We start from the raw sequence: 115,343 nt of genomic DNA on the forward strand, positions 1-115,343 counted from the left end.
AGCCCGCGCCGTGAAGCAGGCGCACCAGGATCAGGACGGCCACGTTATGCGCCACGAAATAGCCCACCGTCACGATGCTGACGAAGGCCAGTGAGGTCAGAGCGGCGCGCTTTTGCCCCACGCGGTCCACCAACCAGCCGGAGACGATGCGCATGAATGTCGCGCCCAAAACGAAGGCGCTAGAGGCAAAACCACTGACGGTATCGGATGCCCCGAAGCTCTCGACGGCATAGAGGGCCATGGTCGTCACAGTTAGGTAAAAGACAAGAAACTGGCCAAAATTAGCCACCCACGCCAAAAGGAACGTGGGTGTAATCAATGGCGGCTGAGCTGCCGCTGAATTCGTTATTGACAAAACTCACTCCAAATAAAAAATAAAAATCCTCCCAACCGCGCACGGCCCCAGAAGGGCCGCGTGCGGGGAGAAGGAAAGCAATCACAATTATGCGGGGAGTGAGTATACGCCGCGGGCACTTAATTGTTTAATCAAACGCGGTTATAAGAGCGTTCTAAACTGTGATTGCTGGGCGGTATTAGGCATTCGCATAAGGGTCGCGGATGCCCAAGTACTGCACGGTGGTGTATTCCGCAATGCCTTCCGCGCCGCCCTCGCGGCCCAAACCCGACTGCTTGACGCCACCGAATGGGGCGGCGGCGTTCGAAATAACGCCGGCGTTAAAGCCCATCAGGCCGAACTCCAAGCCATCGGCGACGCGCCAGAGACGATCGGAATCTTCGGTAAAGACATAGGACGCCAAGCCGTACTCGGTGTCGTTGGCGATCTCGAGTGCCTCTTCCTCGGTGCTGAAGGTGATAATCGGGGCGACGGGACCGAAGATCTCTTCCTGAGAAACGCGTGTTTCACGTGAAACATTGCTAATGACGGTCGGCTCATAGAAGTAGCCGTCGCCGCCTGCCCGCTTGCCGCCGGTAAGGATGGTGGCGCCCTTCTCGGCGGCATCGTCCACGAGGCCGGAGACGCTATCGAGGGCCTTAGGCTCGATGAGCGGGCCACAGGTCACGCCCTCATCCATGCCGTTGCCCAGCTTGAGCTTCTTAAACTCCGCGACGAGCTTTTCAGAGAACTCTTCAGCCACGGATTCGTGGACCAAGAAGCGGTTGGCCGCCGTGCAGGCCTCACCGATATTGCGCATCTTGGCGCCCATCGCGCCCTTAACCGCCTGATCAATGTCCGCATCTTCGAAGACGATGAACGGCGCGTTTCCGCCGAGCTCCATGGAGGTGCGCAATACGTTATCGGCCGCACCCTTCAGCAGGGTCCTGCCCACTGGGGTGGAGCCGGTGAAGGAGAGCTTGCGCAGGCGGGCATCGGCAAGCAGCGGCTCCGAAATAGCGGAGGCGGACTTGCCGGATACGACGTTGAGCACACCCTTGGGCAGGCCCGCATCGAGCATGGTCTGCGCGAAGTACTGCGCGGTGAGGGGAGTAAGCTTCGCCGGCTTGAGCACCATCGTGCAGCCCGCTGCCACCGCGGGGGCCACCTTGCGGGTCGCCATCGCGAGCGGGAAGTTCCACGGGGTAATCAACAGGCAGGGGCCCACCGGCTTGCGGCGGGTGATCATCCGCAATGTACCTTCGGGAACGGTTGCGGTGCGGCCATAATCGCGCACCGCTTCTTCGCTAAACCAACGGAGGAACTCCCCGCCGTAGGTGACCTCACCCTTGGACTCCGCGATGGGCTTGCCCATCTCAAGGGTCATCAGCGCGGCGAAGTCTTCCGCGCGCTCCTGCACGAGTTCGAAAGCCCGGCGCAAGATCTCTGCGCGCTCGCGCGGCGTGGTGCGGGCCCACTCATCCTGGACGGCGCAGGCGGCATCCAGGGCGGCAGTGGCATCCTCCCTGTTCGCGGAAGCAAGCGTCGCGAGCTTCTCGCCCGTGGCCGGGTTTTCCACGTCGAAAGTCTCCCCGGAGGTGGAGTCGCGCCACTCACCACCGATGAGCAACTGGGTAGGAACCTTTGCAATTACCTCTTCGATATTGATGCTCATAACCATCACCTTTCTTGGAAATATAGACTTACACCACACTACTCCGATTTCGGCTTGGATCGACGTGGTTCAAAGTCGAGCTCCTTAGGTCGCTTTCGGGCGACACATAAAAGACGCATAAGAACCGGTTTGAATATTTTTCATTTGTTTCTTCCACCCTATAGAAATTTAGGCTAGGCTAGTGCACATGAAGAAAATGACTACTCGTTGGTGGTGGCGCGCGTAACTCGCGGGCCTTTCTTCGCAACCCATTTTTAGGCTCGCATTCTGCGGGCCTTTCGGCGTTTTCAGTGCCTTTGCTCGCGGATACCTCGGGTCCCTCGCACTCTGTTCCTCAGTTACTCCCGAAAGGGCACTGCAATGACATACACCGCCACCCGCGATATTGCCTATTGCCGGGATGCCTCAGCGCTATTTCATAGCTTGGCGCGACCGAGCGATTCCTTATTATTGGAAAGCGCGGATATTGAAACCAAGAAGAACCTCACGTGCCTCGCCGTGCTCGATGCCGCGGCCAAAGTGACCTGTACCGGCCAGCGGGTTCGCGTACTCGCGCTCAGCCCGGCGGGGGAGCGGCTTATCTCCATGCTGCAATCGCGCTTCGCAGACCGAATTGTTTCACGTGAAACCACGGAAATTGTCTTTGAGTTTTCGCCCTCCAACGAGTCCGATGAACGGCAACGGCTCCTGGATGAATCGACGGCCGATATCCTCCGCGCGCTGCAGCGCGATGATTCGTATTCCTCGCCCCTGTTGCCCTTCGTCGCCGGAGGCTTTGCCTATGACTATTTGGCCACCTTTGAAAACCTGCCCGAGGTAGGCGAGGGGCCTAATACGTTTCCCGATTATGAATTCCTCGTCGCCCAGACCGTCCTTGCGGTGGACCACCTAACACAGACGGCGCGCGTAGAGGGCTGGGATATCGACCGAGCCCGCTTGGAAGACAGGCTCGATGCGCTTGCCGCCACGCCCATCACCGCCATAGAGGATCCGGCGCCAGGCCAAACCGCAGGGACCCTGGCGGCGACCGCGGATATTGACGATGCCGCTTTTTGCGAGCAGGTAACGCGGCTCAAGGGAAATATTGACTCTGGCGATATTTACCAGGTCGTCCCCGCCCGCACCTTCACGGTGAACTGCCCCGATGCCTTCGCGGCCTATCGCCAGCTCCGGGAGACCAATCCTTCGCCGTATATGTTCTATCTGCGGGGAGAAGATTACGAGCTTTTCGGCGCATCACCGGAATCTAATCTGAAATTTGACCCCGCGACTCGGCAGGTGGAGCTCTATCCCATCGCCGGAACCCGGCCCCGCGGGCTCAACCCGGATGGCACGATCAACGATGAGTTGGATATCCGCAACGAGCTAGAAATGCGCACGGATACCAAGGAGCTAGCCGAGCACACCATGCTGGTGGATCTCGCGCGCAATGACCTCGCCCGCGTGGCAAAGCCCAGCACTCGGCGAGTGGCGGACCTGCTCCAAGTGGATCGCTATTCGCGGGTCATGCACTTGGTTTCCCGCGTGACCGCCACCTTGCACGAGGACTTCGATGCCCTCGATGCCTACCGCGCCTGCATGAACATGGGAACGTTGACCGGCGCGCCCAAGCTGCGCGCCAGCGAGCTCATCCGGCAGGCCGAACACAAGCGCCGTGGCTCCTACGGCGGCGCGGTGGGGTACCTGCGCGGCGACGGCGCCATGGATACCTGCATTGTCATTCGCTCCGCCTTCGTGCACCGCGGTACGGCCGCCGTCCAAGCCGGTGCCGGGGTGGTGCACGATTCCGTCCCCCATTCCGAAGCCGATGAAACCCTGCACAAGGCCTATGCCGTTCTCCACGCCATTGCCCTCGCGCACAACGCCACCCTGGAGGTACAGCGATGAATTCACCGCACGTGGTCTTGCTCGATAACCACGATTCCTTTGTCTATAACCTCGTCGATGCCCTCGCCGGTTACCGCACCACCGTCTACCGCAACAGCGTCTCCGTCGCGGAGGTGCTGGCGGCCGAGCCCGATATTATTGTCCTTTCCCCAGGCCCCGGCCACCCGCGCGACGCTGGCTGCATGATGGAGCTTATTGATGCCACCTTGGGCACCATTCCCATCCTCGGCGTCTGCTTGGGCTTCCAGGCGCTGCTGGACTACCACGGTGGCGGGGTAGGGCCGTGCGGCCCCGTGCACGGCAAGTCCATGCCCATGACGCTTACCGATGCCGGCGCCGCCCACCCAGTCTTCGCCGGCCTAGCCACCGATGCCGATCCCGCCCAACCCGGCGTCCCCGGCACCCAGGTCCCGGTGGCCCGGTACCACTCCTTGGGGTGCACCCACGTGCCAGCCGGCATGCGGGTGCTCGCGGAGACGGAAGCAGAGATTGGGACCATCGCCATGGCCGCCGAGACAGACGATGGCATGGCGCTGGGCATGCAATTCCACCCCGAGTCGATCCTCTCGCCTCGTGGCCCAGACATGCTGGACCGCTGCATCCACCGACTATCCACTCATCCCACTACGGAGCTAAAAGACTAATGACGAACCAGAACCCGCTGAAAACACTGCAAGCCTTTTTGGATAATCCCGCGCCCACCGTGGAGGAGGCCACCGAGGTCTTCACCCCAGTCGCCGTGGGCGATTATGACGATATTCAGATCTCCGCGCTACTGACCCATATCCGTACCCGCGGCGAAACCCTCGCGGATATCACGGGTGCCGCCAAGGCATTCCTGAAAGTTGGCCACCCCTTTCCCATTACTGGTGAGGGCCTCATGGACTCCGCGGGAACCGGTGGCGATGGCGCGAATACCATCAATATCACGACCGCCGCCTCCTTGGTTGCCGCCGCTGGGGGAGTGAGGATGGTCAAGCACGGCAACCGGTCCGTTTCCTCCAAGTCCGGTTCCGCCGATGTGCTCGAGGCGCTAAATATTCCGCTGGACCTCGACGTGGACCGCGCCGTCCGACAATTCGAGGCCTCCAATTTCACCTTCCTCTTCGCTCCGGCCTACAACCCCGCGGTGGCTCACGTGCAACCGGTGCGCAAGGCGCTCGGGGTATCCACCATTTTCAATACCTTAGGTCCCTTGCTCTCCCCGGGCCGTCCCGAGCTACAGATCATGGGCATCGCCAACCCCGCCCAGGGCCCCATGATCACGGAGGTCTTTCGGGAGCTGGGGCGCAGGCGGGCTCTCGTCGTCCACGGCGCCGGTACCGATGAGATCGCTACCCACGGCACCACGCAGGTTTGGGAGCTAAAAGATGGCGAGATTTCGCACTATGAGCTGACGCCGGAGGGGTTGGGCATCGCCAAGCATGAGCTCAGTGAGCTCGCCGGTGGGGACGGGCAGGATAATGCCGAGCACGTGCGCGCCATCTTCAATGGTTCGGGCAAGCCGGCGCACTATGATGCGGTCGCGGCATCGGCTGGAGCGATGTTTTATCTGGATGGCACCACGGCCTCGATTGCAGAGGGCGTCGCCCACGCCAAGGAGCTCATCGATAGCGGGGAAGTGGACCGCTGGCTGCGCACCCACGAGCAAGCGGAATACTGAGAAGGCCACACGAGGGAAAAGAAATGACAGAACACAAACTGCCGACGGTGCTCGAAGGGATTGTGGCGAAGCGGCGCACCCACCTTGCCGGCATTCGCGAGCGCATCGCCCACGTAGATGTGGACAAGCTTGAGCCGTCCCGCCGTTCGCTTTTTGCGGCCCTCAATGGCACCAATCGCTTCATTATGGAGTGCAAATCTGCGTCGCCATCCCTCGGAATGATTCGCGAGGATTACCGCCCCGGCGATATCGCGCGCGTCTACTCCCGCTACGCGGATGCCATTTCCGTGCTGTGCGAGCCGGAGCGGTTCGGTGGGGATTACGATCATCTGCAGACCGTGGCGCAGTCCACGCACCTGCCGGTCTTGTGCAAGGACTTCATCGTCGATCCGGTTCAGGTCTATGCCGCGCGCTACTACGGCGCGGATGCCATTTTGCTGATGATGTCCATCGTGGACGATGAGACCTTTGCGCAACTGAAGTCCCTGGCGGATGAGTTGGGGCTCGATGTTCTGACTGAGGCCATCACCAAGGAGGAGGTGGACCGCGCGCTGTCCTTCGGGGTGGAGATCATCGGCATTAATAACCGCAACCTCCATGACTTGAGCATCGACCTCTCCCGCACCGAGCAGCTCGCCAGGTACGTGCCTAACGATAAAGTCGTCGTTTCCGAATCCGGCATCCGCGATAACCACACCATCCGGCTCTTGGGCGCCCACGCCAATGCCTTCCTCGTCGGCTCCCAACTCACCTCCCAGGAGGACATCGACCGCGCCGCCCGGGATCTGCTCTTCGGCGCGAATAAGGTCTGCGGGCTCACCGCCGCCTCCACCGCCCAAGCCGCGCGCGCCGCCGGTGCCCGCTACGGAGGGCTCGTCTTCGCTCCGGATTCCCCGCGCAATGTTTCACGTGAAACCGCCGAGAAAATCATCGCCGCCGAACCCGGCTTGGATTTCGTAGCAGTGAGCCGCAGCGACGACCCCGCCGTGTTGCGGGAGATAGCGGCAACCCGTGGCCTATCCGGAGTCCAGTTGCATGCCCCGTTCCAGGGCAACTTAGACGGAGAGCTCGCGCTGATCGAGCGCGCCCGCGCGCTCCTCGCGGACACCGACGCGGAGTTTGTCTGGCGGGCCATCGACATGACCGACCCTCAGTGGGTAGAACTGGCGCCGGAACTCGCCGCGAGCGTGGACCGCCTCGTGCTCGACTCGGGTAGGGGAGGCACCGGCCAAAGCTTTGATTGGACGGCAATCCCGGACGACATTAAAGCACACAGCCTCTTGGCCGGTGGCCTCAATCTAGACAACCTGGAAGGCGCGCTCCGCGTAGGAACCGCGGGGCTCGACCTGAATTCGGGATTAGAAACGTGCCCCGGACGCAAAGACGTCGCCCTGATATCGCAATCCTTCCGCACCATCCGATTATTCAACCAACCTGACAAGAAAGATTAACCATGCCCGTTTCACGTGAAACACTCCTTCCCGCATACTTCGGGGAATTCGGCGGCCAATACGTGCCAGAATCCCTCATCCCCGCATTGGATCAATTGGAGCAGGCGTTTGTCGATGCCCAGAATGATCCCAGCTTCCGCGAAGAGCTTTCAGGATTGCTGCGCGACTACCTGGGTCGTCCGACCCCCGTTACCGAGGTAAAGAAGCTCGGCGGAAAGGCGCGGATCTTCTTGAAGCGCGAGGACCTCGTCCACGGCGGGGCGCATAAGACCAACCAGGTGCTCGGGCAAGCCCTCTTGGCTAAGCGCATGGGCAAGAAGCGAATCATCGCCGAGACCGGCGCGGGCCAGCACGGCACGGCAACCGCCTTGGCCTGTGCGCTGCTCGATCTCGAGTGTGTGGTCTACATGGGTGCCAAGGATGTCCAGCGCCAGCAGCCCAACGTCTTCCGCATGGAGCTTATGGGCGCCAAGGTCGTCCCCGTCGATACCGGATCCGGGACGTTGAAGGATGCCGTCAACGAGGCACTGCGCGATTGGACCGCGACCTTCCATGAATCGCACTACCTACTCGGTACCGCGGCCGGGCCGCACCCATTTCCCACGATCGTCCGGGAATTCCACCGCGTCATTTCCACCGAGGCCAAGGCCCAGCTCCTCGAGAAGACGGGTGGCCTTCCCGATCTCGTCGTCGCCTGTGTGGGCGGCGGTTCCAACGCCATCGGTATGTTCGCTGACTTCATCGATGAGGATGCGGTGGAATTGGTAGGCGCCGAGCCAGGCGGTGCGGGCCTCGATTCCGGGGAACACGGCGCCACCATTAACAATGGCACGGTGGGCATCCTCCACGGCGCGCGCAGTTACCTCATGCGCAATTCTGACGGCCAAGTGGAAGAATCCTATTCCATTTCCGCTGGCTTGGATTACCCCGGCGTGGGCCCACAGCACGCGCACCTGCACGCAACCGGGCGCGCAAAATATGTCGGAATCACGGATGCCGAAGCCCTAGAGGCATTCCAACTCTTGTCCAAGAAGGAAGGCATCATTCCCGCCCTCGAATCCTCCCACGCGCTGGCGTACGCCCTCAAGCGCAAGGCCGAAGACATCACCATCCTCGTCTCACTTTCCGGCCGCGGCGATAAGGACATCGACCATGTCCGCCACACCCTGGAATCCCACCCCGAACTGCAACTCAAGGAGAACTAATCATGGGCAGCCGTTACGATAAACTTTTTGCCGCGTTGCGTGAGAAGAATGAGGGCGCGTTTGTCCCTTTCATCATGCTGGGCGATCCAACTCCTGAGGCGAGCCTGGATATCATCCGCACCGCAGTCGCCGCCGGGGCGGATGCCTTGGAGCTCGGCGTCCCCTTCTCGGACCCGGTGGCGGATGGTCCTACCATCCAAGCCTCGCACATCCGCGCCCTCGATGGGGGAGCGAGCCTGGATAGCGCTTTGGATCAGGTCCGAAAGATTCGTTCCGAGTTCCCCGATTTGCCCATCGGCATGTTGATCTATGGCAACGTTGCATTCGCCCGTGGGGTGGAGAAATTCTATGCTGAGTTCGCGGAAGCTGGCGCCGATAGCATTCTGCTTCCCGATGTCCCCGTGCGCGAAGGCACCCCATTCATCGCCGCGGCAAAGGAAGCCGGTATCAACCCGATCTTCATCGCCCCTGCGCGCGCCGCGGAACGCACGCTCGCCGGCGTTGCCGAGCATTCACAGGGATATATCTACGCCATCTCCCGCGATGGCGTGACGGGAACCGAGAAGGAATCCGAGACCACCGGCCTCGACGAGGTGGTCGCCAGCATTCAGCGGTTCGATGGACCTCCGGTCTTACTCGGTTTCGGTATCTCCTCACCGCAGCACGTCGCCGATGCCATCGCCGCAAACGCCGCGGGCGCCATTACTGGATCCGCGATCACCAAGATCATCAACCGCCATGTTTCACGTGAAACTGGTGCCGCTGGGACGATCGAGGATGCCGATGCCTTGCACGCTGAGCTGACCGAATTCATCTCCGCGATGAAGGAAGCGACCAAGAAATAGTGCCTTTTAAAAGGTAGCAGCGCACGAAAGAGCCCCCTGGCTTCCTCCCACATTTGTTGGGTGGGGAAGCCAGGGGGCGCAAATGTTTCACGGGAAACTAGGCTGCGGTCTCTGCCTCTTCGTCGTTCAGGGTATCGACCTTGTCGCGGGCGAATTTATCGACGACCATCGCAATGGCACCATCGCCGGTCACGTTCGCTGCGGTGCCGACGGAGTCAATCGCAATATAAGCGGCGATCATCAGCGCGACCATTCCGTCATCGAAGCCCATCATGTCCGCCAAGAGGCCAACGGCCACCATAACGGCACCACCCGGAACACCTGGAGCGGCGATCATCATGATTCCCAGCAAGAAGATAAAGCCAAGACCGGTGCCAGTGCTGATATCCATATTCGCCATGAAGACGATGGCGAAGGCATAGAGCGTCAGCTTCATCATCGACCCGGACAGGTGAATCGTCGCACACAGCGGGATCACAAAGCTCGCAACCGGCTTCGAGATGCCGTTTCGCAAGCTGGATTCCAAGGACACCGGGATGGTCGCAGCAGAAGAAGACGTACCCAATGCAGTGAAGTATGCCGGCAGCATATTCCGCAGCGCCTTAAACGGATTCTTACCTGCAATGGCCCCGGCGACCACATACTGGAGTACGAGGTACACCAGCGTCATGACCACGGCCAGGATCAGGACCTTCGCGAAGGCAGAAAGGACATCGCCAATATTGCCGTTCATACCCAGGCCAAGGAACATGCCGAAGATGTAGAACGGCAAGATGGGGATAACGAATCCCCAAATGACCTTAACCACCACATTTTCCAGTTCCTTGGTGACGGTATAGAGCGTATCGGACTTGACCGTCGTCATGGCGACGCCAATGCAGAAAGAAAGCAGGAGCGCCGTCATCACTTCAAACGGTGGTGCCATCTCCACTTCGAAATAAGGGGACAGCGAGCCCTCATCCACGTCCGAAACATTGGTCACTAGGGTCTGGCCTGCCAACATCGAGGGGTAGAGCCACTGTGCCAGGCCATAGGCGATCAACCCCGAGAGAATGGTGGAACCGTAGGCAATGCCCGCCGTAACCCCCAACCATTTTCCTGCGCCCCTGCCAAGACCGGCGATCGCCGGGGCGACAAGGGCGAAAATCAGCACAGGAATGAAGAAGTTGAGGAAGTTACCAAAGAGCCCGTTGAAGGTGGCAAATGCTCGACCAAACCACTCCGGGGCAAAGAGGCTAAAAACGATGCCAAGCACGATGGCGAGAACGATGCGGAAAAGGAGAGAGTCCACTATTTTCTTGAGGTTCATGCAATCACAATCAGGTTAGGTGTTCCCAGTCCGGGGACTCACTTGGGTGCGGTCCAGCGGAAGGAGAGACAGCGTGGTGCAGGTGCAAAATCGAGCGAATATCTATCGGTCGATCCAAAATGAATATTACCCGAGGCACCTTATATTTAAGACACCAGCCCCGTAGCTTAATTTCCAATCTCGCCCTGCAGGATTAGACTATGGATATGGTCGCAGTGGGAATCATATTTTTAATCCTTGCCGTATTCCTTATCGTGGTGGGCGCACTCGCCGCCACCAAGCGGTTACCCGGCAATAAATACATCGGCTTGCGCTTACAAGAGATCCGAAAGTCACGAGAAGCGTGGGATAATGCTCACGCCGTTGCGGGGCCCTTCTGGGCCCTTGGCGGAGTTTCGCTGCTTTTCGGCGGCGTCGTAGCTTTTCGTGCCGAAGGTTGGATGTGGCTTATTCCGGTCACGACTTTCGTAATCGCCATCCTCGCGCTTTCCGTCGGCTCAAACCTTGGCTCCCGCGCGGCATTTCTTTATGAGCAAGCGCATGCCGATGAGGACGGTTGTGGCGATAGCTGCAACTGTGGCTCCGGCGGCTGCGGTGGGGAAGAGGCGGCCACAGACTCCGCCGCTCAACCCGAGGTTGATCTGGGTGCCCTCCGCCAGGCCGCCCGCCACTCTGATAATTAAATAACTAGCTTTCGAGTTTTTCTCCCTCCCGTTCCTGTCCGGCAATCGCGTCACACAGGTACGGGGCAGGGAGATTTTTTATGACACTGTGACGTTATTACTCCAACCACGGTGTCGCACACTTTTCGTCACAGCTAAATTAAGTAGGGGGTATTTAACGAAACCTACCTATGTTGGACTCCATCTATAGTGGCGTGCCACAACCTACGGGGATTCCTGTGGGAATTCCTAGAACTCGCATAGAGGTTCCGCAGAGCTCGGCTCCGCCACTACACCTAGAGCGGGGAAGAGTAGACAATGGGAGGCATGAAGAAAACCACAGCCCTCGCCGCAATCGCCGTCTCCACTTTTAGCATTGGTTCCTATGTCACCGACTCCCACCGCGTCGAACCTGAATCGCACGCCGCAGGAGGGGACGGGCCACATCCCATCGTTAATGACTTAGGTCTAGATTCCGGCACCTATGAACTCACGCCCACCGAGGCCGGGCCGGTCGCAACCTGGAACGGCAACCTGTCCTAATTTCGTGTTTCACGTGAAACCTACACAGAACCATTTCACTTTAGCTGCCCCGACATATGATTAACCGTTGCCGAAATCATGTTCCGGCCGTGAACCATTCAGGATAGAGTAGAGGCTATGACTATCTGTTCGCGTCGCATGTTTTTGCTCGGATCCGCTACGACTTTCGCAGGTGCATACCTCGCGGCCTGTGGCTCAGAACCGTCCGCGGAAATCGCGGCAACGGACATTCCAGTAGGCTCCGGAATCATCGTTGACGGAGTTATCTTCACGCAGCCGAAAGAAGGGGAGTTTAAAGCCTACTCCCAAACCTGCCCGCACCAACAAAATCCCATCACGGAGATCGACGGCATGACTGCCACCTGCCCGGCGCATCATACGTCCTACAACCTGCAGGATGGCTCAGTCATCGAAGGCCCAGGCCGAGACCCGCTCAAAGAGTACGAAGTAAGCCAAGAAGGCTCAAAGGTCTCCACCGCATAGATACACGCCGGCATATCACGCTCTATACTCATGGTTTCACGTGAAACCATGCGGCTTAAGAAGAGCACAGGGGCGAAAAATATCCCCACTACCTTTCGTGGAACCACGCACGACGGTTTACACTTTGGGTCATGCTGCACAGACTCAAAAAGCCAGATCCCCTCATCGTCCTCATCCTTGCGGCCGTGGCAATCGCGATCATTGCACCGGCCCGCGGCACCTTTGCTGACGTATTTGGGAATCTGACGAATGTAGCGATCGCGCTCTTGTTCTTCCTCTACGGCGCGCGCTTATCCACCCAAGAGGCCTTGAATGGCCTTAAGCACTGGCGGCTCCACCTCACCATTCTCGCATTCACCTTCGTGATTTATCCCCTCATCGGCCTGGCCCTGCGGCCGCTGACTGGAGTCATTACGGACGATATGTACATGGGGATCCTATTCCTCACGCTAGTCCCGTCTACCGTGCAGTCCTCGGTGGCGTTTACCTCCATTGCTAAGGGAAACGTATCTGGAGCAATCGTCTCCGCCTCAACCTCCAACTTGGCCGGCGTCTTCATCACGCCCGTCCTGGTCATGTTGCTCATGGGTACTGGTTCCGGCCTTCATATCGATACCTCGGTCTTTGGGGAAATCTCCCTCTTGCTTCTCGCTCCATTCATATTGGGGCAATTAACCCGGCGCTGGATTACGAACTTCGCTCAGAGCAAGGCCACAAAGGTGGTGGACCGCGGCTCCATTGCCATGGTGGTCTATTCGGCCTTTTCTAAGGGCGTGGTCGATGGAATTTGGTCCTCCATCTCTGTCTGGGAGATCGTGTTCCTCGTGGTTTTCGCCGCAGCCTTCGTCATCTTCATGTTGTGGCTGACGCGGTTTATCTCCAGAAAACTAGGATTCTCACGCGCCGATATCATCGCTATCCAATTCTGCGGATCCAAGAAGTCCTTGGCCACTGGCCTTCCCATGGCCTCGGTCATCTTTGCCTCAGGGTCAACATCGCTCGGGCTATTGATCCTCCCGCTCATGATTTACCACCAGGTGCAGCTAATGATCTGTTCTGTGTTGGCCTCCCGGTACGCGCAGGAGGACGAGGAGCAACTACACTAAGTGCCCATGGCTAATTACCTTTATGTGCGCACCAAACTGACCGTCCCGGGAGTGGGCTCAGCGGTCCACCTCGCAGAATTAGAAGAACACGACGCCCAGCGCTGCCGCATGCACCGCATGATCGCCCTGGATCCCGCGGACTCGGTCGTCGGGGTAGCAACCCCGGATAGTTCCACGGGAAACGTGGACAAGCCGCAAGAAGTCGTCCCGCACCCCGATACCTACGATGAGTTCCCGGATATTAGCGCCCAATACATGGACCAAGAACAATTTGAAGCGCTGTGGACGGAAGCCACCACCAAGTTTGGGCTTAGCTAGGCGCGGCCTACAGCACCAGGTTCACCAGGATCATGTAGAACGCGGTTCCGCCGAAGATGGATAGTCCGGAATCCCGCTTCCATTTGTGCAGCCCGGCGGTGACCAGCACGCCCAAGAGCACCGGCCACAGGCCGCCGGTGCCATCCGCCTGTCCGGCAACGGCATAGACCACCAGGATGGTCATGACGCCTACGGGCATCATCAAGCCCAGCAGCGAAAAGAACTCGCTGTCCTTCATCCACTTCTTTGCGGAGAAGGGAAGCTCCCGCAATAAGACGGTTACGATGCCTACAGGGATGAGCACTGCAGCAATCGCGCCTAAACTGACTCCGTCCGGCAATTAGTTATCCTCCTTCACGGTCGTGGAGGGAAGGGGCTGCAGCCGCCAGGTAAGCGCGTTATCCACGCGAGGCGATAGGTAGCGAATGATGAGCAATAAGAAATAGGCGCTCAGAGAGACCATTAGCAGCTGCCCTGGGGTAATGAATGCGGCGAGGATGCCCAAGGCCGCGGCCGATAGCGGGAGGGACAGATCCTGATTATTGCGGAAGGAGTCCATCGCTAGAACGACGAATAGGGCTACGAGGGCGAATTCCATTCCCTCGACGGAAGAGGGGATTACCTGGCCGGCGAGCGCGCCAACGATGCCGCCGCCTACCCACAGAATTTGGCAAAAGATTTGTATGCTCAAAATGCGGGTGCCGGTAAGCCGCTCCTCGAGCGGGAGCGCCGAGACGATGGCATACGTTTCATCCGTGAGGGCATAGGTGGAATAGGCCTTGCCCACGGGGGAATTAATCCGTTTGCGGGGGAATGTTAGCCCATAGAAGATATGGCGGAAATTCACCATAAACCCGGTAAGGAGCGAGGACAGCGCGGAGACACCACCGGTAACCATGGAAATGGCGAGAAACTCCATTGAACCGGCGTAGATAACGATGGAAAATATGGGCGTCCACCACCAGCTAAAGCCGGATTGCACCATCAAGAGGCCAAAAGCCAAGCCCAATGGAATTAGCCCGAGAGCCGCCGCCCACGTGTCTTTAATGCCCTTGTGGATTTCCTCGCGCATACGGGTCAGTGTAACCGATCACATACCGGCCGCTAGGAATTAATTATCATCCACATTCACGGGATAGGTGGAATACAGCGGCAGGGGCATTGGCTGGCGTTTCATGACATCGGCCCAAAGATCGGCCGGGCCTGGGGCCACCACATCCTGCGCTAGGGCGGGTGCTACGAACCATTCACCGGCCTCGATTTCTTCCTCCAGCTGCCCGGGACCCCACTCGGCGTAGCCGGCGAACATGCGCATGCCGGTGACCAGTGGCTCGATATCTTCCGGGTTGGAGCGCAAATCCACGTGCGCTAGACGCGGTGCGAGGCGGTTGAGTTGTTCTTCTTTATCTGGGTCCACGCCTTGCTTGGTCTGCGCCAGGCCCACGACGGATTGCTGGTTGAGCGGACCACCGATATACAGTGCCTGTGGTTTAGCAACGACGGGCATCCATTCTGGGAGCACGTTAAAAATGGCTACCTCTGAGCGCTTGGTCAGGTCCACGCCAAAGGTCATCATGTCATTGTGCTCGACCAATAAGATGACGGAGCGGGCGAATTCCGGGGACAACATCCCCGGTGCGGACACGAGTAATTGCCCAGGGGCGGGATCGTTGCGCTCGAGGGCATTAAATAATCTATCGGCAAACATCACTGTTTAGACTCCCACCACTGGCGCAACTTCGCAATAGCTTCTTCCCGCTCGAGGGGGCCGTACTCCAGGCGCATTTCCTTCAAATAGGACCACGCCTGTCCCACTTCGGGGCCAGGGGAGAGGCCTAGGATCTCCATGATCTCGTTGCCATCGAGATCCGGGCGCACCCGCGCGAGGTCTTCCTTGCGGCCAATCTCCTCGATTCGCTCCTCCAATTGGTCATAGGTGCGCTGCAAACGCCGCGCCTTCTTGGCATTGCGGGTAGTGCAATCGGCGCGCACCAGCTTGTGCAGGCGGGGGAGGAGGTCACCGGCATCGTTGACGTAGCGCCGCACGGCAGAATCGGTCCATTGATTTTCCCCAAAACCGTGGAACCGCATGTGCAGGTAGACCAGCTGGCCAATGTCTTCCGTCGTGGCCTTGGGATATTTCAGCTTCCGCAGGCGCTTGCGCGTCAGCTTGGCGCCCACCACCTCGTGGTGGTGGAAAGAAACCTTGCCGTCGGTGTTATCGAAGGTATCGGGCTTGCCGATGTCATGCAGCAACGCCGCCCACCGCAAAACCAGGTCCGGGCCGTCTTCTTCTTGATCCATGGCCTGGCGCAGCACCTTCAGCGAGTGCGCATAGACATCCTTGTGCTGGGCGTGCTCGTCCGTGGTCATGCGCAGGGCAGGGATCTCCGGGAAGATGTAATCCGCAATCCCGGTATTGACCAGCAGATCGATGCCATCCCACGGCGCTTTGCCGCACATGAGCTTATCCAACTCCACTTGGACGCGCTCTACCGTGATGCGCTGAATCTCTGCCGCCATATCGCGCATAGCGGCTACCACGCGGTCTGCCACGTGAAACTCCAATTGGGATGCAAAGCGCGCGGCGCGCAGCATCCGCAGCGGATCATCGTGGAAGGAGATTTCCGGTTTATCCGGAGTATCGAGCACCTTATTGGCCACATCGTGGAGGCCGCCGAGGGGATCGTGGAACTCAAAGGTGGCATCGGCAAGCAGCTCAATGGCCATGGCGTTGACCTTGAAATCGCGCCGCACCAGATCGCCCTCCAGGCTATCGCCGTAGATGACCTCGGGGTTGCGGGACTGCCCATCATAGGAATCGGAGCGGAAGGTGGTGATTTCAATCTGCTGGCCCTTGTACACGGCGGACACGGTGCCATAGGCAATGCCGGTATCCCATACCGTTTCGGCCCACTCATCCAGGATTTCCTTGACCACCTCCGGGCGCGCTGGGGTGGTGAAGTCCAGATCATTGCCCAAGCGGCCGAGGAGCGCATCGCGCACCGAGCCGCCCACAAGATAGAGGGCATGTCCGCGGGCGCTGAATTTCTCCACCAGCCCGCTCAATAAGCCACTGAGCGAGTTCACGGTAGACTCCGCGCGCGCAAGAACGCCGATTAACTGAGTGTCCTGAAAATTCACGGGTGAGAGTCTACTACGATTGGCAGGGATGACTAACCAAGAACAAGGCTCCGCGCAAGGCCCCTCCAAAGGAGGCGGCCGTAGCCGTAATCGGCGCCGGCGCCGGCGGCGGCCGGATAACCGCACGCGCCGCACTAACCAGCAGCGCAGGCAGCAACGCGGTGGCAATAATCATGGCACCTCCACCGTCATGGAGACCCGCGATGAGACCTCGGCAGGCGGGCTCGTAATCTCCGGGCTGGCCGAGTGCGTCGACGGCAGCGGTAAAGCGGACCTGTCCCGCGTCTACGTGGCTCTTATCGGGCGCCTAGACCGCCGCGGGCGTTTATTGTGGTCCATGCCCAAGGGGCATGTGGAAAATGGCGAGGCCAAGGAGGTCACCGCCGAGCGCGAGGTATGGGAAGAAACCGGCATTTCCGGCGAGGTTTTCGCTGACCTCGGGGTGATCGATTATTGGTTCGTCTCTGATGGCGTGCGCATTCACAAGACGGTGCACCACCACCTCCTGCGTTTTGTGGACGGCATCATGAACGATGAGGATCCAGAGGTGACCGAGGTGTCCTGGATCCCCGTTTCTGAACTCATCGAGCACTTGGCGTACGCGGACGAACGCAAGCTCGCGCGCATCGCGCACGATCTCCTCCCCGATCTCGCACGAAAGGAAGCCGACGCAGGGAAAGCGACCCCACGCTAATGCACCAGCGCCTGAAATCACTCGCCGCGGCCGGCGGCTGCGCGGTACTCGCCGGTTGGGGATTGTTCCTACCAAACGCGGCGGCCCAAATGGACTCTGCTCCGGACAAGCAGATGGATATCCAGGCTTGGCTGGGCGCGCGCGGCCCGGAGCGCGCCGATCTGGATCTTATCGATGCCCAGCCCTTTACCGTAGGCACTGACCTGCGGCTGCGCTTCCGCGTGCACAACCCCACCGATCAGCCCTTAGAAGATCTGCAGATAACTAGCCGGCGCGGCGATAGCGTGGCTAATGCGGCAGAAGCGCGGACGGAAATGGCCACCGGTAATTTTCCTTATTACGGCCCGGGCATGACCACCGCGCCGCTGCAACCAGGGGAAACCCGGGAATTAAGCTTTACCGTACCCAGTGGATTGGATGCCGAGCGCACCTTGGCCATCAATGAACCGGGCGCCTATCCGCTGCTCTTTACCCTGACCGGCACCCTCGAGGGCGATGCGGTGAGTCTGGCGGAAGAGCGCTTCGTGGCCCAGTTCTCCGAAGAGGGCCCCACAGATCCCGCTGCGGCCGCGGCACCGGAAGAAGCGGCACCAGAAGAAGAACACGACGATGCCGAGGATTCCCAACCCCACGATCTCACTGTGGTCTATCCCATCAGCGCGAACCTGGACATCGTCCCCGGCGGGCTTGGGGGAGAAGAGCTCATCTTGTCCTCGGATGATTTGGGGCATGAGCTACACAAAGGCGGCCGCCTCGATAGGTTGGTTTCTACCTACCAAGATCATGATCTGCAGGGAGCGGGCTGCGTGGCCATCGATCCCGCGCTGCTCGATACCGTCAACCGCATGGCGCAAGGCTATACGGTCAATTCCACCCGCCCCGCGCAGGGCGATCGCCCCAAGCGCCTGCGCGATTCCTGGTCGCGGGGCAGTGACGATGACAAGGGAGTGCCGGGTGAGGCAAAAAATGACGCCGAGCGGTGGCTGGAGCGCCTGCGCGAGTTGGATTGTTTCATCGCCATGCCTTGGGCCAATGCGAATGCCTCTGCGGTGGCACGGGCCAATAATCCCGCCCTTCTCTTTGAGGGTTTGCAGCGCGGCAATCAAACCATTGAGCGCATCCTGAGCAAGGCACCGGCCAGCAATATCTTGGCGGTAGGTTCCGGTTATATTGACCAAAAATTGCCGGTGCCATCCCTGGTTGCGGATAATTCGAACTGGTCCGGCGAGGCCGCGACTTTCGATGCCTCCCTTGGCGCCCTGCTATCCCAAACCGGCTCCAAGCCGCAGACGGTTGGCTATTCCAACCCGGAGCTGCGCTATGACTACGCCAAAGATTCTGCTCTGTCTCGCGCCATCACGGGCGGGGCGGCCCTCAGCCTCGCGGGTGGGGAAGATACCGTGGCCAAGCTTCCCAACTACTTGGACCCAAGTGCGGCCGAGCATGCACTCGCCGCCGCGGAAGACTTGCTCGACTCCGGCCACTCCCGTCCCCGCGGGATCAGCACAGTGGAATTGAAGCAGGGCGATCCAAACGCTCCCACTGGCAGCCCCTTTATCGATCCGGCGGTCTTTTCGGAGCCCGAATTGGCCCGCGTTGAACAACAGGCGCGCTATACCGATGAGCTGATGAATATCGTGGTGGATGACCCTGATATCACCATGACGCGCTCTGAATTCGTGCTGCCACTGCGCCGCGATCTCCTCAATTCCTTATCGCTTCATAATCGCGATAGCTTGAGCACCCACGCCGCAGCGCGCCAGTCCTTTTCCCGCACCATGGAGATGCACTCCAATACGCTGCGGGATCTGCGCGATTCCGTCTCCCTCATCCCCCCGGGCAATGTTTATACTCGCGTATCTGAGTCATCGCCGCTGCTCATCGTGGCCGAAAATGGCCTGCCATTGCCGGTGGAGGCGAAGCTGCAATACGATGCCCCCGATGGCGCGCGGCTCAACACGCCCAAAAGCGTCCGTATTCCCGCTAAGGGCTCTATTACTGTATCCATGACCGCTGATATGCCGAAGGACGCGGATCGCACGGACATTGGGCTGTGGCTGGCCACTCCTAAAAACCAGACCATTTCGCAGCCCATCACTATCTCCGTGCAGACACGTGCCGGTATCGTAACCTTATACGCTGCCGGCATAGCCGGCGCTCTCGCGCTGGTTTTGGCTACGCTCTTTCGGCTTGGCCGTCACCGACGCAAAAATCACAAGGCTGAAAAGTAAAAGTTGAAGTTGTATCCTCTATGACCGAAAAAGATGGCCGCCAGGCCCACCACGCGGAGAAGGCACCTGCAGGCGCGGTAGACCCCACGGATACCGCCCCCAATGCGGAAGAAAACCGTGTCCCGGTTACCGCCGGCGCGCGCGGCCGCATCGTGCGCGCCTCTCCGCCCGCACCGGTACCAGAAAAGCGGCCCACCCCCTCAGTGCAGAACACCACTGTTCCCCCTGAGGAAGATAAGTCCGCGCTGACTGGCCGCAATGCGGAGATCGAGGCCTCCAATCAGGATGTCATCCGCGCGACGGGAACGATGGCCATCGCCACGCTGCTCTCGCGCATCACCGGCTTCCTACGGCAGATGCTGATCGGCGCCACCCTTGGTGCCACGGTGGGTACGGCCTTCAGTAGCGCCAACCAGATCCCCAACCTGGTCACCGAAATCGTGCTGGGCGCGGTGCTGACCTCACTAGTGGTCCCGGTCTTGGTGCGCGCGGAGAAAGAGGACTCGGACCGCGGCGAAACCTTCGTCCGAAGACTTTTTACCCTGGCGTTTTCCATCCTGGGCATCGTTACCATCCTCTCCGTTATCTTCGCGCCATTCTTAACGAGGATGATGCTGCCTGAAGATTCCAAGGCCAATGCCGTACAGGCAACATCATTGGCCTTCTTGCTCTTGCCGCAGATCCTGTTCTACGGCCTCTTCGCCCTCTTCCAGGCGGTCCTAAATACCAAGAATATCTTTGGCCCTGGTGCCTGGGCGCCGGTGGTCAATAACATCATTTCCATCAGCGTCCTGCTGGCGTATCGCTTCTTGCCAGGCCGCCTCGACCCGCACGATCCTACGCCGGTGGCGGATCCACACATCATGCTGCTAGGCCTGGGCACCACCACGGCGGTGATCGTGCAGTGCTTGATCCTTGTGCCGTACCTGAAAAAGGCCGGCATCAACCTACGCCCGAAGTGGGGCCTCGATGCCCGCATCAAGCAATTCGGCGGCATGGCGCTGGCCATTATTACCTATGTGGCCATCTCCCAGCTGGGTTACGTGGTCACCTCCCGCGTGGCGGCGTATGCCGATGCCGGTGCGCCGCTGGTCTACCAGAACGCATGGCTGATGCTGCAGGTGCCGTACGGCGTTATCGGCGTGACCTTGTTGACCGCCATCATGCCGCGGCTTTCGCGCAATGCCGCCGATGGCGATGTCGATGCCGTGGTGCGCGACCTCACCTTGGGCACCAAGCTGACCTTCATCGCGCTTATCCCCATCGTCATTTTCATGACGGGCTTCGGCGTGCCCATCGCCCGCGCGCTATTCCAATACGGCGCCTATGGCGCAGATAGCGCAGAGCAGCTCGGCCTCACCATCAGTTTTTCCGCCTTTACCTTGATCCCGTATGCGTTGGTGCTGCTGCACCTGCGCGTTTTCTACGCCAGGGAAGAGGCGTGGACACCCACCTTCATCATTGCCGGCATCACGCTGACCAAGATCGTGCTGACCTTGCTGGCACCACTGATGACCAGCAACCCAGACCGGGTGGTCATCCTCCTCGGTACCGCCAACGGTTTTGGCTTTGTCTCCGGTGCGGTCATCGGCGGCTTCCTGCTTAAGCGCAAGCTGGGCAGCCTGGGCGGTAAGGCCGTGACCCAGACGGTCCTCTGGTCCTCCGGTGCCGGCGCGGTCGGACTAGTTGTCTCCTGGGCGCTGTACTGGCTCATGCAATTGGTCTTGCCGGCGCAACTGCCTTCGATCGTCTCGCTGGTCAAGGTCGTCGTGCTGGGCATCGTCTTTGTGATTATCACCGGAATCGTCCTGTCCAAGTCCTCCCTGCCCGAGGTGCAGAACCTGGCGCGCGCCCTCCAGCGCATCCCGGGAATGTCCCGGTTCATCACGGTGGACAATTCCAAGGCCATCGAAGTCGAGGAACCAGACCTGCAGGAAATCCAGCCGGTCTATACGCAGGATTCCTTCAACGCCACCTTGGTGCCGCCACCGATGTCCGCCGGTATCGTCCGCGGCCCGCGCTTGGTCCCCGGCGCCCCCGTATCGGACGGTCGCTTCCGCCTCCTGCAGGATCACGGCGCTGTATCCGGCGCCCGGTTCTGGCAGGCCCGCGAACAAGCCACCGGCCGCCTCGTGGCGCTGACGTTCGTCGATACCAATACGCAGGCGCCCATCGCGCCGTCGACGCCCACGGTCTCTGCCCGCCGCTCCGCCGAAATCTCCCGCAATACGCGGCGTTTGGCCGAGCTCAACCTAGAGACCATGGCGGATAATATCGAGATTTTGTCCTACCGCACCGGCTGCCTGGTGGTGGCGGATTGGTTTGAGGGCACCTCCCTCAAGCAGGTGGCAGAGGCAGATAACCTCGACCCCAATTCCGTCGCCCGCGCTACCGCGCCGCTGTTTGCCGATGCCGCCACCGCCCACGACGCCGGCCTCATCCTCGGCGTGGAGCACCGCGACCGCTTCCGCGTATCCACCTCCGGCATCGTCAAGGTTGCCTTCCCCGCGGTGCTGGATGGGACGTCTGCAGAAAGCGACCGCGAGGCCCTCAGCTCCGCGCTAAGCATGCTGGTCGAATCCACCGAACCATCGCCGAAGAAGCTGCGCGATATTTCCGATGACGCCAACCTCACCGCCGATGAGGCCGCAGAGCGCCTCGAAGAGGCACGGCTGGCCTTTGATGCCGCGGATGCAGAGACCCGCGAAGAGAAGCTGGAAGAGCTGCAGGAGGCGGAGGGGCTGACCTCGGCGGGCATCGCCAAGCGCCTGCGCGAATTCGCCCCGGAAGAGCAGGAAGAAAAGACCGAGGCCCTCCCCGTGGTCGTTGAAGATGAGCCCACGCAGGAAGAGGATCCGAAGCAAGAACCCGGCTTTGGCGGCCGCGGTTATTCGGGCTCTGGCGTCGTGGTCATCGGCATTTTCGCCACCATCTTCGTCGTAGGCATGGCGGCGCTGACGACGTGGGTGATGTCCCTGCTCAGCGATGTAGAAAAGACCAGTTCGGTTACTGAAACCGTGCAGGGCTCCACGATGATCCCGGAAACCCCGCCGGTGCACCTCAAGGAATCATCCGCCATCACGGTGCCAGACGGCGAGGATAATGAGCAGCTTATCGATGGCAAGACGATCACCACCTGGTCCACGAAGGAATCCGGTTCCGGCGCCTTGGTCACCCTGGATAACCCGGCCCACCTTTCTGTCATGACCGTGACCCACACCAGGTCCAATGGCGCGCACTACGAAATCTATGGCGTTAATAAAGACGATTTCGATCCGAAGCACCCGCAGCTGAGCTCTCTTCCCAAATTGGCGGAAGGAAAGTTCAAGCACTTAAACGAGGAGCTGGAGCTAAAAGAAACGCCCCAACAATTCGATGCCGCGCTCATAGTCATCACGGAACTGCCTAAGTCAAAAGAGGTTACACTGGGGGAGGTCCAGCTTGTTGGCCATCCTTAATGTCAAGGTCAGCGGGCTGGAAAAAGAATTTTTACTTCAAGGCTTGACTAAATTTCCCAATCGGGTATCGTAGTTGGTGTTACATCAACAACAACGTTAGGAGAAACAATCATGTCCCTCGCAGCAGGTACCTACACCATCGACAAAGAGCACACCGTTATCGGCTTCGTTACCAAGCACGCTATGGTTACCAAGGTGCGCGGCAACTTCGGTGAGTTCGAAGGCACCATCAACGTCGCCGAGAACATCGCTGACTCCACCGCAGAGGCCACCATCAAGGCTGCTTCCATCTCCACCGGCAACGAGGACCGCGACGGCCACGTAAAGAACGAAGACTTCTTCAACGTGGAGGAGTACCCAGAGCTTTCCTTCACCACCACCAACGTCAACGTTGATGAGGACGGCAACGGCACCGTCACCGGTGACCTCACCATCAAGGGCACCACCAAGTCCGTCGACCTCAAGGTTGAAGAGGTCGCTACCGCTGAGGACCCATTCGGCAACTTCCGCCTGGGCTTCGAGGCGCAGACCAAGATCAACCGCAAGGACTTCGGCATCGACTTCAACGCTCCGCTCAAGACCGGCGGCGTCCTTGTTTCTGAAGACATCAAGATCGAGCTCGAGGTTTCTGCCATCAAGCAGTAATCGCACTTCTTTGAAAACCTTGGGCTCTCACAGCCTTTTGGTTACCAACCACTAAAGCCCGCGCCGCGTACCCGCCCGGCCGCGGGCTTTAGTCGTTTTCCATGGACCTTGAGTTCAGAGGGTCGAGGCGAATGCCGAAACAGAACGACGTTGACGACATCCATCATGCTTCCCCGGCGTCCATTGCGGTGGACCGTTCGCGAATTAGTACAGACGGGAGTTTTTCTGCCCACTCTAGTGATTCTCTGACCCCGTCTGCGATGCTCAACTCGGCTTGCCAACTGAGGAGCTGTTCGGCCTTGTCGGTCAAAGTCGCACAACCCACGACATCACCGAGCCGCGGAGGAGCTGTCTGCACATTCAGGGGCTTCCCGGTCGCTTGCCCGAACGCGTCGGCGAGTTCGAACACCGTTGTTCCCGTTCCGGTTCCGAGATTAATGATATCGAAACCATCGATCTCGGATCTCGAGATGACCTCGTCGAAGTTCTGAAGCGCCGCCACGTGGGCCCGGGCGAGGTCCCAGACATGCACATAGTCACGAAGTCCGGAACCGTCGCGCGTGGGCCAATCGACACCCGTCACCGTGAATACCCCTCCGCTTCGATACGCCTCGATCATCTTGCCGAGGGCGTGCGTCGGATGTGGATCCTGGAGGCCACTACGCATACTAGGGTCTGCGCCGATCGGATTGAAATAGCGCAACGCGATCGCGTTCATCGCACCGGTGGCAGCGAAATCGCGCAGCACGCGCTCCAACATCCATTTGGATGCCGAGTAGGGACTCTGAGGGGCGACTGCTCCGGTCTCGTCGACCATGTAGTCATCACCAGCTTCGTACATGGATGCGGTCGAGCTAAGAATGAAGCGGCGGACTCCGAGACCGGATAGCTCACGCAAAAGCGTCAGTGACTTGGCGACGTTGTTCTCATAGTAGTCGAGTGGCGCGGACACAGATTCAGGAACGACGATTTTCGCCGCACAGTGGATGACGGAATCGATATCTGGATGTTCAGACAGGATGTTCTGCACTACGCAGGTGTCCGCGATATCGCCTTCGTAGTTTGCATACGGCCGTGAGAACTCTTTGAGCCCCTTGCTGTAATCATCCAAGATGACGGGCGTTATGCCATTGTCCTGGCAACATGCCGCAATGGTCGATCCAATGTATCCTGCTCCGCCGGTGATGAGAACCTTCATGCATTATCCTTCAGTCGAATGCCGCGACCTTTAGCCGCGCTCGACAAAAGTATATCTGGTCGCGTCTTCTAGAGTTGTGTCTCAGCATATTTTCCTGTGAGGCAAGTGGGTCGGCAGGTCCACGCGGCAGGCTCTCGTAACCGAGCAGGAGTCCTAGAGACTCGGCCCGTCGACGCCCGGGTCCATTCTCGGAGAACTGGTCGGTCCAGAAGCCCGACCGGTGCCACTGCTGCGGGACTGGCCCGCCTTCGCCGCCCGGAGCTGCTCAGTGATCGAGTACCCGAAGATGGAATCGGTCGCCGATCCCGAGGGATCGGTGTGGGAGGAAGGTCAATGCGCTGTATCTGGCGGAGACGTCGCCGGGTGATTCGGAGACCGGTCACGACCGGTCCACGACTGTCGATGCTACCGATGCTGCTGGTTCCGGGGCCGGCGAGAGTCGGTGGAGTACGCGCGGGATCTCCTGGTCGCGGCGTGCAGCCGGGAGCGGGCAGATGTGACCCCGCACGCGGTGTGGGGCAAGAACTGGGATCGGTGGTTGATGGATCGACTGTCGACGGATCTTACGGTGGATGTTCACCCGTTCGCCGGCACACCGATGGCCGAGGCGATGGAGCACCGGGGTCAGTTGCGGGAAGCACGGCTGGACGCCTACGCCGCCCGGCAGGCCGCTGGTTCAGGTGGCGGCACCGCGGCCGGACGCGCAGCGTCCGCTGCGGGAGGTCGACGACCACCTGCTGCGTCTGGCCGGTGAGTCCTGAGGTCTGCAGTTGAAGGTCAAGCAGGCCAGTGAGCCGCTGGAGCAGGAGGCCACCGCGCTGCGGAAGGTCGAGCAGGACGCCGAAAAACTCACGGCCGCCCAGGAGCAGGCCGATCGGTGTGCCGGACTGCTCCAGGTCGCAGAGGCGCAGTCCCGGGATGCGGAGCAGGCTGCCGGCAGCGGGATCGGGTGGCTCAAGGGTGCCGGGAGGAAGAAGGCCGAGCAGCATGACCTGCACACCGCACAGCGGAAAGTCACCCAGGCGCGGCAGCAGACCGCGGTGGCACAGCAGGACGTGGAGCAGGCAGCCCGATAGCTGACAGTGGCGCAGCATCAGGCGGAGCCACTGCAGCTGTCTCCGCAGCAACGGCAGTCGTATCAGGAGCAGTTGGCGTTGTATCGGCGTCTTGAAGACGCCGATGAGGTTCACTGGGAGATACTGGACCGTGAGCGCGAGCAAGCTCAGACGGTTGCCGCCGCTGCAGTTGGGAAGGATCTCCCAGCGGCAGAGGACATCGAGGTGGTGTTCGCTGAGTACACCTCACAGAGGCCGGTGGATTTAATGTATGAATCTGCGCCGACGCAAATATACGGGCAGATCTTGATTGTCCAAGCACGAACACTGGTTTCCCCTAAGAATCACCGATAGAATTGCCAGGACGAGACGCAAGGAGAACACCATGAAAAAGGCCACTACTTCACGGGGCATCACCTACGCATCTCTGGGGATATTAGCGGTCTCCTCGTCCCTGTGGGCTATGTACATGCAAGACAATGCATTTGCGATTATTGGCCTGCTTTGTGGAACGGCGGTCACCGCGTGGCAGATTCATCACTATAAGGCGACGATTCCACTTGCCGTTGATTCCATTGCGATAGCCGCGGGGATTGTGTCAGCTGTGGGCTTTGCAGCCCGAGAGAGCCTTTCAAGTTCCGCAATGGCATCGTTTGGCTATGCCACGGCTGGCGCATTGATCGTATACCTTATTTTCGCTGCTATCGCGATTATCAAATCTCGGGAAAGTGAGAGCTGAGCCCGGCGGCACAACACTCCATTTATCGATTTCAAATACAATTTCTCGTTAAATCTCCGACTGCGGTAACTATAGTTTCTAACTATGACGACACAACGCGATAAAACCCAGCACGAGCTGCTTCAGGAGCGCGCTGCAGCAGTAGACCTGCGGGCATACCACCTGCACCTAGACTTATCTCAGGTGAAGGAAAGCCCCACGTTCGGCGCGACGAGCCGCATCGAGCTCACCACCACCGAGCCCGAGCTTTTCCTGGACTACCTGGGAGAATCGGTAGAGCAGGTAACGGTTAACGGTCAGGCGCGGGACGTCGACTTTGATGGCAGCCTTATCCGCCTCCACGGGCTACCGGTAGGGGAGCAGCTGACGATTGAGGTCAGTGGCACCTCGCGCTACTCGCGCACGGGCCAGGGTTTGCACCGCATGCACGACCAGGCCGATGACGCGACCTATCTGTACTCACACCTCGAGCCTTCCGATGCCCGCCGCATCTTCCCCTGCTTTGAGCAACCCGACCTCAAGGCGCCGTTCCACGTCACCATGACCGCGCCGAAGGACTGGCAAATCCTCTCCAACCAGCCGGAGACCGAGCGCGAGGAGCACGGGGACAATGCTACGGTTCGCTTTGCGCCCACCCCGCCGCTTTCGACGTACCTCACCTCTTTTGCCGCTGGGCCATATAAGTATCAGGAGCGCACCTGGACTTCGCCGGATGGCGAGCACTCCGCGCAGCTGCGCGCCTTTGCCCGCGCCTCCATGTTTGAGTACTTGGATGAGGAGATCCTGGAGCTTACCGCGCAGGGCATGGACTATTTCCACGAGAACTTCGGCTTTCCTTACCCTTGGGGCAAGTACGATTCCATCTTCGTGCCGGAATATAACCTCGGTGCGATGGAGAACCCGGGCCTGGTGACCTTCACGGAAAGCTATATCTTCCGCTCTAAGGCCACGCGCAGCCAGAAGGCCTCTCGCGCAAATACCATTCTGCACGAGATGTCCCACATGTGGTTCGGCGATCTTGTCACCCCGCAGTGGTGGGACGATCTCTGGCTCAAGGAGTCCTTTGCCGAGTTCATGGGTGCCGATGCCTCCGTGCACGCCACCGCCTACGAAGAGGCGTGGGTCAACTTCGCCGGCGAGCGTAAAAACTGGGCCTACCTGCAAGATCAGCTTCCCACCACGCACCCCATCAAGGCCGAGATTCCGGACGTGGATGCCGCGCGCCAGAACTTCGATGGCATTACCTATGCCAAGGGCGCGGCGGTGCTCAAGCAGCTCGTGCACTATGTGGGCCGCGATAACTTCTACGCGGGTGCAAGGGATTACTTCCAGGAGCATGCCTTCGCCGCGGCCACCTTCGATGATCTGCTCGCGGCCCTGAAAAAGCACACAGACCGCGACCTCGATTCCTGGTCAAAAGCATGGCTGCGCACCTGGGGTCCAGACACCCTCACCCCGGAGCTGCACACGGAGGGCGAGAAGATCACCGAGCTCGCGGTGAGCGCCGAGGCCGAGGACACGACCCGCCCGCACCGCCTGAACGTGGCGTTTTTTGATGCCTCCTTGAACAAGTACCGCGAGTTCGACATCGACCTTCCCGCCGGCGGCCACCGCACCATCGTCGATCAGGCAGCAGGGGAGAAGGCCCCAGCATTGCTGCTGCTTAACGATGCCGACCACACCTACACCAAGGTCCGCTTCGACGATGCTTCGCTTGATACCATCCGGGATCACCTGTCCGAGGTCCAAGATGGGCTCAGCCGCGCGGTCATCTGGACCTCGCTGTGGAACCTCACCAGGGACGGGGAGTGGAATGCGGAGGAGTACGTGGGGGTCGTCGCCAAGCACGCGCCCGCAGAGACCAATGCCACGCTGCTGACCACCGCCTACGGCAATGCGCACTTTGCCATCCAGCACTATGTCGCGCAGGATCGCCGCGAGCAGGTGCGCGCCGAGTTCGCCGATGCGCTGTGGGAACAACTCGGTGCTGCGGATTCGGGCTCCGATGCGCAGCTCATTCTGGCCCGCACCGCCATTGCCGCACTGGCCGCCACGCCGGAAGCCTCCGGTACCGACCGCCTGCGTGGCTTGCTCGCCGGCACGGTGGAGGGGCTGCGCCTTGATCCTCAGATCCGCTGGTCCATCCTGCGCGCCCTTGCCGCCCGCGATGCCGTCGCACTGGATGAGCTGGAAGCAGAAAAGCAGCGCGATAATACGCTGACCGGCGCCGCCGAATTTTTGGGCGCTAGCCACGCCTTCCCCACGCCGGAGACCAAGCGAGCCGCCTTCGATAGCGCGCTGAGACCAGGGGAGTATTCCAATGCAGAGGTCGATGCCCTGCTGGCCGGCTTCAACGCCCCGCGCTCGGCGGAACTACAAGAAGAATTCGCCGAGGAATTCTTCCGCCGCGTCGAAGACATCTGGGATAATCACCCCATTGAGATCGCCAACCGGCTGATCCGCGGCTTCTACCCGGAATCTTCCATGGCGGAGTCCGCCACCACGGATCTCCTGCACAAGGATCTGCCGGGTGCGCTGCGCCGCGTGCTCCTAGAGTGCCGCGATCACCTGCGCCGCACCCTGCGCGTGCGCGCCCAGCAATAGGCGGTCAATAGACTGTACCGCCGCCGGCTCGCGCCGGAGTTCCCCTCGGGTCACAATTGCTTTAACACTTGTTGATCCGGGGGGAATCTACAGATGCCATTAAGTCCTGACCACAGCGACGAAGAATTAGTTGATGCTTTTATCGAGGGGGATAATAAAGCCTTTTCCGCCATCGTGGAACGCCACCGCAAGCGGCTGACCACCGTGGCGCGGCGTTATACAAGGAATGAGTACGACGCGCAGGATGTCGTGCAAGAAGCCTTCCTGCGCGCCAGCTGCAATCTCCATAACTACCGGCGGGAATCGGCCTTAAGCACGTGGCTGCACCGCCTGGTGAAAAACACCGGCTACGACTATTTAAATCACCGGGCTAATAGGGAAAACGCCTCGCTCGATAGCGATGATTTTGCCGATGATCGCAATCCACTGCTGGCGCATAACCCATCTGAAAACCTTGCCGAGCAGCTCGTCGTCCGCGAGGCCATGGAGCTTTTAAGGCAAGACCAGCGCGAAGCACTCATGCTTACCGATGTCGCCGGGTTCCGCGTCAACGAAGTTGCCACCGCCCAAGGCGTAAAGCCCGGCACCGTTAAATCTCGCCGCGCACGCGCGCGGGAGGTCTTGCGCGAAGCCATCGGTTAACTACATCTCGATATCGCATCATTCTTGCATCAATTTCGCAGCCGCTAGCCTTTACAATATGAACGATTCGCAATCTGGCGGGTAGACTCTTGACGTTACGCAAAATGACACTGTGATTTTAGGGAGTTAGCAATGACCGTCCACGATGTTGCCATCGTAGGTTCCGGACCTGCCGGTTATACCGCCGCGCTTTATGCCGCTCGTGCTGAACTCAGCCCCATTGTATTTGAGGGATTTGAATACGGTGGCGAATTAATGAACACCACCGAGGTAGAGAACTACCCGGGCTTCCAAAAGGGCATCATGGGCCCAGAGCTCATGGAAGAAATGCGCGCACAGTCAATCCGCTTTGGCGCGGATCTGCGCATGGAAGTCGTCGACTCCGTTGAGTTGGAGGGCGATATTAAAAAGCTCCACGTGGGCGATGAGGTATTTGAAGCCCGCACGGTAATCCTCGCCACCGGCGCCGCACCGCGCCACCTTGGCATTCCCGGCGAGGAAGAGCTCTCCGGCCGCGGTGTTTCCACCTGCGCTACGTGCGATGGCTTCTTCTTCAAGGGACACAATATCGCCGTCATCGGCGGCGGCGATTCCGCCATGGAGGAAGCTACCTTCCTGACCAAGTTCGCGGAATCTGTCACCATTGTCAACCGCTCCGAAAACTTCCGCGCCTCCAAGATCATGTTGGACCGCGCCCAGGAGAACGAGCAGATTAAGTGGGAAACCAATAAGGTTGTCGAGCGCGTGCTTGAAGATGACGGCAAGGTCGGCGGCCTAGAGCTCAAGGACGTTGAGACTGGGGAAACCTCCACCTTGGATGTCACCGCCATGTTCGTGGCCATTGGCCACGATCCGCGCTCGTCCTTCCTCAACGGCCAGGTAAAGCTGAACGATAACGGCTACGTTGAGGTTGATCAGCCCTCCACTAAGACCTCCCTGCCTGGCGTTTTCGCTTGCGGTGACTTGGTAGATGATCACTATCAGCAGGCCATCACCGCCGCAGGATCTGGCTGCCGCGCTGCCATGGATGCGGAACAATTCTTGGCTGCAAACCGTTAGATCCAGTATGAGTAACGTCAAAAAGGTAACCACTGAAACATTCCGTTCTGATGTCATCGAGTCGGATAAACCCGTCGTCGTAGACTTCTGGACGGAATGGTGCGGGCCATGCAAGAAGCTGTCTCCGATCTTGGAAGAGGTCGCAGATGAGCTCGACGGTGAGGTCACCATCGCCAAGGTCAACGTCGATGAAGAACGAAACCTCGGTGCCATGTTCCAAATCATGTCCATCCCAAATGTATTGATTTTCAACAATGGCGAGAAGGTCGATGAGTTCGTTGGCCTGCGTTCTAAAGATGACATCGTGGCGCAAGTGAAAAAGCAGTTATAGCTGTTAATCTTGTTACTAAAGTTAACGAGTAGGAAATCTGCCATGCGGCCCAAAGTCCTAGGGCCGTGGAAGGGGTGAAAGGCGTGAATCGCGTTCTTCGGGTTGGTGATTCAAGTGTGCGCGTAGCTGAAGCTCGCGCCACCTTGGCTCGCCTTGGCCTCTTATCAGATTTCACGGGGGAACTGTCTGCCTGGAAAAAGCAGAAGTACTCCGAGACTGATAAGACCTTTGATGCCGATCTCGCTGAAGTGCTCAAGGCATTTCAGCAGTCGCGCGGCATCCTCCCAACGGGAGAGATCGACGATCTCACCCTGCGCGAGTTACGCCAAGCCTCATATACCCTGGGTAGCCGTGTATTGAGCTACGAGCCCACCAATGCCTTGGTGGGCGATGACATCTCGCAGTTGCAGCAGCAACTGCAAGAGCTTGGGTTTTATCAAGACCGCGTCGATGGCCATTTTGGCCGCACTACCCACGCCGCGCTCACCGAATACCAGCACAACTGCGGGCTGCAGGAAGACGGCGTGTGTGGGCCCGCGACCATTCGCGCGCTCAGCTTACTCGGCCGCCGCATCACCGGCGGTTCGGCGCACAATATTGTAGAACGCGAGCGCGTGCGCAATGCCGGGCCGAAGCTGGCGGGAAAGCGCGTGGTCATTGACCCTGCGCTCAGTGGCCGGGACTCTGGCTTCACGGTCAAGGGCCGTTTTGGTGATATTTCTGAGCAAGAAATTCTATGGGATCTCACCCAGCGCATCGAAGGCCGCATGATCGCCGCCGGCATGGAGACCATTATTTCGCGCCCCCGCACCGATGATGCGGACGTGCAATCCCGTGCCGAGCTGGCTAATGCCTTTGATGCCGATATGGTCATCTCTTTGGCGTGCGATTCTTACCCCAATGAGAAGGCCCATGGCGTAGCCACGTTCTACTTTGGTTCCGAATCCGGAAACTCCTCACTCATTGGTGAAACCCTGTCTGGCTTCATCCAGCGTGAAATCGTGGCCCGCACCGATCTGCAGGACTGCTCTAACCATGGCCGTACCTGGGATCTCTTGCGCCTGACGCAGATGCCGGTGGTACAGATCTTTTTGGGTTATCTCACCAACCCTGAGGACGTCAAAATCCTGACCAACCCTAAGCGCCGTGATGATATTGCAGAAGCAATCGTCATCGCCGTCAAGCGCATGTACCTCATGGAGCAAGACACCGCCATTACCGGCACCTACAAATTCTCCGAGCTGCTTCAGGCGGAGCAGGCTTAGCCCCTCCTCACTAGGTTTGGGGCGCAAGCATTCTTTTGTGGCTGAGCCACCGTGTAATATCAGTCCAGTTATTGACTACTACACAGTGAATGGATTCCCATTATGGGCAGCTCAACCTCCGCCCCAATTTCCACAAAAGAAACCCGCCGCGTGGTAGCTGCCACCACAATCGGAACCGCGATTGAATGGTACGACTACTTTCTCTATGCCGCGGTTGCCGGCCTGGTATTCAACCAGGTGATGTTCGGCCCCTTAGAAGGCGGGGTAGCGAGTATCGTCTCCTTCGCCTCCGTGGGCCTATCTTTCCTTTTTCGCCCACTTGGCGCGTTCCTAGCGGGACATTTCGGTGACCGTCTTGGCCGCCGCCTCGTTCTCATGGTCACCCTTTTTGCCATGGGCGGGGCCACCACACTGATTGGCCTCCTGCCTACCTACGATACGGCGGGAGTATGGGCTCCCATCCTGTTGATTTTCCTCCGCATCATTCAAGGCATTTCTGCCGGGGGAGAGTGGGGTTCCGCGGTACTGCTTGCAGTTGAGCACGCTCCCAACGATAAGCGCGGCCTCTTCGGTGCTGGACCACAGGTCGGAGTCCCCATCGGCCTACTGATGTCCTCTGGCGTGCTGTCCATCATGAATATCATCGCACCAGGGGATGCCTTCCTTGAATGGGGTTGGCGCGTGCCGTTCTTGCTCTCCTTCGTCCTAGTGATCATCGGCTACGCGGTCCGCGTCGGCGTGGATGAATCACCGGTCTTTCAGGAGATCTCGGATAATAAGAAACGCGAAGCGGCAAACCCCATTGGTATCTTGTTCAAGCGGTATTTCCCGCTTGTCCTCGTCGCGGCCCTAGTCTTTGCAGGAAATGGCACCGTGGGCTATATGACCACCGGTGGCTATATCCAAAATTACGCCACCAACCCCGAGGGCCCGGTCTCGCTCGCGCGTGGCGATGTCCTCAATGCCGTCACCCTATCCGCCTTCACGTGGCTTATCTTTACCCTTTTCGCCGGCTGGTTATCGGATTATATCGGGCGCCGCGCGACGTATCTCATCGGATTTGTCATTCAAGCAATCGGCGCAGCGGCCCTTTTCCCGCTGGTAAATACAGCGTCCCTAGGATTGCTGTATGCCGCCCTCATTTTCCTGACGGTAGGCCTCGGCTTAACCTACGGTGCGCAATCTGCCATGTATACCGAGCTTTTCCCCGCATCCATCCGTGCCTCGGGCGTATCGATTACCTATGCCATCGGCTCCGTCCTCGGCGGCGCCTTCGCCCCGATGATCGCCGCAGCATTGGTAGAAGCAACGGGCACGACCTTTGCGGTATCCGTCTATCTTGTCTCCGCAAGCATCGTCGGATTTATTGCGGCCCTACTCCTGCGCGAGCGCAAGGGCATTCCGCTTGGCGCCGAATACGAGGAAGAACAAGCCAAGGGCCACTTCATCTTTTCTAAGAAATAGTGCCCTCGATCTGAAGAGGAGGGCACTTACTTTGAGGATTCAGCTGGCGCGCCTGGGGAACGCCGCGGCGGAAGCAGTTATTTATCCCGCTCCATCAGCGCCATGATGCGCTCGAAATCTTCTTGGTCGCCGAATTCTACGACCATCTTGCCCTTGCGCTTGCCCATGGTCACGGTGACCTTGGTATCGAAGCGATCCGAGAGGCGCTCGGCCGAGTCGGTGAAAAATTGCGGCTGCGGTACCTGGGACTTCTTCTTATTCTCCGCAGGCTTCCCGTCGCGCTTATACAGCGTCACGGCTTCCTCGGTGGCGCGCACGGACAAGCCCTCCGAAATAACCCGGTCCGCGATGTAGTCCATCGCTTCCTTGTCATCGAGGCCCAAGATAGCGCGGGCGTGACCAGCCGAGAGGGTGCCTGCGGCGACTCGCTTTTGCACATCCACCGGCAACCGCAGCAGGCGAAGCATGTTGGTCACCTGCGGACGGGAGCGGCCAATGCGGTCCGCTAGTTCGTTCTGGGTAACGCCGAACTCTTCCAAAAGCTGCTGATAGGCGTGTGCCTCTTCCAAAGGATTGAGTTGGACGCGGTGGATGTTTTCCAGCAGGGCATCGCGCAGCAGATTGTCATCTTTGGTATCGCGCACGATGGCGGGAATGGTGGCCAAGCCAGCCTTGGAGGAGGCGCGCCAACGGCGCTCACCCATGATGAGCTCAAATCCGCCCTCCTCGGAGGGACGAACGACGACCGGCTGCAGGAGGCCGAATTCGCGGATGGAGTGAACCAGCTCGCTGAGCTCATCCTCATCAAAAACGGTGCGCGGCTGCTTGGGGTTGGGGACGATTTCCCCCACGGAAATCTCGCGGTAGGTCGCACCAATTGCTGCCGGCGTAGCTTGCCGCTTCTTGGAGGACTTGGACGCAGATCCTTGTTGAATGGTGGGAGCGCCCTTTACGCGCTTCTCACCGCGTGCCTTGCGCTCGCTACTTCCCGTGGAGTTTCCCAGAATAATATCTGCGGCGGAATCACCCAGCCGTGGCTTGCGGGTGGGTGCGTCGGGGCCGGACGGGATGAGAGCGGCCAAGCCTTTGCCTAGGCCACCTTGCTTTTGTTCTGCCATGAAATCCTATCCTTCCAATTCCGCATAAATTTCGGGGCTCACGCCAATCGCCCCCGTAGTGGGATGCGGGCGATAATCACCGCGCCTGTTGAGCTCGCGAGCCGCCGCAAGATACGCCCGTGCACCGGTGGATGAAGGGGCGTAATCAATCACCGTGGTCCCGTAACCAGGCGCCTCTGAGACGCGCACAGAACGCGGGATGACATTGCCCATGACAACGGCGCCAAATTGCTCACGAACGTTATCGGCCACATCCTCGGCCAAACGTGTACGTGCATCATACATGGTAAGGAGCACCGCAGAGATATGCAGATCTTCATTGAGGTGCTCGCGAATCATCGTGATATTGCCCAATAATTGGCCCACGCCCTCCAGTGCGTAATACTCGCACTGGATAGGAATGATGACTTCCTCCGCACACGTCATGGCATTGATCGTTAGCAAGCCCAAAGATGGCGGGCAATCAATAAAGACGTATTCAAAGCCGTGTTCTTCTAGGAACCCTTTATGGAGGGCATCGTAAAGCCGAAACTCGCGGCGGACGAGGGAGACCATCTCAATTTCTGCGCCGGCAAGATCGATGGTCGCGGGGATGCAATAAAGGTTGGAATTATGCGGGGAAGCCTGCATGGCCTTTTCCGCAGTGCAATCGCCCAAGAGCAATTCATAGCTGGAATCGGTTCCTGAGCTATGTTCCGCGCCCATGGCGGTCGATGCGTTTCCCTGGGGGTCAAGGTCAATGACCAATACCTTCTTGCCTTCAGTAGCAAGGGCTGCGGCCAAGTTAGCGGCGGAGGTGGTTTTACCTACGCCGCCCTTCTGGTTGGCAATGGTGATAAGGCGCGGATTAGTCATGCCGTCTACTTTAGTTCACGCGCGGGACACGGATAATCGTGGTTCCGTGAACGGTCGTGACCTCGGCCTTTCCGCCGCCGGCCTTCTTAATATCCGCGGCATCGCGCTCCAGCTCTTCGTGTACAGAAGAACCTTTCAGCGCGATCATTTCCCCGCCTTTGCGCACCAGGGGAAGAGACCACTTTGCCAGCTTTCCCAGGGGAGCTACCGCGCGGGAGGTCACCACGTCTGCGCCGGCCACTGCCTTCTTAATGGGGTCTTCTTCGGCGCGCCCGCGCAGCACGGTGACGTTATCTAATCCCAGGTTTTCGGTTACCTCGTTGAGGTAGTTATAGCGCTTCAAAAGCGGCTCAATGAGCGTGATGTGCAGATCGGGGCGGGCGATGGCAAGCGGGATGCCGGGCAGCCCGGCACCAGAGCCGACATCGATAACCCTGGCGCCTTCCGGAATGACTTGTTCAATAACTGCGCAGTTTAAGATGTGGCGCTCCCACAGCCGCGGTACCTCGCGCGGGCCGATAAAACCACGAGTGGACCCGTCTGTAGCGAGCGAATCGTGGTATTCCTGCGCGAGCGGCAGGCGAGAGCCAAATACTGCAGACGGGTCCATCTCGGACACTATGAGAATCTCCTCAGTAGCTGTTTAATTGTCGTTCTTCCGCTGTTTCTTCGTGCGGTTGTCTTTCTTGCGAGCGCCTGGCTTTGGAGCGGTAGTGCGCTTGGCCTCAATCTTAGCGGCCTCTTCCTCTTCTTCTTCGCGGTCCATCTTGCCGTAGATGATGCGGGTCTGGAAGAAGGTCCACACGGTGTTGGACAGCATGTAGAACAGCAAACCGATGGGCCAGATGAAGCCGGAGAAGATCAGCATTGCGGGCATGACCCACAGCATCATCTTGGACATCATGGCCATCTGCTGCTGCATCATTTCCGCATTCTGACCCTGCGGGGCGGAAGTCTTGCCCTGGGCGCGGCGCTTTTCCTGGCGGTTCAGGCTCATGCGCGCGTTGAAGTGCATCAGCACGACAATCACGGCAATCATCGGCACGATGATGAACGCCGCCTGGGTGGTGGTGGTAACACCTTCCACCAAGGGCGAGTTCAGGCGCAGGTTTGTCACCAGCGGAACGCCGAAGATCTTGGCGTCCAAGAACTGCTGGACGAGCTCCGGCTTAAAGATGTAGTTCGCGGTATTGGCATTGTCCTCAATGGACATCGGCTCGCCGCTGGGGTGTCCAAAGCCGCCGGCTACAGACACCGTGCGGTCGAAAGAGCGCAGCACGTGGAAAAGACCAATGAACATTGGAATCTGCACCAAGACCGGAAGGCAGCCGGCCATCGGGCGGACGCCAGCGTCCTTATAGACCTTCTGCATTTCCTGCGCGGCGCGAGCCTGATCCTTGCCGTACTTCGCGCGGATTTCCTGCACCTTGGGCTGGATTTCCTGCATCTTGCGCGAAGATCGAATCTGGCTCACGGTGGGCTTGACCATGAGCGCCTTCAGCGTCCAGGTCAGCAGCACGATGGCCAAAATCCACGTAATGCCCCATGCGGGATCCATTACGAGGGATAGCAGCCAGTGCCAGAACCATAAAACGGCCGAAATTGGCCAGTAAATGAAATTAAGCACGAGTGTTTAATCCTCAGTTGTTGTTGGTGACCGGTACCGGGACTGGATCGAATCCGCCCGGATGCCAGGGCCCACATTTGCACACCCTAGCCATTGCCATCGCCGTACCTTTAAGCGCGCCATGTCTGGACAACGCCTCTAAGGCGTAAGCACTGCATGTCGGTTCGAACCGACAGGTTGATACCATCTTAAGGCCCGAGACATGTTTTTGGTAGAAACGAACCGCTTTAACCAGCGGCGCGGCCAGTCCGGAGGCTGCAGGAATTTCTTCCCCACGGGTATTTAAATATCCCATTGCTTGCGCAGCGCCTTAGTAATATCTTTTTCTAATTGCTCACTGGTGGCGGTCGCGCTGGCAGGTAGCGCACGGATGACAACATCCACGCCCGCTGGGAGCTTGGGGATGAGCGTCATGCACACATGGCGAAGCCGCCGGGAGGTGCGGTGGCGTACCACTGCATTCCCGACGGCTTTAGAAACAATGAGGCCGAATCGCGGCCCAGTGGCCGCGATCTCGGCCGGATTGCCCATGGTGCCATTGGAATTCGCACTCATGGTGTCGCGCGCATGCACGACGACGGTGCGAGTGCCCTGCCGGCGACTGCCCTTCATCGTCCGCCGAAATTGCGGCGGTGATGTGAGCTTGTGGTGGGCTGGCAGCATGACTTATGCGGACAGCTTTGCGCGGCCCTTCTTGCGGCGAGCGGCCACAATTGCACGACCGGAACGGGTGCTCATGCGAGTGCGGAAACCGTGCTTACGTGCACGGCGACGGTTGTTCGGCTGGAACGTGCGCTTACCCTTTGCCACGTCAATTCTCCTTGAAGTTGTACGTGGACATACTGCCGCCTGAAAACGGCAGCACATCCACTGATGAATGGATTCCATGAACCTGACGCGTCACTGTTATCCAAATGCTCGGCGAGCCTTGGTAGCCCAGCCAATGCGAAGTGACGCCGTCCTGTTCATACGCAACTCTCTGTTGCAATAGACCATGCCAGATTACGTGATTTAAACCGCTGGGAACAAATCGACACCCGGTTACACCCGAAATTACATAAGTGTTTTTTCCTGCAGCTAGAGGGCCAGTTTTCGCGCTCATGCTGCGGCTAATCCTTCGCGCCGCAACCCTCCATAGCATTTTGCATTTTAAGTATAAATCCTCCGTTAGACACACCCGCCTTCGCGGCGGTAGAACTAAGGAATCGAATTCCACAGCAAGCTAACCGCTGTGGATAACTCTAAATAACCACTTGAGAGTTTTACTGTTTCCGCAGTACAACGCCATAAAGTAGGCTATCACAAGTTATCCACAGCCATGCACTAAGCTGTGAATAACTATTTCTTCCACACCTGTGGATAACTCTGTGGAGATCGAGGTGACTCGATAAAAACCACTGTGAAAACCGCGGTGGAATCCACCGTGGAATTTGTTATTTACTGTCCACCCGTCCCCGAGAGAATTATTGAAGGTAGCCCGTTGTGACTGAACCACAAGCGAACCTAGAAGCTGTGTGGCGCGCGATCGTCGATGATCTGCTCGCGCAATCCGAACAGCCCAACTCTGAGGTCCCGAGCTTTTCGCATACGCAACGCCTCTACCTGCAGTTGGTTCGCCCGATCATGATGGTGGAAGGCTACACGCTTGTCGCAGCAGAAAATGTCAACGCCAAAGAAGTTGTAGAAAATGAACTCGGCGGATACATCTCCAAGGCCCTTACCCGCCACCTCGGTCGCCCGTGTTCCTTCGCCGTCACCCTGGCTACCCCGCAAGAGCCACAACCGCCCGCGAGCGGATCGAATTCGGGGCCGGCACCGGGAGGGGCATCGGCAAGCACGCAGACCCCTTCCTCCCAACCCAACCCGCAAGCGCAGCACATGCCACCGGCGCAGACCGATTCTTCCTCCGCGCAAAGTTACGTCTCTCGCCCCCAGCAAACGGATGCGTCGGCAGCCCGCGGAAACAACAACTCCACCGCAGGTCAGACCCCGCCTAATTGGCGGTCCAGCCATGCCCCGGCAAGCCTGGATGAATTGGCGGAGCACTATACCAGCCAGCAGGACTATAACCGCCAGCAACCAGAATTTGGCGGATCTGCGAATGCCGCGCGCATTCCGCGGGAGGCCCCGGCGCACGATCCCAACCGGGAAACCTCGCTGAACCCGAAGCACACTTTTGAAAGCTTCGTCATCGGTTCTTCGAATCGTTTTGCCAATGGCGCGGCAGTAGCGGTGGCGGAAAATCCCGCCCGCGCCTATAACCCGCTATTTATCTGGGGCGGTTCTGGACTGGGTAAAACGCACCTTTTGCATGCCGCCGGCAACTACGCACAGGTGCTACACCCAGGGTTGCGCGTGAAATACGTGTCCTCGGAAGAATTTACGAATGACTATATTAATTCCTTGCGCGATGACCGCCAGGAATCCTTCAAGCGGCGCTACCGCAACCTCGATATTTTGATGGTGGATGACATCCAGTTCTTAGAGGGCAAGGAATCCACGCAGGAGGAGTTCTTCCACACCTTCAATGCGCTGCACCAGGCCAATAAACAGATCATTTTGTCCTCGGACCGGCCGCCAAAACAGCTCACCACGCTGGAAGACCGCCTGCGCACGCGCTTTGAGGGCGGGCTGATTACAGATATTCAACCGCCTGACCTGGAAACCCGCATCGCCATTTTGATGAAGAAGGCCGCCGCCGATGGCACTGAGGTGGATCGCTCCGTCCTGGAGCTCATCGCCTCGCGCTTCGAGTCTTCCATCCGCGAGCTCGAGGGCGCTCTCATTCGCGTCTCCGCCTACTCCTCCCTGGTCAATGAGCCGATCAACGTGGAAATGGCAGAAATTGCGTTGCGCGATCTCGCGCCGGATTCTGCTGACCGGCAAATTACCGCGGCCTCCATCATGGAGGTCACCGCGGAATACTTCGATATTGATGTAGAAACTCTGCGCGGTGCTGGCAAGAAGCGCGCGGTGGCCCACGCCCGCCAGCTGGCGATGTACCTCTGCCGCGAATTGACCGAGCTATCGCTGCCCAAGATTGGCGAGCAATTCGGCGGCAAGGACCACACCACGGTGATCTATGCCGATCGCAAGATCCGCAAAGAGATGACGGAAAAGCGCAATACCTACGACGAGATTCAGTCCCTGACCCAGCGCATCAAGAATCGCGGTCGCGCCTAGATCAAACGAACCACCCGGTGGCGTCTTCCTTAAATAACAGGAAGGCGCCATTTTTGTAAGCAGGCGCCGCGCTTGCCGATGCCCCCACCTTCCACCACCGCCTACCAGCGGTTATGTCCCTGCAAAGACCGCATAAACAGCTATCCACAGAGTTATCCACACCTGTGTAATTTCATGGATGTAATTTGTAGATTTTGCTCACAGTTTTAAATTCCACAGTCCCTATCCAGCACAGACGCCCCTGTGATCAGAGCTGTGTGCAGATCCGTGGAAAACTAGTGCAGGCTGTGGATAAAACGATGACCCGCCAATTTATCCACACTCCGGGCCGGTTGATCACAGCAAGATCACAAGAATTGGCACACCCCGGATCGCTGCGCTGAACTTGTCATTTACCCCGTTGATCACAGATCCCACAGCGCTTATTACTACTACTAAATTATTTCTCTGATCTTGTAAGTAGAAAGGGGATGTGTGAAATTGTGCCCGGTCCCGAGCGCCCGGCGCTGGCTCGGACGGGCGGAGGCAAAATTACAAGGTTCACCGGATGCGGTAAGTTGGAAGCCAGCTTTTGAAAGTTACACATTCCTACCCCGCCAAAGAGGAGCTCTTCGCACCATGGATGAAGCCGTGTCATTTCGCGTTGCCAAAGATGACCTTGCCAACGCCGTAGCGTGGGTTGCCCGCAGCCTGCCTTCCAAGGTCACCCAGCCAGTGCTGCGCGCGATGCTCATCACCGCTGATGACAACGGCTTAGAGTTCACCGGCTTTGATTACGAGGTTTCTACCAAGGTGCGCATCGCCGGCATGGTGGATGAGCCCGGCCAGATCGCCGTTGCCGGTAAATTGCTTTCCGATATCGTGGCTACCTTGCCCAATAAGGAAGTTGAGATCTCCCAGGTAGATTCCAAGGCTTTGGTTACTTGTGGGTCCTCCCGCTTCGAGCTACCGCTCATCCCGCTCGATGATTACCCGCAATTGCCAGTCCTGCCTGAGGTCACCGGCACGATCCAACCGCAGCTCTTCGCAGAGGCCATCCAGCAGGTGGCATCCGCAGCCGGCAAGGATGACACCTTGCCCATGCTCACTGGCGTGCACATGGATATCCACGGCAAGGATATTGAGATGACGGCAACGGACCGCTTCCGTTTGGCCATGCGCACCCTGGAGTGGGAGCCGGCCGCTGAGGATGTAGAAGCAAAGCTCCTGGTCCCGGCAAAGACCTTGCAAGATACCGGCCGCAGCCTGGATCCGCATTTGAATATTCCCATCGAGATCGCGGTGGGTTCCGGCGATAATATCGGCGCCGATGGCCTATTTGGCCTGCACGCGGATAACCGAGAAACCACTACGCGCATGCTGGATGCGGATTTCCCAAACGTCCAGCCCCTGCTTCCCAAGTCGCACACGAATATTGCCTCCGTTGAGGTAGCGCCGCTGCAAGAGGCCATTCGCCGCGTTTCCCTGCTGACGGACCGCAATGCGCAGATCCGCATGGAATTTGCCGATGGCCAGGTCACCCTGTCCGCCGGTGCCGATGCTGGTAATGCCACCGAGACGCTGCCGTGCGCGTTCCATGGCCGCGATGAATTCCTCATCGCCTTCAACCCGGGCTATCTGAAGGACGGCCTGGCGGTCATCAACACCGATCGCGTGGTCTTTGGGTTTACGGAGCCTTCCCGCCCCGCCATCATGATCCCGGAGCCAGAAGAGCTGCCGGAAGCCGATGAGGATGGCAATTTCCCCACGCCACAGACCAACTTCACCTACCTCTTAATGCCGGTTCGCCTGCCAGGTTAATGTTTATACGGGATCTCGATGTTCGGGATTTTCGCTCATGGCCCGAACTAAAGCTTGAGCTGGGCCCAGGGATTACTCTGTTTGTGGGCCGCAATGGCTTTGGCAAGACCAATATCGTGGAAGCCGTGGGCTATACCGCCCACCTGTCTTCCCACCGCGTCTCCCATGATTCGCCGCTGGTGCGCCAGGGCGCGCAGAGCGCGCGGGTGTCCCTTACTGCCGTCAACCAGGGGCGCGAATTAACCACCCACTTGCTGATAAAACCCCATGCCGCCAACCAGGCGCAGATTAACCGCACCAGGCTGCGCAGCCCGCGCGAGCTACTCGGCGTGGTGAAAACGGTACTGTTTTCTCCTGAGGATTTGGCCTTGGTGCGCGGTGAGCCCGCGGGGCGCCGCGCGTATCTCGATAGCATCATCGCCTCGCGCACCCCGCGCCTAGCTGGGGTTAAGGCGGATTATGACAAGGTATTAAAGCAGCGCAATGCGTTGTTGAAGTCGGCATCGGCAAGCTTGCGGCGCGGCTACGGCGATAGCGACGGCGCCTCGGCGCTGTCCACGCTGGATACATGGGATGCCCAGCTCGCGCGCTTAGGTGCACAGGTCATTGCGGCGCGCCTTGCGCTTGTCGATGCCCTCTTGGACCACATTCCCGCCGCCTATGCCGGCCTCGCGCCGGAGTCGCGGCCTGCGCACGTGGAGTATAAATCCACCATTGATACCTCTGACCGCGAGGTGCTGGAGGCGGTCATGCTGACCGAGCTGGCTAATGCCCGGCAGCGCGAGATCGAGCGCGGGATCTCTTTGGTGGGCCCGCACCGCGATGATCTCGTGCTCCACCTGGGGGATCAGCCGGCCAAGGGTTTTGCCAGCCACGGCGAAACCTGGTCTTATGCCATCGCCCTGCGCCTAGCGGAGTTTGAGCTACTGCGCGAGGATGGGGGATCCGATCCGGTCCTCATCTTGGATGATGTCTTTGCCGAGCTCGATGCCAAGCGCCGCACCCAGCTGGTTCACCTGGCCGCCACGGCAGAACAGGTGCTAATTACCGCTGCGGTGGATGAGGATTTACCGGATAACCTGGAGCCCATCGTGCGTTACCGGGTAGGAGTGGAAGATACGGACCAGGGGCGCATTTCCACCCTGCACACGGAAGCAACAGCAGGAGAGGCTAGCGAGGAAGAAGCATGAGTGAGGAAGAAGGGGACACCGGCACGCAGCGCACGGATCCCGTCACCCAATACTTCCGGTTGGTGCGCTCTACCTCGAAGAATCCGCCAAAGCTTACGCGCCCAGTGCCGAAGATACCGGTGCCCTCCTTGGCGGATGCCCAACAGCAGAACTATCGCGGCTACCAGGTGGGCAGGCCTACCGGCGCCGATGGCAGGAGGCCGCGGCGAAAGATTGATGTGCCGAGCCTGGGCGCACAGATTAAAAAGGAGATTTCCCACCGCGGCTGGGAGCATGAATTAGCGCACGGCTGGGTGATGGGAAATTGGGAAAGCCTGGTGGGCGAGCGCATTGCCGCCCATACGCAGCCGCAAAAAATCAAGGACAAGATCGTCTACATTTCCTGCGATAACTCCACCTGGGCCACGGAATTGCGCTACCTGCAGCGGGAAATCCTGCGCAAAATTGCGGACCGGCTCGGCCCCGATGTCATCGCTGAGCTGCGGATCCATGGCCCGCGGCAGCAGCGCAATTACGAGGGGCGGCAGTGGGTGAAGCCGCAAGGATCGCAAGATACCTACGGCTGATAAGTGGCTGATAGGCGCAGGTTAGCTCTGCCCTTTAAAAGATAAATAACCACAGAGCGCGCCACATAGCTACCTCTGGCCGGTGTGGGGTGTCATTCAGTAGGGGGTATGCGTGTAGAATAGTGAAAGTCTTAGAATTAGCTATAGCCAAAAGGAGAGCACGAATCCGTGGCTGAAGAACACGCATATGATGCTGGATCAATTACGATCCTGGAAGGTCTAGAGGCCGTCCGCAAGCGCCCCGGTATGTACATCGGTTCTACCGGATCGCGCGGTTTGCACCACCTTATCTGGGAGATCGTCGATAACTCCGTTGATGAGGCCATGGCAGGCTTCGCAGATAAGGTTACCGTCAAGCTCTTGGAAGATGGCGGCGTCGAGGTCATCGATAATGGCCGCGGTATCCCGGTGGAGATGCACGCCTCCGGTGCCCCGACCGTCCAGGTGGTCATGACGCAGCTGCACGCCGGCGGTAAATTCGACTCCGATTCCTATGCCGTTTCCGGCGGCTTGCACGGCGTCGGCATTTCCGTGGTCAACGCCCTATCCACCCGCGTGGAGGCGGAGATCAAGCGTGAGGGCAAGCACTGGTACCAAAACTTCCAGAACGCCATTCCGGATGACCTTGTAGAAGGCGGTAACGCCCGCGGCACCGGTACCAAGATTCGCTTCTGGGCGGATCCGGAGATCTTTGAAACCACCGAGTTCGATTACGACACCATTGCGCGCCGCCTGCAGGAGATGGCCTTCCTGAACAAGGGCTTGACCATCGAGCTTATTGATGAGCGCGTGACCCAAGAGCAGATCGAGCTCGAGGAAATCGCCGATGCGGAATCCGGTGAGGCGAGCGCGGACGAGACATCCTTTGATGATGTGCCCGATGCCGGCGATACCTTTAACGAGGAAGCCGACTCCAAGAACGTCACCAAGGCCGATAAGAAGCGCCGCAAGAAGATCACCTTCCACTACCCGGAGGGCCTGACGGACTACGTAAAATTCCTCAATAAGTCCAAGAGCGCCATTCACCCCACCATCGTGTCCTTCGAGGCTAAAGGCGAGGACCACGAGGTCGAGGTGGCCTTGCAGTGGAACCAGGGCTACAAGCAGTCCGTGCACACCTTTGCCAATACCATCAATACCCACGAGGGCGGCACGCACGAAGAGGGCTTCCGCGCAGCTTTGACCTCCTTGATGAACCGCTATGCCAAGGAGCACAAGCTCATCAAGGACAAGGACGGCAACCTTTCTGGCGATGACTGCCGCGAAGGCTTGGCCGCCGTCATTTCGGTCAAGGTGGGCGACCCGCAGTTCGAGGGCCAGACCAAGACCAAGCTGGGCAACTCCGAGATCAAGGGCTTTGTGCAGCGCTCGGTTAACGAGTACGTCAATGACTGGTTTGATGCCAACCCGGCAGAGGCAAAGGCCATTATCAATAAGGCCGTCTCCTCGGCGCATGCCCGCATGGCAGCGCGCAAGGCGCGCGAGATGGTGCGCCGCAAGTCCGCCACCGACTTGGGCGGACTGCCCGGCAAGCTTGCGGATTGCCGCTCTAAGGATCCGCGGAGTTCGGAGCTTTATATCGTGGAGGGTGACTCTGCGGGCGGTTCCGCGAAGGCCGGCCGTGACTCCATGTTCCAGGCCATCTTGCCCCTGCGCGGCAAGATCCTGAACGTGGAAAAGGCCCGCATGGATAAGGTCCTAAAGAACGCCGAGGTCCAGGCCATCATCACCGCGCTGGGCACAGGCATCCACGAGGAATTCGATATCAAGAAGCTGCGGTACGACAAGATCGTGCTGATGGCCGATGCCGACGTGGACGGCCAGCACATCGCCACGCTGCTGTTGACCCTGCTCTTCCGCTTTATGCCGCAGTTGGTTGAGGATGGCCACGTGTACTTGGCTAACCCGCCGCTCTACAAGCTGAAGTGGTCCAAGGGCACGCCTGGCTACGCCTTCTCTGATGACGAGCGCGATAAGCTGTTGGCAGAAGGCCTGGAGCAAAACCGCAAGATCAACAAGGATGACGGCATCCAGCGCTACAAGGGCTTGGGCGAGATGAACGCCTCCGAGCTCTGGGAGACCACCCTGGATCCCTCCACGCGCCTGTTGCGCCGCGTGGACCTGGAAGACGCACAGCGCGCTGATGAGTTGTTCTCCATCCTCATGGGTGATGACGTGGCCGCCCGCCGCTCCTTCATTACCCGCCGCGCGAAGGATGTCCGCTTCCTGGATATCTAAATCGCTGGCCTAGCCCTGTGCGTGCAGTGCCTAGAGCAATAGAGCCCACCGTGAATAATTCCACGGTGGGCTCTAACAATGAGGTGAGGAGCTTTAGCTGCTGGAAGAGCGCTGATCAGCAAACCCAAAGCTCAAGGACACTAGGCAGACGGCGATGATGACGCCAAAGCCGGTCATGATGGATACGGGCCAATCTCCGGAGGTGCTTTGGAGCATGGCAAAGACGATGGCGGTAATGACGGCCAAGCCAATGGCGGTGCCGATGCGCTGGCCGGTTTGCAGGACCGCGCCGGAGGAACCGGCGTAGTTATCTGGGACCTGCGCCAAGGTCAGGGTTTGGTTAGGGGAGACCACGGCACCCTGGCCAAGCCCGATAAATGCCAAGGAGAGGATGAGCCACCATTCGCTTATTCCCCAGTGCGTGGTGCCCCAGACGAATGCCACCGTGGCGATGAGGCCAAAGATTGTGGTCAGCATGCCGATGATGACCACTATGCGCCCGTACCGCGAGATCTTGCGGCCCGCGATGGTAGCGGTAATGGAGTTGAGGAGCGCGGAAGGAATGCCCACCGAGCCGGCCGCCAGGGCGGAGTAGCCCAGGCCATTTTGGAAATACAACGCCACGAGCACCCAGATGCTGGTAATGCCCATAAACCACAACGTGGCGATGATGGTGCCATTGCGGAAGCTCGAGGTAGCAAAGATATTGAGATCCACCATCGGCGGGTGTCCGGTGGCCTTGTGGTGGCGCTCCCACAGCACCCACACGCCAATGAGTACGGCACCTGCCAGGAGCAGCCACCACACGGCAGGGGACCCAGTGGAGTCCATGAAGGGGAAGAGGATGCACCATACCGCGGCGCCGAGGATGAGCGCGCCGATGGGATCCAGGGTGGCCAGCGCCTTGAAGATGCCCAGCTTATTGCCCGCGGCATCGCGGACGCGGGAAAACAGCGGGCGTGGGAACCACATGAGGCCCAAGATGATGGCCAGCAGGCCGATAGGCGCATTGACCAGCATGGTCAGCCGCCACCCGTGGTCAGGGCCGCCGATCTTGATGAGGAAGCCACCCAGTACCGGGCCGATAGCCACCGCGATTCCCACGGTGGCGCCAAAGTATCCAAAGGCGCGGCCGCGCTCTTCCCCGCGGAAGTATTGCTGAATCATTCCCACTCCCTGAGGGTTCAGCAATCCGGCGCCAACACCCTGCACAAAACGCGCGATATTCAGAGAATGCGCATTCGGCGCGAAACCCGCGACGGCGGCGCTGATGGTGTAGACGGCGATGCCGAGGAGGAAGATGCCCCCGCGTCCCACGAGATCGCCGGCGCGCCCGGCGGCGACGAGGACCACGCCGAAGGTAAGCGCATAACCAGATAGGACCCATTGCACATCTGAATCCGTGGCACCAAGCCCAGACTGAATCGACGGCAGCGCCACGTTCACGATGGACACGCTAATTAGTGACATGAACACCGTGACCAGCACAATAATAAGAACCCGCCAGCGGGCGGGGTCTTGGCCGGCGGGGTAATCGGTGCGGTTTGCTTCTGATGTCGACGATTTATGATGCGGGGAATAAGTCACTTCCACACTTATACTCCGCAGTCCAGATAACCTTCAACCGCAGGAAAACCGGTGGAAATTATTTATTTACATGTGCTTTTGCACGACGCGGCCGAATGCAGGAACTTCCGGGCTTAAGATCTTGGTGGCCTTGCCGCGCAGGGAATTATAGGGCTTGCGCAGTGCGGCGGAGTTCACCTTTTCTACGTGCTTATCTGCGATATTCATAATTTCATCGCTGACCTCTTCTTGCCGCGGTTCAAGGAAGGCGCCGAAATCATCCTTCCCGCTTTCCGCAAAGTCCTGCCACCGCGGATCCAGGGCATCGAGGACATCCGGCAAGATCCGTTCCAGCGCCTTGGGGACGACGTTGGCATCGGCTTTTTTGGCGGCGGCCAATCCGCCTTTAATGGCCATGCCAGAAATGCCGGATTGGGCGGAGGCGACTTTTTCAACGAGAGCCCCGCACTCGGCGATGAACTCGGTGCGGGTGGATCCATGCATCAAGGTAGAAAGGTGAGACATGGTGCCATACTTTACGCGAATTTAGTGGCCATATAGACGCGGGCGCAGTACTGCGCGAAGGTCTGGTTTCCAGCATTTAACGCTGGCACCTTTTCTAAAACCTCCGCCATGGCTTGGGCTGCCTGTTGCTCATCGCCGTGAATGGCTATGCCCTCAAGGCGCGCGGTGCTGGCAGCCGCGGCGGCCACCAAGGCGGAGTAATTGATGATGCGGAGATTAAAGCGGGCGCAAAACTCTTGAGCCACTAGGTATAGCTGTTCGGGGCTCATGCGTGGGTCTTCCGTGCCCTGCGGATTTCGGCCTCTAGATCCGCGCGGCCGGGGAGGAGTTCGCGGGCGGTGGCTTGCACGTGGGCATCGGCAAGCGTACGCGAGGCCGCCGCCACGATGGCACGCACCACCGCCTCGTGCTTGGAGGTGCCTTGCGCGGAGGCCAAGAGGGTAAGGGCGTGATCTTGTTCTGCGGTAAGCCGTAATGTCATTGCCATGCCCCAGTGATACCACAGTGATACCACGGGTGCGGCAAATAAGGCCGATAAAGCCCGGAGAAGGTAGAATTTGGCCTTATGAGTGACAATAACGATGATCTTTTTGATCGGATTTTTCCCATTGACATTAATGAGGAGATGGAGTCGAGCTATATCGACTACGCCATGTCCGTCATTGTGGGCCGCGCGCTGCCTGAGGTGCGCGATGGCCTAAAGCCGGTACACCGCCGCATTCTTTACGCCATGTTCGATTCGGGCTACCGCCCCGAGCGCGGCTACGTGAAATCCGCGCGCCCGGTCTCTGACACCATGGGTCAATTCCACCCACACGGTGACTCGGCCATCTATGACACCTTGGTGCGCTTGGCGCAGTCCTGGAATATGCGCTACCCGCTTGTCGATGGCCAGGGTAACTTCGGTTCCCGCGGTAACGACGGCCCCGCCGCAATGCGTTATACCGAGTGCAAGCTCACCCCGTTGGCCATGGAAATGGTCCGCGATATCCGCGAAAATACCGTGGATTTCTCGCCCAACTACGATGGCAAGACCAGCGAGCCGGACGTCCTGCCGTCCCGCGTGCCTAACCTTTTGATGAATGGTTCTGGCGGCATTGCCGTGGGCATGGCCACCAATATCCCGCCGCATAACCTCAATGAGTTGGCCTCGGCCATCTACTGGCTGCTGGAGAACCCGGACGCAGACGAGGATGCCGCGCTCGCGGCCTGCATGGAACGCGTGAAGGGCCCGGATTTCCCCACCGCCGGCCTCATCGTGGGCGATCAGGGCATCAAGGATGCATACACCACCGGCCGCGGCTCCATACGCATGCGCGGTGTGACCTCCATCGAGGAATCCGGCTCCCGGCAGACCATCGTGATTACGGAACTACCGTTCCAGGTCAACCCCGATAACCTCATCTCCAATATCGCGGAGTCCGTAGCCAACGGCAAGATCGCCGGCATTTCCAAGATCGAAGATGAGTCCTCTGACCGCGTGGGCATGCGCATTGTTGTGACCCTGAAGCGCGATGCTGTTGCCCGCGTGGTGCTCAATAATCTGTACAAGCACTCTCAGCTGCAGACCTCCTTCGGCGCCAACATGCTCTCCATCGTCGATGGCGTGCCGCGCACCCTGCGCCTGGATCAGATGCTGAGCAATTATGTTGCGCACCAGATCGAGGTCATCGTTCGCCGCACCCAGTACCGCCTGGATGAGGCCGAAAAGCGCGCGCACATCTTGCGCGGCTTGGTCAAGGCGCTGGATATGTTGGATGAGGTCATCGCCCTGATCCGCCGTTCGCCCACCGTTGATGAGGCGCGCGAGGGCTTGAAGGAGCTTCTCGATGTCGACGATATCCAGGCCGATGCCATCCTCGCGATGCAGCTGCGCCGCCTGGCCGCCCTGGAACGTCAAAAGATCGTCGATGAACTGGCAGAAATCGAAGAGGAGATCGCAGACCTCAAGCACATCCTCGCCCACGAGGAACGCCAGCGCCAGATCGTCCACGATGAGCTGGAGGCGATCGTCGAAAAGTACGGCGACGAGCGCCGCACCGAGATCCTGCCTGCCTCCGGCGAGGTCACCGATGAAGACCTCATTGCCCGCGAAAACGTCGTGGTCACCATCACCGCTACGGGTTATGCCAAGCGCACCAAGGTCGATACCTATAAGTCACAAAAGCGTGGCGGCAAGGGCGTGCGCGGTGCGGAGCTCAAGCAAGATGACATTGTGAAAAACTTCTTCGTCTGCTCCACGCACGACTGGATCCTGTTCTTTACCAACTTTGGCCGCGTCTACCGCCTGAAGGCCTACGAGCTGCCGGAGAGCGGCCGCGCTGCCCGCGGCCAGCACGTGGCCAACCTGCTGGAATTCCAGCCGGAGGAAAAGATCGCCCAGGTCATTCAGATCCAGTCCTACGAGGATGCGCCATACCTGGTTCTGGCCACCCAGCAGGGCCGCGTGAAGAAGTCGCGCCTGACCGATTACGAGTCCGCACGTTCCGCAGGCCTTATCGCCATCAACCTCAATGAGGGCGATGCGCTCATCGGTGCCCAGCTCGTTTCTGAGGGCGATGACATCCTGCTGACCTCTGAGCAGGGCCAGGCAATCCGCTTTACTGCCGATGACGACCAGCTACGCCCCATGGGACGTGCTACTGCCGGTGTGAAGGGCATGCGCTTCCGCGGCGATGACCAGCTGCTGGCGATGTCCGTCGTTCACGATGGCGAGTTCCTGCTCGTTGCTACCTCCGGTGGCTACGGTAAGCGCACCGCCATTGAGGAATACACCCCGCAGGGCCGCGGTGGCTTGGGCGTGATGACCTTCAAGTACACCCCGAAGCGCGGCAAGCTCATTGGCGCCATTTCCATTGACAAAGACGATGAAATCTTCGCCATTACCTCCGCCGGTGGGGTCATTCGCACCGAAGTAAACCAGATTCGTCCTTCCTCGCGCGCCACGATGGGCGTGCGCTTGGTTGACCTTGCCGATGACGTCGAATTGCTTGCCATCGACCGCAATGTCGAAGAAGATGGTGAGGAAGACGCGCAGGCTGTGGCCAAGGGCGAAAAGACCGTCGATGAGGTCCAGCAAGAGCACCACAAGGTAAGCGATGCCTCCAAGGACGAGGAGTAGGACATGGAACGACGAGACGTAACCATCCACCACATCTCGCCGACTTCGGCGTTTCGCGTTGGTCTGGCCCTGTCACTCGTCGGACTCATCGCGTGGTTGCTAGCCGTGTGCCTGTTGTACATCGGTTTGCACCAGGTGGGCATATGGGAGTCAGTCAATAGCCTCGTTGGTGGCGTCGGCGGCGGCTTTGAGGTCACCTTTGGCGTGGTGATCGCAGCCAGCGCGCTGATTGGCGTTATTTTCGCCGTCCTGTTCACCTTGCTCGCACCGCTGATGGCCGTCATCTATAACGCCATCGTGGATGTCTTCGGCGGGCTAAAGGTCAGCTTGGATGACATCTAGACCACTGTGAGTGAGAGACTATGCCGGCAGCTACGGTTGCCGGCATTTTCTGGTTTTAAGCGCGAATAGGGTACTCATTAGGCCAACGAAGAGCGCCTTTAAAAACCTCTTTGAGCTGCCGATTTGTGTTCTTTCCGGGGTAGTATGTAAAGTTACATCTCGTTCCGCTAAAGGGCCTATAGCTCAGTCGGTTAGAGCGCATCGCTGATAACGATGAGGTCGCTGGTTCGATTCCAGCTAGGCCCACCACGGAACAATGGGGCATTAGCTCAATTGGTAGAGCATCTGCTTTGCAAGCAGAAGGTCAGGAGTTCGATTCTCCTATGCTCCACAGTATTAGCCCGGCTTACTTAGGGAAGCCGGACTTTTTGCTTCTTGTACCCTCTCGAAGCTCTCCACGCCTATGAAACTGGTTTTTGGGGGAGTTTGTCCGATAGCAGGCATCAACGCGCTTGATATTGTTAAAACAGCAAAGGTATTCGCTGAATACGACCACGACACCTGCTATCAGATTAGGATTGCATCTAACATGGGAGATCGTCCGCATCCAGTTGGGGCACATGAATGCAGAAACTAAAACCTAAGAAATATCACCCAAGACTTACCTGGATCATATTTCTTGTATTAGCGATACTTTTGGGCCTATTTTTCGGGTTGGTCCTAGATTTAGGCACCGGTCCTAGAACAGTGATAGGATTAATCTTGTTCTGTCTTTGGTTCTGGATAGATTGGACTATGAGAAAGAAGTTTTCGAGTGATGAGGACTAAACTTCCTCTTTAAAGCCAATGTGGGGCACTCCAACTAAAATGGAGTGCCCCATATGTCGTTTCTTTGCCTCTTTTCTTCCACTTTGGGTAGGCGAAAACAGCAGGTGAAACCTGAAGTGTCCCACTTGTGGAAGATCACATCTTGGCGGAAGAGCGTATCAATGCACCTCGCGTGTCAGGTGGTAGCCCCGAAGCTCGGCGTTTCATGGCACACAGCCTGGCAATGGGCGCAGGAGGCCCATCGTGCAGGAAACTTCCCAGGACTGGGCCCAAAGCCTCCGTTATGATCCGGTTCATCGATAAATGCCGAGTCCGTTTCTCTGTCGAGTTCATCTGCAATGACGTTGAAGAATAACCGAGCTGATGGGGCCGGGCCTGACCGCGCCGTGTCCACTTTCCGGGGGCTAGGCCCGTTTAAGCTGGGTGGCCATCTCGGCAGTTCCACTTCGCCTTCCATGCGACAATGGCTTTTTTCGTCCTGTAAATATACCTCCCCGGGGTATATGGTGGGGAGAGTAACCATCACTGTGTTCCACCGACGCTAGGACTCCTCTCGGTGCAGGGAGGAGAAGAAAGGAATTTTATGAGTACTTCCCACCAACACGGTGAGCATTCCGGTGCTCACCAGGCCGCGGAAGCGGATCATACGCAACACACAGATCATGGCGGCCACGAAGGGCACTCTCACGGTGACCACCACGGTCACGAGCACGGGCATGGCCACGGTCACGGCGATCACGCGGCGATGTTCCGCAGCCGCTTCTGGTGGTCGCTGCTGCTATCGGTACCGGTCGTCATCTTCAGCCCTATGGTCGCAGACTTGCTCGGCTACGGCGTACCCGAATTCAATGGTTCATCCTGGATTCCCCCGGTGCTTGGCACCATCATCTTCATTTATGGCGGCACGCCATTCCTGCAAGGCGGCTGGTCGGAACTGAAATCCCGCCAGCCCGGGATGATGCTGCTTATCGCCATGGCTATTACCGTGGCGTTCGTCGCCTCATGGGTCACCACCTTGGGGATTGGAGGATTCGACCTAGATTTCTGGTGGGAGCTGGCCCTCCTGGTCGTCATTATGCTGCTGGGCCACTGGTTGGAGATGCGCGCACTCGGCGCGGCCTCCTCCGCTTTGGACGCCTTAGCAGAACTTTTGCCTGACGAAGCCGAGAAGATCATCGATGGGCAGGCCCACACCGTGCCAGTCTCTGAGCTGGCGGTGGATGACATAGTACTGGTCCGCGCTGGAGCGCGGGCGCCTGCCGATGGCACCATTGTTAAAGGCTCAGCCGAATTCGATGAATCCATGATCACCGGTGAATCCCGCCCAGTCTACCGCGATAAAGGTGAGCGCGTGGTCGCCGGTACGGTGGCCACCGACAACACCGTCCGCGTCCAGGTAGAAGCCATCGGAGGAGATACGGCCCTGGGCGGTATCCAAAGCATGGTCGCCGAGGCGCAGGAATCCTCCTCCCGCGCCCAAGCTCTTGCCGATCGCGCCGCAGCGTTGCTCTTCTGGTTTGCGCTAATCGCAGCCCTCATTACTGCGGTGGTCTGGGCCATTATCGGGAGCCCAAGCGACGCCGTGGTACGCACCGTTACCGTGCTCGTCATCGCTTGCCCCCACGCCCTCGGTTTGGCTATCCCACTGGTCATTGCGATCTCTACCGAGCAGGCCGCACAGTCTGGGGTACTCATCAAGGAACGTATGGCGTTGGAGCGCATGCGCACCATCGACACCGTTCTCTTCGATAAGACCGGCACCCTAACCGAAGGCGCTCATGCCGTTACCGGTGTCGCAACCGTTGAGGACATCAGCGAGGGGCAGCTGCTAGCAGTGGCCGCCGCGGCCGAGGCCGATAGTGAACACCCGTTGGCCCGCGCCATCGTCAAGGCAGCCGAAGACCACGCGGAAGCATCCCAGGAGCAGCTGCACAGCACCGATTTCAGTGCTGCCGCCGGCCGGGGAATCCAGGCCACCGTAGATGGGGCAGAGGTCCTCGTCGGTGGACCGAATATGCTGCGCGAGCTAGAGCTTGCCACCCCTGGGGTGTTCGATGCGCAGGTTGAAGAGTGGTCCCAGCGCGGCGCAGGTGTCCTGCATGTCGTGCGCGATGGTCAGATCATTGGCGCTCTCGCGGTCGAAGACAAGATTCGTCCCGAATCCCGCGCGGCCGTACAGGCCCTCCAAGAGCAGGGCGTCAAGGTTGCGATGATCACTGGCGATGCCACGCAGGTCGCTGAGGCCGTTGGCGAAGAACTGGGTATTGACGAGGTCTTTGCCGAAGTCCTGCCGCAGGACAAGGACTCCAAGGTCACCGAATTACAGGAGCGCAGCCTGGCCGTGGCCATGGTTGGCGATGGCGTCAACGACGCCCCAGCCTTGGCCCGCGCGGAAGTCGGCATCGCCATTGGCGCCGGTACCGATGTCGCCATGGAATCCGCCGAGGTCGTGCTCGCCAGCGATGACCCGCGGTCGGTGCTTTCAATGATCACCTTGTCGCGCGCTAGCTACCGCAAGATGATCCAAAACCTTATTTGGGCATCTGGCTACAACATCATCGCCGTGCCCTTGGCTGCAGGCGTACTCGCACCCATCGGTGTCGTGCTTTCCCCGGCGGCCGGTGCGGTATTGATGTCGCTATCGACCATCGTGGTGGCATTCAATGCGCAGTTGTTGCGCCGGATCGAATTGGACCCAGCTCGCTTGGCACCCACCAGCCACTAGGCGGATCAGTCCAGGCTCGGATAACTGGTACGGGGCTCCGGATACTTGGGATTATTTTAGAATTGAAGTCCAGTTGCTAAAATAATCCTCATGACCGAGCGGGACGACTTTTGGCTGGAAGAGGATGAACTAGCAGCATTCATGTCCCTGATGAGCGTGAATGTCCGGCTCACCAATATTCTAGACGCGCAGCTGCGCGATGATGCCAAGCTAAGCTTCTTTGAATATACGGTGCTCTCACGGCTATCAGAGGCTGAGAACCATGAGATGCGCATGCGAGACCTAGCCATCACCGCAAACGGCTCCCTGTCCCGTCTGAGCCAGGTTGTTACCCGTTTGGAGCGCCAGGGCTGGGTCGTGCGGCGTCCTTGCCCCAATGATGGGCGGACGACGATGGCGCACCTTACCGATAGCGGCTGGGACAAGGTAGTAGAAACCGCCCCGGGCCACGCCAAGCAGGCCCGCCGATCCGTTATCGATAACCTGACCCGCGCACAGATCCATCAAATGACCCAAATTAATGAGCGCATCATCAAAGCCATCGAAGCCGACGAGCGCTATGGCGGCCGCTATTAATTATTTTTTGGGATAGCCGCGGCGGCCGGAGACGGTCTTATCAAAGGGAATCCAAAACCGCAGGGCTGCATCCTGGTTTTTGGAGATGCCAATGCGCGGGCCGCGCACCCATTCCGGTGCAGACTCGCGCTCAGAAAGCTGCACTGGCAGGTGGTTATCTTCCAGCGTTGCTCCCAGAGCTTTTCCGAGGTTCCCGGGGCCGCGGGCTAGGTTATGAAAATCGCTGGTGCCGCGGCGTGCAAAGGCGGTATCGATCCCGGATAGCACCTCACCACCGCGCAGTAGGCACCCTTGGCCCACGCCTTCGGGCGCGCACACGATATTGACATTGCGGTGGATGCCGTAAGAGGCATACACGTACATCCGGCCGGGCGGGCCGAACATGGCGGCATTGCGCGGGGTTTTCCCACGAAAGGTATGGGCGGCGGCATCGTCCGTGCCCAAATAGGCCTCGACCTCCGTAAGGCGAATGCTCACCCCAGCGTGCGTGATGACGCAGCCAAGGAGTTGCGGGGCTACGACATCAGCAGTGCGGGAGAAATCAATCATTAACGGGAGTAGTAGCGCTTTCCGTCTACCGGGGTGCGCAGCAACTCATCGAGGCTGACCGGCTCCAAGCCCTTGGCGCGCAGGCCGTCGATAATGCACTCGGCCGCATTGACGGTGGTCGGATGAATATCGTGCATCAAGACGATGGAGCCTGGGTTAGCATCCTGGACGGCGGCATTGCAGACGTGCTGCGAATCGCGGATCTTCCAGTCCAAGGTATCCACGTTCCATAGGGCCTGCGACAAGCCCTTATCCCTGGCTACCTGGTCAACCGTCTCATTGGTGGCACCGTAGGGCGGGCGCAGCCACTTTGGATTCTGCCCGGTGGCATTGCGGATCGCCGCATTGCCGGCGTCGATTTCTTGGGCAATATCGCCGTAAGCTAACTGGTTGAGCTGGCGATGGGTCTTGGTGTGATTGCCAATGGTGTGACCTTCTGCCTGCATGCGCTGGAGCGCTTGGGGGTACTGGTAGGCGTGATCCGCTAGCACCATGAAGCTGGCGTGAGCGTTTTTAGCCTTGAAGGTATCCAAGAGCTGGTTCGTATAAGGGCTTGGGCCATCGTCAAAGGTAAGGGCCACGCAATTCGGGCAATCTACGCCGTTACCCTGTGGCTGCGGGGCTGGTTGCGGTGCGGCCCCAGCTTGGGGATCCGGTGCGGGTGCAGCCTCGTTCTGCGGCTCGTCTTGCGGCGCTACCGAGGAAACAAGATCCTGTGCCTGCGCGCGGGTGCTGTCGATGCGGCTTTGAATATCGGTCTGAATCTCAGAAACCGCGGATTGGATATTGGGTTCTGAGGACTCGACTGGTTTAGGGGTGCCTTCGAGGAATTGCGCATTGGCGCAGGCGGGAAGGGCAGCGGTGGCAAGCACGGTGAGCGCGGAGGTAAGAAGACGACGCATACTTTTCCTAGGAACGAGGACAGATGGGCACGATTAGCCAGCCTACTCCACTGCGAAGGGAATTATGGATTAAACGCGTGTGATAAATGTGATAGAAGTAAATCACTGTGCCGCGGTGTCTTCGGCATTTTTGGAATGAGCGGCTGCAGTAGTAGAGTACAAGCCACTGGGGCATTAGCTCAATTGGTAGAGCATCTGCTTTGCAAGCAGAAGGTCAGGAGTTCGATTCTCCTATGCTCCACAGGAAAAGTCCGGATTCTGGTCAAAGAATCCGGACTTTAGTCATGCATAGGGTTATAAAAAGCGCTTGACCATGATGTAATGCTCGGCGTATACACCTACATGCTCGAAGCCCAAGCGTTCATAAAGCCGCTGGGCACGCGGATTATCGGGGTGGACGGCCAGGGAAATGCCGGGCGCTTTGAGGGTCTGGGCGAGGGAAATGGCGGCATCGATAAGCGCGGTGGCAATGCCTTGGCCCGCAAAGCGGCTTTCTACTGCAATGGCAAATTCTGGGATGGCCGGTTCGACGAATCCGTAACCGTGATTGTCCTCGGTGCCCCAATTGAGCCACACCCCGCCGGCGGGCACGAGGTCCTCCCAAGCGATGAAACCTCCCTGGTTGGGCTCCCAATTTTCCACGTAGAAGGAAAAATCGTCGGCAAAACCGGAAGAAAGCTCGCCTCGTTCATCGCCGAAGGTATCGGTCAGGAAGTTGAGGCGAGCTATATAAGTGCGATCGGATTCTTGTGTCGCGCGAATTTCCATAATCCCCAGGATATATGAAGAATCCGCCGGGCTAGTTAAGCCAAGTGGTAGTTATGCACGTCCGCGCCGTTGAATTCGCGCATTTCACCGGATTCGTCAACGGAGCGGAAGGTAGCGCCGTTATCGATGGCAAAGCGGAGGTTATCCACGCGCGGGGAGGGATCATCGGTTACTGGGCCTGCGGGGAAATAGTACGTTGAACCGTCTTTGAGCTTGACGGTGAGAGACTCAAAGCTCATTGTTTATCTCCTTGTAGAAAGCCTTAATGGGTGAATTCAAGCAGGAGATTTTTAAATAGGCAAAGCAATGAGATCTAGGCAACGCCTACTGCACCCCACCGCGGGGGTGCGAAAGGAACTACTGCTCGTCAGATTGCAGGCGGTGCTTGCCTTCACTCTGGTGATCATCGGTGATGCGGGTGGTATCCGCTTCCTCCGCGGCGGCCTCTTCTTCCTCGCGGTGCTTAGCCAGCTGCTCATCGATGGACCCCAAGAGCTCCTCATCGCGCATGGCACCCTCTTCAGCAAGGTCCGAATCGGCTTCGTGCTTACCTTCGCTGGTGGAGGTGTAGACCAAGGTGGATTCTGGGGCGGTGTTTTGGGTGCCGCCACGGTAGTCATCCACGCGCGGTGGGGTCTGGGAAGGCTTGTCATTGGAGCGCAGCCAGTAGTAAATAGCGCCGGTTGCCGCGGCGAGTAGGGCAACGATTCCGGCAACGGTCCAGAACTTGGAAGACTTCTTGTCCTTCTTGGTCTGCTTCTTTGCCGCCTTGGTGGCCTTCTTCTTGGCCTGCTTGCGGGCCTTCTTTGCCTTCTTGGTGGCTTCCTTCTTGGCCTCATCGAAACGCTCGACGGCGTCCTCGCGGTAGTTATTGAATTCCTCTAGGGCGCGCTCGAGGCGGGAGTGCGCGGCCTGGGTAACTGCGCCTGCCTGCTTGCGCGCCTCATCGAAGGCGCTATTGTCTTCCTTTTGCATCTGCTGGGCAGCCTCTTCGAGCGCGGTATACGTTTCGCGGGACTTTTCTTGCCGGTAATCGCGCAATTGCTTCCACAGATTGGAACCGGTCTTCAACGCCATATTCACTGCGGTGGGGTTCATGAGTGCAGGTGCTCCTTAGATGAGATTTATCTGTCCTTTCCCATCCAGCATAGTGGCCAGCCTGACACCCCACCACTGTTTTGGCGGGTGATTCAGGGGGTGGAATCACCCATAAATAGACCGCTTGGTTCAGAATGAGGGATTAATATTCACGCTGATTTTGGCTAACCGCGCTGTTTATGGGGCTGCAATGGTAATACCATTAGCGGCGCGCTACCCGGCAAACTGAACAGCTTGGTACGTTTTCCTCCAGACAGCAATTGAGATCGGGAAAAGGAGGTGACTATGAGCCCGCGATTTTCGGCGTCAGCACCATTGGATTCCATGAGTGAAGAAGAACTGATGGTGCCGGAGCGTTTGGCGCTATCTTTCGAGGTAATTCCGCCGCGCCATGACGCCGATGAAGCCAAAATCGACCGTTTGCTGGAAACCTTGGAAAGCTACCACCCGGATTATATTGCGGTGACAAGTTCCAAACGGTCCGGTTGGCTCGAAGGGACGACGGCCTTTATCGAGCGGATTTCGCGCACCACCTCGATGCGCCCGCTTGCGCACTTGGCCTGCACGGCTGGTTCGCGCACGGAGCTAATCGGTTGGACCAACCGCTTGGTCGATGCCGGTGTCCGCGGCCTGCTGGCCCTGCGCGGGGACCTGCCAGAGGAAGGTTTGCCGGAGTACTATCCGCAGCATGCCGATGAATTGATAAGCCTCATCCGGCAATTGGAAAGGCAACAAGCCGCGCGGTTCGCCGCTGGCCGCCTGGCCGTCGGAGTCGCGTGCTATCCCAGCGGGCACGTTGAATCTAAAAACGAAGATGAAGATTTTGACGTCTTGCTCAAAAAGCAACGCCTCGGCGCGGACTTCGCCATTACCCAGCTATTCTTCGATGCCCAGGATTACCTGCGTTTTACCAAAAAGGCCCAACTGGCCGGGGTGCATATTCCCCTTATTCCGGGAATCATGCCCATGACCAGCCTGCGCCGGGTGGAGCGAATGGGAGAGCTGTCCGGGCTCGCCGTGCCCGAAAGGGTGCGGTCGGCGCTCGCGGCAGCGACAACCCCAGAAGAAGAATACGAAACCGGCATGGAACTGACCGCCGAACTAGCCCGCGACATCGTGGCTGGTGGGGCGAGCGGGCTCCATATATATACCCACAACAACCCCGACAATACTCACGACCTACTAACCCGAATCGGAGTAGACAATGACCAACGCTAATTTCCCCAAGGCGACAATTGAGGGCTATCCCCGCATTGGCGCCAACCGCGAGTTGAAGCGCGCGCTCGAGTCCTACTGGGCCGGCCGCATCGACGCGGAGACCTTTGAGTCCGCCGCACACTCTCTGCGCCTGGATACCTATAACCGCCTGCGCGACCTCGGCCTGACCGAGGACTACGCCATCCCGGCAGACGTCGCTTACTACGACCAGGTTCTCGAAACCGCACTGACCGTCGGTGCCGTTGCCGGTGAAACCCTGGATGATGAGTTCACCCTGGCCCGCGGTAATAAGGACACCGCGCCGCTGGAGATGACCAAGTGGTTCGACACCAACTACCACTACATCGTGCCGGAAATTGCGGATGACCACGCCTTTAAGGCGCACCCACAGCGCATTATCAAGCTGGTAGAAGAAGCCCGCGAAGCAGGCCACACCGTGCGCCCGTACCTCGTTGGCCCGGTCACCCTGTTGGCCCTATCCAAGCAGGCTGAGGGTGCTGCCAAGGCCCCGCTCCAGCGCCTAGATGATGCCGTTGCCGCTTACCAGGAGGTTCTGGCGGAGCTGCACAAGGCCGGCGTGGAGTGGATCCAGTTGGCAGAGCCTGCCCTCGTTGCAGACCTGACCAACGCCAGCGATGAGGACTTGGCTGCATATACCAAGCAGGCATACTCCGCCATCCTGGGTGCAAAAGAGCGCCCACAGGTCTACCTGACCACCCCGTACGGCTCTGCCCGCAAGGGCCTCGATGTCATCGCAGAGCTCAAGCCAGAGGCCGTTCAGGTTGACCTTTCCGTCGGCACCCTGGCCCTGGATGACGGCTACCTCGAGCGCGTCAAGAACCTGAACACCCACGTCGTCGCCGGGCTTGTCGATGGCCGCAATGTTTGGGCCGCCAACCTGCGCGACCTGCGCTCCAAGTACGAGGACCTGGCCGGCAGCATCGATGAACTGTCCGTATCCACCTCCGTGTCCTTGCAGCACGTGCCGCACTCCGTCGAGGCAGAATCCAAGCTGCCTGCCGATGTCGCCCCATGGTTCTCGTTTGCCAATGAAAAGGTCAAGGAAGTCGTCGCCCTGGTACAGGGCCCAGAGGCAGCCGAAGAGGCCTACAGCGTCAGCGACCGCGCCGTGCGCACCCGCGCTGAATCCGAGCGCATCAACAACGCCGCCGTGCAAGAGCGCATCTCTCAGCTGCCGGACGGCGAGGTCAAGCGCGAGCCGGCCTTCAACGAGCGCAAGGAAGCACAGAAGGAGCTCGGCCTGTCTGAGCTGCCGACCACCACCATCGGTTCCTTCCCGCAGACCAAGGAAATCCGGCAGGCGCGTGCCGCGCACCGCAAGGGCGAGCTTTCTGATGCTGACTACAACTCCGCCCTCAAGGACGAGGTTAAGTCCGTCATCGAGCTGCAGGAGCGCCTTGGCCTGGACGTCTTGGTCCACGGCGAGCCGGAGCGCAATGACATGGTGCAGTACTTCGCGGAGCTGCTCGATGGCTTCGTCACTACCGAAAACGGTTGGGTACAGTCCTACGGTTCCCGCTGCACCCGTCCGCCGATCGTGGTGGGTGACATCTCCCGCCCGGCTGCTATGACCACCGAGTGGTCGAAGTTTGCACAGTCGCTATCGGAAAAGCACGTCAAGGGCATGCTGACCGGCCCGGTCACCATCCTGGCGTGGTCCTTCGTCCGCGATGACGTGCACCAGTCCGTATCCGCGGACCAGCTGGGCGTGGCCTTGGCAGATGAGGTTCGTGACCTGGAGGAAGCCGGCATCGACATCATCCAGATCGATGAGCCAGCCCTGCGCGAGCTGCTGCCGCTGCGCGAGCAGGATCGCAAGGCCTACCTGGACTGGGCAGTGCGCTCCTTCCGCTTGGTAGCCCTCGAGGCCAAGCCCACCACACAGGTACACACCCACCTGTGCTACTCGGAGTTTGGCCAGATCATCGACGCCGTCGCCGGCCTCGATGCAGACGTCACCTCCATCGAGGCGGCACGCTCCCGCATGGAGCTGCTGGAGGATATCGATGAGACCTTCCACTCTGAGATTGGACCTGGCATCTACGATATCCACTCCCCGCGCGTGCCTTCCGTGGAGGAAATGGCAGAGCTTATCCGCGCCGCTCTCAAGAACGTGCCGCTGGATCGCCTGTGGGTTAACCCGGACTGCGGTCTGAAGACCCGCGGTTACGAGGAAACCGAAACCTCCCTGCGCAACATGGTGGAAGCCCGCGATGTGGTGCGCAACGCCCTCTAAATAGGAGCTGAGAAATTCTAGGTTCTTGAAGGAAACGCTATGCAGCCGGTCTGCATAGCGTTTTCGTGATCTTGTACCCACCCGCGACGCTATGGCCGGATCCGGATTACCGTGGGCGCTATGAAGCACTCAGCATTTCGCAATAGCCAAGAATCCTTCCTGTCTGATTCCCTGGCCGGGTTCATCGCCCAGCATCCCGATGCCACCTGGCACGACGCGGGCTTCATCGGGCGCAGCACCCCGCTGCGCACGGCCGATGATAAACCGGCGGTCGCGGTCATCTCCGGTGGCGGATCCGGTCACGAGCCCATGCACGCCGGCTTCATTGGGCAAGGCATGCTCGCCGCTGCCTGCCCGGGCCTGCTGTTTACCTCCCCGAATGCGGTCCAGGTCAGCGAAGCCACGCAGTGGGCCGATCAGGGCAGGGGAGTGCTGCACATTGTGAAGAATTACACCGGTGATGTCATGAACTTCACCGTGGCGCGCAATGCTGCAGAGGCCGTAGATACGCGTTCCGTATTGGTTGCCGATGATATTGCTACCGAAGGCACCGGCGAGGGTCCCGGCCGGCGCGGTACGGGTGCCACGATCCTGGTGGAAAAGGTGGCCGGTGCCGCGGCGTACCGTGGTGATGACTTGGATAAGGTCACCGAGCTCGCTGAACGCACCGCCGATCAATCCCGCAGCATGTCCGTGGCACTGGGATCTGGCTTCTTGCCCACCACGGGGCGCGAAACCTTTGATCTGGACGATGGGCACATGGAAGTCGGCGTGGGCATCCACGGCGAGCCCGGCACGCACACGGAAAAGGTTGATAATGCCCATGCCATCGTGGCCACCGTGCTGGAAAAGCTGGGTGCTGCCCTCGACATCAGCAGCGGCGACGAGGTGGTGTGCCTAGTCAACGGTTTGGGCGGCACCACGCCTTTGGAACTGAGCCTGGTATTCGGCGAGGCGTCTGCACAGCTGGCGGAGAAAGGAATTACGGTAGTGCGCTCCATGGTGGGCAACTTCGTCACCGCGGTCAATATGCACGGCGTATCCATCACGCTGCTCAAGGCGGACGACGAGCTGCTTGAGCTTATCGATGCCCCAACTTCAGCCCCCGCCTGGCCCCATACCTTGGGCGGTACAAAGCAGGTGGAAGCGGCGCGGATTACCTTCGAAGATGAACTGCCTACCGAAGGCGAAGAGAACCAGTGGTTGAGTGACTTCGTCGATCGCGTGCAATCCTCCATCGAGGAGCTGACCGAGCTTGACCGCAAGGCCGGCGATGGGGACTTCGGCACCAATATGGAGGCGGCGCTGGAAAGCATTAAACTGCCGCTGCGCGGTGCGGATGATGAGATTTTTACCGGCCTGGCCAAACGCTTCCTCGTCCTGGCGGGCGGAACCTCGGGCGCGGTCTTCGGCAGCTTCTTCAACGACATGGCCCGCGCGGAGACCTTAGCGGAAGGATTAAGTAGCGCGGCGGAGTTCATTCAAGAACTGGGCGGCGCGCAGCGCGGTGATTGCACCATGCTCGATGCGCTCATTCCGGCCGCGGAGAAGGCGCAAGAAATCGGCGCGGAGCGCCCAGACGAGCAAACGCTCCAGGCCCTGTACGAGGCCGCTCGCGAGGGCGTGGAAGAAACCGGAAAGATCGCCGCCAAGAAGGGGCGCGCGTCCTACCTGGGCGATCGCAGCAAGGGAGTCATCGATCCCGGTGCCCTCGTGGTTAGCTGGCTATTTGGGGGACAAGCCCTGTCAGCTGACTAGGGGGAGAACGATAGCGCGATCGCTGAGAGCGTTATGTCTTGCACAGCGGAGAGGAAGTAAATTCTTTACAATGGCTGGCATGACTCAGAAGACCGCAACTGCAACGATGCATACCAACTACGGCGATATTGTTATCGATCTCTTCGGTAACCACGCACCGGTAACCGTTGAAAACTTCATCGGTTTGGCCAAGGGCGAAAAGGACTACTCCACCCAGAACGCAAAGGGCGAGCAGTCCGGCCCGTTCTACGATGGCGCCATCTTCCACCGCATCATCGATAACTTCATGATCCAGGGCGGCGACCCCACCGGCACCGGCCGCGGTGGCCCGGGCTACCAGTTCCAGGACGAGTTCCACCCAGAGCTGCAGTTCGACCGCCCATTCCTGCTGGCCATGGCCAATGCTGGCCCAGGCACCAACGGCTCCCAGTTCTTCATCACCGTGGCGCCGACCCCGCACCTGAACAACCACCACACCATCTTCGGTGAGGTTACGGATCCAGCTTCCCAGGAAGTCGTTTCCAAGATTGGCAAGGTCGACACCGACCGCATGGACCGTCCGCACGAGGACGTTGTCATCGAGTCCATCGATATCGCCTAAGCGTTTTCCTCGCTCCGCGCCCGGCACCACACACCTTGCTGTGGTGCCGGGTTCGTTTAGTTTTTATCCGAATGCCAACAAAGGGTCAGCTTCTACGCCATGGTGAAAAATTATTTGCGAACCGCCCCCGTTACCTCGACCATTGCCGCGATCTGCATCATCGCGTGGTCAATTACCGCGGTACAAGCTCGAACTTTGGGCGAGACCTTCTTTCTCTCCACGCTGAGCCAAGACTGGGCCCTGTGGGGACCGCAGTACGCCGATGCGCCGCTTACGGCGCTGTCTTCGGAATTTATGCACTTGGACGGCGGGCACCTCGCGGTCAATATGGTGATGCTCCTGCTCATTGGTAGGGAAGTAGAGCGCGCCCTCGATACCGGGTTATACATTGCCGCGTATCTGGTTTCTTGTCTGGGCGCTTCCGCCATGGTGCTGTGGCTCGATTTTGGCACGCCCACGGTAGGTGCCTCCGGGGCGATCTTTGCGCTGATGGGCATGCTGGTGGGCGTCTTCCGGCAACGCGGGATGGACCTGCGCGCGCCCATCGTGCTCTTGTTGGTCAATGTGGGCTATACCTTCGTCGCGGAGGGAGTCTCCCTGTGGGGCCACTTGGGCGGGTTGTGCACCGGCATCATCTTGAGCTTCTTCCTCTTTCATCGAAATAAATCCGTGCGCTGGGCGGGTGTCGCTCTTACCGGTGCGGTCATCATTGTGTTATTGGCCCTGCGAGCTGGGGTTTGGGGATAACTGTGGAATTTGATCACCGGAATGGGTGTGCGAAAGAAATCCACAACAGTTATCCACATTGTGGATAACCACATTCTTGTAATTTACCGAACGCTTTTCCGGAGTTTTCCCTGATCACACAGGTTATAGCGGTATCGGCGGCCGAAAAATCACCTGTGGAAGCCCGTGAAAACACTTATCCACAGGGTGGGGATAAGTCTGTGAAATAAATATTCCACAGGTTTCTTCCACAGCCTGTGGATAACTTTGTACCCATCGTGTGGGCGAATAGGTAGATTGGGGCCACTGACCTGCACAAGGAGGATTGTGGATAAACAACCGCACGCTGTGATCGTCGGCGCAGGGCCCAATGGGCTCACCGCCGCGGCCCGCCTCGCCACGGCCGGTTGGCACGTGGATGTGTATGAGCGCGCCAGCCACCCGGGTGGGGCGGCGGCATCGTCGACGGAGATCTTCCCAGGCACCGTCGTCGATCTCGGCGCGGCCGGTCATCCTTTCGGCATCGCGAGCCCGGCCTTCCGCGCGCTCGATCTGGAATCGCACGGCCTGCGCTGGTGCCATGCGCGCTATCCCATGGCCCATCCACTGGAGGGCGCGCAGGCGGGCATTCTTCACAATTCTCTAGAGGAGACCGCCGCGGGGCTCGGCACCGATGCCCGGGCGTGGACCCGCCTGCACGGCCACGTGGTGCGCAATATCGACGAGCACGTGAATAACGCGCTCACCCCGCTGGTGCGCTGGCCTGAGCACCCAGTGCGCTTGGCGCAATTCGGCGCGCCGGGCGTGCTTCCGGCGAGCGCGCTCGCGCGGGCGGCATTTACTTCCCCGCAGGCCCGCGCCTTATTCGCCGGTAGCGCGGTGCACGCCATTGCCTCGCCTACCAGGGCTTTTACCTCCGCTTTCGGCCTGCTCTTTGGCGCGCTCGGCATGACCCGCGGCTGGCCGGTGGTAGAAGGCGGTACGCAGGCGCTTGCCGATGCCCTCGTCTCCCTCCTCCGCTCCCACAACGCCCGCATCTACACCGGCGCCGACATCACGGATGTGCGCAGCCTGCCCCGCGCGGATGCCCTTATCCTCAATCTCACCCCGCGCCAGATCCTTAGGCTGGGCGGGCTCGACCTTCCTGCACGGACTCGACGAAACCTGCGGCGGTGGCGCTATGGCAGCGCGGTGTACAAGGTGGACTTTCACCTCAGCGAACCGGTGCCGTGGACCGATCCCCGCGTGGGTCAAGCTGGCACCGTCCATGTGGGTGGCAGCGTGGAGGAAATCAGTGGGGCGGAAAGGGACATCGGCAAGCGCCGCATGCCCGTAAATCTCCTGGTCATGGTGTGTCAGCAATATGTGGCTGACCCGTCGCGCGGGCTGGCGCTGTGGACCTATGCCCACGTGCCGCACGGCTATGAGGAGCGTTATCCAGGGGAGGTGACAGGCCTCATCGCGCGGCAGATCGAGCGCTTTGCACCAGGTTTTCGCGATACCATCCTGGCCACCCGCGCGACGAGCCCAGCTGACCTGGAACGCTGGAACCCCAACCTGGTGGGTGACGATATCGCCGGTGGCGCGATGACCGGGCTGCAGACCGTGCTGCGCCCGCGCCTCTCCGCGCACCCGCACCGGCTCGCGCCGGGAATATTCATGGCTTCGGGGTCCACCGCGCCCGGGGCCGGCGCCCATGGCATGCCCGGCTGGTGGGCCGCTGGGGATGTGGCTACCCCTTAATAGGAGCCCGGCGTTCGCAGTAGAGGAAAACCGCACCGATCATCCACAGCGTTACCGCGGCAAGATATCCAGGGGTGGTCGTGGTCTGCGGCTCGATACCATTGCCTGGGATAAGCCCAGTAACCAGTGGCTCCAGCACGAAACCGAGTACTGCAACGTAATCTAGCCAGCCCAACCTGTGGGAAAATGCCCCCGCCGCGCCGAAAAGTGGCCCGGCGATAAGGGCAAAGAGGAACCACGCGGCATTGGAGGAAAAGGCCGTCTGCCAGTCGTAGATGCCAAAGGCGAAAAGCAGCCCGTAGTGCACCGCCAACATGAGCAGGAGTATGCCGGCTCCCGCGAAAAAGGCCGTGGTCCACCGGTGGGAGCACGCCTTGCCCATGAGGTAAGCAAATAGCGCCCACACCATGCCAGAGCCCAGCACTGGGCCAAGGTAATTGCGTAAGGACAGGCGCGCGGGTGCGGTGCCTTCGATCAGGGCGGGATCAGAAAACGCGATATGGACGACGGCATAGGCCACCGAGACGGCTAAGCCGGCCAAGAGAACGTACTGGGACCGGTGCCGCGGCGGTGCGGGTGAACGACTGGTCATGGTGTGCTCCTTGAGATGAGGATCCCGCCATGTCCGGGGCACGGACTGGTGAGGGGCTGCAATAACCCTAACCTAGTGAAGGTGACAATCTCACATTAAAAACTGAAAGTGACCCCATTGACAACGGCTTATGGTACCAATAGGTTATAACATAGTGCTGCGCTGGGATATCGGCGCGTTTATGGGACGGTGCCTGCCCACACAACAGAAAAGTGAACGAAATATGCAGACACAGACGAAGGGCCGCGTAGAAGGCCTGTACATCGACGAGAACGTCGAGCTGCGCGCTGGTGCGCTGAACTTTGGCGGGCGCATTGAAGACATCTCGTTTGGTGATGTCCCCGCAGCGCAGGCGGCCTGGCAATCCGGTGACCCGGATGTGCTGCTGTGGGTCCCAGGTTTTGTGGACTTGCACAATCACGGCGGCAATGGTGGAAGCTTTCCCAATGGTGATTATGACCAGTGCCGCGCCGCCGCGCGATTTCATCGCGCCCACGGCACCACCACGCTGATAGCCAGCATGGTTTCTGGAACGCAAGCGGAGTTGTGCGCGCGTGCGGAGTTGCTTGCCACGCTGGCAGAAGAAGGGGACATCGCCGGCATCCACATGGAAGGCCCATTCATCGCCACGGCCAAGTGTGGCGCACAGGATCCATCGCGCATCGTGCCGGGAGACCCAGGCTTTTTCCGCAGGGTGATCGATGCCGCCCGCGGCCACCTGCGCTCTATTACCTTCGCCCCAGAAACCCAGGCCGCTGCAGAGATCCTTGAGGTTTGTGCAGAACACGATATTATCGCCAGCTTGGGCCATACCGAAGCCGATTATGAGACCACGCTGCGGATCATGGAGCAGGCGAAAGACTTGGGCGTCACCGTGACCGGGACCCACCTTTTTAATGCCATGCCGCCCATCCACCACCGTGCACCCGGCACGGTGGCCGCGCTCCTTACCGGCTCGAAGGCGGGCGATGCGGGGGTAGAGCTTATTGCCGATGGCGTGCATCTTGCCGATGGCACCGTGGATATGGCCTATAACCGCCGCTCCTTTGCGGTCACCGACGCGATGGCCGCTGCCGGCATGGCCGATGGTTCCTATGAGCTGGGCTCCCTGCCCGTTACCGTGATCGATGGCGTGGCGCGGGTAAACAGTGGCGCCATCGCCGGTGGAACCTCCACCTTGGCGCAGCAATTTGCGCGTTTTGCCGCGCGCCACGGCGCAGAGGAGGCGGTTCGGTTTACCTCCACCACGGCCGCGGACGTACTGGGGGATAAGGACATAGGGCGTTTGGCTCCCGGCAAGCGCGCCAACCTCGTGGGCCTGAATGCGCGATTCGAGCCCATGCGCGTCATCGCTGATGGCATTGACATCACCGCCGCGACAGATACTGATTCACGTTAGGAAATACTGCATGGACATCCTCATTCGTTCCACACCAGCAGAGGTGGCTATTGCCGCCGCCGATATCTTCGTCCGCTATGCCAACGCCGGGGCCACCTTGGGCCTGGCCACGGGTTCTACTCCGGTAGCGATGTATCAAGAACTCACCGCCCGCTACGAGCGCCAGGAGGTGAGTTTCGCTCGCAGCCGCGCCTTCCTCCTCGATGAATACGTGGGGCTGGCTCGCTCCCATGAGCAGTCGTATTACTCCACCATCCGCCGCGTATTTACCAGTCACGTCGACTTCATCGATGAGTTAGTGCAGAGCCCCGAGGGCGATGCCGCGGACTCGGACCGCGCCGCAGCCGCCTATGACCAGGCTATTCGCCATGCTGGCGGCATCGATATCCAGCTGCTGGGCATTGGTGGCAATGGGCACATCGGCTTTAATGAACCCTCCAGCTCCTTGCAATCGCGCACGCGCCTGGAAACGCTGCACCCGCGGACGGTGCAGGATAATGCCCGCTTCTTCGAGAACACGGACAGTGTTCCTCGCTATGCGCTAACCCAGGGGCTCGGCACCATCAGCGAGGCCCGTCACCTATTGCTGCTGGCCACTGGGACCGAAAAATCCAGCGCGGTCCGCGACATGGTGGAGGGCCCGCTATCCGCGCACTGTCCGGCCTCGATCCTGCAGATGCACCCGCGGGCCACGGTGATTCTCGATGAAGACGCCGCCTCCCAGCTGGTGGATCACGAGTACTACCGCTTCGTGGATGAGCACCGTCCGCACTGAAGCCCTCTTTACTTCTTTACACCTTTGAAAGGACTCCTCTCGTGAAACTCAATATTATGGGGCCGCTGCAGCGGCTCGGAAAGGCGCTGATGGGCGCCGTGGCAGTACTGCCTGTCGCGGCGATCCTCGGCGGCGTTGGCTACTGGATAGCCAGCGTTGCCGGCCAGGATAACGTGGTCGCGCAGCTGCTGGTCAGCTCCGGCGGTGCCGTGCTGGATAATCTGGGCTGGATCTTCGCCGTCGCCATCGCCTTTGGCCTGGCCAAAGACTCCAATGGTGCCTCCGCACTGTCCGGTTTCCTGGCGTATGCCACCTTCATGAAGCTCTTGGGCCCCGACGCGGTGGCCGGCTATCGCGGCATCGAAGATCCCGAGGCTCTTACGGGCGATGAAGCCGTCGAATGGGCGGCTGAAGGTTGGAATGCAGTCGGTGACGGCAACGTTCTTTTCGGCATCCTTGCAGGCATCATGGCGGCGATGGTCTATAACCGCTTCCATGGCACAAAGCTGCCGGACTTCCTGGCCTTCTTCTCTGGCCGCCGCCTCGTCCCCATCCTCACTGCGCTTTTCGCCATCGTGGTTTCCGCCATCCTCTACTTCGTATGGCCTTTCATTTACCACGCGCTCTTCAACTTCGGTACCTCCATCCAGGGCCTCGGTGCTGCGGGTGCGGGCATCTACGGCGTGGCCAACCGCCTGCTCATTCCGACGGGTCTGCACCACGCGCTGAACTCCGTCTTCTGGTTTGATGTCATTGGCATCAATGACATCGGTAACTTCCAATCCGGCCAGTCCACCATCGATGCCGCCGCCGCGGCCACCTCCGCCGCAGAGTGCCCTGGTATTTGGGAAAACGGTCAATGCACCGTGGACGGAGTCGTTGGACGCTACCAGGCCGGATTCTTCCCGGTCATGATGTTCGGCCTGCCGGGTGCCGCCCTGGCCATGTATCTGCGCGCGGATAAGGGACGCCGCAAGGTCATCGGCTCCCTCATGGCCGCCGGCGCCCTGGCTTCCTTCTTCACCGGCGTGACCGAGCCGCTGGAGTTCTCCTTTATGTTCGTCGCCCCGCTGCTTTATGTGGTGCACGCGCTGCTGACCGGCCTGTCGGTCTTTATCGCCGCCACGATGGAATGGACCGCGGGCTTCGGCTTCTCCGCAGGTTTCGTGGACATGCTGTTGTCCTCGCAAAACCCGCTGGCCAATAAGTGGTACATGCTCCTAGTTATGGGCGTTATCTTCTTCGCCCTCTACTTCGTCCTCTTCTACTACCTCATCGGCTGGTTTAACCTGAAGACCCCAGGCCGCGGCGATGACGAGGATGCGGCTGAAGAAGACGATACCGCCACGGGCGATGACAAGACCGCCGCGTCCGCCGCCCGCATCATCGAAGGCCTCGGCGGCAAGGACAATATCGATTCCCTGGATTACTGCACCACCCGCCTGCGCGTGGGTGTAAAGGATCGCGCGCTTGTCGATGACCCCACTATCAAGCGCGCCGGTATCTCCGGCGTCATCCACCCCTCCGAAAAGAACGTGCAGGTCATCGTGGGGCCCTCCGTGCAGTTCATGTTTGATGAGGTCAACCACCAGCTGCGGACCGGCTCTGCATCAGTAGCTACGGCGCCGGCGAAGCCCAGCGAAGATTCTCTCTCCGCAGAGAAAATCGGGACCGATGTTGAGCTCCGCGCCCCGTTCGAGGGAACCGTCGTGCCGCTCTCCGAGGTCCCCGATGAGTCCTTTGCTCAGGGCATGGTGGGCGAAGGCTTCGCCGTCATTCCTACTGAGATCGATGCCTTCGATGTCTGTGCCCCAGTAGATGGCACCATCACGATGGTCTTCAAGACCGGCCATGCCTTTGGCATGCGGACTGAAGAGGGTCTTGACCTGCTCATTCACATCGGCATCGATACCGTGGAATTGAAGGGCGAGGGCTTTACCAAGCTCGTGGACAAGGGCGATGTCGTCCGCGCCGGCACCCCCATCATTGCGGTGGAGTCTGAGAAGCTGCGCGACCGCGGCATCAACCTCATTACCCCAGTGGTCTGCCCCACGGCAAAGCAAATCGCTGGAGTAGATATCGAACACGAGGGCCGCGCTGACCAGAGCGTCTCCGTTGCCCGTGTGCGCCCGGCTGGCCACTAGAATTTGCCCTTCCAGCTTTTCTTTGAGACTGGTGGCCAGGTCTAGAAGTTCGTCCGGGTTATCTGCGGGGCGCTGTTGAGATAGATTTCGCTGCGCCTTGCGCACGAACTTTGAGAGTGTGCCGGCGCCGCGCGCTAGTGGGGAAGCGGCAGGAAGTTCCGCCAGTAGTGCCGTAAGTGTTTGGCGGCACTACTGGCGGCGTCTAACGTGTACTTGTAGTCTCCAATGTCCCCGTGGGCTCCGATGAACAAAGCTCACTGAAATGTCCTAGGAACAAAACCCGGGACACTTCAAATTTCTGTCGCGCTAACGTGGTCGAGTCCCTGCGGCAGCGGCTTTTCACAACTTCATGGGCGGTTCAGTTGATGCCGGTAAGGAAACCTAGAGAGGCCCTAGCAGCACGGGGGATGAGTTTATTAAAGGCCGAAGGCGCCGCCGCTGACGAGGATGAAGGTACCCAGGCCGATCAAGACGATAGGGAACAGCACATGCTCCCAGCGTTCGAGAATCTCCGCGATGGGCGGACGGGTGGCCACGAACTTCGCCAACAGGACCAGGCCCGCCACCAGAATCAGAAAGACAAAGCAGTAGATGATAACGGTGGCGGTATCCACGTTGAGAAAAACCGGGACATAGACACCGATATTGTCGCCACCGTTGGCAAAGGTCACCCCGGCGACGGTCAAGACGCTTACGTTCTTTCCGCTGACTTTCGCGTCATCGTCGTCGTCATCGTCTCCCCGCCAGGCTTGCCAGGCCGCCCACAGCCCCAGGGCCAGGGGGATCAGCCCGAAGTAGGGGATCGCCTCGATGGGCAGAAAGGCATCCGCCCCTAGGGTGACCAGAATCGAGGCTGTGAGGATGCCCGCGAAACCAAGGTACTGCCCGGCTAGGATCCGAAGTGTGGTCCCTGCTTGGCCGGCCCCACGGGCGAAGAACAGCGAGAGCACGATGATGTCGTCGATATTGGTGGCGATAAACAGACCAACCGCCCCCAGGAGACCAGTTACCACTTACCTGTTCCCCTCTCCGGTGGCACACCCGGGCACGTCACATGCCGAGTCAATACACGGGGCATTTTCGTCGGCAGCCAGAGTGGTATCTAGCAGTGAGTTCAACGCTTGGACAAGATGGGCGTCGACGATCTCGTAGCGGGTCTTCCTCCCCTGCGGTTCGGCGACCACAATTCCGCAGTCCCGTAGGCAAGTGAGGTGGTTCGACACATTTGACCGCGTCAGTTCCAGTTCCCGGGCGAGAGCGGCCGGGTAGGCCGGGCCGCCCAGCAGGGTCAGGAGAATACGGGATCGGGTGGGATCGGCCATCGCCCGACCCAATCGGTTCATCACGTCCAAGCGCGAAGCAATAGTCAGCATGCACTGGACTATACAGCGTCTGCTGAACTGTTGCAACGAGGGGCGAACGTCGGCCCGACGGTGATGTGTGGGATGTTCAGAAGACTGAAATGGTAGCGGTGTGGTGAGTATCTGGTAGCACCTGAGTGAGTATCCGGTAGCGGGTAGACTCGGGCCTCGACTTGTCGACTTTCCGAAAGCAGCCGTTCGTCAACGCTGCGTCCTGCTAGGCGGTGGTCGGGCCGAGGCTTCGCAGTGCATGGTTCGATTGTGGAATGGAGCGGTGAGAGCACTCGAGCCGACGGTAAGAATGCTGCCGTAACAGCAGTGTCATCACGGCATGATAATCCCTCATGGCAGACCCCTTTCAGTATGTGCCGCACCCGAGTGGTGCGGCTACCGGGAGTATCATCCCGAGCCTGGTGAGCCGCTACCGGATAGCCACTAGAGCGCAACCGGATAGTCACGACACTGCTACCAAATACCCGGGCGCAACATGGGACACCAGCATCCTTCGGTACTGTCTGTGTCGAAATCGTTCGTCTATGAACAGCAGGCTGCCGCAAGGGTCACTCAGGCGGCCGAGGCCTCTGTTCCGGACAAGGACAAGGAGCAATCCGCGGGGCTGCCCCCACGAGCGTCAAGAAGAAAGCGTAACTGGCCGGCTGTCAGGGACGCCACCGCCTCCCACCCCTGACATATTGCCTTAGGGGTGGCGGTAATTCGACCATCCGCAGCTTAGGCTTGGCCCTTCAGCCAACTCCTGTCGATGACCCGGTGTGCATAGGAGATCATCGCCATGGCGTCGAGAAAATCTTGTCCCTTTTCTTCCGATCCCAGACGTGCGCGCGGTCAAGTCCCGTGTAGTGGTGTAGTGGTTTGTGCTTTCGGCTCGGTATGAAGTTCGGGGTGCTGGTTAGGCGGTTAGCTGGTGGTGGTCGCCACGATGATCTCCTGGGTGGTGCATGAGGTGCTTGGTGTGTTCGAGTGCTGAAAGTGACATGTAGCGTTTTGTTGGAGGTCAAGTCCATTGACGAGCTGTGTGCCATGAGATCCCCAACTTTGAAGCTACTGCCTGGCACGCGGGGTGCATTGACATGTTTTCCGCCACGATGCGGTCTTCCACGAGACGGACTAGGCGGTCCTTTGCATCCTGGTCAAATTTTCTTGGCATGTTCCAGATTTTCCCATCTACTCAAACGGAACAAACCTGGAACACTTCAACCTTGCGGTGGGCGGCGAGGATTTCTTTGGTTGCGGTCTAGGCCTAACGCCAGCCCATGGTCATGAGCAGGCCAATAAGGGCGAGGCCGAAGCCGATGCCGTAGTTCCAACCGCTGAGCTCCGCCATGAAGGGGATGGATTCACCGGCGAGGTAATTGACCACGAGCCACAGCAGGCCGAGGACCATCAGGCCAAGCATGATGGCCACGTACCACTTCGGGGTGCCTTCAGAGTTGATTTTGACCGGGGTGCGGTTCGCCCCGGCAGAGCTCGATACCTGGGTGGCAGAGCTCTGGGTGATCTTTGACTTTGGCATAAGAGACCTTCTCTAGATTTCAGTTCTTATTTCAGTGCTTACTGATGAATTACGATACCAGCAGCGGTGGTTACGGCAGTAGCGCCGAGGCTTCGAATTTCCAGATGCGAACCTCCACGTCCTGATCCTTGCGGATGGTATCGCCAGGATTGATGGATGCCCAACCGATCTTATTGCTATCGACCAAGGCGCCGGTAGGAATTGGCTCGCCCACGCGCAGCTGGCCATCCCAGCCCGCCTGGCGCAGGGCATTTTCGGCTTGTCCTTGATTCTTGTGCATGACCTCGGGTGCCTTCATGAGCATCCCATTGGATACCTCAATGGTGACAGTCTGGCCTTTTTCCAGCTGCGCGCCCTGGTTGGACACGTTCAGCACGGTGCCTTCCGGCTCTAGGGAATCTACTTCGCGGACATTGACATCGAAGTCACTGGCTTCAAGGCGGCTGCGTGCATCTTCTTCGTTCAAGCCGGAAACATCAGGAACGCGCTTCTTTTCGATGCCCTTAGACACCGTCACCCGGACCTTCGAGCCCTTGGACAATTGCGTACCACCCGCGGGGTTCTGCTGGATTACCTCGCCGGCGGGGGCGTCATCGTTGCGCTCGGAAATATCCGAGTTCAGCTCCAAGCCTGCCTCTTCCAAGACTTGCGCGGCCTGATCCAAGTTCATGCCGGTGATATCTGGGACATCGATGATTTCCTTGCCGGAAGAAACGGTCAAGGTCACCGAGGCGTTCTTCTGCAATTCCGAACCCGGGGCCGGATTGATGCGAATCGCATTATTGCGATCGATATCGGGGTTAGCTTCCTCGTTCACGGTGACGAGAAGTCCCAAGTCCTCGAGCTCTTTGACCACTTCATTGCGCGGGCGGTTTTCTACCTCCGGCACGATGACGCTATTGTGTTCCGCTACCTCGGTTTGGTTCCGGCCGTCCCTATTCTTTTCATCGTCGCCACTCCAGAAATCCCAGGCAAAATAGCCCAAGATGGCGACCAACAGCGCGACGAGAAGCAGCGCGAGCCACTTCATCCAGCCGCCGCCTTCATCTTCTTCGGGTGCTCCGGTAGGACGCGTCGATTCGATCGGTGCCCGGTGGGATGTAGCAGTAGCGGTGGCCGGCGCGGGCATCGCCGTCGTGGCATCGTCCTCGTTGACGTGCATGCGGGCGGCCTCGGTGACCTGGCCCGTGCGCAGGCGGTCCAAATCGCCGGCCATCTCCCACGCAGACTGGTAGCGGTCCGCGGGGTGCTTGGCCATCGCGGTCAGTACCACTGCATCGATATTGACCCGCTGGGTGGGGGTCAACGAGGGGTCATCGATAAGCTCCGAAGGCGGGGTCGGTTCCTCCTGCACATGCTGGTAAGCCACGGCAAAGGGGGTTTCGCCTTCGAACGGGGTGTGGCCGGTGAGTACCTCGTACATGACGCAGCCCAGCGCATAGACATCAGAACGCGCATCGGCGTTCTTGCCGCGCGCCTGCTCCGGGGAAAGGTACTGGGCGGTACCGATAACGGCAGAAGTTTGGGTCATCGCCGAGGTCGAATCATCCAAAGCACGGGCGATGCCAAAGTCCATCACCTTCACCTGGCCGGTGTTGGTGAGCATGATATTCGCCGGTTTGATATCGCGGTGAATGATTCCCGCCTCATGGGATGCCTGCAAGGCCTCCGCGACCGGCTTGAGGATCTCCGCCGCCTCTTGGGCAGGCAGCGGGCCATCTTCGCGAATAATATCGCGCAGCGTGGCCCCGTTGACCTTCTCCATGACGATATACGGGATGGTCATGCCGTCCATCTCGGTCTCGCCGGTGTCATAGACCGCGACGATATTGGGATGGTTGAGCCTGCCCGAGTTCTGCGCCTCGCGGTAGAAGCGCTCGCGGAAGTTGATATCGCGAGCCATCTCCGTGCGCAGCATTTTTACCGCAACTTGCCGGCCTAAAGTGGTGTCCTCTGCGGCAAATACCTCGGACATACCGCCGGAGCCGATGATCTCACCGAGCCGGTACCGGTCATTGACCATGGCTTAGTCACCATCCTGTCTTAATAGGTCAGATAAATCCCCAGGGAGTTCATCGGGCTGTGAGTTTACTGTGTTTTTCTGCTCAGGTGTATTTTCGACGTGCGTCTCCTGCGGCTGGCGCTGCTGGGGCTGACGTTGCTGCGTCGGGGTATTCGGGGCCTGCTGGTTTCGCGTCGGGGCCTGCTGGTTCGGGGTCTGCGGCTGCCGGTGATTATCGCGCGGCGCCTGGTTGCCCTCCCGATCTGTAGGCTCCGTCTCCGTTACCGTCACTTCCTGCGGTGTCTCATTAGTATCTTCTTCCTCCAGGGTTTCTACCTGCGTGGTCGTGGGATCCCGGTATTCGGTGACCACGGAAGTTTCCTGGGTAGACGAAGGCTCGCTATCGCCGCCCTCGCTACTCATGAGGTTCATGATGGCGTAGCCGGCTGCGGCAAGCAGGGCGATGGCCGCGACGATACCCAAGCCCTTAAGGAAAGACTTACCGCCCTTCGAATCATTGTCCGGGGCTGGTGCAGCCTTACGCTGTGGAGCTGGCGTCCCCGTGGCCGTCCCCGCCGCTGGATGAATGGTGGTGGGCTGGGCGACATCGGCAAGCATCTCCGTCGATGCCGAGGGCGAAGGCTCTGGAGCCTGCTGGTGGGGCGGAATGGACTTGGGCTGCGGTGGGCGCTTGCCCAGGCGCACATCGGATACCGCGACCGTAAATTCATTGCCATCGGCATATCGGGTATTGGGATCCTTGCGCAGCGCAATACGAATGAGCTCGCGCGCCGGGGCGCTAATCGTGGTCGACAGCGGTTCAGGCTCTTGGTTTATGTGGGCAAGGGCGATGGACACGGAGGAATCGCCCGAAAAGGGGCGCTTGCCGCCGAGCATCTCGTAACCTACGACGCCGAGCGAATAGATATCCGAGGCAGGGGTGACCTCCTTGCCCTGCGCTTGTTCAGGTGAAACGTACTGGGCGGTACCCACCACCATGCCGGTGCGCGTGAGCGGTACCGAGGCAGCCGCCTTGGCGATGCCAAAGTCCGTAATCTTCACCTGCCCATTTTGGGTAATCATCAGGTTGCCGGGCTTAATATCGCGGTGCACCAAGCCCATCCGGTGGATTATGGATAGGCCGTGGCCCGCCTGCTCAAGCACGTCGAGCGCGAGTTCTTCTTGCAAGGTATTCTCGCGCGCGAGCAGGTCCGCGAGGGATTCGCCCCGCACGTATTCCAAGGCCATGAAGCAGAATTTGCGGCCATTATCTTCCAACTCGCGGTAGTCATACGTGGCCACCACGTTATCGGACTGGATAGATTCGGCCGATTCCGCTTCATTGCGGAAGCGGGAGAGGAATTCCTGGTTATCGGAAAATTCCGGCCGCAAAACCTTGATGGCTACTTCGCGGTCATTGCGAGTGTCATCGGCAAGCCACACCGTTGACATGCCACCGTGGCCAATGATCCACTGCAGCTCGTAGTCGCTGCCGATGAGTTCCTGGAGATGGTCCTTATTCTCGGTATTCTTCATTACTGCTCCCCCTGGTATGCGCTCAAGATGGCACGACCAATTGGGCCAGAGACTCTGCCGCCCGTTGCGGATTCGCCCAGGTTACCGCCGTTCTTGACGACGACCCCGACGGCAATATCGCGGTCCGGGTCAAAGGCCACGTACCACACGTGCGGAGCCAAGCCTTCGCCGTGCTCGGCGGTACCGGTCTTGGATGCAAAGCCATTGCCGTCGTAGCCCCACGAAGAACGCTCGGAGGCAAACATCAAGTCCTTAATGGTCGATGCGGTCTCTTCCGTCACGGCCTCGCCGCCCTTCTTGGGCTTGGTGGTGCGGATCTCCTTCATCTGGGCATCGGTAATGCGATTGACCAGGTAAGGCTCCATGCGCGTGCCCTTATTAGCCACGGTGCCGGCCATGACTGCCGCTTGCAACGCGGACATAGTGACATCGCGCTGGCCGATGGCCGATTGCGCCGTCGCCGCACCATCTGGAAGGTCGCCCAAGGTACCCCCGGAAGAAGAGACTCCCAGATCGTATTTCTCACCAATGCCGAAAGCATCCGCGTATTTGCGCAGCTCATCCGCGCCAATCTGCTCAGACATCTGCACAAATGCGGTATTGCACGACAGCGCGAACGCGGTCTGCAGGGTGACGGAATCTTGGCCGTTGCACTTTTCATTGCCGTAGTTCGTCAGCTCCGTGACGGCATCCGGCAAGGTAATTACATTGGCACCGGTCAGGCTCGACGAGGGATTGAATCCATTATTCAATCCGGCCGCAGTCGTAATGATCTTGAAAATAGATCCCGGTGGCAAAGTATCCGCCGCTGCGTGGTTGACGAGCGGCTGGCCCGCCTGCTCCTGCAAGCCCGTCCAAGCTTCATCAGCGGACTCGCCCACCAGTGAATTCGGGTTAAAACCTGGGTTGGAGGCCATGGCCAGGACCTTGCCCGTCGACGGCTGGATGGCAACCGCCGATCCTTCGTATCCCGGACCGGCCAGTTGGTCATACGCGGCCTGCTGCAATGCTGGGTCGATGGTGACCTCTACATTGGCGCCCTGGGTGGGCTTATTCGCGATGGTATCCAGCCAGTGCTGCTTGAACAGGGAATCATCCGTGCCATTGAGAATGTCATTTTGCGAAGATTCCAATTCCGAAGCGCCGAATTGGCTGGACAAGTATCCGGTGATATTGCCAAAAGCAGGCGAATCGATGGGATAAGACCGAGAGTAGGTCTCATCCGGGTTTTCCGTAGATTGCGCCAGCACCGTATTGCCGGAATAGATCTGGCCGCGCGGGGTGGTCTGCAACTCGATAAACCCGCGCGAGTTCTTAGCATTATGCGCGTATTTATCGTCCGAAAATGCCTGAATCACCGTCAGGTTCACCAACAGGATTGCGGTCAAGACGATGGCAAAAAGGGACACTAGGCGGATGGATTTGTTCATCGGTAAGCCTCCTGAACCGACGGGAACATGGAGGTGTCACTCGGAGCATTGCTCGAGTTCTCCTGCATGGGTCGGCGTGCCGCGTTAGAGATCCGCAGCAAAATCGCCAACAGTACATAGTTAGCCATGAGAGAGGAACCACCGGCGGACATGAAAGGAGTGGTCAAGCCGGTCATCGGCAGCAGGGCGGAAATGCCACCGGTGACGACGAAGACCTGTACCGCCAAAGTAAGAGAAAGGCCTGAAGCGACCAGTTTGCCGTACGTATCGCGGGTACGCAACGCGGTATTGAATCCGCGGGTCACCAACATGCCAAAGAGGACCAAAACGGCAGCTAGGCCAATCAGGCCCAATTCCTCACCGATGGCGGCGAGGATAAAGTCAGAGTGTGCCACCGGCACCAATTCGGGGTGGCCTTGGCCCAAGCCGCTGCCGGAAATACCGCCAGAGGACATACCAAAAAGGGACTGGGCCAATTGGTAGCCGGTGTTGTCGTAGTTAGCCAGCGGGTCCATGAAGTTGGAAAAACGCTGCTGGATTTTTTCGGATACCTGGTAAATGCCAAAGCCACCGATACCGACGAGGACGAGGCCAATAAATAGCCAACTAACCCGGCCGGTAGCCATAAATAGCATGCCCAGCACCGTGCTAAAGAGCAGCAATGCCGGACCGAAGTCATTGGAAATGCCCATGATGATAATGGCGATGGCCCACACGATGAGAATGGGGGCGAGGTCGCGCAAACGGGGCAGGGAAATTCCCAAGAAACGATAGCCAGCCACGGTAAAAAGGGATCGCTTCTGCGTTAGCAGCATGGCAAAGAATAAGATCAGCATGATCTTGGAGAACTCACCCGGCTGGATGGAAAATGGCCCGAAGTTCAGCCAAATGCGCGCCTCAACGCCATCAGGTTGTGGCCACACCAATGGCAGCGCCAACAGTACGAGGCCGGCTGCGCCTAAGATATAGGAGTAGCGGGTGAGTGAGCGATGGTCCTTGACAACCGCCAGGACCAGCACAAAGAGCACCAAGCCAACGACGGTCCACATGACCTGACGGACCGCGAGACCCCGATCATTGACCAAATCCAAGCGGGCCAAAACGATAAGCCCAATGCCATTAAGGATGGCCACGATAGGCAACATGATCTGGTCCGCGTAGGGCGCCAAGAAGCACATTGCCAAGTGGGCAATGGTAAAGACACCAATGAATCCACCGATGAGGTAGATCAAGTCCGTCGTAAGCGCATTATCTTGCGACAGCTCCAAACTTACCAAGGTAATGGCAAAGACAGCCGCGGCGAGAATAAGGAGGCCGAGTTCGATTCTTCGGCTAAAAAACTTCTGCATCAGCTACACCTCCCTACAAGTGACCCCAGGTTTGTTTTCCTTGGTGTCTTTATTATCTTTTTGGCTCGGTGCAGTGATACATGGCTTGAGTGCCTTTTCACCCAGGTCATTAATCTGATCCTGAACCTTGCTCAGATCACCGGCGGAAATGTGGTTGACCGCGCCGCGCTCAGACTCGGGCAGGTCAGAGACCTTCAGCGGGGTGAAGTCTCCCTTGCACTTCTGTGCAGAAAACAGCAAGGAATTCTTGTCATTAATGCACACATATTGGTGCGTAGAGCTTAAATCCTTGCCAAATACGGAATAGTCCGCGCCTTTGAGGATGGTGATTTCTTGTGCGTCGTTGGTCTCGGCGTAGTAATTATTGGACAAGAAGTTCTTTACCCACAGCCCCGCGCCGATAACGAGCGCCAAGATGATGATGAGCGCGATGAGGACCTTCCACCCGATTTTTCGTCGAGATGGCTCGTCTTCTGCCTCTTCCTCATCAGAGTCCTTGGCCGCGTTGTCCTCATCGGCCATGACGGCCGGCGGAATCACCTGGGGTTTACGGGTGAGTTTCGCGGCGCGTGACGCCGAGGAATCCGGGTGCGTGGGTTCTTCTACCGAACCTGCAAGAGCACCAACGCGGAACGGCTCGTGGGTGGCGGGTTTTTCTTCCGTGACCTCGGCGATGACGACGGTGACATTGTCCGGTCCGCCGGAACGTATAGCGAGATCCACGAGGGTGGAGCCCGCCTGTTCGATGCTTCCCTGGCCAAGAGCGGTTTCAATAGTGGAAGCGGTAACTGGGTCCGAAAGCCCATCCGAGCACAGCAGGATGCGGTCGCCCGTCTTGGCTTCGAACGTGAAGAGCGTCGGCTCCACCGAACGGCCGGTATAGGCCTTCAAGATGAGGGACTTTTGTGGGTGGGAAGAAACATCTTCTGCAGCCAGCTCGCCCTTATCCACCAAGGATTGCACATAGGTATCATCCTTGGTGATTTGCTCGAGCTTGCCATCGCGCAGCAAATAAGCGCGCGAATCACCCACATGGCAGACACCAAAGGTCGTGCCATTGAACAGCATCGTGGACAGCGTCGTGCCCATACCTTCAGTCTCCGGGTGGGCGGTGACGTGCTCGCTGATGGCTTCATTGGCGTCATCGGCAGCAGCTGCAAGGAGTGCCTCCGTGTCCTCCTTACCCGGATCCTGATCTAGGATTTCGAGGTGGTTGACCATGAGTTGGGAGGCGACCTCACCTGCGGCATGTCCGCCCATGCCATCGGCCAAAATCAGCAGGTGGGATCCGGCGTAACCGGAGTCCTCATTATTTCCGCGGATAAGCCCGCGGTCCGACTTGGCAAAAAAGTTTAGCTTCAGTGTCATGCGTTCAACCTCACGGTAGTGCGGCCTAGCTTAATCTCGGAGTTCGCGCCGACTACCTCAGGTTGGTCGATGCGCACACCATTGACGAGGGTTCCGTTGCGAGATTCCAAATCCTCCACTACCCACTCGCTGCCGCGGCGAAATAGGCGTGCATGATGGCCGGAAGAGTAATCATCCCCAGTGACAAAATCACAGTCAGCGGCACGTCCCAAGGTGCATTCCTCGAGTGTGCCCAAATTCATGTGGGATCCCTGCAAAGGGCCCTCCACAATAGAAAGCTGCTTCACCGCAGCATGACTGCGCGGGGACGCACCCATTTTTGACGGCTGTGGCATAGCACCTGCGGATTTATTGGTATCCCGCCGCATGGCATTCAAGGCCACCAGGACAAATATCCACAAAAGAGCCAATAAGCCGATGCGAAGCGCCAGCATGATGACTGCATCCATGGCGGCCTCCCTTCCTCAGTGTGAATTAGTAACTATGCGAATCAAGGCCCGTAATGCGGACCTCGACGTGGGAATGGCCCATGGTGATCACATCGCCATCGGCAAGCAGCCAGTTATCAATGGGAGTGTCATTGACCGTGGTGCCATTAGTGGACTGCAGATCCACCAACACGGCATCTTCACCGTTCCACGTGATTTCCGCGTGCTGGCGGGACACGCCCGTATCCGGCAGGCGCAAATCCGCATCATTGCTGCGGCCAATAATATTTGACCCTTCCTGCACGTGGTAGACGCGGGAAGAGCCATCCTGCAACATCAAATTGACTGCGGGGCCCTTTGTTTGCGGTGCGGGTTGGTCATCTTGCGCAATGAAAGCGGTAGTAGCTGCGTCATCCGCATTATTTTCGTGCGGGTTGGTCATCTGGTCCTCCTGACCATCAAAGTCGTGGAAAATCGCCTCGAAACCGGTCTCTTCTGTGGGCTCGTGATCTATAAACGAGGACACACGAAGCTGGCCCGTGCGCAGGCCCGATTCCTCCGCAATCCGCACAATGACGGGACCAGCGAGGGACCATCCGTTATTGCGGATAAAGCGAGATAATTGGTCTGCGCAATCGGCAGGCAGATCGGGGTCTTGCGACAAGTTCTCCAAATCCTTGGAGGAGACACCTACAGTCATGACATTGGGACTATAGAGTTTGTTATCGTCCCCGTGGCCGAGATTGTCCTGGGCTTCTTGCTTCAAAAGCTCATCAATCTCTGCAGGAACGACCTTGCCGCCGAAGACAAAAGCCATGCCGTTATCAAGGCCGCGTTGCATAGCGGAATCGAGCTTCGCCAGCCTTTCTAAAAACGCCACGAGTTTTGCTCCTTTCCGCTATACAGCGATCAGTAGTGATCAGTAGTAGCCATTATAGTTTGTACACCCCTTTCAAACGTAGACGGCGGCGCGAAAGTTCCTAGATTTTCGCCTTTAAATGCGCAAAATAATCCGCTTTTCCTGCTGATTTGTAATTTGATGCTCTCCCTGTGCTATCTTTATCTAGTCGCACTGACAACCACACCCTGCCCGGGTGGCGGAATTGGCAGACGCGCTGGCTTCAGGTGCCAGTGTTCGATAAGGACGTGCGGGTTCAAGTCCCGCCCCGGGCACAATGAGCAGTTGAACAAACTGCACCACCGGAAGTAACAAACTCGAAAGGGTATGTTACCTCCGGTTTCTTTCATTTTTCAATCTTTGAGGTGCGAAGATTGCACGCGTGGGGATTGAGGGTGTGAATCCCACTGTCGTGGGTTTGATGAGGTAGTCGATGTTGCGGAAGCTTTGGCATCGGCGTGCGTTGTGCTCCGTACGTTGTTTCAAAAACGGGTTTCATCAAACGGAACAAAACCTGGGACACTTCATATCCCACCCCAGGCCTAATGACTTGGGTGCAGCGGCAACGCTCATCCGATTTAGGCAGAGTCGTTGCAGGATCCAGTGGGTCACCTGGTCCGTGGTCTTTGAATTGTCGGGCGTGCAGGCAAGGCCAGCACGGAAGATCTTCTGCAAGCAACGCTTGTTGGTGCACCGGTAGCGTGGAAGGCGCACATGAAGTTGTTGGGTGGCCGACGATGGGCAGATCGACCAGGCTGCGGATGACGTGGTCGCGGAATACTCCAGGCTGCCCGCAGGTAGGACATTCATTGATCGGCTCGACGGGTTCGGCTTCAATAACAGTGACGTCACCGTTTTCTGTGGCACCGGTGATAGTAGTTCCTAGTTTTGCGGTGCGGCAGATGGTATCGACGATGACATTTCCGTTAGGCTGCACAGTAGGTCCTTAGTTTTGTACGGATGGATTAGATACCTTTTTCCTACAAAGCCAAGGACCCCAATATCTTGTGCCACGCCCGAACCCCCGGCGAACTAATCAATGCACTCTAAAACCGGAAGAGCCCTTTTAGTACTACTGGTGGATTTCGGTTTTGGTGGGGATTAACGCCGCCGGCTTCGGTTTTTCCGTTGAGGAGGTCGTTGACTACTTCCCGATGGTGAAATGGGTCGATGGTGAGGTAGAGAGGAACCAGTCACCTGGAAGAGATCGATCCAGTCGTTGGTGTGCAATCTGGGAGGTAGGGTCGCGGGGTCGATTCCTCGCGAGCGCAACCATGATTGTGTTTCTGAACGTGATGAAAACAACCCTGCCCTTCGGAGAATTTCCCCTATCCCGCGTCCCCGGGCAGTGAAAACGGTGTGCACCATCGCCTGAAAGGCTTTGCGCTGCTCTATCGGAATCTTCGGGTCACCCACCCGGCGGATCACTAAGATCCCCCCGTCAACGTTTGGCTGTGGCCGGAAAGCAGTCCTTGGTACCCGAGAACCCAGGTGAAATGTGAACCATGGGGACCACTGAGCCGTCATCATCGTGCTTGCGCCTACCCCGGCCCGGCGGCGAGCGACTTCCCACTGCATGAGGAGTACAGCGTCAGTCCATGCTGGCGCATGCAGCAACTTTCGAAGAATGGCAGTGGTGAGGTGAAAGGGAATGTTTCCCACAATGACGCAGGGAGTGGCGGGTAACCGGAAGTTAAGGAAATCATCATGGACCACTTCGACCGCCGCCGAGGAGGTTTCTTGTGTGATTTTGGCAGCTAGTTTTGCGTCCACTTCAACTGCCGTTATCGCCCTCCCCAAGTGGGCCATCGGGTGAGTGAGGGCACCGCTTCCTGGTCCGATCTCAATGATGGGGCCGGAGGTTTGTTTCACAAGGTCGATGATGGAGTTGATGATCTTGTGGTTGGTGAGAAAATTTTGGCCATGCTCGTGACGGCCGTGTCCGTATGCAGACATCAGGTGTGCTCCTTGGATTTGAAAGGGAGCCGGGCATGACAAATAGCCGCCCGGCTAAAGGACCGGAGCGGTTTTTAACCTACGGGGTAGGAAACCGCCTTAGCGGTTGGTGCGCAACCGCAAGAAAGCGGTAACTGAAATCAACATGGGTCTAATTATATCCATTTTGGGGTTGCCCGCAAATCGTGGACACGTAGTGGGGCTACCTAGTGTTTAGACAGCTATTTCTTTTCTACTGGTGGTTAGACCAATGTGGTTTTCGAAGTCGACGGGACTGACCATTCCTAGTGCAGAGTGCCGGCGCCGACGGTTGTAAACGACTTCCATCCAGTAGGCAACGGCCTTGCGCGCGGCATCACGGGTTGGCCAGCGCTTGCGGTCGTAGAACTCGGTTTTAAGCGTCGACCAGAACGACTCAGCCATCGCGTTATCAAAGCACACACCAGTACGCCCCACAGACTGAGCAATGCCCAGGTTATGGCAGACTTCCCAGAGCTTCTCGCTGGTAAATTGCGTTCCGCGGTCAGCGTGGAACACCAGCCCATTAGGAACGTCACCGCGCAGTGTATGTGCCATCCGCAGGGCCCGTTCGACCAGGCATGTATCTTGAACGCTATCCATTGCCCATCCCAGCACCCTGCGGGAATGGCCGTCGCGGACCGCACACAAGTACAACCATCCCTCGCTGGTGCGTAGGTAGGTAATATCCGACATCCACACTCGGTTGAGCTCACCAGTATCAAACATGCGCTTGACCAGGTCAGGAAGAGCTGACTTACGCTTGGATTGAATCGTTGTCACCGGGACAAAGGCACGCGGTGAAATCCCTTCAATGCCCATCATGCGCATCCGCTTAGCCACAGTCTTGCGATTCAGGGTGATCTGGTAGCGCTCGGTAAGTTCTGCGGTGATCCGGGGAGCACCATAAACCTCATCGGAGTCTTTCCAGATCTGATGAATCTTGCGGTCAACGTCATCGTAAAATGTTGCACGATTATCTTTTCCGGATAGTCGTTTCTGCTGCGTATCAGCCCATTTGTAGTATCCAGACCGAGACACTTTTAATAGCCGTGCCATGCGTTTGATGCTGTAGTTTGCCTTCTCCTGCTGCATCAATTCGAACTTTTCTGCTCGCGTTGCTTCGCGGCGAAGAAGGCTGTCGCTTTTGACAAGAACTCATTATCCATCTTGGCTTCCGCCAACTCACGGCGCAGACGGGCATTCTCAGCACGAAGATCCGCCTCACTCATCCCATCCGAGGCCCCTCGGCGTTCACGCTCGAGTTTGACCCACCGGCCTAAAAGCCCGGCGGAGACGCCAATCTCCTTAGCCACATGAGCGATCGGGCGCTCTGACTCGATTACAAGGTTCGCGGCTTCACGCCGGTACTCCGGCGTGTACTTCTTGCGCTGTTGACTCACAATGAACATCCTCTCCTACGGACACAAGATCCGTACAAATAGGGTGTCCACTAAACGAGGGTAACCTCAATTTAAATTCGCGGGTGATATGAAGGGCCCAGGTTTTGTTCCGTTTGAGTAGATGTGAAAATCTTCGAACATGCCGAAGAAGTTTGATCAGGAGGCGAAGGACCGTGTGGTCCGCCTCGTGGAAGCTCGCATTCTGGCGGAGAATATTTCGATGCAGAAAGCCTGCAAGATCGTGGCACCAAAGCTGGGCTTTCGTGGCACACAGCGAGGCAATGGACGCAGGCCGCTCGACGTGAAGGACGCGTTAGTGAACGGTTGTCTGAGGGAACCAGGGGGAGTCGCCTGCGGAGCGCACGACGCGGTTTTCGACGAGGTCTGCGACGTGGTGGAGGAATTGGGTGACGGATTCGGTGGTGAAGTGCGCCAGCGTGATGTTGTTGACTTCCATGCCAAGGCGAACGGCTGACAGCGGCTTGGTGGCCATGTTTTCACTCCTAGAGGTGGTGTTCGGGTCGTTTCTGCCCAACACCTTACGGGCCGGGTGTGCACTTTCTGACCGTGTTTCCACCTGGGGGTTTCGTTTCGCGCAGACTCGTTTACTTAGTATCGTCCACCTCACGGATAGCCCTGTAGATGGTTTGCCGGGAGACGTTGAAGGACCTGGCGACTGACTTCACTGACTGGCCGTTCTCGACCAATAGCGCAGCCTGTTGCTTCTGCTCTTTACTGAGCTTCGGCTTCGGGCCCGCAACTCGTCCCTGTGCTCGGGCATGGGCGACGCCCTCGCGAGTGCGCTGAATAAGGAGGTCACGCTCCCACTCAGCTAGAGAAGCCATGATGTTGACCACGACCTTATCTGCAGGACGGGATGTGTCCAGAGCAGGATCAAGGACCCGGACATTGATGTCCCGGTCAGCTAGGTCGGAGATGGTAGTGACGGTTTCGACCATGTTGCGGCCCAGCCGGTCTAGCCGGGTCACGACCAAGGTATCGGCCGGCCTCATGTAGGCGAGGGCATCATCGAGGCCGGGGCGAGACCACTTGGCACCACTAATGGTGTCGCTGTAGATATGCTTAGGGTCGCAACCAGCGTCGATGAGGGCCTTGCTTTGCGTGTCCAGCGACTGCCCCTGTCGCGAGGTCGAGACGCGCGCATATCCAATCAACATACCTACTCACCTGTCAGTTCTTCCTCGGTCACGCTGAGGTCAGCAGGCAACGCGCCGTCGATGACGTAGGTGCGTAGCAGCTTGTCCAGCAGAGCACGGACCTTGAACTTCGACACCCTTGCTCCGGTGTCTTCCGTGAAGTACGCCGCCGCCAGGTCAAGGTCAATTGATGCCTTTAAGTCATCGAAACGCCCATACTCGTTGATGGTTGCCGCCGTGACCCGGGCGTCGAGTATCCGTCGCAGCTGCGCCATGTCCAGCCCTAGACATTCATGCAGTCGTACCAGCTGTCGGTCGCGCTCGGTGATGCGGTACTCGTTGATGTAGTCGTGCACTGTCTTGCCTGGTTGCAGGGTCACGTCACCTGCTTGGAGGTCGTGCAGCCAACGGTTAGCGTAGCGCTGGTCATCCTGACTCAGGCGGGCGAAGCTGGCATGCAGCTGTTCCAGCAGGTCATCGAGCACATCCTGCGGCACGCCGTCCTGGAGGGCCTTGAGGTACTTCTTGAACTTGCTGTTGAGGTACTCGGCATCAATGCGGTCGGTGTCGATGTGCTTGATGTGCACGTCAATGTCGAAGGGTGCATCCTCAGGCGACTGCTCTGAGTCGTCGCCTGCTTTGCCGAGCTCCTTGTAACGGGTCACCAGCGTGGTGTAGGTGTCCTCGGTAAGTTCCACCACGATAGGCTCCGTCAGGGCATCGAAGTAGTAGGTGTCCTTGTCCGAGGTGAAGCCCTGCACCTGCGCGGCCTGAAGTTCCCGGTACATGCGGTTGAAGGTCTTGGCGAACTCGCCTTGGTCTGCCTCAAGGTCGGGTAGCTGCGAGAAGTCCGGCTGGCCGGTCTTCGGGTCGGTAAACAGCGCCTCGATGGTAGCGAAGCACTCGTTGATGGATGTGAGGTGGTCATCGAGGTGGTCCACGAACAGGCCGAGGGGTCGGTCGCCGGAGTAGAGCTTTACCGCCCGGTCGATGTTGTCCCGCATAGTGTGCGGCCTGCGGTAGTAACGGATGGACCCGAAGGGCTTTTCCGGGCCGAAGATGCGGTTGGTGCGCGAAAAAGCCTGGATGATGGACTCGTACTCGATCACCTTATCCAGATAGAGGGTGTTGAGCCACTTGGAGTCGAAGCCGGTGAGCATCTGGTCCACCACGATGAGCAGGTCGATGTGTTGGCTGCGGTCGTCGAGGAAGGCCTTGGTGTTGTAAGGCTTCTTGTGGGCTAGGCGCTTGGAGACGTCCTTTTTGAACTCATCATGGGTCGGCATGGTGAAGTGCTGGCCGTAGGTGTTGTTGTAGTCGCGGAGAATCTCCAGCAGGCCGTCTTCCTTGAGCAGTTGATTGTCCCCGGTGTTGTCGATGTTGGGGTCAAACAGTGCTGTGACCTTGATGTGAGGGTACTGCTTCTTGAAGATGCGGTAGTACTCCACGGCCTCGGGAATGCTGGAAGTCGCTAGGATGGCATGGAACATGCTGTTGCGGCTGAGCTGCATCCAATGCTCGTTGATGTCGCTGGCGACAGCCTCGCGGTGGTTTGCCTTCTCATACTGGGTCGTTGGCAGGTAGTCCTCGATGCCCTTGGTCACACGCTTATAGGTGCTGTTGCCCTTATCGTCTTTTTCCAGCTCATAGATAGAGGCCATAGGGATCTGCTTCTTGTCCATGAACTTGCTGTAGACTGCCGCCTTCTGCGGGTCTGTCAGCGCTTCCTCTACGGTCTTGGCCTTGGCCGCCTGGAGGGCGACCACGGTGCGCACGTCATGCGTCCTGAAAGTCTCCACCATTTCAGGGTCGAAGCTCAACACGTTTTTATCGCGGATGCCGTCGGCAATTGAGTAGCGGTGTAGCTCATTGCCGAACAGTGTGGCCGTGGTGGAATGCTTCTTCTGGTTTTCGTCATGGATGGGCGTGCCGGTAAAGCCGAAGAACAGCGCGTTCGGCAGGGTGTGCTTGACGGAGGCGAGCATGTCACCGAAGGTGGTGCGGTGCGCCTCATCGACGATGAAGACCACGCGCTTGGAACGGATGAGGTCCAGGTCAGCTGTCTTCATCGTCTCAGGATTGACGCGGCTCATCTTGTGCAGTGAGGTCACGATGAGAGTGGAGCGCTTGTCCTTGAGCAGCGTTGCCAGGTTGGCAGCACTGGAGGTGTCCTCCACCGCGATGCTGTCGCCACCGTAGCTGACGTAGTTCTCCAGCGACTGCGTGCCCAGCTCAACACGGTCAAGCAGGAACACCACCTTGTCGGCGTTGTGGGAGTCAGCGATGAGCTGAGCGGTCTTGAAGCTGGTAATCGTCTTGCCGGAGCCGGTGGTGTGCCAGATGTAGCCGCCCAACTGGTCGCCACTGTCCCAGTCGTGACGGTCCACACGGTCAGCGATACGCGAGGCCGCATAGTACTGGTAGGAACGCATCGCCAGCAAGTTGCCAGAGGCACGGTCTGCGACGGTGTAGAAGCCGATGAGCTGGTGCGCCATCGGAATGGACAGCAGCGCACGTGCCACGTCGTCCCATTGGTTGATCGGCTCGTTGTTGAAGTCTGCCCAGTGGAAGAAGTAGTCCGGGTTGAATTTGCCTGCCCCCGGGTTGGCGAAGTAAATCGTCTCTTCTGGGGTCATGGCGACGAAGATTTGCACCAGGGAGAAGATTCCCTGGTAGACGCCCTCATGGGCGTATTTGGTTATCTGGTTCGCACCTTGGGAGACCGGCGCACCGGAGCGCTTCAGCTCGATGTGGAAGACCGGCATACCGTTGATGAGCAGCATCAAGTCGCCACGTCGGGTGGGCAGCAGCTCATTGGCGGTCTGGAAGCGCGGCTGGACGGCAATCTGGTAGCGCGACTGGCCACCGGCAATCTCTAGGCGGTCGTAGATTTTCAGGCTGATCTCAGAGCCGAAGTTTGCCGCCTGCGGTGCATCTCGGGTAATGGTCACGGTGCGACCGTTGATGAACTCGTTGAGCGCCAGCGGGGTGCGCAGGTTGTTGACCTGCTCGATGATTTGCGCCATCTCGCCTTCGGTGAGCGGCACGTCGCCTAGCAGGTCACGGCCCCGGTTGTTGGCGTAAAGAATGTCCGCCCAGTTGTCGATGAGCTGCTGCTCTGTCGGGAAACGCAGCAGTTCCTTGCTCCAGCCGTGGCGGGTGAGCAGGTCGATGAGCGCAGCCTCGAATTCAGCCTCAGAACGAAATGGTGTGGTCATAACTGCTCCTTAGATGAACATCCGTTGCAGCAGCGCCGCCTTGGCCTGCTTAAGGGACTCGATGTACTTGGCCTCGGTAGCAATGAGCGTGTCCAGCCGTGTAAACACCGCACCGATGGCCTGCTGTTCTTCGAGGGTTGGTGGGAACAAAAAATGCATCTTCGCAAACATCCCGCCCGTAATTTGGTTGATGGTGGCACCCATTGATTTCGCAACTTGAGACTCGAAGAGTTCAGTATCGAATAGGGCGCTCATGAAATGAGGCTGTTTGCTTCGAATACCAGTCATGAATGCACCGATGACCGTCGGCGGAAGTTCCCTCCTCACCAACGCATGCTTTCCGATAAGAGCGCGGGAGCCGTTTCGGACGACCATAATAATGTCGTTTGGCTTGACATTTTGTACGTTCACGACGCCGGAGCGGACATACACACAATCATCAAAGGCAAGCGTAGCGTCTTTCACATTGCTTGACCGAAGTACCAGAGTGCCCCCATTCTTCACAACATCGCCTGGTGAATAGGTCAGCCCACTGAAATATTCAACGTGATCATTCAACGAGCTTTCTTTCCACTCACCGTCGAAGCCATCCAGCCGCAGCTCCGGCACCGTCTGGCCCTCCTGCGGGAACATCCGCTGCATGAGCGCAGTCTTGGCCTGCTGCAGAGCTTGGTGCTTCTTGGTGTGCTGGTTGATGGCATCGTCGAGGTTGGTGAAGATAGCGCCGATGGCCTGCTGTTCTTCGAGAGTGTGCGGAATGGAGATATCTGCGCTGTTGATGGTCTGGCTAGTCAGACTAGGTAACCCGGTTGCAGTATTCTTCGCCATCCAATCGACTTGCAATACTGATGCGTAGAAGAACGCTAGGTCAGTCTCTTGGTTCGGAACAACGTAGAACAACGTGTCAACAGTCCAGAAGGGAGCTTTCAGGATGTATGGCTTGCTGATGGTGCCCTTTCGACCGATGCCTACGGCGTCCTCATCGTGAGAAAGAGCTTGGTCCACTGACACCATGTAGCCACCGGTCCCGTAGACGGGAATACAACCTTCCCCCAGATGCTTGTAGTCACGACCGTTGTGGAGAGCTGAGACTGCACCAATACTGGTCGTCTTCCACGCACCGTCGAACCCCTCCAGGCGCAGTGCGGGCACGTTGCGGCTACGCATCGCGACCACCGCCCAGCAGCTCCTGGAGTGCAGCCAGGGCCTGCATGTCGGCGGCGTTGCCGGTAAGCCCGCTCAGTAGGCCTGCCAGCTCTTGCTCCGTCTCGCGAACCTGCACGTCGAGGTCGGTCAGCGCGACGGCGTACTTGTCGTGTAGCGCCTGTACGCGGGCTGAAAGACCAGCGAGCACATGACCAGGGATTTCGCGCAGGTCACCCATAAGTGCAGTAATCCACTTGGCGGTGAGCACCTCATCCACCTGCACGTCGGTAAGCGCTTCGATGGTCGCGTGGGTGTCTTTCTCCAGCTGCTCTTGCGCAGTCTTGAGGTTCTTCTTGAGTTGGTCCCGCTGGGCGATGAGCGCCTTGGCGCTGAGCATGGCAGCCTCGGTGCTGCCCTCCGGCCAGGTCTCGCCCTTGGCCAGCTTCGGCAGGTCCTTGATGGCCTTGTTTAGCTCGGTCTTCTTGAAGGCATCCTGTTTGTCGTTAAGTACCTCGGCCAGATCGGTCTTGTCGTCTTCGCTTAAGTCCTCGACGAGCTGCGTCAGCTCAGATACAGCTGTGTCCACGTCGCGACTTAGCTGCGTTACCTGGTCCTTCTGCTGCGGCAGGTAGAAGGTCTGCACCAACTCGTTGGGAGCAACGCGCCCGTCCCATCCGACCTGGACATAGACCTTCTTCTTTTCTTTGGTCTTCCACTCCATCACGGGGTCATTGACCCGCACGGCATCGAGGCCTTCGGTCTGGATGATCTCCAGGTCACCGGCGGTTTTGACCCAGCTGTCATGTAGTACCTGGTAGCCCTCGTAGGCATCGACCAATGGCACGCGATCGAGGCGGTCGAACAGGTTGGCCTTGAGCTGGTCCTCGGTGGTAGTAATAGGCACGGTAGCTGCGCCATCCACCAGCAGCGCGTGCAGTTTCTCCGGCAGGTCGGATAGTACAGCGCCAACCTGGTCACGAAGTGCCTGGGCTGCAGGGTGCTGGTCGATCGTCTCGCGTAGGTTGGTCGTTTTCAGCTCCGCGTAGCCTTCTGTCTTCTCGGTGAACAGTGCCTCCCGCAGCCCCGGCAGGGCGGTCCAGTAGTGCTCCAGGGTGTCAATTTCGCTGGTGGGAATGCCGCCGTGCATAGTGGCGTACAGGTCTACAGACTCAGGCGGCAGGGTGGCAGAGACGTAGCGTGGGATGTTCAGGTTGTGGTCGTTGGCGCGAATCTCGTCGCGGGTCACTACCCTAGCGAAGTGCGGCACGTCCACGCGGTTGTGAACGGCATCGACGATGCGTTGGATGTCACGGGCGCGCAGGTGGTTGTACTTGCCCTGCTTGATGAAGCCCTGGGAGGCATCGATGAACAGCACGTCATCGCGGTCACGTTCTTGCTTGAGCACCATGATGACGGTCGCGATACCGGTGCCGTAGAAGATGTTGGAAGGCAGGCCGATAATGGCATCGATGTGGTTGGCTTCGATGAGATTGCGACGGATGTCGGCCTCCGAGCCACCACGGAACAGTACGCCGTGCGGCAGGACGACGGTGAGGATGCCATCAGGCTTAACGTGGAACAGCTCATGCAACATGAAGGCGTAGTCGGCCTTGGTCTTGGGCGCTAGACCAAACCGTGCGAAGCGCGGGTCAGCCTCGTTGCCTTCGGGTTCCCACTTTTGGGAGTAGGGCGGGTTGGAGACTACTGCGTCCACATAGAGCGGCTTGTAGGTCTGCACCGGGTCGGCCTCGTCGAACATCGGCCAGTCATGGGCCAAGCTGTCACCGTTGCGGGCGACGATGTTGTCCGCCTTCACGCCGCGCATGACCAGGTTCATACGAGTGAGGTTGTAGGTGTTCTCGCGCAGCTCCTGGGCGAAGTACTTAATACGGTCTGGGTCACCCATGCGCTTGGCGACGGCATGGCCGATGTTAAGCAGCAGGGAGCCAGAGCCGGAGGTCGGGTCGTAAATCTGAATCTCGTCGCGGCCCTTGAGGTGGTCAGCGACGATGTTGCTCATGATGAGAGAGACCTCATGCGGGGTGTAGAACTCGCCTGCCTTTTTGCCCGCGTTGGCCGCGAACTTCTCGATGAGGTACTCGTAGATGTAGCCCAGCACGTCATAGCCCTGCTTGCCATCAGTGGGGATGTCATCGATAAGGTCCAGTAGCTTCTTGATGGCAGAGGTACGGGCAGCGTCGGTTGTACCCAACTTCGACAGGCTGGTGTCCAGGGTGTTAAGGATGCCGTCGAAGACGTGCTTGCGCTCCGGGGCGATGTTGCGCTTGAAGGTAGCCAGACCCTCACGCACGTGAGCGATGGAGAAGTCGTTATCCAAGTCTCGCCACGTCGAGTACAGGTTCTCGTAGGTGAGGAAGTAGCCCAAGTTGTTACGCACCAGGGCCACGGTGTCAGTGTCGGTCTCAACAAGCGTATCTGGCAGGTCTTCCGGTTCAGCGTCGTTATTGAGCATGAACTGCTCTACTTGGTCGGACAAGAACTTATAGAAGATGAAGCCGAGGATGTAGTCCTTGTACTCATTGGCCTCAATCTTGGAGCGCATATTGTTGGCTGACTCCCAGATGAGGGAGGCAAGTTCTTGTTTGTTCACGGGGTAACTTTCTTCACTAAGGCATTAACTACATGGCTCGATTGTGTACACTGAGTGCTTCGGCAGGTCTTTTGGCTCTGAAATTACAGCCACGGGATGTCCGAAATAGTGTGCCATTATTGTGACTGTTTCACAATTAGCGAATTGACGATTGTGGACAGCGGGGGTTAGTTTTTCCAGACGATTTTGACTCGCGTGGGGTCGAATCGTTTGTTTCCGGCCGTTCCGGGAAGGATGTGGATCTCCATCATCAGCTGCGCAAGCCGTCACTTATCCTCCACCGAGGCTTTATTCCACCCCTGGCGGAAGTCCACATCCTCGTTGGGTAACGAGCACATCGCCTACTGCTGGCGGGAGATTAAAAAGGCGCGGTCAGCGGGCATGGAGGTGCGGGTCCATTGGGTTCGCAGCCACAGCGACCATGTTCTCAACGCGTTTGCGGACCACGCGGCGGTTAATGCTCGACGCTGCAAGCAGTGGGGGATACGAAAAAGCGTCTAAGCAAGTTCCGGTGGCGGATTCAAAAGGACCTGCGCGCGGCGCCCGAAGACATGGACGTGTGAAGTTTTGGTATGCCCTGACTGCCAAAGTGCTTTAAGAACGCCACTTATCAGCTGGACGATCTAGGAGTTGCGTGGCTTTTAGTCGTTTCACTCGGTCTGGGTTGATAGCGAGAAAATTTCCGGCCATCTTGAGATTTGGGCTGTATCCCTTGAATGAAAGTTTGCTCGAGGACTCCAGCTCTGGCCACATTCCGGCGGATTGAACGATAAGTTCGGGGTTCGCGCGTCGTTTACTCCAAAGCTCATTGGCATAGCGGAGAACTGAATGACAATACTGTGCGGTAGATTCAGTCAATCCGCTCAGGATCGTGTGAGCTGGTTGCATAAGGAGGAGGTCTTGGATTCCTTTTCGGGCAGTTCGGTACATCGATTCGCTTTCTGCCCACCCTGGTTGTAGATAAAAGGGTCGAATGACTGATTCACCCGGATTTTGATGGGGACCTTTCGTATGAGCGGTCCAGTTGACGAATGGGGCGCGGTGAACAATTGTGCTGCGATATTGCCTAAGCCAGGGGAGCCAATCTTCTGGACCATGCCTTTGCCAGTCTAGGAATAGTCCTAAGAGGTTGTTTTGTTCTTGTCTCCCGGCAGTTCCGACGTCGGCAAAAATTCCTGGGCGAAGTGTGTTGCCGGATTTCCCGTTTTTGTGAGCTTTGGCTGCGATATCTAAGATTCTGCCGCAGTCGGTATGGAGGAGTTTTTCTTTGAACCCGCCGACTGCGACTGTGACTGCTGCGAGCCGGTCTAGTGCTTGTGCGAGTGAGATGAGTGAATGGTCTTTAAATACGTGGAGCAGCTCGTTGTTTGGTGAATGAAAGACCGTGCTCAACTCTGGCGGAATTGGATCCCTCGCGCTACGGTCAGAGTTCTGGACATGGGCAATTTTCATATTCTGAGAGAGTTCGAGTTCTCTGAATTTTTCATTGCACAATGCGCTGGTGGACAGTGCTGTTTCGACACCGCTGATTGATGATAGGAGATACTCGCCGATTAGCGCGGAGTGCTTCCAATTGATTTGATCGGTCATCCATCCGATACCTGCCTTGTCCTCGTCGAGGTCGTTGAGGACGCTGTTGTACAACACTTGAGAGGCTCTTTTGGCGGCTTCGATGTGTGGTTTAGTCATGTTTCTATCAAACATCATTAGTTGAAGACGCGTCGCAGAAACGATGTCCTGCATAGACCTTAGGTCAAGTCCTGGGAAGTGGTGTATCTGGCTTTCGAGTATGTGGTTAGTTTCGGGGGCGGGGTTGGGTAAGCATTAGGCGGCGATCTCCTTGTCGTCGGTGGGAGTGTCGTCGACGAGGTTGGCAGCGATGATCTTCTTGGTCTGGGTCAGGCTTGTTAGCGATATGTAGCGTTTTTGCTGGATCCACTCATCGTGTTGTTTCGCAAGGACGGCCCCGACCGGCCGGATGACGGCTTCACGGTGTGGGAAGATCCCGACGACGTCGGTGCGACGTCGGATTTCTCGGTTGAGCCGTTCGGTGGGGTTATTGGACCAGGTCTTGGTCCATACCGGTTTCGGTGCGGTAGTAAAAGCTAACAGCTCATCGAGTGATTCCTCTAGGTAGTCGGCCACGTGAGGAAGCTTCTGCCCACAGAACTCTACATGCGGTATGGCAAACCTGCCTCAAGATGACGCGGGTGAAGTTGATCGGTGGTGGAAACTCAGACAAATGCGCAGGTAATTGAATGATTTGTTTTGTACCGGTTGGAGCCGGTAATCTATAAAAGCCCATGACGGGCCACGCTTTGACGTGAAGGTACACAACCCACACAGGGTTACTGATTTGAAGTGACTTTAATGTCACTACTGACCAGGATTTTTTCTGGCTGGCGCAGGCGTTTGTCTGTGTTCTCGTGGCACACCCGTGTCGCGAGTCGGTAGCTGTGTGAAGGAGGGTTGATGGAAATTCCGTCAGCGCATTTTGGCCGTAAGGCCCATCGGGTAGTGCCCGACGACGCGATTGTGCGCGTCGAATTACGCTTGCCTGCGCCATTCGTGGCGAAGCTTTCTACTGAGTCAGCGAAGCGCGGGTGCTCCATGTCGCATGTGATGACGCAGTGGCTTTCCGAAGCAGGTCGCTTCCGTGGTGATGATAGTCAGGGTGCAGGGGGTGCATCTGTGACCTAAGACTGCTTATCGGACAAATCCGAAAACAAATTCAGGGCCCGATCCTGCAAGATCGTGCCCTGCGGTCACGAAAATTTTTGTCGAAATTTTCGTGAGTATATCCATTCAACACGTTCTACCTATGTGAAGGAGATGGCTCAATCTTGTCATGCCTAAATGCGTTTTGCAATCGCGAATTTTCCAGTGCTCCCGTCGTCGTGGAATCGGGGTGCGATCATGGGGCGTTTTAAGGCCTTAGCAGCAGCACCAAGCTCCGAACCAACCAAGAGTGGTCGAGCTGGTGGTACGGCGACGTTGACGGTGGTGGCCGGAGATATAGCACCTGAGCGTGTGCGACGCTTGACCCGCCGGACCGTCCCTGATGCAGATCGGTATGCCCGACTTCGGGATGTGGGGATCCGGCGTCCTGTAGGCCCGTTGCGTTCGCAGGCAATCGAGAGGGCCGCGCTGGTCCAGGCCCATACGCGCGAGCTTGATGAGGTCGCCGATGCGAAAGCGTGCCGCGTGTTAGCGCGGTATCTGTACGACGAGGGGCTGGTATATGGTGTGGTCGATGAGGAGCGAGCCTTGGTCAGGGAGGCTGTCGATCGATGGCTTTTTAGAGATGACGTTTTCAATCGTCGAGCACAGCGCACCTATCGCACTATACTGTACGCCGCAGGTAGGGCACTGTATCCGAACCAATTTCCAGAGCCGCACCGCTCACGCGGTCCGCGTCGGAAGGCTGTCGCGCCAGCTTCCGAGCCACTGGCAGATGAGCTGTACGCCATCGTGCCCTCGCTGAGCGGCTCTTTGCGCCAGCAGCTGCTCGTGATTTTGGATCTCACCACCGGAGCGGGTTTGTCGGCAGGAGAAATCCGACGTCTCCGCGGAACCGATATCACTGCGCTAGAACTTCAGGAAAGAACCGTCGTCGTTGTTGCGGTACGCAAAAAGGGCGTGGTTAGTCGGGTGGTGCCGGTCGTGTGCCCTATTCGTGGGCACCGTCTGCTCACCCGCGCCCAAGAGGCTGGCGGTGGGTTCGTCTTTCCCTGTGTGGGGCAGACCATGCCACGCAACGCAATTTGTCATGTTGCAGATAGGTTGGATGAGCAGGGTTTTCCGCGTTTTAATGCGGCCGCATTGCGAAATCGTTGGGTGGTCGATTTGGCCACAGATCCGGCTATACCCGCAGCAATGCTGCTTAAGCTCGCTGGCATCGCGGATTTACGGATTCTGCACGACCTGGATGAATCGCTGCCGGACTATTCGTCCGCGGATATCGCGCATGCGCTGCTGCGGACCAAGGAGGCTGCAGAGGTATGACGATCGCACTACAGGAACAAAAGTTGACCTTTTCGCGCACCTACCTGGAGGAATGCGCACAAGTGATCGACAAATCTGGAGCACATACGTTCATCGATTTTTATCGACGGCAGGCAAAAGGAATCGGTGGGCGCACGGCAACTGGCCCACGCTACTCCATCTTTGCCGTCTTAACGATAGGACTAGCGCTGATTGGTACTCAACGTGCGCCGTCCATGGCAGAGATCTGGCGTACCCTCTGGGATCTGGATAGCGACACTCAGCAGCGACTGGGTCTTGACCTGCACGGATATAGTGGGGAAGGAACCTACCGCGCATTCGCCATGTGGCTGACCAGATATCTGGAACCGCTGGATTCTCTACCGGATATCCGTGCCCGCCGAGACAAAAACGGAGCTCATCGTCAAACGATGGCTGCGCGGACCGAGGAGCAGCAGCAGGCCTCAGTGGTCGCCAGTGAGCGCCTCCACCAAGTTGTTAATGCCATCGTAGCTGGGTCTATCGATGACCCGTCCCCGTCGGGATACAAGGGCGACGTGGTTGCGGATGAGACGATCATCGATTTGGCTGGTCAATCCCAAGGGCTGGGCAGCCGCGACGATAAGCAACGCGGTGCAGCATACTCCGGCGCCTTCTACATCCGCGATCGCGAGGACCACTCCCTGCATGCCGAGGCCGGAAGCCGACGCATCACCAAAGGCGGTGTAGGCCTCGGTGTGACTGCAGTCAGTCGGGTCGGGCCACCCCAGGCGGTCTATGGCATACCGTCGGTGATCACCGCCATATCAATCGACAAACCAAGCTCCGGGTCGGTGATGAGCTTGGAGCGTGCTCTTCGCTTCCACCAAGAAAATGGCTTTGACCAGCGCACGAAACGCGGTCGGATCCCTTTTCTCACCGTGGACATGGGCTACAACGTCAAACGTCAGTTTTCTGATGTTGTACTCGATGCGGGGTACGCGCCTATTGTGCGGTATCCAATCTCGTGGCGCACCATCATGGCCTCAGATGCGCCAGGAACGACTGACATGTCGAGCGGCCCAGTCCAGATCGCAGGCGATTTCTACTGCCCCATGGCCCGTCACCTGGCAGGTGACGGGAAAATCACCCGCCGTACTGTGGATCTTCTCGACGAACCGGACGGTTTCGAACAGCATGATGCACAGATGGAAGCCCTATTTCCACTGCTGATGGGCACGAATTCGCGTCCGTATCGTAAACGGGCGACCCGCGGTAGACCCAGTAAACAAGAAGTTGAAGGTGATCTTCCGGTGAAAATCGATCTGGTTTGTCCCGCCGTCCAAGGCAGGGTGAAATGCCCGCTTAAGCCGGCTTCCATGGTTTCTGCCGAAAATGGAGCCCCTACTGTTGCACCGTCCTGGGATGCCACACGGTACCGGTGCTGCTCAAGCTCGAGTATTACTCAAACCTACACGCCTGAGCAGTGGAAACGGGCCCAGTGGGGGCTAGTGCCAGGCTCGTGGGAGCACACCGCCTACTACGAATCCGCACGTGCCATTACTGAACAACGGTTTTCCATTATGAAATCCCACTACGTCACAGGTATGGATAACCTGAGGCGCGGCGTTCGGCGAGAGCCAATGCTCTATATCACCATTGCTCTGTGGATAGCTGCAACAAATCGGGCTATTCAGGATTCATACGCTAGGCGGCGGCCATCGGAGGATTCGATGAAAAAGCGCCTGCGCATGATTGAAGAAGACCTTGGTCGTACCCCGGTAAAGGCTCCACCTCGAACCTAAAAGGTCTGGAAACTATTTAGCACGCATGTACTAACACTCGTCCTGCTTCGGCAGGGCGAGTTTCTTCTGCCGTCAACGGGAGGGCAAAAGTAAAAAAGTTTGCTTGCTGAGGCCACTTATAGCACGGTCTTTCATCGACTTTTTGGCCTAGTTGAGGCGGAATTTATTCTCGGGAGATTACATAAGTGCTGCTCGGGAGCTGTACACAAGAATTACCGTGTGACCATGGGATGTGAACAGCACACAATGAGCAGTTGAACAAACTGCGAGACCGGAGGTAACAAACTCGAAAGGGTTCGTGACCTTCGGTTTCTTTGTTTTCTGAACTTTGGCGGTTGAGGATTGCAAGTGTGGGAATTTACATCCTAACTCCCGCTCTCTTCTGTCGAACTCTTGTTTTCGATGGTGTCAACAAGTCATTTTGCTTGTTATTTTGATCTGACGTTCTGGCTTTAGCTCCCGCTTCGGGGCAATTGGAATCCTCCAACTGAGATGTTTTCCTTGGGCTGTTGGAGGATTTCCTAGTTGTTGAATCCCAATTTAAGAATTAAACGACTGGGCTGACGCGGAACAGGTTTCCATCAGGGTCGGCAACTACGAAGGTGCGGCCGAAGACGTCATCGTCGGGTGGCTGCACAATTTGGACTCCTTTTGATTGGTGCTGTTGCAAAGTTGGGCGGAGAGCAGCGAAGACTCAGTTTCTCATTCCCTGATGGCCGCTGCGTGTGGGCGTTGTTAGGCCGTCTCGAAGACCCGGTTGACGATCACCGCGTCCGGGTTCGGTTGCCCGTAGGCAAACATCGTGCCTTGCCCTTTCCGCAATGAGTGCATCGCCTCCATCCCTTTCAACGTCCGATATGCAGATGTCCGGTTCTTAAACGCGCCTTTTGGCCCGAGGATCCGCTTCAGCCGACCATGGTCGCCTTCCAGGATGTTGTTGAGGTATTTCACCTGCCGGTGTTCCACTGTTGGCGGGCAGACTCCCTCTGACTTCAACTCGGCGATTGCCCTGGCTAGGGAGGGTGCTTTATCGGCGTTGATCACTCTGGGATACCCGGCTGACGCATTGGATCTGACGGCCTTGGCCAGGAAACACTTCGCTGCGGCCACGTTCCGATTCGAAGAGAGGTAAAACTCCAAGGTCTGTCCACCGGCGGTGATCGCCCGATAGAGCTAGCACCACCTGCCGCCGACCCGGATATAGGTCTCATCCACCCGCCAGGAACTAGCTTGCCAGTCAGGTACCTGCCGGTACCACCGTGTTTGCTTGTCCAGCTCAGGCGCGCATTTCTGGACCCAGCGGTAGATCCTGGTGTGATCGACCGGCACGCCCGGCTCGGTCATCATTTCCTCCAGATCGCGGTAGCTCACCCCGTAGCGGCAGTACCACCCACTGCCCACAGAATGATGTCACGGGGGGAAATGACGACCCGAGAAAATACCCATGGCTGTGATTAGTTCACGTCGCTCTTCCTACTGCCCCAACTTTGCAACAGCACCCAAAGCCCTGGAATGAACTCCTGTCACCAGGGTCATTCCAGGGCATATTTCCCTGACTAAGAGAAGCAGTGACACAGAAGGTCTACCTCAGCGTGGGCCCTGTGGGCGTGCAGGTTCCGTGTGTGGCTGGTGTGCTGCGGCATGGTCGGCAGCGATTGATGATCGACTCTGGAGTGGGTGCCTTGTCTGGTCTCGCGGTTCAGGGTGGGTGGACTATTCGGCGGGTTGGATCTCGCTCTCGGTGACCCACTTGTGGTTGGTCATCGTCATCCCGTCGACGGTGAGATCAACCATGTAGACCGTCTCCTCGGTGGAGTAATCGATGGTGGCCTCAGCACCCTTCATGCCGGACATGTGCTCGGCATCCAGGACAACGCTCGCCCCGTCGGGCAGGGGGGCCTGACCCGGATCGACGAGCTCCTCATGGACGACCCAGCGGTGGTCGGTAACCGGGGCTCCACCCTCGGCGGGGGTGTAGCTGACCGAATAGGTCGTGGTGTCAAACGCCCCGGAAATGGTGGCGGTGGCCCCGTCCATGCCGGGCATGTGGTCAGCGGTGAGGATGACCTCGGTGCCCACCGGGTACGTGGGATTCTCGGCCTCTTCAATGCCTGCCGGCGGTGCCCCGCCGTCGGCAGGGTGGTCGTGCCCGCCGTGCTCTTCGTCGGCAGTGGTGGTGTCTTCCTGGTGGGTCTCGTTGGTCTCTGCGGTTGCCGTCGTGGTGCTGGTGGTGTCGGCATCGTCGGAGTTGTCGGTGGCGTCGCTGCAGGCGGTCAGCGCCAGGGTGGAGGTCAGTACCAAGGCGGCGAGGGTAATGCTGCGTTTCATGAGCGTTCCTTTCAAAGGTGGTGTGAGTTAGGGGTCGAGAGACAAGGTCAGTCAGTAACGGTTACGGGGGATATCGACCCACTGTGTTCCTCCTTCCCGTCGGTCGGAGCCAGGTGAGCCGGCTCCAGATCAATGCGGCGCAACAGCTGGGCGTTCAGGGCCACCACGATGGTCGAGGCAGACATCAAGATCGCGCCCACGGCCGGGGACAGCACGAACCCGATCGAGGCGAGCACTCCGGCGGCCAGCGGCACGGCGAGGATGTTGTAGCCAGAGGCCCAGATCAGGTTCTGGATCATCTTGCGGTAGCTGGTCTGGGACAGCTCAATCATCGACAGCACTGCCCGCGGGTCATCACTGGCTAGGACCACCCCGGCAGATTCCATGGCCACATCCGTGCCGGCACCAATGGCGATACCGACGTCCGCGCGGGTCAGAGCGGGGGCGTCATTGACACCGTCACCGACCATGGCCACGCTCAAACCCCGGTCCTGCAGCTGCGTGACCTTGGTGTCTTTGTCCTGAGGCAGGACCTCGGCGAAGACTTCATCAATGCCTAAGTCCTGACCGACGGCGTGAGCCACCTGCTGGGCGTCGCCGGTGATCATCGCGACCTTCACCCCGCGTTCCTGCAGGGCTTTCACAGCGGCGCGGGATTCGGGGCGGATCTTGTCCTCGACGGCCACCGCACCGATGATCTGACCGTCGCGGACAATATGGAGCACACCGGCCCCACGCCCGGTCCAGGCGCTGGTGGTGTCGGTGAGCTCGGCCGGGGTGGTGAGGTTGAACTCGCGCAGCATGTTCGGCCCGCCCACGAGGATCTCAGCGCCATCGACAGTGGCCCGGACCCCCCGGCCGGAGGCGGCGTTGAAACCAGTTGCACGGATTTGCCGACGGGAGGCCTCGGGATGGGCGGCTGCGGCCGCCACGATGGCGCGGGCCACGGGGTGCTCGCTGTCGGCCTCCGCAGCGGCGGCCAGGGCCAGTAGCTCGTCCTCGGTGACGCCGACAGCTGCCGCGACACCGGTGACCGCGTGCGCACCCTCGGTCAGGGTGCCGGTTTTGTCGAAGAGCACCACGTCGATGGTGCGCATCCGCTCGAGCGCCATCCGGTCCTTGATGAGCACCCCGGATTTCGCGGCCCGCTCGCTGGAGATCGCAATGACCAGCGGAATCGCCAGGCCCAGGGCGTGCGGACAGGCGATGACCAGCACCGTAACCGTGCGCACCACGGCATCGTCCGGGCTGCCGATGATGGTCCACACCACCGCGGTGATCAGAGCGGAGATCAGCGCGAACCAGAACAACAACGCCGCCGCCCGATCCGCCAGGGCCTGGGCCCGGGAGGAGGACTCCTGGGCGTCGGCAACCATGCGTTGGATCCCGGCCAGGGCGGTGTCCCCGCCGGTAGCCTCCACCCGGATGCGGACGGTGTTGTCGGTGGCCACGGTACCGGCGACCACCTTGTCACCGGTGTCGCGGAAGACGGGACGGGATTCGCCGGTGATCATCGCCTCATCGAATTCGGCGGCTCCGTCGAGGATGGTTCCGTCGGCCGGCACCCGGGCACCGGCCCTCACCAGCACGACGTCGTCGACGACCAGCTCGGAGATGGCCACGGTGTGGGTGGTCCCGTCGATGACTTTCTCGGCCTCATCCGGCAACAGGGCGGCCAGTGCGTCAAGTGCGGAGGACGCGGCCCCGAGAGCGGACATCTCCAGCCAGTGGCCCAGCAGCATGATGGTCACCAGCAGGGCCAGCTCCCACCAGAAGTCCAGGTCGAAACCGCCCAGCCCCAGAGTGGTGACCCAGGAGGCGACAAACGCCACGGTGATGGCCATGGCGATCAGGAGCATCATCCCGGGTTGGCGGGATTTCAGTTCTTTCCATCCGCCCTTGAGGAAAGGCGTTCCGCCGTAGACGAAGATGATCGTGCCCAGCACCGGGGGGATCCAGGTGGATCCGGGGAATGCCGGGAGGTGGTAGCTGAGCAGGTGGGCGACCATGGGGCTGAAAATAACGACGGGAATGGACAGAATCAGCGACCACCAGAAGCGGTCCCGAAACATTGCGGTGCTGTGTCCGGCGTGTTCGCCGTGACCATGAACGTGGTGGTCTTCGTCCGGGGCGGAATGCGGGTGATCGTGGGGCATTGCCTGGCCGTGGGTGTCGGCATCTGCGTGGTGTTCGTGGCTGGCATGATCCGGGTGGTGGGTGTGGTCTGTTTCCGGAGCGGGGTGATCACCATGGTGATCACCCGAATGGTGGGGAGTGCTCATGACGTTCCTTTCGCTCAACCCGGTCGGGGTCGAGATGATGGGTAAAACTGATCAGGATAAGACGGTGTAGCCAGCCTCCTCGATGGTCCGGCGAACCATCTCCGGAGGTACGACACCGGTGACCGTGACGGTGGAAACTCCACCAGCAGCGAGATCAATCTGGACGTCGTCGACCTGGGGGAGGGCCTGAAGGGCCTGGGTCACGCTTTTCGCGCAGTGCCCGCAGGTCAGGCCGGTGACCTGGTAGCTAGGGGAGGACCCTCCTGCTGCCGAGTCGCTGGCGGCAGGGATGGAGGCGGTGTCGGCACGTGAGGCAGGTCCGCAACAGCTGCAGCCGTGGGAGGCCATCGGCAAGAGGCGGGGCGGGGAGGGGATCATGGGAAAGCTCCTACGAGTCGGTGGGATGCGGCGATGCCACTCTCTAGCATATACCCCCCAGGGGTATATTTTCAATGGGTGGAGGGCGGGCTCTCACGCGGGGCAGGGTGTGGTCACCGAGCAGCCTCCTCACTGTCGGGAGGGGACAGCGGGAGGCGGAGGGCAAACACCGCTCCGCGACCGGGTCCGGGGGAGGTGGCGGTGAGAGTGCCGCCGTGGGCCTCGATCAATGCCTTGGAGATGGTCAGACCGATACCGGCCCCGGCGTCGTCCCGGCTGCGGGCGGCATCCCCCCGGTAGAAGCGTTCGAAGATGTGTCCGAGCTGGTCAGGTGGGATGCCCTCGCCGTCATCGGCGACGTGGATGAGCGCGGCGGACGCCCCCTGCCGGTGGACGCTGATCCGGACCTGCCCGCCGGCCGGGGTGTGCCGTAGCGCGTTCGACAGGAGATTGCTCATCACCTGGCCGAAGCGTTGCCGGTCCACGAGCACCCGGGCGGTGTCTGTAATGGTCTCGACCTGTAAATCGACGCCTTTGTCAGCATAAGCTTCCCCCGCGGCAGCAGCGGCGGTATGGAGCAGATCCCCGAGCCCTTCCTCCACCAGGTCCAAATCGATCCGGTGTTCCTGGGCCCGGGAGACATCGTCGATGTCTTCCATCAACCGGGTCAGGCGGGTGAGTTGGTCAGCCATGATCGTGTGGGTGGCATTATTCCAGTCCACGACCCCGTCCTGGAGACCATCGAGGTAGACCGTGAGCACCGATAAGGGGGTGCCCATTTCGTGGGCCAGATCAGAGAGCATCTGGCGACGGACCTGTTCGGTGTGTTCCAGCCGATCGGCCATGGTGTTGAAGGCATGCGCCAGGGTGGTGACCTCGGGGCCTGCTTTTCCGGCGGGCACGCGGATACGGGAGTTGCCGGCCGTCAGGCTGGTAGCGGCGCGGGTGAGATCCTGCAGGGGGGTGCGCAGACGACGCGATAACCACAGGCTGGCCAGCAGGGCGCTGATCAAGGCGGTGGGCAGGGCGACGGCCAGGGTGATCAGGTTGGCGCCCCGGTAGGCTTGCTCGGCATGGAACAGCTCCAGCGAGGGGTCCTCCCGGCCGGTCATCAACATATGATCATGGAACAGGGTCGGACCCACCATCGTGGCCACGGCCGCGGCCACCAGCAGGCTAATCACCACGACCAACACCTGGGCGGCCAGGAAGCGGAAGGTCAGGCCGGGTCCGTGATTCATGGCTGCTCCACCCGGTAGCCCACGCCACGCACGGTGTCGATAAACCCCCGGCCCTGGGTGTCGGTGCCGAGCTTGCGACGCAAGTTGCCGATGTGGACATCGACGATGCGTTCATCACCGACCCAGGTGGTGTCCCAGACCTCGGTGACCAGGTCGTGGCGGGTCAGCACCTGGCCGGGGCGCAGGGCCAGGGCAACCAGCAGCTCGAACTCCGTGCGGGTGAGCTCCACGGTCGTCTCCCCCACCCGCACCTGATGGGCGACGGGGTCAAGGATGAGGTCACCAACGATCAAGGGGGTGGTCACCTGCGGTGGGGTGGTGCTGGTGCGCGGGCGGCGCAGCACCGCATGCACCCGGGTCACCAGTTCCCGGATGCTAAAAGGTTTGGTGATGTAGTCATCCGCCCCCAGGGTCAAACCGCTGATCTTGTCGTCCTCGCTGCCACGCGCGGTGAGCATGAGGATGTAGCAGTCTGAGAAGGTGCGGATGCGTCGGCACACCTCCAGGCCGTCGAGTTCGGGCAGCCCCAGATCCAGGACCACGACATCGGGGGAAAAGCGACGGGTCTCGTCCACGGCCTGGGTGCCGGTGTGCGCCTGGCGGGTATCGAAGCCGGCCCTGATGAGGTAGGAGGCCACCATCTGAGCCAGGGGTTGTTCATCATCGACGACCAGCACCCGCCCCGGGGGCGTGGCGGTGGTCGGTGTGCGGTCAGCCATAGGCCCCAGTATTGCTCCGGTCAGGGGGGAATACCACCCTCGCTCAGTGCCCGGCGGGGCAATCTTCATCAAATCTTCAAACATCACCCTTCGACTGCCGTCACCCTTGTGCCCCACCCCGGGCCGGCGGCATCGCCTCCCCTGGTCGGTTCAGCAGGCGCCACCAGGGATTTCACTGCCTGCACCGCATACCCGGGGCGGGTAGAAGGACATCGCCCACGGCTGTGGGGTGGTGTCCCGGTGGTGACCCAGCCCACCGAATCCACCCCCTTTTCGCCCTGCTATAAGGCTGTGAGCAGGGCTTTTGATTTCTAGTCCGTCAGGCACCCGTGCTAGATAAAGGTATGACATCGACCTTGAGGCGGTGTCTTCTCACGGTCTTACCACGATCCAAGGAGATTGACGTGAAACGAGCAGCGATCGCAGCCGCCGCCCTTGCCCTCGCCCTCACGGGGTGTTCGGCCGCCGACCCGGAACCCACCGCCGACGGGACGGTGTCCCGGGATACATTCCTGACTACCCATGGCCTGGCCGCCATGGACGCGGTGGAGATCATTGATCACCTCGACCGGCAGAAGGTCACTGAGCGTCCCACGGATCTGATCGCTTCAGTGCGTGCCGATGAACTGCTGCTCTCGAGCGATGACCAGGAAGTCGTGGTCGATCTTCCCGACAATCAGACGTATGTCTCGATCGCGCCCTATCTCACCTCCACCCACGACTGCTTCTACCACAGCCTCACGACCTGCCTGGGGGAACTCGACAATGAGGATATCCAGATCACGATCACCGATGAGGCGACCGGTGAGGTGCTGGTGGACGAGGCGACAACCACCTTCGACAACGGGTTTATTGGCTTCTGGCTTCCCGATGATGCCACCGGCCTGATTGAGGTCAGCTACCAGGGGCGTACCGGCACCGCGGAGTTTTCCACCGCCGACGATGGTGCCACCTGTGTCACAGACCTGCACCTGACGTGATGGCTCAGCAGGGTCCTCACCTGCGCCTGTCTCCCGTGTCACTGAAATCTAACACCAAGGAAGGTTAAATCATGATGAATGGATTTTCCCGACGACAGTTTCTGCTCGGCGGGCTCGTCCTCGCCGGCACCGGGGCCGTGGCCGCCTGCACCAGCGACCCTGGACCCGCTGCCTCGGCACCAGGTTCCTCTCTTCGCCCCACTCCCACCCCCACTGCGCTCGGTGAGCCGACGGTGCGCCGGACACTGACCGCCCGGCCCCTCTCTCTGGATATCGGCGGCATCGAAGCCAAGACGTGGGGATACGTCTCTGACACCGGGGATGCGGCCATTGAGGCCACCGCCGGCGACGTCCTCCAGGTCGATATCACCAATGAACTTCCTGAGAGCACCTCCATCCACTGGCATGGTATCGCACTCCACAACGCAGCCGACGGTGTGCCCGGCATGACCCAGGACCCCATTGAACCTGGCGAGTCTTTCTCCTATGTTTTTGAAGTCCCCCACAGTGGCACCTACTTCTACCATTCCCACTCCGGCCTGCAGCTTGATCGCGGCCTCCACGCCCCACTGATCGTCCGTGACCCGCAAGACGCTGAGGACCAGGACGTCGAGTGGACCATCGTGCTCGACGACTGGGTCGATGGCATTCAGGGCACTCCCGACGATGAGCTCGACAAGCTCACCGGAATGGGTTCAGGCGACCATAACGGGAAGAAGGGAATGGGAGGTCACGGCCAGATGATGCACGGCACCCCGGACCGGGTACTGGGCGGGGATGCTGGCGATGTGATGTATCCGCACTACCTCATCAACGGACGTATCCCCCGTGCTCACCGGACCTTCGAGGCTCGCCCGGGCGACAAGGCCCGCCTGCGGTTTATCAACTCCGGCGGTGACACCATCTTCAAGGTGGCCCTCGGTGGTCACCGCATGACCGTCACCCACACCGACGGCTTCCCCGTCCAGCCTCGGGAGACCGAATCGATCTACCTGTCGATGGGCGAGCGTGTCGACGTCGAGGTCATCCTCGGCGACGGCATCTTCCCGCTCACGGCTTTGGCGGTGGGTAAGGACGACCGCGCCTTCGCCGTCATCCGCACCGCCGGCGGCCAGGCCCCCCACCCCGATGTCGACTTCCCCGAGTTGTCGTCCACCGGACTGCTTCTGTCCTCCCTGAAGCCAGCAGACCGTGCACTCCTGCCCGAGGACACACCAGACCGAGAAGTCAGTATCGACCTGGGCGGGCAGATGATGCCGTATGAATGGAGCATTCTCACCGACGGCCAATCCTCCTCCGCGACCGTGCAGGAGGGCCAGCGCCTGCGGATGGTCATGCGCAACAGAACCATGATGCCCCATCCCATGCACATCCACGGCCACACGTGGGCGCTGCCCGGCAGCGGCGGGCTACGCAAGGACACCGTCCTTCTCCGCCACGGTGAAACCATGATCGCCGACCTGATCGCTGACAACCCCGGTGAGTGGGCATTTCACTGCCATAACGCCTATCACCTGGAAACCGGGATGTTCAGCTCGCTTCGCTACGAGTAACCCCCACAGCAGGGTTGAGTGCCGAGGTGGGCGGGGGTGTCCCCCGAGTAGTGGACACGGCGTTGGTGTGAAGTGTCCCAGGTTTTGTTCCGTTTGAGTAGATGGGAAAATCTGGAATATGCCGAGAAAATTTGACCAGGATGCAAAGGATCGTGTGGTCCGTCTCGTGGAAGATCGCATCGTGGCGGAAAATATGTCGATGCACCCCGCGTGCCAGGCAGTAGCTCCAAAGCTGGGGGTTTCATGGCACACGGATCGTCAATGGACTTAAGCCTGCCCGCCGTGCAGGAAACATCCCAGAACCTGTATCTGAAGATTTGGCCGCCGAAAATGCCAGGCTGCGCCGTGAAAATCAAGAGCTACGCGATACTAATGAGCTACTGAAGGCTGCCTCGGCTTTTTCGCCTCATGACTCGACCCGAAACGTTAAGAAATGATCCGGTTCATCGATGAAAACCGGAATCGTTTCACTGCCCGAGTTCATCTGCAAGACGTTGAAAAATAACCGGGCTGGTGGGTTTATCACCTCGCGTGGGTATCGCCAGTCCAAGGCTCGCGGGTTAAGTGCTCGTCGACTTCGTGATGCTGCGTTGGTTGAACGCATTAGTGCTGTTCATCGGGATAATTATGGTGTCTTAGGTGTGCGGAAAATGTGGCATGCTCTTCGCCGTGAAGGAATCGATATCGGGCGTGAACACGCTACCCGGCTGATGCGCCTGGCTGGCGTTTCTGGCAAAGGCAAAGGCGGATCACCGATTACAACCCGAAAAGCTCACGTGCCTGATTTGCGCCCGGACTTGGTCGAGCGTGAATTCAAAGCCCGGGGCCCGAATAAGCTGTGGGTGGCTGACATTACCTATGTACGGACACGAAAAGGATTCGTCTACACCGCGTTTGTCACCGACGTCTACTCCCGGCGGATCGTCGGGTGGGCGCTGTCAGATTCGATGCGGACCGAAGCTTTGCCGCTGCAAGCACTCAACCAAGCGATTGTGTGTGCTGAGGAAACAACAGGTCTCATTCACCATTCAGATCACGGGTCGCAGTACGTCAGCGTTGTCTACAACCAGCGCCTTTCCCAGCATGGCATTGCCGCTTCCACTGGGACTGTCGGTGACTCCTACGACAATGCTCTGGCTGAAAACGTTAACGGCCCCTCATAAGAACGAGCTAATCCATACTCGCAGGTGGAATGACGTTGTAGAGGTAGAAATTGCGACATTCGAGTGGGTGTCATGGTGGAACGAGGTAAGGCTCCACCAAAGCCTGGGATACCGAACCCCGGCCGAGGTGGAAACCGAATTTTGGAAGAAAAACCCGCCACAGGCAATAATGGAAATCAAGGCAAATGCCTAGGAACAAAACTCGGGGCACTTCATTCCTTGGCGGAGTATGCAATGCCGTTCAGGTGGCTGCACTGCGAATCATCGTGGTGGGAACCGTACCTGATGGGGTGAAGCCCAAAGCCCTTTCTACGATGGGATCGATAAATAGCTCTGCAATGCTTATTGGATACATCATTGGGGCGCCAATCGTAAGTGCCATCGGCCCAGCCGCGGCACTGGCCGTATCCGGAATTGGAACCTCGGTGCTCACAGTAGGACCAGTCCTGAAACACCGTTTGCAACAATGACCATGTATTCACCTAGTTGCTATTTTTCTGCTTTTTCGTGCGCAGCATATCCATGCTCATTACGGCGCCGATGATGGCTGCGTGTTGTTGCTCGTTGAGGTCTGGCGCGATCCGCAGGAGATACGTGTTTTTACCCATGAAGTAGTTGCCCATGCCGGTCCACTTATTGGAGACATCGGCAAGCTGGCGATCCTGGGAGGTGATGGTGAGGTTCCAATCCCAGAAATCGCCGTGCACTTCGACGTCGGCAAAGCCCTCCATTGTTAATTTCATCTTGGTTTTGAACATGGAGAAGCGCTTGGTGATAACGGCCATGGGCTGTTCAATTCCCGGTAGGTGTACTTCGTAGGTATCCCGCAAAAAATTAGGCGGATCCGAGATCGTCATGACTGTTTGTTGGGGGTTGCCTTCGGCATCCGTGAGTGCGACCTCCAAGCTACGGGAGGGTTTAAACACCATTTCCTTAAGGCTGGTGGATTGCACGATGGTGCCCACTGGGGTCCCGTTGACATCAGAAATCATGAATCGATCCTTGAGGAGGGACTTGGTCTGGGAAATAACCAGCTCGTCGAGCGTGAATAATTTTTGCATCATGCCAGCCAATGTATTCCAACCGGCGAATTTAATCCTCCTCCCTAGGGGTGGTTTTTGCTTCTTCCTGTGCTTGGTGGGCCTCCTCGTAGGCTCGCGCGCGGTGGGCGGTCATGGTTTGTGCAAAAGTTTGCACCCAATTCTTATTCTTTTCTGCCAGTGGGCCGGAAGGATCGGTGACGGTCCAGGTGCCGTCTTCGAAGAGCCAAATAATGTCCCGGGTGTGTGGGTCCATGACGTAGAAGACGCGGCCATCGGTCTTTATGTTGTGGTGGTGCTGGCACAGGCACGCAAGGTTTGCGGGAGTCGTCGGCCCGCCATCCGCGTGGTTGATGCGGTGATCCTTTTGGCACACCGTGGCAGGGCGGTTGCAGCCAGGGTAACGGCAGGTGCCGTCGAATCCTTCCAGGAAGGCTGCCATATCCGGCGGGGTGACATATCCCTTTACCTCCTTATCCGGGTTCATTTCCCGGATCTTGGAGTAGGGCAGCGCGTTGGAGCGCGCCGGGTCGAGCCACCCAACGGATTCAATGAATGCGGGGGAGTTGGGGACATCGGTTGCCTTGTAGGCATTCAGGATGACCTGGGGTGCTTCGGTATTGCCGGTGAGGAGGGAAATGGCGGCATCGGCAAGCGAGCAATCCAGCTTGAGTGCAGTCTCCTTGATGCACTTATCTACGCACGCCATCACCGAGGGATCCGCGCTCAGCGTCATCGCCGTAGTATTGTTGCCCCAATTTTCCATGGTGTAGCGCGGCTGGGTCGGCCCCTTCTTGACCGCAAGGGTGTCATCTTCGAGGTTGATGAGCTCATTGATCTTTCTTTTAATCTGCGCTTGCGTCCGCATGGCCTGGTTGGCGCGGGTGGGAGTGAGGTAGGCGGTGAGCTGCTCATCGATGCGCGCGATTACCTCCGGGGTCGGGTTGCCCAGGCGGTTAAGGGATTTATTGATGGCAATGAGGCGGTCTAAATCTAAGTGATAGAGCTCGTGTTGCAGCTCTTTCAGCTGCGGGAGCTCTTCCAGGCGGTACAGGGCCATCAGGATATGGCCGATTCGCCCTTCATTAACTCCGGTGGTGCGGTAGAGGGATTGGGTGACTAATTCGAAATCAGAATCGAGATCGGGGATCTGTTCAGTCCAGAACTCGTATTCAGTCTTCCGCATTTCAAAAGCTAAGCGTGTAGTGGGGTCTTTGGTGTTGGTCGTGGAAAAGTAGGGATCTTCCATGGCGCTTAAAACCTAAATTTGTTGTGTGAACGTGTGTACGAAAAACACTATAGAACACCCGCCGGACATTCGCCTGTTTTAAGGTGTTTCTGCAGGTAGAACTGCATATTCTTCCGTTAGGATAACCAGCTTAAGAAGCAAAATTATGTGCTAGCTTGAGGAAGGTATGAGTCAGGAGCAGGAAACGCAGGAAGAACCCGGCCGCGCGTGGTGGCAGTGGTGGGCGCCTTTGGCGATGATCGCTAACTTCCTGGGGCTCCCGCCGGCGATTTACCAGGCGGTTTCCGGCACGGTATTGCTCGGCATCATGGGTGGGCTTACCGTGCTTATTGCTCTTATCGATGCCACCACATTCCGCTACTCATGGACCATCTTCTGGGTTGCGGGCATCGCCTATTTCGCGGCCATAGAGATGTACTTCAACGAGGGGACATGGATTTACCTGCCGGTAGTGGTCCTTTTGGCGTTGGGTGCTAGCAAATTGGGCGCC

At 58.8% G+C, this 115,343-nt stretch carries 100 protein-coding genes, 4 tRNA genes and 5 pseudogenes (2 of these 109 cut by a window edge); 55 read left to right on the top strand and 54 right to left on the bottom strand.

The genetic code is table 11. The annotated features are described in order from the left end of the window. Both HMPREF1267_RS00240 and HMPREF1267_RS00245 read right to left on the bottom strand, forming a co-directional pair. Positions 1 to 319, bottom strand: the 5' portion of a protein-coding gene (locus tag HMPREF1267_RS00240; protein ID WP_232215110.1) for an MFS transporter. It extends 866 nt beyond the left edge of the window; 319 of the gene's 1,185 nt are visible here — the first part of the coding sequence; the start codon lies at positions 317 to 319; the stop codon falls past the left edge of the window. 214 nt (positions 320 to 533) lie between these two features. Then, a complete protein-coding gene (locus HMPREF1267_RS00245; protein ID WP_023028007.1) occupies positions 534 to 2,009 on the bottom strand; it encodes an NAD-dependent succinate-semialdehyde dehydrogenase in 1,476 nt (491 codons plus the stop codon). Between the two features lie 360 nt (positions 2,010 to 2,369). On the opposite strand from HMPREF1267_RS00245, the gene HMPREF1267_RS00250 reads away from it, so the two are divergent. The 6 genes from HMPREF1267_RS00250 to trpA are packed head-to-tail and all read left to right on the top strand — an operon-like array spanning position 2,370 to position 9,060. Next, positions 2,370 to 3,896, top strand: a complete 1,527-nt coding sequence (locus HMPREF1267_RS00250) for an anthranilate synthase component 1 (RefSeq protein WP_023028008.1) — start codon at positions 2,370 to 2,372, stop codon at positions 3,894 to 3,896. Further along, the gene (locus HMPREF1267_RS00255; protein WP_023028009.1) at positions 3,893 to 4,540 is read left to right on the top strand and encodes an anthranilate synthase component II; all 648 of its coding nucleotides are present in this window, start codon (positions 3,893 to 3,895) and stop codon (positions 4,538 to 4,540) included. Before HMPREF1267_RS00250 ends, HMPREF1267_RS00255 begins: the two co-directional genes overlap by 4 nt. After that, complete coding sequence (gene trpD / locus HMPREF1267_RS00260; protein WP_023028010.1) at positions 4,540 to 5,559, top strand: anthranilate phosphoribosyltransferase; 1,020 nt, start codon at positions 4,540 to 4,542, stop codon at positions 5,557 to 5,559. The genes HMPREF1267_RS00255 and trpD overlap by 1 nt, the downstream gene beginning before the upstream one ends. A gap of 23 nt (positions 5,560 to 5,582) precedes the next feature. Continuing rightward, entirely contained in the window at positions 5,583 to 7,010 is a 1,428-nt protein-coding gene (gene trpCF, locus HMPREF1267_RS00265) for a bifunctional indole-3-glycerol-phosphate synthase TrpC/phosphoribosylanthranilate isomerase TrpF (protein ID WP_023028011.1), read from the top strand. Between the two features lie 2 nt (positions 7,011 to 7,012). Continuing rightward, positions 7,013 to 8,215, top strand: a complete 1,203-nt coding sequence (trpB, locus tag HMPREF1267_RS00270; RefSeq protein ID WP_005275894.1) for a tryptophan synthase subunit beta — start codon at positions 7,013 to 7,015, stop codon at positions 8,213 to 8,215. Between the two features lie 2 nt (positions 8,216 to 8,217). Continuing rightward, a complete protein-coding gene (gene trpA / locus HMPREF1267_RS00275; RefSeq protein WP_023028012.1) occupies positions 8,218 to 9,060 on the top strand; it encodes a tryptophan synthase subunit alpha in 843 nt (280 codons plus the stop codon). Between the two features lie 97 nt (positions 9,061 to 9,157). Here the strand turns inward: trpA and HMPREF1267_RS00280 are convergent, their stop codons facing one another. Further along, positions 9,158 to 10,369 (bottom strand): dicarboxylate/amino acid:cation symporter, encoded by a 1,212-nt coding sequence (locus HMPREF1267_RS00280; RefSeq protein ID WP_023028013.1) that lies wholly within the window; start codon positions 10,367 to 10,369, stop codon positions 9,158 to 9,160. 206 nt (positions 10,370 to 10,575) lie between these two features. Here HMPREF1267_RS00280 and HMPREF1267_RS00285 point away from each other — a divergent pair, with 206 nt between their 5' ends. The 5 genes from HMPREF1267_RS00285 (at position 10,576) to HMPREF1267_RS00305 (ending at position 13,481) form a co-directional block, all read left to right on the top strand. Further along, the gene (locus tag HMPREF1267_RS00285) at positions 10,576 to 11,052 is read left to right on the top strand and encodes an SdpI family protein (RefSeq protein WP_034666944.1); all 477 of its coding nucleotides are present in this window, start codon (positions 10,576 to 10,578) and stop codon (positions 11,050 to 11,052) included. A 306-nt stretch (positions 11,053 to 11,358) separates the two neighbouring features. Beyond that, a complete protein-coding gene (locus HMPREF1267_RS00290) occupies positions 11,359 to 11,574 on the top strand; it encodes a catechol 1,2-dioxygenase (RefSeq protein ID WP_232018313.1) in 216 nt (71 codons plus the stop codon). A 117-nt stretch (positions 11,575 to 11,691) separates the two neighbouring features. Beyond that, on the top strand, positions 11,692 to 12,057 hold the full coding sequence (locus tag HMPREF1267_RS00295; RefSeq protein WP_023028016.1) for a Rieske 2Fe-2S domain-containing protein: 366 nt from the start codon (positions 11,692 to 11,694) through the stop codon (positions 12,055 to 12,057). A gap of 131 nt (positions 12,058 to 12,188) precedes the next feature. Continuing rightward, positions 12,189 to 13,163, top strand: coding sequence for a bile acid:sodium symporter family protein (locus tag HMPREF1267_RS00300; RefSeq protein WP_023028017.1), 975 nt, complete (start codon positions 12,189 to 12,191; stop codon positions 13,161 to 13,163). A gap of 6 nt (positions 13,164 to 13,169) precedes the next feature. Continuing rightward, positions 13,170 to 13,481 (top strand): hypothetical protein, encoded by a 312-nt coding sequence (locus HMPREF1267_RS00305; RefSeq protein ID WP_034666947.1) that lies wholly within the window; start codon positions 13,170 to 13,172, stop codon positions 13,479 to 13,481. Between the two features lie 7 nt (positions 13,482 to 13,488). Here the strand turns inward: HMPREF1267_RS00305 and HMPREF1267_RS00310 are convergent, their stop codons facing one another. Genes HMPREF1267_RS00310 through HMPREF1267_RS00325 form a run of 4 tightly spaced genes read right to left on the bottom strand, consistent with a single transcriptional unit; the run spans position 13,489 to position 16,625 of the window. Then, the gene (locus HMPREF1267_RS00310; protein ID WP_023028019.1) at positions 13,489 to 13,821 is read right to left on the bottom strand and encodes a branched-chain amino acid transporter permease; all 333 of its coding nucleotides are present in this window, start codon (positions 13,819 to 13,821) and stop codon (positions 13,489 to 13,491) included. After that, on the bottom strand, positions 13,822 to 14,553 hold the full coding sequence (locus HMPREF1267_RS00315; RefSeq protein ID WP_023028020.1) for an AzlC family ABC transporter permease: 732 nt from the start codon (positions 14,551 to 14,553) through the stop codon (positions 13,822 to 13,824). It lies immediately after the preceding gene. A gap of 39 nt (positions 14,554 to 14,592) precedes the next feature. After that, positions 14,593 to 15,189: a YqgE/AlgH family protein gene (locus HMPREF1267_RS00320; RefSeq protein ID WP_005275922.1), complete on the bottom strand. Its 597-nt coding sequence runs from the start codon at positions 15,187 to 15,189 to the stop codon at positions 14,593 to 14,595. Further along, positions 15,189 to 16,625 carry a CCA tRNA nucleotidyltransferase gene (locus tag HMPREF1267_RS00325; protein ID WP_005275927.1) on the bottom strand — a complete coding sequence of 479 codons (1,437 nt, stop codon included), beginning with the start codon at positions 16,623 to 16,625 and terminating at the stop codon, positions 15,189 to 15,191. The genes HMPREF1267_RS00320 and HMPREF1267_RS00325 overlap by 1 nt, the downstream gene beginning before the upstream one ends. Before the next feature lie 28 nt (positions 16,626 to 16,653). On the opposite strand from HMPREF1267_RS00325, the gene HMPREF1267_RS00330 reads away from it, so the two are divergent. The 4 genes from HMPREF1267_RS00330 (at position 16,654) to HMPREF1267_RS00345 (ending at position 23,653) form a co-directional block, all read left to right on the top strand. Continuing rightward, complete coding sequence (locus HMPREF1267_RS00330; RefSeq protein ID WP_023029760.1) at positions 16,654 to 17,319, top strand: NUDIX hydrolase; 666 nt, start codon at positions 16,654 to 16,656, stop codon at positions 17,317 to 17,319. Next, positions 17,319 to 19,550, top strand: a complete 2,232-nt coding sequence (locus HMPREF1267_RS00335; protein WP_023028021.1) for a DUF6049 family protein — start codon at positions 17,319 to 17,321, stop codon at positions 19,548 to 19,550. The genes HMPREF1267_RS00330 and HMPREF1267_RS00335 overlap by 1 nt, the downstream gene beginning before the upstream one ends. Before the next feature lie 20 nt (positions 19,551 to 19,570). Beyond that, the gene (murJ, locus tag HMPREF1267_RS00340) at positions 19,571 to 23,008 is read left to right on the top strand and encodes a murein biosynthesis integral membrane protein MurJ (RefSeq protein WP_023028022.1); all 3,438 of its coding nucleotides are present in this window, start codon (positions 19,571 to 19,573) and stop codon (positions 23,006 to 23,008) included. A gap of 111 nt (positions 23,009 to 23,119) precedes the next feature. Next, positions 23,120 to 23,653, top strand: coding sequence for a YceI family protein (locus HMPREF1267_RS00345; RefSeq protein ID WP_005275938.1), 534 nt, complete (start codon positions 23,120 to 23,122; stop codon positions 23,651 to 23,653). Between the two features lie 163 nt (positions 23,654 to 23,816). On the opposite strand, the gene galE is transcribed toward HMPREF1267_RS00345, so the two are convergent. Continuing rightward, entirely contained in the window at positions 23,817 to 24,851 is a 1,035-nt protein-coding gene (galE, locus tag HMPREF1267_RS00350) for a UDP-glucose 4-epimerase GalE (protein WP_023016396.1), read from the bottom strand. A 770-nt stretch (positions 24,852 to 25,621) separates the two neighbouring features. On the opposite strand from galE, the gene HMPREF1267_RS00355 reads away from it, so the two are divergent. The 8 genes from HMPREF1267_RS00355 (at position 25,622) to HMPREF1267_RS00395 (ending at position 34,010) form a co-directional block, all read left to right on the top strand. Continuing rightward, positions 25,622 to 25,927 carry a hypothetical protein gene (locus HMPREF1267_RS00355; protein ID WP_005275950.1) on the top strand — a complete coding sequence of 102 codons (306 nt, stop codon included), beginning with the start codon at positions 25,622 to 25,624 and terminating at the stop codon, positions 25,925 to 25,927. Positions 25,928 to 26,291: 364 nt separating this feature from the next. Beyond that, positions 26,292 to 26,645 (top strand): hypothetical protein, encoded by a 354-nt coding sequence (locus HMPREF1267_RS00365; protein WP_023028024.1) that lies wholly within the window; start codon positions 26,292 to 26,294, stop codon positions 26,643 to 26,645. 84 nt (positions 26,646 to 26,729) lie between these two features. Beyond that, positions 26,730 to 29,249: an aminopeptidase N gene (pepN, locus tag HMPREF1267_RS00370; RefSeq protein WP_023028025.1), complete on the top strand. Its 2,520-nt coding sequence runs from the start codon at positions 26,730 to 26,732 to the stop codon at positions 29,247 to 29,249. 93 nt (positions 29,250 to 29,342) lie between these two features. Beyond that, positions 29,343 to 29,891: an RNA polymerase sigma factor gene (locus tag HMPREF1267_RS00375; protein ID WP_005275963.1), complete on the top strand. Its 549-nt coding sequence runs from the start codon at positions 29,343 to 29,345 to the stop codon at positions 29,889 to 29,891. Positions 29,892 to 30,023: 132 nt separating this feature from the next. Then, positions 30,024 to 30,950, top strand: coding sequence for a thioredoxin-disulfide reductase (gene trxB, locus HMPREF1267_RS00380; RefSeq protein WP_005275966.1), 927 nt, complete (start codon positions 30,024 to 30,026; stop codon positions 30,948 to 30,950). A gap of 7 nt (positions 30,951 to 30,957) precedes the next feature. Further along, positions 30,958 to 31,281: a thioredoxin gene (trxA, locus tag HMPREF1267_RS00385; protein WP_023028026.1), complete on the top strand. Its 324-nt coding sequence runs from the start codon at positions 30,958 to 30,960 to the stop codon at positions 31,279 to 31,281. 83 nt (positions 31,282 to 31,364) lie between these two features. Next, positions 31,365 to 32,546, top strand: coding sequence for an N-acetylmuramoyl-L-alanine amidase (locus HMPREF1267_RS00390; RefSeq protein WP_034653713.1), 1,182 nt, complete (start codon positions 31,365 to 31,367; stop codon positions 32,544 to 32,546). A gap of 102 nt (positions 32,547 to 32,648) precedes the next feature. After that, positions 32,649 to 34,010: an MFS transporter gene (locus HMPREF1267_RS00395; protein WP_023028027.1), complete on the top strand. Its 1,362-nt coding sequence runs from the start codon at positions 32,649 to 32,651 to the stop codon at positions 34,008 to 34,010. 77 nt (positions 34,011 to 34,087) lie between these two features. Here HMPREF1267_RS00395 and HMPREF1267_RS00400 read toward each other — a convergent pair whose 3' ends face one another. The 8 genes from HMPREF1267_RS00400 to HMPREF1267_RS12910 are packed head-to-tail and all read right to left on the bottom strand — an operon-like array spanning position 34,088 to position 38,712. Beyond that, on the bottom strand, positions 34,088 to 35,128 hold the full coding sequence (locus HMPREF1267_RS00400; RefSeq protein ID WP_023028028.1) for a ParB/RepB/Spo0J family partition protein: 1,041 nt from the start codon (positions 35,126 to 35,128) through the stop codon (positions 34,088 to 34,090). A gap of 6 nt (positions 35,129 to 35,134) precedes the next feature. After that, complete coding sequence (locus HMPREF1267_RS00405) at positions 35,135 to 35,983, bottom strand: ParA family protein (protein ID WP_005275982.1); 849 nt, start codon at positions 35,981 to 35,983, stop codon at positions 35,135 to 35,137. A 10-nt stretch (positions 35,984 to 35,993) separates the two neighbouring features. Then, the gene (rsmG, locus tag HMPREF1267_RS00410; protein WP_034666949.1) at positions 35,994 to 36,593 is read right to left on the bottom strand and encodes a 16S rRNA (guanine(527)-N(7))-methyltransferase RsmG; all 600 of its coding nucleotides are present in this window, start codon (positions 36,591 to 36,593) and stop codon (positions 35,994 to 35,996) included. Between the two features lie 33 nt (positions 36,594 to 36,626). Then, on the bottom strand, positions 36,627 to 37,610 hold the full coding sequence (gene yidC, locus HMPREF1267_RS00415; RefSeq protein WP_023028030.1) for a membrane protein insertase YidC: 984 nt from the start codon (positions 37,608 to 37,610) through the stop codon (positions 36,627 to 36,629). A gap of 13 nt (positions 37,611 to 37,623) precedes the next feature. Further along, positions 37,624 to 37,905, bottom strand: a complete 282-nt coding sequence (gene yidD, locus HMPREF1267_RS12430; protein ID WP_172596733.1) for a membrane protein insertion efficiency factor YidD — start codon at positions 37,903 to 37,905, stop codon at positions 37,624 to 37,626. Continuing rightward, positions 37,893 to 38,273, bottom strand: coding sequence for a ribonuclease P protein component (gene rnpA, locus HMPREF1267_RS00420; protein WP_034653281.1), 381 nt, complete (start codon positions 38,271 to 38,273; stop codon positions 37,893 to 37,895). Before rnpA ends, yidD begins: the two co-directional genes overlap by 13 nt. 3 nt (positions 38,274 to 38,276) lie before the next feature. Next, positions 38,277 to 38,420, bottom strand: a complete 144-nt coding sequence (gene rpmH / locus HMPREF1267_RS12435; protein ID WP_005275994.1) for a 50S ribosomal protein L34 — start codon at positions 38,418 to 38,420, stop codon at positions 38,277 to 38,279. A gap of 1 nt (position 38,421) precedes the next feature. Next, the gene (locus HMPREF1267_RS12910; protein WP_156906100.1) at positions 38,422 to 38,712 is read right to left on the bottom strand and encodes a hypothetical protein; all 291 of its coding nucleotides are present in this window, start codon (positions 38,710 to 38,712) and stop codon (positions 38,422 to 38,424) included. A gap of 380 nt (positions 38,713 to 39,092) precedes the next feature. Here HMPREF1267_RS12910 and dnaA point away from each other — a divergent pair, with 380 nt between their 5' ends. The 5 genes from dnaA to gyrB all read left to right on the top strand — a co-directional run bounded on the left by dnaA (position 39,093) and on the right by gyrB (position 46,587). Beyond that, on the top strand, positions 39,093 to 40,793 hold the full coding sequence (gene dnaA / locus HMPREF1267_RS00425; protein ID WP_023028031.1) for a chromosomal replication initiator protein DnaA: 1,701 nt from the start codon (positions 39,093 to 39,095) through the stop codon (positions 40,791 to 40,793). 618 nt (positions 40,794 to 41,411) lie between these two features. Beyond that, positions 41,412 to 42,593 (top strand): DNA polymerase III subunit beta, encoded by a 1,182-nt coding sequence (dnaN, locus tag HMPREF1267_RS00430; RefSeq protein WP_023016404.1) that lies wholly within the window; start codon positions 41,412 to 41,414, stop codon positions 42,591 to 42,593. Next, on the top strand, positions 42,593 to 43,783 hold the full coding sequence (recF, locus tag HMPREF1267_RS00435) for a DNA replication/repair protein RecF (RefSeq protein WP_023028032.1): 1,191 nt from the start codon (positions 42,593 to 42,595) through the stop codon (positions 43,781 to 43,783). The genes dnaN and recF overlap by 1 nt, the downstream gene beginning before the upstream one ends. After that, positions 43,780 to 44,349, top strand: coding sequence for a DciA family protein (locus HMPREF1267_RS00440; protein WP_023028033.1), 570 nt, complete (start codon positions 43,780 to 43,782; stop codon positions 44,347 to 44,349). Before recF ends, HMPREF1267_RS00440 begins: the two co-directional genes overlap by 4 nt. Before the next feature lie 168 nt (positions 44,350 to 44,517). After that, on the top strand, positions 44,518 to 46,587 hold the full coding sequence (gene gyrB, locus HMPREF1267_RS00445; RefSeq protein ID WP_023028034.1) for a DNA topoisomerase (ATP-hydrolyzing) subunit B: 2,070 nt from the start codon (positions 44,518 to 44,520) through the stop codon (positions 46,585 to 46,587). A 93-nt stretch (positions 46,588 to 46,680) separates the two neighbouring features. On the opposite strand, the gene HMPREF1267_RS00450 is transcribed toward gyrB, so the two are convergent. Genes HMPREF1267_RS00450 through HMPREF1267_RS00465 form a run of 4 tightly spaced genes read right to left on the bottom strand, consistent with a single transcriptional unit; the run spans position 46,681 to position 49,165 of the window. Beyond that, entirely contained in the window at positions 46,681 to 48,180 is a 1,500-nt protein-coding gene (locus tag HMPREF1267_RS00450; protein ID WP_023028035.1) for an MFS transporter, read from the bottom strand. 60 nt (positions 48,181 to 48,240) lie between these two features. Next, positions 48,241 to 48,678, bottom strand: a complete 438-nt coding sequence (locus HMPREF1267_RS00455) for a hypothetical protein (RefSeq protein WP_023016409.1) — start codon at positions 48,676 to 48,678, stop codon at positions 48,241 to 48,243. Between the two features lie 11 nt (positions 48,679 to 48,689). Then, the gene (locus HMPREF1267_RS00460) at positions 48,690 to 48,947 is read right to left on the bottom strand and encodes a hypothetical protein (RefSeq protein WP_023016410.1); all 258 of its coding nucleotides are present in this window, start codon (positions 48,945 to 48,947) and stop codon (positions 48,690 to 48,692) included. Next, a complete protein-coding gene (locus HMPREF1267_RS00465) occupies positions 48,944 to 49,165 on the bottom strand; it encodes a hypothetical protein (protein WP_005280480.1) in 222 nt (73 codons plus the stop codon). Before HMPREF1267_RS00465 ends, HMPREF1267_RS00460 begins: the two co-directional genes overlap by 4 nt. A 78-nt stretch (positions 49,166 to 49,243) precedes the next feature. Here HMPREF1267_RS00465 and gyrA point away from each other — a divergent pair, with 78 nt between their 5' ends. The 7 genes and pseudogenes from gyrA to HMPREF1267_RS00495 all read left to right on the top strand — a co-directional run bounded on the left by gyrA (position 49,244) and on the right by HMPREF1267_RS00495 (position 56,210). Next, positions 49,244 to 51,799 carry a DNA gyrase subunit A gene (gene gyrA / locus HMPREF1267_RS00470; protein WP_005280481.1) on the top strand — a complete coding sequence of 852 codons (2,556 nt, stop codon included), beginning with the start codon at positions 49,244 to 49,246 and terminating at the stop codon, positions 51,797 to 51,799. Positions 51,800 to 51,802: 3 nt separating this feature from the next. Further along, positions 51,803 to 52,141, top strand: coding sequence for a DUF3566 domain-containing protein (locus HMPREF1267_RS00475; RefSeq protein ID WP_005280482.1), 339 nt, complete (start codon positions 51,803 to 51,805; stop codon positions 52,139 to 52,141). A gap of 172 nt (positions 52,142 to 52,313) precedes the next feature. Continuing rightward, positions 52,314 to 52,390, top strand: a tRNA-Ile gene (locus HMPREF1267_RS00480). 9 nt (positions 52,391 to 52,399) lie between these two features. After that, a tRNA-Ala gene (locus tag HMPREF1267_RS00485) sits at positions 52,400 to 52,472 on the top strand. Positions 52,473 to 53,027: 555 nt separating this feature from the next. Further along, positions 53,028 to 53,196, top strand: a pseudogene (locus tag HMPREF1267_RS13515) (transposase); the annotation flags it as partial. Positions 53,197 to 53,492: 296 nt separating this feature from the next. After that, positions 53,493 to 55,634, top strand: coding sequence for a heavy metal translocating P-type ATPase (locus tag HMPREF1267_RS00490; RefSeq protein ID WP_034666742.1), 2,142 nt, complete (start codon positions 53,493 to 53,495; stop codon positions 55,632 to 55,634). A 90-nt stretch (positions 55,635 to 55,724) separates the two neighbouring features. Beyond that, complete coding sequence (locus HMPREF1267_RS00495; RefSeq protein ID WP_005276035.1) at positions 55,725 to 56,210, top strand: MarR family winged helix-turn-helix transcriptional regulator; 486 nt, start codon at positions 55,725 to 55,727, stop codon at positions 56,208 to 56,210. On the opposite strand, the gene HMPREF1267_RS00500 is transcribed toward HMPREF1267_RS00495, so the two are convergent. Beyond that, on the bottom strand, positions 56,211 to 56,759 hold the full coding sequence (locus HMPREF1267_RS00500; RefSeq protein WP_005280486.1) for a DNA-3-methyladenine glycosylase: 549 nt from the start codon (positions 56,757 to 56,759) through the stop codon (positions 56,211 to 56,213). It lies immediately after the preceding gene. Further along, positions 56,759 to 57,661 (bottom strand): polysaccharide deacetylase family protein, encoded by a 903-nt coding sequence (locus tag HMPREF1267_RS00505; RefSeq protein WP_023028037.1) that lies wholly within the window; start codon positions 57,659 to 57,661, stop codon positions 56,759 to 56,761. The genes HMPREF1267_RS00500 and HMPREF1267_RS00505 overlap by 1 nt, the downstream gene beginning before the upstream one ends. 168 nt (positions 57,662 to 57,829) lie before the next feature. Between HMPREF1267_RS00505 and HMPREF1267_RS00510 the strand changes: the two genes are divergently transcribed. Further along, positions 57,830 to 57,902: transfer RNA gene (locus tag HMPREF1267_RS00510), tRNA-Ala, on the top strand. A 53-nt stretch (positions 57,903 to 57,955) separates the two neighbouring features. Here the strand turns inward: HMPREF1267_RS00510 and HMPREF1267_RS00515 are convergent. The 3 genes from HMPREF1267_RS00515 to HMPREF1267_RS00525 all read right to left on the bottom strand — a co-directional run bounded on the left by HMPREF1267_RS00515 (position 57,956) and on the right by HMPREF1267_RS00525 (position 59,527). Continuing rightward, on the bottom strand, positions 57,956 to 58,429 hold the full coding sequence (locus HMPREF1267_RS00515) for an N-acetyltransferase (RefSeq protein WP_023028038.1): 474 nt from the start codon (positions 58,427 to 58,429) through the stop codon (positions 57,956 to 57,958). 35 nt (positions 58,430 to 58,464) lie between these two features. Beyond that, complete coding sequence (locus HMPREF1267_RS00520; protein ID WP_005276046.1) at positions 58,465 to 58,668, bottom strand: hypothetical protein; 204 nt, start codon at positions 58,666 to 58,668, stop codon at positions 58,465 to 58,467. 118 nt (positions 58,669 to 58,786) lie between these two features. Beyond that, positions 58,787 to 59,527: a hypothetical protein gene (locus HMPREF1267_RS00525; RefSeq protein WP_023028039.1), complete on the bottom strand. Its 741-nt coding sequence runs from the start codon at positions 59,525 to 59,527 to the stop codon at positions 58,787 to 58,789. A 324-nt stretch (positions 59,528 to 59,851) separates the two neighbouring features. Here HMPREF1267_RS00525 and HMPREF1267_RS00530 point away from each other — a divergent pair, with 324 nt between their 5' ends. The 6 genes from HMPREF1267_RS00530 to HMPREF1267_RS00555 all read left to right on the top strand — a co-directional run bounded on the left by HMPREF1267_RS00530 (position 59,852) and on the right by HMPREF1267_RS00555 (position 67,830). Then, entirely contained in the window at positions 59,852 to 60,745 is an 894-nt protein-coding gene (locus tag HMPREF1267_RS00530) for a methylenetetrahydrofolate reductase (RefSeq protein WP_084539230.1), read from the top strand. Continuing rightward, on the top strand, positions 60,732 to 63,002 hold the full coding sequence (gene metE, locus HMPREF1267_RS00535; protein WP_023028041.1) for a 5-methyltetrahydropteroyltriglutamate--homocysteine S-methyltransferase: 2,271 nt from the start codon (positions 60,732 to 60,734) through the stop codon (positions 63,000 to 63,002). Before HMPREF1267_RS00530 ends, metE begins: the two co-directional genes overlap by 14 nt. A gap of 120 nt (positions 63,003 to 63,122) precedes the next feature. Continuing rightward, positions 63,123 to 64,760, top strand: a complete 1,638-nt coding sequence (locus HMPREF1267_RS00540; protein WP_023028042.1) for a dihydroxyacetone kinase family protein — start codon at positions 63,123 to 63,125, stop codon at positions 64,758 to 64,760. A 70-nt stretch (positions 64,761 to 64,830) separates the two neighbouring features. Then, complete coding sequence (locus tag HMPREF1267_RS00545) at positions 64,831 to 65,361, top strand: peptidylprolyl isomerase (RefSeq protein WP_005280498.1); 531 nt, start codon at positions 64,831 to 64,833, stop codon at positions 65,359 to 65,361. A 99-nt stretch (positions 65,362 to 65,460) separates the two neighbouring features. After that, a complete protein-coding gene (locus tag HMPREF1267_RS00550) occupies positions 65,461 to 66,108 on the top strand; it encodes a rhomboid family intramembrane serine protease (RefSeq protein ID WP_023028043.1) in 648 nt (215 codons plus the stop codon). 306 nt (positions 66,109 to 66,414) lie between these two features. Further along, on the top strand, positions 66,415 to 67,830 hold the full coding sequence (locus HMPREF1267_RS00555) for an NAD(P)/FAD-dependent oxidoreductase (protein ID WP_023028044.1): 1,416 nt from the start codon (positions 66,415 to 66,417) through the stop codon (positions 67,828 to 67,830). Here HMPREF1267_RS00555 and HMPREF1267_RS00560 read toward each other — a convergent pair. After that, a complete protein-coding gene (locus HMPREF1267_RS00560; protein WP_023028045.1) occupies positions 67,820 to 68,422 on the bottom strand; it encodes a hypothetical protein in 603 nt (200 codons plus the stop codon). The genes HMPREF1267_RS00555 and HMPREF1267_RS00560 overlap by 11 nt on opposite strands. 223 nt (positions 68,423 to 68,645) lie before the next feature. Here HMPREF1267_RS00560 and HMPREF1267_RS00565 point away from each other — a divergent pair, with 223 nt between their 5' ends. From HMPREF1267_RS00565 to nagE, 3 genes are read left to right on the top strand one after another with little or no spacing between them, the layout of a single operon-like run. Then, positions 68,646 to 69,821: an N-acetylglucosamine-6-phosphate deacetylase gene (locus HMPREF1267_RS00565; RefSeq protein WP_034666745.1), complete on the top strand. Its 1,176-nt coding sequence runs from the start codon at positions 68,646 to 68,648 to the stop codon at positions 69,819 to 69,821. A gap of 10 nt (positions 69,822 to 69,831) precedes the next feature. Then, positions 69,832 to 70,596, top strand: a complete 765-nt coding sequence (gene nagB, locus HMPREF1267_RS00570) for a glucosamine-6-phosphate deaminase (protein WP_023028047.1) — start codon at positions 69,832 to 69,834, stop codon at positions 70,594 to 70,596. A 56-nt stretch (positions 70,597 to 70,652) separates the two neighbouring features. Further along, positions 70,653 to 72,740: an N-acetylglucosamine-specific PTS transporter subunit IIBC gene (gene nagE, locus HMPREF1267_RS00575; protein ID WP_034666951.1), complete on the top strand. Its 2,088-nt coding sequence runs from the start codon at positions 70,653 to 70,655 to the stop codon at positions 72,738 to 72,740. Between the two features lie 416 nt (positions 72,741 to 73,156). Here the strand turns inward: nagE and HMPREF1267_RS00580 are convergent, their stop codons facing one another. The 10 genes from HMPREF1267_RS00580 to HMPREF1267_RS00625 all read right to left on the bottom strand — a co-directional run bounded on the left by HMPREF1267_RS00580 (position 73,157) and on the right by HMPREF1267_RS00625 (position 84,625). Further along, positions 73,157 to 73,753, bottom strand: coding sequence for a cadmium resistance transporter (locus HMPREF1267_RS00580; protein WP_023028049.1), 597 nt, complete (start codon positions 73,751 to 73,753; stop codon positions 73,157 to 73,159). Further along, the gene (locus HMPREF1267_RS00585; protein WP_023024707.1) at positions 73,754 to 74,113 is read right to left on the bottom strand and encodes a helix-turn-helix transcriptional regulator; all 360 of its coding nucleotides are present in this window, start codon (positions 74,111 to 74,113) and stop codon (positions 73,754 to 73,756) included. A 1,246-nt stretch (positions 74,114 to 75,359) separates the two neighbouring features. Next, positions 75,360 to 75,632, bottom strand: coding sequence for a cell division protein CrgA (gene crgA, locus HMPREF1267_RS00590; protein ID WP_023028050.1), 273 nt, complete (start codon positions 75,630 to 75,632; stop codon positions 75,360 to 75,362). A 70-nt stretch (positions 75,633 to 75,702) separates the two neighbouring features. Continuing rightward, complete coding sequence (gene pknB, locus HMPREF1267_RS00595) at positions 75,703 to 77,655, bottom strand: Stk1 family PASTA domain-containing Ser/Thr kinase (protein ID WP_023028051.1); 1,953 nt, start codon at positions 77,653 to 77,655, stop codon at positions 75,703 to 75,705. A gap of 3 nt (positions 77,656 to 77,658) precedes the next feature. Further along, the gene (locus HMPREF1267_RS00600; RefSeq protein ID WP_005280516.1) at positions 77,659 to 79,170 is read right to left on the bottom strand and encodes a serine/threonine-protein kinase; all 1,512 of its coding nucleotides are present in this window, start codon (positions 79,168 to 79,170) and stop codon (positions 77,659 to 77,661) included. Then, a complete protein-coding gene (locus HMPREF1267_RS00605) occupies positions 79,170 to 80,600 on the bottom strand; it encodes a penicillin-binding transpeptidase domain-containing protein (protein WP_023028052.1) in 1,431 nt (476 codons plus the stop codon). The genes HMPREF1267_RS00600 and HMPREF1267_RS00605 overlap by 1 nt, the downstream gene beginning before the upstream one ends. Continuing rightward, on the bottom strand, positions 80,597 to 81,949 hold the full coding sequence (locus tag HMPREF1267_RS00610; protein WP_005276093.1) for an FtsW/RodA/SpoVE family cell cycle protein: 1,353 nt from the start codon (positions 81,947 to 81,949) through the stop codon (positions 80,597 to 80,599). The genes HMPREF1267_RS00605 and HMPREF1267_RS00610 overlap by 4 nt, the downstream gene beginning before the upstream one ends. Before the next feature lie 3 nt (positions 81,950 to 81,952). After that, positions 81,953 to 83,317 (bottom strand): PP2C family serine/threonine-protein phosphatase, encoded by a 1,365-nt coding sequence (locus HMPREF1267_RS00615; RefSeq protein WP_023028053.1) that lies wholly within the window; start codon positions 83,315 to 83,317, stop codon positions 81,953 to 81,955. Next, on the bottom strand, positions 83,314 to 83,766 hold the full coding sequence (locus HMPREF1267_RS00620; RefSeq protein WP_023028054.1) for an FHA domain-containing protein: 453 nt from the start codon (positions 83,764 to 83,766) through the stop codon (positions 83,314 to 83,316). Before HMPREF1267_RS00620 ends, HMPREF1267_RS00615 begins: the two co-directional genes overlap by 4 nt. 25 nt (positions 83,767 to 83,791) lie before the next feature. After that, positions 83,792 to 84,625: a DUF3662 and FHA domain-containing protein gene (locus HMPREF1267_RS00625; RefSeq protein WP_023028055.1), complete on the bottom strand. Its 834-nt coding sequence runs from the start codon at positions 84,623 to 84,625 to the stop codon at positions 83,792 to 83,794. Positions 84,626 to 84,833: 208 nt separating this feature from the next. On the opposite strand from HMPREF1267_RS00625, the gene HMPREF1267_RS00630 reads away from it, so the two are divergent. After that, a tRNA-Leu gene (locus tag HMPREF1267_RS00630) sits at positions 84,834 to 84,918 on the top strand. Between the two features lie 244 nt (positions 84,919 to 85,162). Here HMPREF1267_RS00630 and HMPREF1267_RS13080 read toward each other — a convergent pair. The 3 genes and pseudogenes from HMPREF1267_RS13080 to HMPREF1267_RS00640 all read right to left on the bottom strand — a co-directional run. Then, positions 85,163 to 85,580, bottom strand: a pseudogene (locus HMPREF1267_RS13080) (transposase family protein); the annotation flags it as partial. Between the two features lie 164 nt (positions 85,581 to 85,744). Beyond that, the gene (gene erm, locus HMPREF1267_RS00635; RefSeq protein WP_005390949.1) at positions 85,745 to 86,599 is read right to left on the bottom strand and encodes a 23S ribosomal RNA methyltransferase Erm; all 855 of its coding nucleotides are present in this window, start codon (positions 86,597 to 86,599) and stop codon (positions 85,745 to 85,747) included. A gap of 213 nt (positions 86,600 to 86,812) precedes the next feature. After that, positions 86,813 to 88,029, bottom strand: a protein-coding gene (locus tag HMPREF1267_RS00640; protein WP_156906101.1) for an IS3 family transposase whose coding sequence is annotated in 2 segments (ribosomal slippage) — positions 86,813 to 87,768 and positions 87,768 to 88,029 — 1,218 coding nt in all. Because the reading frame shifts where the segments join, the coding sequence is not laid out codon by codon here. A 130-nt stretch (positions 88,030 to 88,159) separates the two neighbouring features. Between HMPREF1267_RS00640 and HMPREF1267_RS13085 the strand changes: the two genes are divergently transcribed. Then, the gene (locus HMPREF1267_RS13085; protein WP_173783247.1) at positions 88,160 to 88,495 is read left to right on the top strand and encodes a hypothetical protein; all 336 of its coding nucleotides are present in this window, start codon (positions 88,160 to 88,162) and stop codon (positions 88,493 to 88,495) included. Positions 88,496 to 88,625: 130 nt separating this feature from the next. On the opposite strand, the gene HMPREF1267_RS00655 is transcribed toward HMPREF1267_RS13085, so the two are convergent. From HMPREF1267_RS00655 to HMPREF1267_RS00680, 6 genes and pseudogenes are all read right to left on the bottom strand, one after another. After that, complete coding sequence (locus HMPREF1267_RS00655; RefSeq protein WP_023016435.1) at positions 88,626 to 89,198, bottom strand: recombinase family protein; 573 nt, start codon at positions 89,196 to 89,198, stop codon at positions 88,626 to 88,628. Positions 89,199 to 89,200: 2 nt separating this feature from the next. Then, complete coding sequence (locus HMPREF1267_RS00660) at positions 89,201 to 92,395, bottom strand: type I restriction endonuclease subunit R (RefSeq protein ID WP_023016436.1); 3,195 nt, start codon at positions 92,393 to 92,395, stop codon at positions 89,201 to 89,203. A 9-nt stretch (positions 92,396 to 92,404) separates the two neighbouring features. Beyond that, positions 92,405 to 93,562 carry a restriction endonuclease subunit S gene (locus HMPREF1267_RS00665; RefSeq protein WP_034666953.1) on the bottom strand — a complete coding sequence of 386 codons (1,158 nt, stop codon included), beginning with the start codon at positions 93,560 to 93,562 and terminating at the stop codon, positions 92,405 to 92,407. Beyond that, the gene (locus tag HMPREF1267_RS00670; protein WP_023016438.1) at positions 93,555 to 96,152 is read right to left on the bottom strand and encodes a type I restriction-modification system subunit M; all 2,598 of its coding nucleotides are present in this window, start codon (positions 96,150 to 96,152) and stop codon (positions 93,555 to 93,557) included. Before HMPREF1267_RS00670 ends, HMPREF1267_RS00665 begins: the two co-directional genes overlap by 8 nt. Before the next feature lie 594 nt (positions 96,153 to 96,746). After that, positions 96,747 to 97,895: a hypothetical protein gene (locus HMPREF1267_RS00675; protein WP_018121658.1), complete on the bottom strand. Its 1,149-nt coding sequence runs from the start codon at positions 97,893 to 97,895 to the stop codon at positions 96,747 to 96,749. An 81-nt stretch (positions 97,896 to 97,976) separates the two neighbouring features. Then, positions 97,977 to 98,309 (bottom strand): annotated as a pseudogene (locus tag HMPREF1267_RS00680) (transposase); the annotation flags it as partial. A 960-nt stretch (positions 98,310 to 99,269) separates the two neighbouring features. Between HMPREF1267_RS00680 and HMPREF1267_RS00685 the strand changes: the two are divergent. Further along, positions 99,270 to 100,157, top strand: a complete 888-nt coding sequence (locus HMPREF1267_RS00685; RefSeq protein ID WP_232207972.1) for a hypothetical protein — start codon at positions 99,270 to 99,272, stop codon at positions 100,155 to 100,157. Next, the gene (locus HMPREF1267_RS00690) at positions 100,154 to 101,920 is read left to right on the top strand and encodes a hypothetical protein (protein ID WP_023028059.1); all 1,767 of its coding nucleotides are present in this window, start codon (positions 100,154 to 100,156) and stop codon (positions 101,918 to 101,920) included. The genes HMPREF1267_RS00685 and HMPREF1267_RS00690 overlap by 4 nt, the downstream gene beginning before the upstream one ends. 547 nt (positions 101,921 to 102,467) lie before the next feature. Here the strand turns inward: HMPREF1267_RS00690 and HMPREF1267_RS12920 are convergent. From HMPREF1267_RS12920 to HMPREF1267_RS00725, 7 genes and pseudogenes are all read right to left on the bottom strand, one after another. Beyond that, a complete protein-coding gene (locus tag HMPREF1267_RS12920; RefSeq protein ID WP_005276107.1) occupies positions 102,468 to 102,590 on the bottom strand; it encodes a VOC family protein in 123 nt (40 codons plus the stop codon). Between the two features lie 65 nt (positions 102,591 to 102,655). Continuing rightward, positions 102,656 to 103,366 (bottom strand): annotated as a pseudogene (locus tag HMPREF1267_RS12465) (IS6 family transposase). A gap of 267 nt (positions 103,367 to 103,633) precedes the next feature. Then, positions 103,634 to 104,248, bottom strand: a complete 615-nt coding sequence (locus HMPREF1267_RS00705; protein WP_023016443.1) for a YdhK family protein — start codon at positions 104,246 to 104,248, stop codon at positions 103,634 to 103,636. A 47-nt stretch (positions 104,249 to 104,295) separates the two neighbouring features. Then, entirely contained in the window at positions 104,296 to 106,530 is a 2,235-nt protein-coding gene (locus HMPREF1267_RS00710; protein WP_023028060.1) for a copper-translocating P-type ATPase, read from the bottom strand. Positions 106,531 to 106,581: 51 nt separating this feature from the next. Further along, a complete protein-coding gene (locus tag HMPREF1267_RS00715) occupies positions 106,582 to 106,908 on the bottom strand; it encodes a heavy-metal-associated domain-containing protein (RefSeq protein ID WP_023024756.1) in 327 nt (108 codons plus the stop codon). Between the two features lie 113 nt (positions 106,909 to 107,021). Continuing rightward, on the bottom strand, positions 107,022 to 108,149 hold the full coding sequence (locus HMPREF1267_RS00720; RefSeq protein WP_005280523.1) for a cell wall metabolism sensor histidine kinase WalK: 1,128 nt from the start codon (positions 108,147 to 108,149) through the stop codon (positions 107,022 to 107,024). After that, complete coding sequence (locus tag HMPREF1267_RS00725) at positions 108,146 to 108,868, bottom strand: response regulator transcription factor (RefSeq protein ID WP_023028061.1); 723 nt, start codon at positions 108,866 to 108,868, stop codon at positions 108,146 to 108,148. The genes HMPREF1267_RS00720 and HMPREF1267_RS00725 overlap by 4 nt, the downstream gene beginning before the upstream one ends. A 404-nt stretch (positions 108,869 to 109,272) precedes the next feature. On the opposite strand from HMPREF1267_RS00725, the gene HMPREF1267_RS00730 reads away from it, so the two are divergent. The 5 genes and pseudogenes from HMPREF1267_RS00730 (at position 109,273) to HMPREF1267_RS13520 (ending at position 112,757) form a co-directional block, all read left to right on the top strand. Continuing rightward, complete coding sequence (locus HMPREF1267_RS00730; RefSeq protein ID WP_023016447.1) at positions 109,273 to 109,848, top strand: CueP family metal-binding protein; 576 nt, start codon at positions 109,273 to 109,275, stop codon at positions 109,846 to 109,848. A 71-nt stretch (positions 109,849 to 109,919) separates the two neighbouring features. Further along, on the top strand, positions 109,920 to 111,401 hold the full coding sequence (locus HMPREF1267_RS00735) for a multicopper oxidase family protein (RefSeq protein WP_023028062.1): 1,482 nt from the start codon (positions 109,920 to 109,922) through the stop codon (positions 111,399 to 111,401). Positions 111,402 to 111,473: 72 nt separating this feature from the next. Beyond that, positions 111,474 to 111,672: pseudogene (locus HMPREF1267_RS13255) on the top strand (hypothetical protein). 178 nt (positions 111,673 to 111,850) lie between these two features. Further along, complete coding sequence (locus HMPREF1267_RS00740) at positions 111,851 to 112,564, top strand: IS3 family transposase (protein WP_156906102.1); 714 nt, start codon at positions 111,851 to 111,853, stop codon at positions 112,562 to 112,564. Beyond that, positions 112,530 to 112,757, top strand: coding sequence for an integrase core domain-containing protein (locus HMPREF1267_RS13520; protein ID WP_023028065.1), 228 nt, complete (start codon positions 112,530 to 112,532; stop codon positions 112,755 to 112,757). The genes HMPREF1267_RS00740 and HMPREF1267_RS13520 overlap by 35 nt, the downstream gene beginning before the upstream one ends. A 289-nt stretch (positions 112,758 to 113,046) precedes the next feature. Here HMPREF1267_RS13520 and HMPREF1267_RS00745 read toward each other — a convergent pair whose 3' ends face one another. Both HMPREF1267_RS00745 and HMPREF1267_RS00750 read right to left on the bottom strand, forming a co-directional pair. Continuing rightward, the gene (locus HMPREF1267_RS00745; RefSeq protein WP_023016452.1) at positions 113,047 to 113,628 is read right to left on the bottom strand and encodes an LURP-one-related/scramblase family protein; all 582 of its coding nucleotides are present in this window, start codon (positions 113,626 to 113,628) and stop codon (positions 113,047 to 113,049) included. 28 nt (positions 113,629 to 113,656) lie between these two features. Beyond that, positions 113,657 to 114,790 carry an HNH endonuclease signature motif containing protein gene (locus tag HMPREF1267_RS00750; RefSeq protein WP_232215086.1) on the bottom strand — a complete coding sequence of 378 codons (1,134 nt, stop codon included), beginning with the start codon at positions 114,788 to 114,790 and terminating at the stop codon, positions 113,657 to 113,659. Positions 114,791 to 115,019: 229 nt separating this feature from the next. Between HMPREF1267_RS00750 and HMPREF1267_RS00755 the strand changes: the two genes are divergently transcribed. Continuing rightward, positions 115,020 to 115,343, top strand: partial view of a hypothetical protein gene (locus HMPREF1267_RS00755; RefSeq protein WP_023028066.1) — the 5' portion only. 18 nt of this gene lie beyond the right edge of the window; only the first 324 of its 342 coding nucleotides appear in the window; the start codon lies at positions 115,020 to 115,022; its stop codon lies off the right edge, out of view.

Source organism: Corynebacterium sp. KPL1824, from assembly GCF_000478095.1.
In the GTDB taxonomy this organism is placed as follows: domain Bacteria; phylum Actinomycetota; class Actinomycetes; order Mycobacteriales; family Mycobacteriaceae; genus Corynebacterium; species Corynebacterium accolens.

Coding starts and splice junctions, on each gene's coding strand:
- HMPREF1267_RS00540 (WP_023028042.1), top strand. CDS start 63,123: ATGAAGCACTCAGCATTTCGCAATAGCCAAGAATCCTTCCTGTCTGAT.
- HMPREF1267_RS00725 (WP_023028061.1), bottom strand. CDS start 108,868: ATGGCTGACCGCACACCGACCACCGCCACGCCCCCGGGGCGGGTGCTG.
- HMPREF1267_RS00500 (WP_005280486.1), bottom strand. CDS start 56,759: ATGATTGATTTCTCCCGCACTGCTGATGTCGTAGCCCCGCAACTCCTT.
- HMPREF1267_RS00720 (WP_005280523.1), bottom strand. CDS start 108,149: ATGAATCACGGACCCGGCCTGACCTTCCGCTTCCTGGCCGCCCAGGTG.
- trpD (WP_023028010.1), top strand. CDS start 4,540: ATGACGAACCAGAACCCGCTGAAAACACTGCAAGCCTTTTTGGATAAT.
- HMPREF1267_RS00710 (WP_023028060.1), bottom strand. CDS start 106,530: ATGAGCACTCCCCACCATTCGGGTGATCACCATGGTGATCACCCCGCT.
- HMPREF1267_RS00740 (WP_156906102.1), top strand. CDS start 111,851: ATGAAAACCGGAATCGTTTCACTGCCCGAGTTCATCTGCAAGACGTTG.
- HMPREF1267_RS00405 (WP_005275982.1), bottom strand. CDS start 35,983: ATGACTAATCCGCGCCTTATCACCATTGCCAACCAGAAGGGCGGCGTA.
- metE (WP_023028041.1), top strand. CDS start 60,732: ATGACCAACGCTAATTTCCCCAAGGCGACAATTGAGGGCTATCCCCGC.
- HMPREF1267_RS00745 (WP_023016452.1), bottom strand. CDS start 113,628: ATGATGCAAAAATTATTCACGCTCGACGAGCTGGTTATTTCCCAGACC.
- HMPREF1267_RS00460 (WP_023016410.1), bottom strand. CDS start 48,947: ATGAGCCCCGAACAGCTATACCTAGTGGCTCAAGAGTTTTGCGCCCGC.
- HMPREF1267_RS00295 (WP_023028016.1), top strand. CDS start 11,692: ATGACTATCTGTTCGCGTCGCATGTTTTTGCTCGGATCCGCTACGACT.
- HMPREF1267_RS00300 (WP_023028017.1), top strand. CDS start 12,189: ATGCTGCACAGACTCAAAAAGCCAGATCCCCTCATCGTCCTCATCCTT.
- rsmG (WP_034666949.1), bottom strand. CDS start 36,593: ATGGACCCGTCTGCAGTATTTGGCTCTCGCCTGCCGCTCGCGCAGGAA.
- trpA (WP_023028012.1), top strand. CDS start 8,218: ATGGGCAGCCGTTACGATAAACTTTTTGCCGCGTTGCGTGAGAAGAAT.
- HMPREF1267_RS00255 (WP_023028009.1), top strand. CDS start 3,893: ATGAATTCACCGCACGTGGTCTTGCTCGATAACCACGATTCCTTTGTC.
- HMPREF1267_RS00550 (WP_023028043.1), top strand. CDS start 65,461: ATGGTGAAAAATTATTTGCGAACCGCCCCCGTTACCTCGACCATTGCC.
- nagB (WP_023028047.1), top strand. CDS start 69,832: ATGGACATCCTCATTCGTTCCACACCAGCAGAGGTGGCTATTGCCGCC.
- rnpA (WP_034653281.1), bottom strand. CDS start 38,273: ATGCTGCCAGCCCACCACAAGCTCACATCACCGCCGCAATTTCGGCGG.
- HMPREF1267_RS00690 (WP_023028059.1), top strand. CDS start 100,154: ATGACGATCGCACTACAGGAACAAAAGTTGACCTTTTCGCGCACCTAC.
- HMPREF1267_RS00280 (WP_023028013.1), bottom strand. CDS start 10,369: ATGAACCTCAAGAAAATAGTGGACTCTCTCCTTTTCCGCATCGTTCTC.
- HMPREF1267_RS00545 (WP_005280498.1), top strand. CDS start 64,831: ATGGCTGGCATGACTCAGAAGACCGCAACTGCAACGATGCATACCAAC.
- HMPREF1267_RS00560 (WP_023028045.1), bottom strand. CDS start 68,422: ATGACCAGTCGTTCACCCGCACCGCCGCGGCACCGGTCCCAGTACGTT.
- murJ (WP_023028022.1), top strand. CDS start 19,571: ATGACCGAAAAAGATGGCCGCCAGGCCCACCACGCGGAGAAGGCACCT.
- trpCF (WP_023028011.1), top strand. CDS start 5,583: ATGACAGAACACAAACTGCCGACGGTGCTCGAAGGGATTGTGGCGAAG.
- HMPREF1267_RS00750 (WP_232215086.1), bottom strand. CDS start 114,790: ATGCGGAAGACTGAATACGAGTTCTGGACTGAACAGATCCCCGATCTC.
- HMPREF1267_RS00465 (WP_005280480.1), bottom strand. CDS start 49,165: ATGGCAATGACATTACGGCTTACCGCAGAACAAGATCACGCCCTTACC.
- HMPREF1267_RS00585 (WP_023024707.1), bottom strand. CDS start 74,113: ATGCTGACTATTGCTTCGCGCTTGGACGTGATGAACCGATTGGGTCGG.
- HMPREF1267_RS00660 (WP_023016436.1), bottom strand. CDS start 92,395: ATGACCACACCATTTCGTTCTGAGGCTGAATTCGAGGCTGCGCTCATC.
- HMPREF1267_RS00610 (WP_005276093.1), bottom strand. CDS start 81,949: ATGCAGAAGTTTTTTAGCCGAAGAATCGAACTCGGCCTCCTTATTCTC.
- HMPREF1267_RS00515 (WP_023028038.1), bottom strand. CDS start 58,429: ATGGAAATTCGCGCGACACAAGAATCCGATCGCACTTATATAGCTCGC.
- trpB (WP_005275894.1), top strand. CDS start 7,013: ATGCCCGTTTCACGTGAAACACTCCTTCCCGCATACTTCGGGGAATTC.
- HMPREF1267_RS00715 (WP_023024756.1), bottom strand. CDS start 106,908: ATGATCCCCTCCCCGCCCCGCCTCTTGCCGATGGCCTCCCACGGCTGC.
- crgA (WP_023028050.1), bottom strand. CDS start 75,632: ATGCCAAAGTCAAAGATCACCCAGAGCTCTGCCACCCAGGTATCGAGC.
- HMPREF1267_RS00375 (WP_005275963.1), top strand. CDS start 29,343: ATGCCATTAAGTCCTGACCACAGCGACGAAGAATTAGTTGATGCTTTT.
- HMPREF1267_RS00285 (WP_034666944.1), top strand. CDS start 10,576: ATGGTCGCAGTGGGAATCATATTTTTAATCCTTGCCGTATTCCTTATC.
- erm (WP_005390949.1), bottom strand. CDS start 86,599: ATGTCTGCATACGGACACGGCCGTCACGAGCATGGCCAAAATTTTCTC.
- HMPREF1267_RS00565 (WP_034666745.1), top strand. CDS start 68,646: ATGCAGACACAGACGAAGGGCCGCGTAGAAGGCCTGTACATCGACGAG.
- HMPREF1267_RS00605 (WP_023028052.1), bottom strand. CDS start 80,600: ATGAACAAATCCATCCGCCTAGTGTCCCTTTTTGCCATCGTCTTGACC.
- yidD (WP_172596733.1), bottom strand. CDS start 37,905: ATGGGATATTTAAATACCCGTGGGGAAGAAATTCCTGCAGCCTCCGGA.
- HMPREF1267_RS00250 (WP_023028008.1), top strand. CDS start 2,370: ATGACATACACCGCCACCCGCGATATTGCCTATTGCCGGGATGCCTCA.
- pepN (WP_023028025.1), top strand. CDS start 26,730: ATGACGACACAACGCGATAAAACCCAGCACGAGCTGCTTCAGGAGCGC.
- HMPREF1267_RS00615 (WP_023028053.1), bottom strand. CDS start 83,317: ATGACACTGAAGCTAAACTTTTTTGCCAAGTCGGACCGCGGGCTTATC.
- HMPREF1267_RS00320 (WP_005275922.1), bottom strand. CDS start 15,189: ATGTTTGCCGATAGATTATTTAATGCCCTCGAGCGCAACGATCCCGCC.
- HMPREF1267_RS00620 (WP_023028054.1), bottom strand. CDS start 83,766: ATGGATGCAGTCATCATGCTGGCGCTTCGCATCGGCTTATTGGCTCTT.
- nagE (WP_034666951.1), top strand. CDS start 70,653: ATGGGGCCGCTGCAGCGGCTCGGAAAGGCGCTGATGGGCGCCGTGGCA.
- HMPREF1267_RS00395 (WP_023028027.1), top strand. CDS start 32,649: ATGGGCAGCTCAACCTCCGCCCCAATTTCCACAAAAGAAACCCGCCGC.
- HMPREF1267_RS00475 (WP_005280482.1), top strand. CDS start 51,803: ATGGAACGACGAGACGTAACCATCCACCACATCTCGCCGACTTCGGCG.
- HMPREF1267_RS00490 (WP_034666742.1), top strand. CDS start 53,493: ATGAGTACTTCCCACCAACACGGTGAGCATTCCGGTGCTCACCAGGCC.
- HMPREF1267_RS13085 (WP_173783247.1), top strand. CDS start 88,160: ATGCCGAAGAAGTTTGATCAGGAGGCGAAGGACCGTGTGGTCCGCCTC.
- recF (WP_023028032.1), top strand. CDS start 42,593: ATGTTTATACGGGATCTCGATGTTCGGGATTTTCGCTCATGGCCCGAA.
- HMPREF1267_RS00705 (WP_023016443.1), bottom strand. CDS start 104,248: ATGAAACGCAGCATTACCCTCGCCGCCTTGGTACTGACCTCCACCCTG.
- HMPREF1267_RS00665 (WP_034666953.1), bottom strand. CDS start 93,562: ATGCGTAGCCGCAACGTGCCCGCACTGCGCCTGGAGGGGTTCGACGGT.
- HMPREF1267_RS00345 (WP_005275938.1), top strand. CDS start 23,120: ATGTCCCTCGCAGCAGGTACCTACACCATCGACAAAGAGCACACCGTT.
- HMPREF1267_RS00600 (WP_005280516.1), bottom strand. CDS start 79,170: ATGAAGAATACCGAGAATAAGGACCATCTCCAGGAACTCATCGGCAGC.
- HMPREF1267_RS00440 (WP_023028033.1), top strand. CDS start 43,780: ATGAGTGAGGAAGAAGGGGACACCGGCACGCAGCGCACGGATCCCGTC.
- HMPREF1267_RS00290 (WP_232018313.1), top strand. CDS start 11,359: ATGAAGAAAACCACAGCCCTCGCCGCAATCGCCGTCTCCACTTTTAGC.
- HMPREF1267_RS00400 (WP_023028028.1), bottom strand. CDS start 35,128: ATGGCAGAACAAAAGCAAGGTGGCCTAGGCAAAGGCTTGGCCGCTCTC.
- trxA (WP_023028026.1), top strand. CDS start 30,958: ATGAGTAACGTCAAAAAGGTAACCACTGAAACATTCCGTTCTGATGTC.
- HMPREF1267_RS00330 (WP_023029760.1), top strand. CDS start 16,654: ATGACTAACCAAGAACAAGGCTCCGCGCAAGGCCCCTCCAAAGGAGGC.
- HMPREF1267_RS00495 (WP_005276035.1), top strand. CDS start 55,725: ATGACCGAGCGGGACGACTTTTGGCTGGAAGAGGATGAACTAGCAGCA.
- HMPREF1267_RS00315 (WP_023028020.1), bottom strand. CDS start 14,553: ATGCGCGAGGAAATCCACAAGGGCATTAAAGACACGTGGGCGGCGGCT.
- gyrA (WP_005280481.1), top strand. CDS start 49,244: ATGAGTGACAATAACGATGATCTTTTTGATCGGATTTTTCCCATTGAC.
- trxB (WP_005275966.1), top strand. CDS start 30,024: ATGACCGTCCACGATGTTGCCATCGTAGGTTCCGGACCTGCCGGTTAT.
- HMPREF1267_RS00245 (WP_023028007.1), bottom strand. CDS start 2,009: ATGAGCATCAATATCGAAGAGGTAATTGCAAAGGTTCCTACCCAGTTG.
- dnaN (WP_023016404.1), top strand. CDS start 41,412: ATGGATGAAGCCGTGTCATTTCGCGTTGCCAAAGATGACCTTGCCAAC.
- pknB (WP_023028051.1), bottom strand. CDS start 77,655: ATGGTCAATGACCGGTACCGGCTCGGTGAGATCATCGGCTCCGGCGGT.
- HMPREF1267_RS00525 (WP_023028039.1), bottom strand. CDS start 59,527: ATGAACCCCACCGCAGTGAATATGGCGTTGAAGACCGGTTCCAATCTG.
- galE (WP_023016396.1), bottom strand. CDS start 24,851: ATGAAGGTTCTCATCACCGGCGGAGCAGGATACATTGGATCGACCATT.
- HMPREF1267_RS00735 (WP_023028062.1), top strand. CDS start 109,920: ATGATGAATGGATTTTCCCGACGACAGTTTCTGCTCGGCGGGCTCGTC.
- HMPREF1267_RS00520 (WP_005276046.1), bottom strand. CDS start 58,668: ATGAGCTTTGAGTCTCTCACCGTCAAGCTCAAAGACGGTTCAACGTAC.
- HMPREF1267_RS12910 (WP_156906100.1), bottom strand. CDS start 38,712: ATGAGCGCGAAAACTGGCCCTCTAGCTGCAGGAAAAAACACTTATGTA.
- HMPREF1267_RS00675 (WP_018121658.1), bottom strand. CDS start 97,895: ATGCAGGACATCGTTTCTGCGACGCGTCTTCAACTAATGATGTTTGAT.
- HMPREF1267_RS00365 (WP_023028024.1), top strand. CDS start 26,292: ATGAAAAAGGCCACTACTTCACGGGGCATCACCTACGCATCTCTGGGG.
- HMPREF1267_RS00655 (WP_023016435.1), bottom strand. CDS start 89,198: ATGTTGATTGGATATGCGCGCGTCTCGACCTCGCGACAGGGGCAGTCG.
- HMPREF1267_RS00505 (WP_023028037.1), bottom strand. CDS start 57,661: ATGCGTCGTCTTCTTACCTCCGCGCTCACCGTGCTTGCCACCGCTGCC.
- HMPREF1267_RS00305 (WP_034666947.1), top strand. CDS start 13,170: ATGGCTAATTACCTTTATGTGCGCACCAAACTGACCGTCCCGGGAGTG.
- HMPREF1267_RS00335 (WP_023028021.1), top strand. CDS start 17,319: ATGCACCAGCGCCTGAAATCACTCGCCGCGGCCGGCGGCTGCGCGGTA.
- HMPREF1267_RS13520 (WP_023028065.1), top strand. CDS start 112,530: ATGCTCTGGCTGAAAACGTTAACGGCCCCTCATAAGAACGAGCTAATC.
- HMPREF1267_RS00530 (WP_084539230.1), top strand. CDS start 59,852: ATGAGTGAAGAAGAACTGATGGTGCCGGAGCGTTTGGCGCTATCTTTC.
- HMPREF1267_RS00455 (WP_023016409.1), bottom strand. CDS start 48,678: ATGTCTCACCTTTCTACCTTGATGCATGGATCCACCCGCACCGAGTTC.